Source organism: Halomonas alkaliantarctica (genome assembly GCF_029854215.1).
GTDB classification, from domain to species: Bacteria; Pseudomonadota; Gammaproteobacteria; order Pseudomonadales; family Halomonadaceae; genus Vreelandella; species Vreelandella alkaliantarctica_A.
Genome location: NZ_CP122961.1, coordinates 401,206 through 516,548, shown reverse-complemented (window position 1 = coordinate 516,548; position 115,343 = coordinate 401,206). Strand labels below are relative to the sequence as shown.

At 57.4% G+C, this 115,343-nt stretch carries 89 protein-coding genes and 1 tRNA gene (2 of these 90 only partly in view); 33 read left to right on the top strand and 57 right to left on the bottom strand.

Translation table 11 applies throughout. From position 1 onward, the window contains the following. The 4 genes from mutM to radC all read right to left on the bottom strand — a co-directional run. Positions 1 to 613, bottom strand: partial view of a bifunctional DNA-formamidopyrimidine glycosylase/DNA-(apurinic or apyrimidinic site) lyase gene (mutM, locus tag QEN58_RS02355; RefSeq protein ID WP_280105573.1) — the 5' portion only. It extends 230 nt beyond the left edge of the window; the window shows 613 of its 843 coding nt (coding positions 1-613); its start codon is at positions 611 to 613; its stop codon lies beyond the left edge, outside the window. A 157-nt stretch (positions 614 to 770) separates the two neighbouring features. After that, the gene (rpmG, locus tag QEN58_RS02350) at positions 771 to 926 is read right to left on the bottom strand and encodes a 50S ribosomal protein L33 (protein ID WP_022520204.1); all 156 of its coding nucleotides are present in this window, start codon (positions 924 to 926) and stop codon (positions 771 to 773) included. A gap of 39 nt (positions 927 to 965) precedes the next feature. Next, entirely contained in the window at positions 966 to 1,202 is a 237-nt protein-coding gene (gene rpmB, locus QEN58_RS02345; protein WP_008959893.1) for a 50S ribosomal protein L28, read from the bottom strand. Positions 1,203 to 1,460: 258 nt separating this feature from the next. Further along, positions 1,461 to 2,135, bottom strand: coding sequence for a RadC family protein (gene radC, locus QEN58_RS02340; RefSeq protein ID WP_280105572.1), 675 nt, complete (start codon positions 2,133 to 2,135; stop codon positions 1,461 to 1,463). Positions 2,136 to 2,310: 175 nt separating this feature from the next. On the opposite strand from radC, the gene coaBC reads away from it, so the two are divergent. The 5 genes from coaBC to slmA all read left to right on the top strand — a co-directional run bounded on the left by coaBC (position 2,311) and on the right by slmA (position 7,206). Beyond that, the gene (coaBC, locus tag QEN58_RS02335; RefSeq protein WP_280105571.1) at positions 2,311 to 3,606 is read left to right on the top strand and encodes a bifunctional phosphopantothenoylcysteine decarboxylase/phosphopantothenate--cysteine ligase CoaBC; all 1,296 of its coding nucleotides are present in this window, start codon (positions 2,311 to 2,313) and stop codon (positions 3,604 to 3,606) included. Continuing rightward, positions 3,603 to 4,061 (top strand): dUTP diphosphatase, encoded by a 459-nt coding sequence (gene dut / locus QEN58_RS02330; RefSeq protein ID WP_280105570.1) that lies wholly within the window; start codon positions 3,603 to 3,605, stop codon positions 4,059 to 4,061. Before coaBC ends, dut begins: the two co-directional genes overlap by 4 nt. Before the next feature lie 62 nt (positions 4,062 to 4,123). Continuing rightward, positions 4,124 to 5,521: a phosphomannomutase/phosphoglucomutase gene (locus tag QEN58_RS02325; protein WP_280105569.1), complete on the top strand. Its 1,398-nt coding sequence runs from the start codon at positions 4,124 to 4,126 to the stop codon at positions 5,519 to 5,521. A gap of 157 nt (positions 5,522 to 5,678) precedes the next feature. Continuing rightward, positions 5,679 to 6,578, top strand: coding sequence for an acetylglutamate kinase (argB, locus tag QEN58_RS02320; protein ID WP_007111740.1), 900 nt, complete (start codon positions 5,679 to 5,681; stop codon positions 6,576 to 6,578). 19 nt (positions 6,579 to 6,597) lie between these two features. After that, a complete protein-coding gene (slmA, locus tag QEN58_RS02315) occupies positions 6,598 to 7,206 on the top strand; it encodes a nucleoid occlusion factor SlmA (RefSeq protein ID WP_280105568.1) in 609 nt (202 codons plus the stop codon). Between the two features lie 113 nt (positions 7,207 to 7,319). Here slmA and rpoH read toward each other — a convergent pair whose 3' ends face one another. The 4 genes from rpoH to ftsY form a co-directional block, all read right to left on the bottom strand. Beyond that, entirely contained in the window at positions 7,320 to 8,186 is an 867-nt protein-coding gene (rpoH, locus tag QEN58_RS02310; protein WP_280105567.1) for an RNA polymerase sigma factor RpoH, read from the bottom strand. Positions 8,187 to 8,368: 182 nt separating this feature from the next. Next, positions 8,369 to 9,418, bottom strand: a complete 1,050-nt coding sequence (gene ftsX / locus QEN58_RS02305) for a permease-like cell division protein FtsX (protein WP_280105566.1) — start codon at positions 9,416 to 9,418, stop codon at positions 8,369 to 8,371. Continuing rightward, a complete protein-coding gene (gene ftsE, locus QEN58_RS02300; protein WP_071695259.1) occupies positions 9,415 to 10,083 on the bottom strand; it encodes a cell division ATP-binding protein FtsE in 669 nt (222 codons plus the stop codon). Before ftsE ends, ftsX begins: the two co-directional genes overlap by 4 nt. Continuing rightward, positions 10,080 to 11,375, bottom strand: a complete 1,296-nt coding sequence (ftsY, locus tag QEN58_RS02295) for a signal recognition particle-docking protein FtsY (RefSeq protein ID WP_280105565.1) — start codon at positions 11,373 to 11,375, stop codon at positions 10,080 to 10,082. The genes ftsE and ftsY overlap by 4 nt, the downstream gene beginning before the upstream one ends. A 90-nt stretch (positions 11,376 to 11,465) precedes the next feature. On the opposite strand from ftsY, the gene rsmD reads away from it, so the two are divergent. Both rsmD and zapB read left to right on the top strand, forming a co-directional pair. Then, positions 11,466 to 12,086: a 16S rRNA (guanine(966)-N(2))-methyltransferase RsmD gene (gene rsmD, locus QEN58_RS02290; RefSeq protein WP_280105564.1), complete on the top strand. Its 621-nt coding sequence runs from the start codon at positions 11,466 to 11,468 to the stop codon at positions 12,084 to 12,086. Between the two features lie 135 nt (positions 12,087 to 12,221). After that, positions 12,222 to 12,416, top strand: a complete 195-nt coding sequence (gene zapB, locus QEN58_RS02285; RefSeq protein WP_133730983.1) for a cell division protein ZapB — start codon at positions 12,222 to 12,224, stop codon at positions 12,414 to 12,416. 15 nt (positions 12,417 to 12,431) lie between these two features. Here the strand turns inward: zapB and rimI are convergent, their stop codons facing one another. From rimI to prfB, 7 genes are all read right to left on the bottom strand, one after another. Then, entirely contained in the window at positions 12,432 to 12,875 is a 444-nt protein-coding gene (gene rimI / locus QEN58_RS02280; RefSeq protein ID WP_280105563.1) for a ribosomal protein S18-alanine N-acetyltransferase, read from the bottom strand. Beyond that, positions 12,865 to 13,770, bottom strand: a complete 906-nt coding sequence (locus QEN58_RS02275; RefSeq protein WP_280105562.1) for a hypothetical protein — start codon at positions 13,768 to 13,770, stop codon at positions 12,865 to 12,867. The genes rimI and QEN58_RS02275 overlap by 11 nt, the downstream gene beginning before the upstream one ends. Then, positions 13,767 to 14,075 carry a BolA family protein gene (locus QEN58_RS02270; protein ID WP_280105561.1) on the bottom strand — a complete coding sequence of 103 codons (309 nt, stop codon included), beginning with the start codon at positions 14,073 to 14,075 and terminating at the stop codon, positions 13,767 to 13,769. Before QEN58_RS02270 ends, QEN58_RS02275 begins: the two co-directional genes overlap by 4 nt. Before the next feature lie 43 nt (positions 14,076 to 14,118). Next, entirely contained in the window at positions 14,119 to 15,522 is a 1,404-nt protein-coding gene (locus QEN58_RS02265; protein ID WP_280105560.1) for an MFS transporter, read from the bottom strand. 254 nt (positions 15,523 to 15,776) lie between these two features. Further along, entirely contained in the window at positions 15,777 to 16,163 is a 387-nt protein-coding gene (locus QEN58_RS02260) for a hypothetical protein (RefSeq protein ID WP_022520220.1), read from the bottom strand. Between the two features lie 84 nt (positions 16,164 to 16,247). Beyond that, positions 16,248 to 17,759: a lysine--tRNA ligase gene (lysS, locus tag QEN58_RS02255; RefSeq protein WP_280105559.1), complete on the bottom strand. Its 1,512-nt coding sequence runs from the start codon at positions 17,757 to 17,759 to the stop codon at positions 16,248 to 16,250. A 34-nt stretch (positions 17,760 to 17,793) separates the two neighbouring features. Continuing rightward, positions 17,794 to 18,892 (bottom strand): peptide chain release factor 2 gene (gene prfB / locus QEN58_RS02250; protein ID WP_341870833.1). Its coding sequence is split into 2 segments (ribosomal slippage): positions 17,794 to 18,816 and positions 18,818 to 18,892, totalling 1,098 coding nucleotides; the frame shifts between segments, so codons are not numbered across the junction. 243 nt (positions 18,893 to 19,135) lie between these two features. On the opposite strand from prfB, the gene QEN58_RS02245 reads away from it, so the two are divergent. From QEN58_RS02245 to QEN58_RS02230, 4 genes are all read left to right on the top strand, one after another. After that, positions 19,136 to 20,710: a peptide ABC transporter substrate-binding protein gene (locus tag QEN58_RS02245; RefSeq protein ID WP_280105558.1), complete on the top strand. Its 1,575-nt coding sequence runs from the start codon at positions 19,136 to 19,138 to the stop codon at positions 20,708 to 20,710. Between the two features lie 81 nt (positions 20,711 to 20,791). Beyond that, positions 20,792 to 21,721 (top strand): oligopeptide ABC transporter permease OppB, encoded by a 930-nt coding sequence (gene oppB / locus QEN58_RS02240; RefSeq protein WP_280105557.1) that lies wholly within the window; start codon positions 20,792 to 20,794, stop codon positions 21,719 to 21,721. Continuing rightward, positions 21,708 to 22,592 (top strand): ABC transporter permease, encoded by an 885-nt coding sequence (locus tag QEN58_RS02235; RefSeq protein WP_280105556.1) that lies wholly within the window; start codon positions 21,708 to 21,710, stop codon positions 22,590 to 22,592. The genes oppB and QEN58_RS02235 overlap by 14 nt, the downstream gene beginning before the upstream one ends. A 33-nt stretch (positions 22,593 to 22,625) precedes the next feature. After that, positions 22,626 to 24,239: an ABC transporter ATP-binding protein gene (locus tag QEN58_RS02230; protein ID WP_280105555.1), complete on the top strand. Its 1,614-nt coding sequence runs from the start codon at positions 22,626 to 22,628 to the stop codon at positions 24,237 to 24,239. Between the two features lie 96 nt (positions 24,240 to 24,335). Here QEN58_RS02230 and QEN58_RS02225 read toward each other — a convergent pair whose 3' ends face one another. Next, positions 24,336 to 25,685, bottom strand: coding sequence for an OmpP1/FadL family transporter (locus tag QEN58_RS02225; protein ID WP_280105554.1), 1,350 nt, complete (start codon positions 25,683 to 25,685; stop codon positions 24,336 to 24,338). A gap of 265 nt (positions 25,686 to 25,950) precedes the next feature. On the opposite strand from QEN58_RS02225, the gene QEN58_RS02220 reads away from it, so the two are divergent. Continuing rightward, positions 25,951 to 26,379: a MerR family transcriptional regulator gene (locus QEN58_RS02220; RefSeq protein ID WP_280105553.1), complete on the top strand. Its 429-nt coding sequence runs from the start codon at positions 25,951 to 25,953 to the stop codon at positions 26,377 to 26,379. Further along, on the top strand, positions 26,376 to 28,976 hold the full coding sequence (locus tag QEN58_RS02215; RefSeq protein WP_280105552.1) for a heavy metal translocating P-type ATPase: 2,601 nt from the start codon (positions 26,376 to 26,378) through the stop codon (positions 28,974 to 28,976). The genes QEN58_RS02220 and QEN58_RS02215 overlap by 4 nt, the downstream gene beginning before the upstream one ends. Positions 28,977 to 29,050: 74 nt before the next feature. On the opposite strand, the gene QEN58_RS02210 is transcribed toward QEN58_RS02215, so the two are convergent. The 11 genes from QEN58_RS02210 to ffh all read right to left on the bottom strand — a co-directional run bounded on the left by QEN58_RS02210 (position 29,051) and on the right by ffh (position 40,129). Beyond that, entirely contained in the window at positions 29,051 to 29,680 is a 630-nt protein-coding gene (locus QEN58_RS02210; protein ID WP_280105551.1) for a YitT family protein, read from the bottom strand. A 45-nt stretch (positions 29,681 to 29,725) separates the two neighbouring features. Next, positions 29,726 to 31,543, bottom strand: coding sequence for a single-stranded-DNA-specific exonuclease RecJ (locus QEN58_RS02205; RefSeq protein ID WP_280105550.1), 1,818 nt, complete (start codon positions 31,541 to 31,543; stop codon positions 29,726 to 29,728). Positions 31,544 to 31,577: 34 nt separating this feature from the next. Next, positions 31,578 to 32,966 (bottom strand): threonine synthase, encoded by a 1,389-nt coding sequence (thrC, locus tag QEN58_RS02200; RefSeq protein ID WP_280105549.1) that lies wholly within the window; start codon positions 32,964 to 32,966, stop codon positions 31,578 to 31,580. A gap of 6 nt (positions 32,967 to 32,972) precedes the next feature. Continuing rightward, positions 32,973 to 34,289, bottom strand: a complete 1,317-nt coding sequence (locus QEN58_RS02195; RefSeq protein ID WP_280105548.1) for a homoserine dehydrogenase — start codon at positions 34,287 to 34,289, stop codon at positions 32,973 to 32,975. 98 nt (positions 34,290 to 34,387) lie between these two features. Then, complete coding sequence (locus tag QEN58_RS02190) at positions 34,388 to 35,191, bottom strand: DsbC family protein (protein WP_280105547.1); 804 nt, start codon at positions 35,189 to 35,191, stop codon at positions 34,388 to 34,390. Beyond that, positions 35,166 to 36,047 (bottom strand): site-specific tyrosine recombinase XerD, encoded by an 882-nt coding sequence (xerD, locus tag QEN58_RS02185; protein ID WP_280105546.1) that lies wholly within the window; start codon positions 36,045 to 36,047, stop codon positions 35,166 to 35,168. The genes QEN58_RS02190 and xerD overlap by 26 nt, the downstream gene beginning before the upstream one ends. Positions 36,048 to 36,178: 131 nt before the next feature. Further along, entirely contained in the window at positions 36,179 to 36,535 is a 357-nt protein-coding gene (gene rplS, locus QEN58_RS02180; protein ID WP_008958726.1) for a 50S ribosomal protein L19, read from the bottom strand. Between the two features lie 174 nt (positions 36,536 to 36,709). After that, positions 36,710 to 37,471, bottom strand: coding sequence for a tRNA (guanosine(37)-N1)-methyltransferase TrmD (gene trmD / locus QEN58_RS02175; protein WP_280106886.1), 762 nt, complete (start codon positions 37,469 to 37,471; stop codon positions 36,710 to 36,712). A gap of 101 nt (positions 37,472 to 37,572) precedes the next feature. Continuing rightward, entirely contained in the window at positions 37,573 to 38,118 is a 546-nt protein-coding gene (gene rimM / locus QEN58_RS02170) for a ribosome maturation factor RimM (protein ID WP_071695240.1), read from the bottom strand. 77 nt (positions 38,119 to 38,195) lie between these two features. Continuing rightward, a complete protein-coding gene (gene rpsP / locus QEN58_RS02165; RefSeq protein WP_280105545.1) occupies positions 38,196 to 38,444 on the bottom strand; it encodes a 30S ribosomal protein S16 in 249 nt (82 codons plus the stop codon). A 257-nt stretch (positions 38,445 to 38,701) separates the two neighbouring features. Beyond that, entirely contained in the window at positions 38,702 to 40,129 is a 1,428-nt protein-coding gene (gene ffh / locus QEN58_RS02160; RefSeq protein ID WP_280105544.1) for a signal recognition particle protein, read from the bottom strand. A 246-nt stretch (positions 40,130 to 40,375) separates the two neighbouring features. On the opposite strand from ffh, the gene QEN58_RS02155 reads away from it, so the two are divergent. Further along, positions 40,376 to 41,173 (top strand): cytochrome C assembly family protein, encoded by a 798-nt coding sequence (locus QEN58_RS02155; RefSeq protein ID WP_280105543.1) that lies wholly within the window; start codon positions 40,376 to 40,378, stop codon positions 41,171 to 41,173. Between the two features lie 104 nt (positions 41,174 to 41,277). After that, positions 41,278 to 42,552 carry an HlyC/CorC family transporter gene (locus QEN58_RS02150; protein ID WP_280105542.1) on the top strand — a complete coding sequence of 425 codons (1,275 nt, stop codon included), beginning with the start codon at positions 41,278 to 41,280 and terminating at the stop codon, positions 42,550 to 42,552. A gap of 15 nt (positions 42,553 to 42,567) precedes the next feature. Here the strand turns inward: QEN58_RS02150 and QEN58_RS02145 are convergent, their stop codons facing one another. Both QEN58_RS02145 and QEN58_RS02140 read right to left on the bottom strand, forming a co-directional pair. Then, positions 42,568 to 43,176, bottom strand: a complete 609-nt coding sequence (locus QEN58_RS02145; protein ID WP_425270319.1) for a 1-acyl-sn-glycerol-3-phosphate acyltransferase — start codon at positions 43,174 to 43,176, stop codon at positions 42,568 to 42,570. Positions 43,177 to 43,229: 53 nt separating this feature from the next. After that, complete coding sequence (locus QEN58_RS02140; RefSeq protein ID WP_071695236.1) at positions 43,230 to 43,844, bottom strand: TetR/AcrR family transcriptional regulator; 615 nt, start codon at positions 43,842 to 43,844, stop codon at positions 43,230 to 43,232. Positions 43,845 to 44,035: 191 nt separating this feature from the next. Here QEN58_RS02140 and QEN58_RS02135 point away from each other — a divergent pair, with 191 nt between their 5' ends. Next, positions 44,036 to 44,722, top strand: coding sequence for an SOS response-associated peptidase (locus QEN58_RS02135; RefSeq protein ID WP_280105540.1), 687 nt, complete (start codon positions 44,036 to 44,038; stop codon positions 44,720 to 44,722). After that, entirely contained in the window at positions 44,722 to 47,598 is a 2,877-nt protein-coding gene (locus QEN58_RS02130; RefSeq protein WP_280105539.1) for an insulinase family protein, read from the top strand. The genes QEN58_RS02135 and QEN58_RS02130 overlap by 1 nt, the downstream gene beginning before the upstream one ends. A 16-nt stretch (positions 47,599 to 47,614) precedes the next feature. On the opposite strand, the gene sbcB is transcribed toward QEN58_RS02130, so the two are convergent. The 4 genes from sbcB to minC form a co-directional block, all read right to left on the bottom strand. Next, on the bottom strand, positions 47,615 to 49,108 hold the full coding sequence (sbcB, locus tag QEN58_RS02125) for an exodeoxyribonuclease I (protein WP_280105538.1): 1,494 nt from the start codon (positions 49,106 to 49,108) through the stop codon (positions 47,615 to 47,617). A gap of 94 nt (positions 49,109 to 49,202) precedes the next feature. Then, positions 49,203 to 49,454: a cell division topological specificity factor MinE gene (gene minE / locus QEN58_RS02120; RefSeq protein ID WP_007111776.1), complete on the bottom strand. Its 252-nt coding sequence runs from the start codon at positions 49,452 to 49,454 to the stop codon at positions 49,203 to 49,205. Then, positions 49,451 to 50,269, bottom strand: a complete 819-nt coding sequence (gene minD, locus QEN58_RS02115) for a septum site-determining protein MinD (protein WP_040479443.1) — start codon at positions 50,267 to 50,269, stop codon at positions 49,451 to 49,453. Before minD ends, minE begins: the two co-directional genes overlap by 4 nt. A 156-nt stretch (positions 50,270 to 50,425) precedes the next feature. Continuing rightward, the gene (gene minC / locus QEN58_RS02110) at positions 50,426 to 51,172 is read right to left on the bottom strand and encodes a septum site-determining protein MinC (protein ID WP_280105537.1); all 747 of its coding nucleotides are present in this window, start codon (positions 51,170 to 51,172) and stop codon (positions 50,426 to 50,428) included. Positions 51,173 to 51,397: 225 nt separating this feature from the next. Between minC and QEN58_RS02105 the strand changes: the two genes are divergently transcribed. Beyond that, positions 51,398 to 54,214 (top strand): DUF349 domain-containing protein, encoded by a 2,817-nt coding sequence (locus QEN58_RS02105; protein WP_280105536.1) that lies wholly within the window; start codon positions 51,398 to 51,400, stop codon positions 54,212 to 54,214. Between the two features lie 61 nt (positions 54,215 to 54,275). Here the strand turns inward: QEN58_RS02105 and phbB are convergent, their stop codons facing one another. Beyond that, a complete protein-coding gene (phbB, locus tag QEN58_RS02100) occupies positions 54,276 to 55,022 on the bottom strand; it encodes an acetoacetyl-CoA reductase (protein WP_280105535.1) in 747 nt (248 codons plus the stop codon). 271 nt (positions 55,023 to 55,293) lie between these two features. Here phbB and QEN58_RS02095 point away from each other — a divergent pair. Further along, a tRNA-Met gene (locus QEN58_RS02095) sits at positions 55,294 to 55,370 on the top strand. A 444-nt stretch (positions 55,371 to 55,814) separates the two neighbouring features. Here the strand turns inward: QEN58_RS02095 and QEN58_RS02090 are convergent. The 8 genes from QEN58_RS02090 to QEN58_RS02055 form a co-directional block, all read right to left on the bottom strand. Next, entirely contained in the window at positions 55,815 to 57,197 is a 1,383-nt protein-coding gene (locus tag QEN58_RS02090; protein WP_280105534.1) for an L-serine ammonia-lyase, read from the bottom strand. Positions 57,198 to 57,459: 262 nt separating this feature from the next. Further along, on the bottom strand, positions 57,460 to 58,326 hold the full coding sequence (purU, locus tag QEN58_RS02085; protein WP_280105533.1) for a formyltetrahydrofolate deformylase: 867 nt from the start codon (positions 58,324 to 58,326) through the stop codon (positions 57,460 to 57,462). Between the two features lie 75 nt (positions 58,327 to 58,401). Continuing rightward, entirely contained in the window at positions 58,402 to 59,037 is a 636-nt protein-coding gene (locus tag QEN58_RS02080; RefSeq protein WP_280105532.1) for a sarcosine oxidase subunit gamma, read from the bottom strand. Continuing rightward, the gene (locus QEN58_RS02075) at positions 59,030 to 62,080 is read right to left on the bottom strand and encodes a sarcosine oxidase subunit alpha family protein (protein WP_280105531.1); all 3,051 of its coding nucleotides are present in this window, start codon (positions 62,078 to 62,080) and stop codon (positions 59,030 to 59,032) included. Before QEN58_RS02075 ends, QEN58_RS02080 begins: the two co-directional genes overlap by 8 nt. After that, positions 62,077 to 62,418 (bottom strand): sarcosine oxidase subunit delta, encoded by a 342-nt coding sequence (locus QEN58_RS02070; protein ID WP_022521483.1) that lies wholly within the window; start codon positions 62,416 to 62,418, stop codon positions 62,077 to 62,079. The genes QEN58_RS02075 and QEN58_RS02070 overlap by 4 nt, the downstream gene beginning before the upstream one ends. Positions 62,419 to 62,442: 24 nt before the next feature. Then, positions 62,443 to 63,693, bottom strand: coding sequence for a sarcosine oxidase subunit beta family protein (locus QEN58_RS02065; RefSeq protein WP_009286043.1), 1,251 nt, complete (start codon positions 63,691 to 63,693; stop codon positions 62,443 to 62,445). Between the two features lie 47 nt (positions 63,694 to 63,740). Beyond that, positions 63,741 to 65,054, bottom strand: a complete 1,314-nt coding sequence (glyA, locus tag QEN58_RS02060) for a serine hydroxymethyltransferase (protein WP_280105530.1) — start codon at positions 65,052 to 65,054, stop codon at positions 63,741 to 63,743. A 286-nt stretch (positions 65,055 to 65,340) separates the two neighbouring features. Further along, a complete protein-coding gene (locus QEN58_RS02055; protein ID WP_280106885.1) occupies positions 65,341 to 66,447 on the bottom strand; it encodes an FAD-binding oxidoreductase in 1,107 nt (368 codons plus the stop codon). Between the two features lie 363 nt (positions 66,448 to 66,810). Here QEN58_RS02055 and QEN58_RS02050 point away from each other — a divergent pair, with 363 nt between their 5' ends. Beyond that, entirely contained in the window at positions 66,811 to 68,097 is a 1,287-nt protein-coding gene (locus tag QEN58_RS02050) for an aromatic ring-hydroxylating oxygenase subunit alpha (RefSeq protein WP_280106884.1), read from the top strand. A gap of 64 nt (positions 68,098 to 68,161) precedes the next feature. Here QEN58_RS02050 and fdhF read toward each other — a convergent pair whose 3' ends face one another. From fdhF to fdhA, 3 genes are all read right to left on the bottom strand, one after another. After that, positions 68,162 to 71,008 carry a formate dehydrogenase subunit alpha gene (fdhF, locus tag QEN58_RS02045; protein WP_280105529.1) on the bottom strand — a complete coding sequence of 949 codons (2,847 nt, stop codon included), beginning with the start codon at positions 71,006 to 71,008 and terminating at the stop codon, positions 68,162 to 68,164. Between the two features lie 12 nt (positions 71,009 to 71,020). Beyond that, a complete protein-coding gene (locus QEN58_RS02040; protein ID WP_280105528.1) occupies positions 71,021 to 72,739 on the bottom strand; it encodes an NAD(P)H-dependent oxidoreductase subunit E in 1,719 nt (572 codons plus the stop codon). 153 nt (positions 72,740 to 72,892) lie between these two features. Beyond that, a complete protein-coding gene (fdhA, locus tag QEN58_RS02035) occupies positions 72,893 to 74,083 on the bottom strand; it encodes a formaldehyde dehydrogenase, glutathione-independent (RefSeq protein ID WP_280105527.1) in 1,191 nt (396 codons plus the stop codon). 243 nt (positions 74,084 to 74,326) lie between these two features. Between fdhA and QEN58_RS02030 the strand changes: the two genes are divergently transcribed. After that, on the top strand, positions 74,327 to 75,907 hold the full coding sequence (locus tag QEN58_RS02030; RefSeq protein WP_280105526.1) for a BCCT family transporter: 1,581 nt from the start codon (positions 74,327 to 74,329) through the stop codon (positions 75,905 to 75,907). A gap of 64 nt (positions 75,908 to 75,971) precedes the next feature. Further along, on the top strand, positions 75,972 to 76,859 hold the full coding sequence (locus QEN58_RS02025) for a DMT family transporter (RefSeq protein WP_280105525.1): 888 nt from the start codon (positions 75,972 to 75,974) through the stop codon (positions 76,857 to 76,859). A gap of 51 nt (positions 76,860 to 76,910) precedes the next feature. Here QEN58_RS02025 and etfB read toward each other — a convergent pair whose 3' ends face one another. The 8 genes from etfB to QEN58_RS01985 form a co-directional block, all read right to left on the bottom strand. After that, the gene (gene etfB / locus QEN58_RS02020) at positions 76,911 to 77,732 is read right to left on the bottom strand and encodes an electron transfer flavoprotein subunit beta (protein WP_280105524.1); all 822 of its coding nucleotides are present in this window, start codon (positions 77,730 to 77,732) and stop codon (positions 76,911 to 76,913) included. Next, the gene (gene etfA, locus QEN58_RS02015; RefSeq protein ID WP_280105523.1) at positions 77,722 to 79,002 is read right to left on the bottom strand and encodes an electron transfer flavoprotein subunit alpha; all 1,281 of its coding nucleotides are present in this window, start codon (positions 79,000 to 79,002) and stop codon (positions 77,722 to 77,724) included. The genes etfB and etfA overlap by 11 nt, the downstream gene beginning before the upstream one ends. Next, complete coding sequence (locus tag QEN58_RS02010; RefSeq protein ID WP_280105522.1) at positions 78,999 to 81,017, bottom strand: (Fe-S)-binding protein; 2,019 nt, start codon at positions 81,015 to 81,017, stop codon at positions 78,999 to 79,001. The genes etfA and QEN58_RS02010 overlap by 4 nt, the downstream gene beginning before the upstream one ends. Positions 81,018 to 81,165: 148 nt before the next feature. Continuing rightward, complete coding sequence (dgcA, locus tag QEN58_RS02005; protein WP_280105521.1) at positions 81,166 to 83,250, bottom strand: dimethylglycine demethylation protein DgcA; 2,085 nt, start codon at positions 83,248 to 83,250, stop codon at positions 81,166 to 81,168. 22 nt (positions 83,251 to 83,272) lie between these two features. Continuing rightward, on the bottom strand, positions 83,273 to 83,818 hold the full coding sequence (locus QEN58_RS02000) for a DUF5943 domain-containing protein (protein WP_280105520.1): 546 nt from the start codon (positions 83,816 to 83,818) through the stop codon (positions 83,273 to 83,275). A gap of 79 nt (positions 83,819 to 83,897) precedes the next feature. Continuing rightward, a complete protein-coding gene (locus QEN58_RS01995) occupies positions 83,898 to 84,875 on the bottom strand; it encodes a dipeptidase (RefSeq protein WP_009286052.1) in 978 nt (325 codons plus the stop codon). A gap of 248 nt (positions 84,876 to 85,123) precedes the next feature. Further along, positions 85,124 to 86,269, bottom strand: a complete 1,146-nt coding sequence (gene gbdR / locus QEN58_RS01990; RefSeq protein WP_280105519.1) for a choline metabolism transcriptional regulator GbdR — start codon at positions 86,267 to 86,269, stop codon at positions 85,124 to 85,126. Positions 86,270 to 86,931: 662 nt separating this feature from the next. Further along, a complete protein-coding gene (locus QEN58_RS01985; protein ID WP_280105518.1) occupies positions 86,932 to 101,781 on the bottom strand; it encodes a carbohydrate-binding protein in 14,850 nt (4,949 codons plus the stop codon). A 762-nt stretch (positions 101,782 to 102,543) separates the two neighbouring features. Here QEN58_RS01985 and QEN58_RS01980 point away from each other — a divergent pair. After that, positions 102,544 to 104,313, top strand: coding sequence for a type I secretion system permease/ATPase (locus tag QEN58_RS01980; protein ID WP_280105517.1), 1,770 nt, complete (start codon positions 102,544 to 102,546; stop codon positions 104,311 to 104,313). Further along, positions 104,310 to 105,641 carry an HlyD family type I secretion periplasmic adaptor subunit gene (locus tag QEN58_RS01975; RefSeq protein ID WP_280105516.1) on the top strand — a complete coding sequence of 444 codons (1,332 nt, stop codon included), beginning with the start codon at positions 104,310 to 104,312 and terminating at the stop codon, positions 105,639 to 105,641. The genes QEN58_RS01980 and QEN58_RS01975 overlap by 4 nt, the downstream gene beginning before the upstream one ends. Positions 105,642 to 105,692: 51 nt before the next feature. Here the strand turns inward: QEN58_RS01975 and QEN58_RS01970 are convergent, their stop codons facing one another. Further along, positions 105,693 to 106,628 (bottom strand): LysR family transcriptional regulator, encoded by a 936-nt coding sequence (locus tag QEN58_RS01970; RefSeq protein ID WP_280105515.1) that lies wholly within the window; start codon positions 106,626 to 106,628, stop codon positions 105,693 to 105,695. A gap of 140 nt (positions 106,629 to 106,768) precedes the next feature. Between QEN58_RS01970 and QEN58_RS01965 the strand changes: the two genes are divergently transcribed. Both QEN58_RS01965 and QEN58_RS01960 read left to right on the top strand, forming a co-directional pair. Then, positions 106,769 to 107,827 carry an SDR family oxidoreductase gene (locus QEN58_RS01965; RefSeq protein ID WP_280105514.1) on the top strand — a complete coding sequence of 353 codons (1,059 nt, stop codon included), beginning with the start codon at positions 106,769 to 106,771 and terminating at the stop codon, positions 107,825 to 107,827. 208 nt (positions 107,828 to 108,035) lie between these two features. Beyond that, positions 108,036 to 108,980, top strand: coding sequence for a co-chaperone YbbN (locus QEN58_RS01960; protein WP_280105513.1), 945 nt, complete (start codon positions 108,036 to 108,038; stop codon positions 108,978 to 108,980). Between the two features lie 16 nt (positions 108,981 to 108,996). Here the strand turns inward: QEN58_RS01960 and QEN58_RS01955 are convergent, their stop codons facing one another. Continuing rightward, complete coding sequence (locus QEN58_RS01955; protein WP_280105512.1) at positions 108,997 to 110,163, bottom strand: MalY/PatB family protein; 1,167 nt, start codon at positions 110,161 to 110,163, stop codon at positions 108,997 to 108,999. A 37-nt stretch (positions 110,164 to 110,200) separates the two neighbouring features. Here QEN58_RS01955 and QEN58_RS01950 point away from each other — a divergent pair, with 37 nt between their 5' ends. From QEN58_RS01950 to QEN58_RS01925, 6 genes are all read left to right on the top strand, one after another. Further along, positions 110,201 to 110,632, top strand: coding sequence for a hypothetical protein (locus QEN58_RS01950; RefSeq protein WP_113268446.1), 432 nt, complete (start codon positions 110,201 to 110,203; stop codon positions 110,630 to 110,632). A 53-nt stretch (positions 110,633 to 110,685) separates the two neighbouring features. Beyond that, positions 110,686 to 111,492, top strand: coding sequence for a hypothetical protein (locus tag QEN58_RS01945; RefSeq protein WP_280105511.1), 807 nt, complete (start codon positions 110,686 to 110,688; stop codon positions 111,490 to 111,492). Positions 111,493 to 111,592: 100 nt separating this feature from the next. Next, on the top strand, positions 111,593 to 112,000 hold the full coding sequence (locus QEN58_RS01940) for an acyl-CoA thioesterase (protein WP_280105510.1): 408 nt from the start codon (positions 111,593 to 111,595) through the stop codon (positions 111,998 to 112,000). A gap of 41 nt (positions 112,001 to 112,041) precedes the next feature. Next, positions 112,042 to 112,344 (top strand): hypothetical protein, encoded by a 303-nt coding sequence (locus QEN58_RS01935; RefSeq protein WP_280105509.1) that lies wholly within the window; start codon positions 112,042 to 112,044, stop codon positions 112,342 to 112,344. A gap of 12 nt (positions 112,345 to 112,356) precedes the next feature. Next, positions 112,357 to 112,878, top strand: coding sequence for a DUF501 domain-containing protein (locus QEN58_RS01930; RefSeq protein WP_280105508.1), 522 nt, complete (start codon positions 112,357 to 112,359; stop codon positions 112,876 to 112,878). Between the two features lie 73 nt (positions 112,879 to 112,951). Next, positions 112,952 to 113,494: an LOG family protein gene (locus tag QEN58_RS01925; RefSeq protein ID WP_280105507.1), complete on the top strand. Its 543-nt coding sequence runs from the start codon at positions 112,952 to 112,954 to the stop codon at positions 113,492 to 113,494. Positions 113,495 to 113,514: 20 nt separating this feature from the next. On the opposite strand, the gene QEN58_RS01920 is transcribed toward QEN58_RS01925, so the two are convergent. After that, positions 113,515 to 114,027, bottom strand: a complete 513-nt coding sequence (locus QEN58_RS01920; RefSeq protein WP_071695161.1) for a hypothetical protein — start codon at positions 114,025 to 114,027, stop codon at positions 113,515 to 113,517. Positions 114,028 to 114,061: 34 nt separating this feature from the next. Beyond that, on the bottom strand, positions 114,062 to 114,556 hold the full coding sequence (locus QEN58_RS01915) for a tetratricopeptide repeat protein (RefSeq protein ID WP_280105506.1): 495 nt from the start codon (positions 114,554 to 114,556) through the stop codon (positions 114,062 to 114,064). 245 nt (positions 114,557 to 114,801) lie between these two features. Here QEN58_RS01915 and QEN58_RS01910 point away from each other — a divergent pair, with 245 nt between their 5' ends. Continuing rightward, positions 114,802 to 115,343 carry the 5' portion of an NADP(H)-dependent aldo-keto reductase gene (locus QEN58_RS01910; protein ID WP_280105505.1) on the top strand. 490 nt of this gene lie beyond the right edge of the window, so only the first 542 of its 1,032 coding nucleotides appear in the window; the start codon lies at positions 114,802 to 114,804; its stop codon lies off the right edge, out of view.

Below are 115,343 nucleotides of genomic sequence, written 5' to 3'. Positions count from 1 at the left end.
GAGCACGGGAAACTCTTCCCGCCGCCCGGCGCGGATCAATACCCGCCATAAACAGTGCTTCTGCCGCGTAGATATTCCCGGCGCCGACAACCACTTGGTTATCCATCAGAAACGGCTTTACCGCCACGCGTTTGTTACGCGAGAGCGTATACAGCCATTTGCCGTTAAACGCATCAGACAGCGGCTCTGGGCCCAAGTGAGCAAGCCGTTTATCCTGCGCTGCGTCTGCGGCCTGCCAATCCACAAAGCCAAATCGACGGGGATCGTGATAGCGCAGCACATAGCCGCTGGCAGTCACCACGTCCACGTGGTCATGTTTTTTAGGCAAATCCCCCACCCGGGCAATCCGTAGACTGCCCGACATACCCAAGTGCCATAACAGTGTCGCGCTAGCGTCACCTTCAAGCGCGTCACCCGCCTGAATAGGAATCTGCAGGTATTTTGCACGCCGCATCAACACCCCAATGCGCGCGCCCACCAACCGCTCGGCCAAGTCATCGGGCACTGGCACACGCAGTCGCGGCTGACGCACCAGGACTTCGGTGACTTCCTGACCTTCAATATAGGGAGCAATCCCGCGTCGGGTGGTTTCAACTTCAGGAAGTTCGGGCATATTGAGACATCGTACCGGCCTGTAATGACAGCCTAATGAAGGTGGTTTAGCAAAGCATGCGATACACGAAAGACATGCATGCAAAAACCCGGCTTGAGGCCGGGTTTTTGAACAGGCGCTCGCCTGCAGTGGAAGCTGATCAACATCGCAAAAGCGATTACTTGATCTTGGCTTCCTTGTAGATCACGTGCTTACGGATGACCGGGTCGAATTTTTTGAATTCGAATTTATCCGGAGTATTCCGCTTGTTCTTATCAGTGGTGTAGAAGTGACCTGTACCGGCACTAGACACCAGCTTGATTTTATCGCGCATGGTTTAATCCTTCCAAAATGCTTGGTCCGAAACGCTGGCTTAGATAGCGTCGCCGCGCTTACGAATATCAACCAACACTGCGTCGATACCGTTTTTATCAATAATGCGCATTCCTTTAGTGGAAACGCGCAGCTTGACGAAGCGGTTTTCAGACTCAACCCAAAAACGATGGGTATGCAGGTTCGGCAAGAAACGACGACGTGTCTTACGCATTGAGTGTGAAACGTTATTTCCAGTTACCGGACGCTTGCCGGTAACCTGACATACTTTGGACATTAGAGCCTCCAACTGCTTGGCCAGGATATAATAACCTGAGTGTTCAAAACTGTCGGGCAAACCGGAGCAGGGAAGGTGTCGACGCCGTTAACCGCCAAGCTTTATCCAAATCCGTTATTCAACCCAAGTTTAAAGGTGGCACTTTATACCAGAGCACCCGACTTACAGCAAGCAAAACCCACAAAAAAGGCTGAAAAAGCACTTTTTTGCTCATTTTACTTAGTCAACATTGCATAGGGCACTACGTACTGACGCTGCTTATAGCCAGCCGCGCTCGGCAAAAGAGATCACTTCTCCATCCCCCACCACGAAATGATCCAGCACGCGCACGTCAAAAAGTGCCAGCGCGTCTTTTAAGCGTTCCGTGATACGTCGATCAGCATCGCTTGGCTCTGCCACACCAGAAGGGTGGTTATGCGCCAGGATAACAGCGCCAGCGCTCAGTTCTAACGCGCGCTTGGCAACTTCGCGAGGGTAAACAGATGCGCTATCTAGGGTACCGCGAAACAGCGATTCATAGCGAATAATTCGGTGCTGGGTATCCAAAAAAAGTACCGCAAACTCTTCATGCCCTAAATGACGTAGCTGCGAACTCAGGTAGTGGCGCACCAAGGCAGGTGATGTCAGCGCATTGCCTCGCGCCAACTGGCTGGCTAAATGGCGTCGCGATAGCTCAAGCGTCGCCTGGAGCTGTGCGTACTTGGCGCTGCCTAACCCACGCGCAGTGCAGAAGCTTTCTTGATCGGCCTCAAGCAGTTGACGCAAACCGCCGAAACTAGTGAGTAAATCACGCGCTAAATCGACCGCCGAACGGCCCTGCACGCCAACACGCAAAAAAATTGCCAGCAACTCAGCGTCTGAAAGCGCCTGTGCTCCAGTATTTAATAGCTTTTCCCGGGGCCGCTCACCTTCCGGCCAGTGATTGATTCCCATCGCACCTCACCCGCGCTGCCCATCTTTATTGATCGAAGCCAGCCTCAACGCAATTAGCTTTACAGCAACAAGCCTCATTAAACCTAGCTTAACCTTGTTTGTGCTCAATATGCCAAATTGTTGGTGCCAATGGTATGGTAAGCCTCCTTACGAACGCGGATATGGATCACTGACCATGGCCTCTGCTGTTAACTCGACAAGCGCCTCGACGCTCGCAGGCAAACGCATACTGCTAGGCGTCAGTGCGGGTATCGCAGCTTACAAAAGCGCGCTGATTGTACGCCTGCTCAAGCAAGCGGGCTGCGAGGTGCGCGTGGTGATGACCGACGGGGCACAGGCCTTTATTACCCCGCTCACGCTGCAGGCGCTCTCCGGTGAGCCCGTGCGCACCTCCTTGCTCGATCCCGAAGCCGAAGCGGGTATGGGCCATATTGAATTGGCCCGCTGGGCGGACGTCGTATTGATCGCTCCGGCGACTGCCGACCTTATCGCTCGCTTGGTGCACGGCATGGCCGACGACCTGCTCACCACGCTCTGCCTGGCCTCTGAAGCGCCCAAACTGATTGCCCCGGCGATGAACCAGGCCATGTGGCGACACCCTGCCACCCAGCGCAATGTAGTGCAGCTGGAGCATGACGGCTGGCAGCCCATAGGCCCTGCCGCAGGGGATCAAGCCTGTGGCGATGTGGGGCCAGGCCGCATGAGCGAGCCTGAAGAGATTTTTAGCGCGGTAATGGCGCTGTTTGTAGCGCCTCTCACCACAGCACCCCACTCACATGCTCCCCATATTGTGATTACCGCTGGCCCAACCCGTGAGCCGCTGGATCCCGTACGCTATCTCTCCAATCACAGCTCGGGAAAAATGGGCTTTGCCCTGGCCGCAGCCGCGGAAGCTGAAGGCGCAAAGGTGACGCTGATCAGCGGGCCGGTTAACCTACCCACCCCTCGGGGCGTGACGCGGATTGACGTTGAGTCAGCCGAACAGATGCACGCTGAAGCTCAGCGGCTAGCGCCACAGGCGGCACTTTTTATCGGCTGCGCGGCCGTCGCCGACTATCGAGCCGCAGCCCCTGCCGAGCATAAGCTCAAAAAGCAGGACGATAGCGACACACTCACCCTGACCCTGGTTAAAAATCCCGATATTATCGCCAGCGTCGCAGCACTGCCCGCTAAACAACGCCCGCTAGTGATTGGCTTTGCCGCCGAAACCCAAGAGGTTGAGCGCTACGCACGGGATAAATTACAGCGCAAAGGGTTAGACATGATCGTCGCCAACGACGTTTCCCAGGCGGGCCTGGGCTTTGGCAGCGATCAGAACGCCGCCTGGTTACTCTGGCGCACCCCTCAAGGCGTCGAGAGCCGCTCAGAAACAGCGCAGCCGAAGACCCAACTGGCCACCATCATCATCCGTCAAGCGCTCGCCCTGCTTCCTAAAACAGCCGCTAAGAAAACTTCTGGAGAGTCTCAATGAGTGCCCGCCCCCGACTACAGTGCAAAGTATTAGATGACCGTTTGCACGACTACCTCCCTGCCTACGCGACGGCTGGCTCGGCGGGAATGGATCTGCGCGCCCTGCTGGATGAGCCGTTAATACTAGCGCCCGGAGATTGTCAGCTCGTACGCACCGGGATTGCCATCTATATTGAAGATCCAGGTTTGGCGGGCATGATCCTGCCGCGCTCTGGTTTGGGGCATAAACATGGCATCGTGCTGGGCAATTTAGTGGGTTTGATCGACTCAGATTACCAGGGCGAACTGATGATTTCGGTCTGGAACCGTGGTCAAAGTACGTTTACGCTAACCCCTTTTGATCGGCTGGCACAGTACGTGCTGGTGCCTGTCGTGCAAGCTGAACTCTCCTTGGTCGACGCCTTTGAAGACTCCTCCCGGGGCAGCGGCGGGTTTGGCAGTACGGGCAGTCAGTAGCGAGCCATCACGCCTGCTTAGGAAGCCTTTTTAAGGAAACGTCCGTTTAGCTGGGAAGCCCTATGAACGCACACTCTGTACCTGCTTCGATTTTTCGCGCCTACGATATTCGCGGTATCGTTGACGACACGCTAACTGAAGAGACGGTCGAAATGATCGGGCGTGCCGTCGGCTCTGAAGCCGCCGCACGAGGCGAATCCAGCGTGGTCGTAGCCCGCGACGGGCGCCTTTCAGGCGCTCGACTACAAGCAGCGCTGATGCGGGGCCTGAACGCCGCAGGTCGCGACGTGATCGACATCGGCATGGTACCCACCCCGGTGCTCTACTTCGCCACTCATACACTGGAGGGCACCCAATCGGGGGTGATGGTCACCGGTAGCCATAATCCCCCCGACTATAACGGCTTTAAAATCGTGCTTAACGGCGAAACGCTGTCTGGCGATGCGATTACCGCCCTTTTCGAGCGTATCCAGTCCGGCAACCTAGACAGTAACTTGGACAATATTCAAGGGCGCATCAGCCAGCAGGACATCCGTGAACGCTACTTAGCGCGCATTCTAAGCGACGTTAAAATCAATCGACCGATCAAGGCCGTGGTCGACTGCGGTAACGGCGTTGCCGGGGAGCTCGGCCCGCAGCTGCTGGCACGATTAGGTATTGAGACCATTCCGCTGTTTGCCGAAATTGACGGCAACTTTCCCAATCATCACCCTGATCCCGGCAAGCCGGAAAATGTCCAGGATCTGATCCGCAAAGTGCATGAAACCAGGGCCGACATTGGACTTGCCTTCGATGGTGATGGCGACCGCCTGGGCGTTGTCACCCCCTCTGGCAAGCTGATTTATCCCGACCACCTGCTAATGGTGTTTGCCACCGATATGCTCGCGCGCCAACCCGGGGCCAAGGTTATTTTCGATATTAAGTGCACCGGCAACCTGGTCAAAGTCATCAGCGAGGCCGGCGGCGAACCGGAAATGTGGCGTACCGGACATTCGATGATCAAGGCGCGCATGCAGGAGACCGGCGCCCAGCTTGGCGGTGAGATGAGCGGGCACATTTTTTTCAAAGAGCGCTGGTATGGCTTTGACGATGGTCTCTATGCCGCCGCTCGGCTGGTGGAGATTTTCGCCAACCAAGCCGACGACGCCGATACGTTTTTTGCCAACTTCCCCCAAGACGTGGCTACCCCGGAAATTAATATTGCGGTTACCGACGATAACAAATTTTCTCTGGTGGATAAGCTTGCTCGCGAGGGCGACTTCGGCGAAGGTATCAAAACAACTTTGGACGGTATCCGTGTTGACTACCAGGATGGCTGGGGCCTGTGCCGCGCCTCTAACACCACGCCAGCCCTGGTAATGCGCTTTGAAGGTAAAGACGATGCCGCGCTAGCACGCATCAAAGCCGTTTTTAACGACGCGCTTTTGCGCGTCGCGCCAGACATTGAGCTACCCGACTAGACAGATAGCTTTTCAAATAGCTCTTCAAATGGCTCGGTAAATAGCTCGCAAAATAGTTAGGCGCTGAAGGGATCGCGACCACCTAGAAAGCGCGACCCTCATCACTCAATCAGCATAAACGTTAGCAGCATAATAAACGTTCGCAAGGGACAACCTCATGAGTTCAGCCAGTCGCGACCCCCAGGTCGTTGTGGAGGTGCTTTCCGAAGCCCTCCCCTATATTCAGCAGTTCTCCGGCAAAACCGTGGTGGTCAAATACGGCGGTAACGCCATGACCGAGAGCACCCTGATTGACTCCTTTGCCCGCGATATCGTGTTAATGAAGGAAGTCGGTATCAACCCGGTGGTGGTGCACGGCGGCGGGCCGCAGATCGGGGACCTACTCAAAAAGCTCAACATTGAGTCGCGCTTCGTCAACGGCATGCGCGTTACCGACTCGCAAACCATGGACGTGGTCGAGATGGTACTGGGCGGCTTGGTCAACAAAAGCATCGTCAACCTGATCAACCAAAGCGGCGGTAAAGCGATTGGCTTGACCGGTAAAGATGGCTCACAAATTCGCGCCCGCCAGCTCAAGGTTGAGCACCAAAGTCCTGAAATGACGGCGCCCGAGATAATCGATATTGGCCATGTGGGCGAAGTGGAGTCGATCTCAACCGAACTTATCGAAATGCTGGCGGCGCGTGATTTTATCCCGGTGATTGCACCGATTGGCGTCGATGCCGCAGGCCACAGCTACAATATCAATGCTGACTTGGTCGCGGGCAAGATCGCCGAAGCGCTCAATGCAGAAAAGCTGATGCTGCTCACTAATGTCGCCGGATTAATGAACACCGAAGGTGAAGTGCTCACCGGTTTAAGCACCGCTCAGGTGGATGATCTGATCGCCGATGGCACGATTTATGGCGGCATGCTGCCCAAAATCCGCTGCGCGCTGGATGCAGTAAAGGGCGGCGTGAACAGCTCGCACATTATTGATGGCCGTGTCCCCCACGCGGTGTTGCTGGAAATTTTCACCAACGCTGGGGTAGGTACTCAAATCAAGGACGCGAGCTAACCGCGACGGAGGCCACATTATGAGCGAAGATCAAAAACCTCGCCGCCGCGAGCAGATTCTCCAAGCCCTGGCATTGATGCTTGAGGAAGATAGCGGCAAGCGCATTACCACAGCCGCCCTCGCCCGCCAGGTAGGCGTTTCAGAAGCGGCGCTCTACCGCCACTTCCCCAGCAAAGCGCGTATGTTTGAGGGGCTCATCGACTTTATTGAAGAGAGCATTTTTGAGCGTATAACGCGTATTTTAGCAGACGTACCCGACGCTACTACGCGCTGCGGCACCATCTTAGCGCTGCTATTAGGTTTTGCTGAAAAAAACCCTGGATTGGCCCGTGTAATGGGCGGCGACGTGCTTACCGGTGAAACCGCTCGGCTACGCCAGCGGGTTAACCAGCTGTTCGAGCGCCTGGAAACGCAGCTCAAGCAGATTCTGCGTGAAGCCGAGCTGCGTGAAGGCCTGCGCCCCACTATCCCCGCGTCTGCCGTTGCCAATTTGCTAGCGGCCCAGGCGGAGGGGCGAATTTCCCAGTATGTGCGCAGCGACTTTAAGCGCCTGCCCACCGAACACTGGGAAGATCAGTGGTCGCTGCTGTCAGCCCACTTACTGCGCGCCACGGCACAGCCCGCTTAGGCGAGCGTATTGGTGGCACAAAAAAAACCGGCTCCTTTAAAGTGAGCCGGTTTTTTTGATGCTGAAATAGCGACAAACGCTACCTTGATACTGCTTTAAGCTAGCAAGGGACGTTAAGCCACCATTGCCTCGCCCATTTTCTGACGTAGCTTTTTCATGGCATTTTTTTCCAGCTGGCGAATACGCTCCGCGCTGACCCCGTAAACATCGGCCAGATCATGCAGCGTCTCTTTGCTATCGGCCAGCCAGCGGCGCTGGAGAATATCCCGCGAGCGCTCATCCAGCCCTTCAAGGGCAAGCTGTAAACGACGCGTCGAGTCTTCCTCGAAGTTGCTATCTTCCAGTTGCGTGGCAGGGTCGGACGCGGAATCATCCAGGAAGTGCACCGGAGCTTGATAGGTGCTCTCTTCATCATCGCCTGCCGGGGCATCATAGCCTGCATCGTAAGACGACAAGCGCCCTTCCATATCGCGCACAATCTCAGGTTTAACGTCGAGATCCTTGGCGATGGCGGCCACTTCGTCGTTATTCAACCATGCCAAACGCTTCTTGGCACCGCGCAGATTAAAGAACAGCTTACGCTGGGCTTTGGTCGTGGCGATTTTAACGATCCGCCAGTTGCGCAGCACAAATTCGTGGATTTCCGCTTTAATCCAATGCACGGCAAACGAAACCAGACGCACGCCCTGGTTCGGATCGAAGCGCTTGACGGCTTTCATCAAGCCAACGTTACCCTCTTGAATCAGATCCGCTTGAGGCAACCCATAGCCCGAATAGCTTCGCGCGATATGCACCACAAAGCGCAAATGCGACAGTACCAAACGACGAGCGGCTTCCAGATCACCTTCATCATAGAGACGATAAGCGAGTTCGCGCTCTTCATCGGCTGTTAATACCGAAATTCCATTGACCGCGCGGATATAACCGCCCAGATCGCCGCCGGGCGAAAGCTGCCCCACCGGTAGAAGACTAGTGCTCATGTGCAGGTGGTCTCCCCTGTAACCCATCGTGGTTGACGTAGCACGTTATCAATAACCTATTACAAAACCGTGATACTAATTCAGTCATAAAAAGTCTGCGAAACTAAGACCCTAACGCCAGCATAAAGTTCGCAGGTTAAGCATCACCAGCCGTATCGCATTAACTGCCTAAAATCTATCAATTATCGTGGCCGAATGCTTGAGAGATGACGAGTCACCGCCAACCAGGCACCCAACCAACCTAGTAGTGTACTGCAAGATAGCAGAATTGTAGAGCCTGTCACGTCAAGTTGGGGCAAAGAGAAACTCGCTCCGTAACTGGCCGCCAGAGCGGCTACCGGCAGGGAAAGCCAGTGATTGCCCAGGCCTAACAAAGCCAGCGCCAACAGCCCACCGCCAAAACCGTACCAAGCGCCGCTATAAAGAAAAGGCCGTCGCACAAAGGCATGCGTAGCGCCAATGAGCATCACGACTTCAATTTCCCGGCGGCGACTCTCCACCGAGAGGCGAATAGTATTGCCGACCACCAGCAGCACGCCTAAACCAAACAGCGCACCCAGCGCCAGCGCCACACGTCGGCCTAGTTCCGCCAGGTTTCGCAGCCGCTCCACCCAGGCCAGGTCAAGGCGCACCTCATCAACCCCAGTGAGCGCTTCAAGGCGGGCGGCCAACTGCTGCATGGCAACCGGGTCAACGCTTTCCGGGCGCACCACCATGCTGATAGGCAGCGGGTTACTCTCCAGCCCTGCCAAGGCATCATCTAGCCCCAGCGACTGCTGGAACTCCGCCATCCCCTGCTCGGCGCTGATCAGTTGGGTTTCGAGCACGTCCGGTTCCGCGTTGACCGCCTCTTCGATACGCAGCGACTGGGCATCATCGGCGCTCAACTCCAGGTAGACCGTTAGGGTGGCGCTCTCATCAAGCTCTGCATCCAACAACCGCGCGCTGTCCAGGGTTAGCCACAGCGCCGCAGGCAGTACCAGTGCAATAGCGATCGCCAGCATGGTCAGGAGATTACCCAGCGGATAGCGTATCAAGCGCTGAAAGCTATCCCACGCCATGCTGCGGTGATGGCGACCCCATGCCCGCAGACGGCTGGAAAAGCGCGTCTGCTGTGATCTGGCGCCCCGTTGTGGGACTCGGGCTTTCTCAACCGCTGGTTTAACAGCGGCTTTGCGCGGCGTTTTTAATGCCGCACCCTGACGACGCTTGGGTGTCGTTGATGACTTCATACCGCCCCCTCATCGGCGACCAGCCTGCCGTCGCTTAAGCGCAGGATGCGGTGGCGCAGACGGGCAATCAGGGCCAAATCGTGGCTGGCGATCATCACCGTGGTACCAATCCGATTAAAGTCCTCAAACAGCGCCATGATATCCGCCGAGAGTTGGGGATCCAGGTTGCCCGTCGGTTCATCAGCAAGCAGCAGCGCGGGCTTATTAACCACCGCCCGGGCAATGCCTACCCGCTGCTGCTCGCCGCCGGAGAGTTCTATGGGCAACGCCTTTTCACGATGCAGCAGCCCCACTTTATCTAACGCGGCACGTACTCGGCGGGCGGCTTCCCGAGGCTCAACCCCTTGAATCTCCAGCGGTAGAGAGACATTGTGAAAAATGCTGCGATCAAAGAGCAGCTGATGATCCTGGAAAACCACGCCAATTTGGCGCCGATAGAATGGCACTTGGCTGGCATGCAGCTGGGCAATGTCGTGCCCTGCCACAACGACGCGCCCACGGCTAGGTTTCTCTAGGCGCATCACTAGGCGTAGTAACGAGCTTTTCCCCGCCCCGGAGTGGCCGGTAAGAAACACCATCTCGCCCCGGGCAACGCGAAAGTTAAGATGCGCCAGCGCCTCAAAGCGCCCGCCGTAGCGTTTTCCCACATGCTCAAAAGCGATCATGCGCTGGCATCGTCCTCTTGGCGGTCAAACAGCGCTTGGACAAAATCATTGGCCTCGAATGGGCGCAGATCGTCGATGCCCTCCCCCACGCCAATAAAGCGAATCGGCGTTTCCAGCTGTTTGGCCAGCGCGAAAATAATCCCGCCTTTGGCGGTGCCATCCAGCTTTGTTAGCGTGATTCCGCTGACCGGCACGGCATCATTAAAGGTGCTGGCCTGGGAAATAGCGTTTTGCCCGGTGCCCGCATCCAGCACCAGCATTACTTCATGGGGGGCGGTGTCATCTAGCTTCTGCATCACCCGGTGGACTTTTTTCAGCTCTTCCATCAGGTGGCTTTTGTTATGCAGTCGACCGGCGGTATCGGCGATCAACACATCGACACCGCGCGCGGTAGCGGCTGCTACCGCGTCATAAATCACCGAGGCACTGTCCGCGCCGGTGTGCTGGGCGATCACTGGCACCTTGTTGCGCTCGCCCCAGACTTTGAGCTGTTCGACGGCGGCGGCACGGAAGGTGTCACCGGCCGCCAACATAACGCTTTTGCCTTCGCGCTGAAAACGCTGGGTGAGCTTACCGATGGTGGTGGTTTTACCCACGCCGTTAACGCCTACCACTAAAATGACAAACGGCCCCTTGCCCGCCTTCTCAAGCACAAGCGGCTTAGCGACCGGCGCCAGCATGGTGGACAATTCTTCTTGCAGGCCACGGTAGAGCGCTTCGGGGTTGTTCAACTCTTTGCGCGAGACGCGCGCTTCCAGGCGGCCAATAATCTCGGTCGTCGCGTCAATGCCCACGTCGGCCATTAACAGCTGCGTTTCCAGATCTTCCAGCAGTTCGTCATCGATCTGTTTTTTACCTAAAAAAAGGTCGGCGATGCCGTCGGTTAAATTGGCGCGGGTTTTCCCCAGGCCTGACTTTATACGCGCAAACCAGCCTTTCTGGTCACTTTTGGTGGCCACCGGTTTCTCTTGCAAGGCGGGCGCGGGCGTCAACTCTGGCTCTGGCTCTGGCTCTGGCTCTGGCTCTGGCTCTGGCTCTGGCTCTGGCTCTGGCTCTGGCTCTGGCTCTGGCTCTGGCTCTGGCTCTGGCTCTGGCTCTGGCAAAGTTTCCGTCGCTATTGAGGTCTCTTCAACAATGTCAGTAACAACGTCAGTGGAAGTCTCGGGCGTCGCAATGTCCAGCTCATCGGCTTGTTCTGGAGGCTGCTCCTTTAACGGCTCCTCCTGCGCCTGCTTGTCTTGAGGCGCTTGTTGCGGATCTTGCTTATTCTTGCGTTTAAAAAAACCAAACATGAGTGTTACCCGACATAAATAGTGGACATTAAGGTTATGCTAACACCGTAATCCAAGACTTTGGATAAACAGCCCGCTACAATCCGTTTCATGACACGAAAACGCCCCCCTAAATCTTCTGCTCCCCGCCTTGCATCTACTCGGCGTGGCGTTCAACAACCTGGCAAACTGCGCATTATCGGCGGTGAGTTCCGCCGCCGTCAGTTGCCGATATTGGATAGCCCTGGCTTGCGTCCAACCCCAGACCGCGTGCGTGAAACGCTGTTCAACTGGCTCGGCCAACAGCTTTACGGGCAACAGGTACTCGACCTATTCGCAGGTACCGGCGCGCTGGGCATTGAAGCCGTGTCTCGCGGCGCGGCCTGGGTCGATTTTGTCGAGCGCAACCCGCGAGTAGCGGAGCAGCTGTCGACCAATCTGGCATCGCTCAACATTACCGCAAGCGCGGTGCATGTTAACGACGTTCAAGCCTACCTGACGTGCCCAGCCAAGCCCTATACGCTGGTCTTTCTCGACCCGCCCTTCCATCAGCAATTGGCCGCGCCGTGTTGTACGGCGCTGGAAAATAGCGGCTGGCTTGATAACGAGGCAATGATTTACCTGGAAACCGAGACGTCGCTCGCTCCCAAGGTGCCCACCAACTGGCTATTGCACCGCGAAACCCAGGCGGGCGAAAGCACTGCACGGCTCTATCAACGTCAAGCACCTTAAACAGCGCTTGCCGCCACGCGGCGGTGGCGTTACGCTCGCCTCATTCGTATCTACTGACAAGCCTTGCGCTTGTTTATTTGGGTGCTTTTTTTATGACCTATCATGGGTTTTCGTTTTTACACCAGGGAGAGATACATGAGTCTGGAATTATTTAATCAGCTTGAACAGAAAGTCACCGATACCGTTGATGCACTGGAAATGATGAAGTTGGAAAATGAAGAGTTGCGCGGCGAAAACGCCAAGCTGAAAGAGGAGCGCGAAGAGTGGGAGCGTCGCCTCAACAGTCTACTCAGCAAGTTTGACAGCCTCGAAACAACTAGCGCTTCGTAACTAGCTTTGCGCTACTTAGAGCACCTGCGACATGAGTAGCGCGTCTTCTCGCCCAGTGGCCCCTTTGGCCGCTGGGTAGTAGCCTTTGCGCCGCCCGTCTTCACTAAACCCGCAGCGCTGGTAGAGCCGGATAGCACTAAGATTACCCATTCGCACCTCTAGCAGCAGTCGCTCGCTGGACCAGCCTTGCGCAGTAGTAAACACCGCTTCCATCAACGCCAGACCCGCGCCATTTTGACGACGCTCGGGTAAAACCCCAATGGCTTGCAGCTCCGCCTCAAACGGCAGTCGCGCTAAAATGGCGTACCCTAACAGTTGCTCATCCTGCCACCAGCCCAACACGCAAGTGTCCTGGCTACCCAACGCTGCAAGCATTTGCGTATCAGAAGTGCCACTTTGCGCCTGTCGCTCAAGCGCAATCAGCAGGGCCAGGTGCTCAACGCTGAGTTCAGTGATCATCAGTTATCTGCTTAGCGTCGGCCACCCACAGCTGACCTAGCGCCTGCAACGCTGGCCAGAGGTCGCGCTTACTCTGGCTGCCGTCGAGGAGCGACTCAAGTGGTGGGCCCTGCCATAAGGGCAGCGAAAGCGTTTGGCTTTGACCTTCAGCCACGTTGAGTATGCGATCCAACGGCGCTTGCTCATCGCCTGAGTTGGTATCGGGCTCGACTTTCAACTCACCCCACCACAGTAATCGCTCTAACTGCCATCCCCGTCGGCTCGCGCTTCCGGCAATAAATGCCGCTAAGCCCTCGCGGGCTTCATCCAGCGGGTCCTCCACGGCAAAGGCATTGGCCATTTGCGGCCAGATGAAGTGGCTCGCTTCAGGCAATGCTCCCCGCTGAATGCCCGCGGCCTGTAACAGGTTAGCCAGCAGCTGCTGCTCAAGGGGACTCATCTTGCCTGCCTGCAGTACCATCCAGCGGCCCTCAAGACAGACACATGAGAGCTCGAACTTAAGGGGTTTGGCTGGCGTGGATGGCGCCGCTTCCACGCCAGGCGTTGACGCATCCGGGCTGGCAAGCGCTGGCTTCTTATGACCCGGCTTGTCCTGACGTTGCTTGTCTTGGCCCAGCAGAGCCCGCACCGCCGAGGGTGAGGCAATGGTTTCGCCAGAAGCCTGTGGGTCGGAAGATTGAAGTTCCGGCGCTTGAGGTTTGGACGTTTGACGCCTGGGCGCAGGGGCGTCGTCCAGCAACGCCTGCAGCCGCTCGCGAGGTGGTGTAGGAGCGGGCGCCGAATCCTCCCACTCGCAGGCCTCGGTAGGCAGCGCATTAGGCAGCTGGTATTTAGCGGCCCACGCGGTAATCCCCATGGCGTCCAGATAATGGCGCCGAGTAACTTCCTGGTTCACTTCCCGCCGCCACGACAGTTGGGGGAATTCGGGCGTTCACCGCCCCGCGCCTGCCATTCGCTGGACGTATAAAGATGCAGCGCTAAGGCGTGCACCGGGCCAGATAGCTCATCGGCCAACAGCGCATAAATTTGCTGGTGACGCTTCACCGGCATCATACCGTCGAAGGTGTCACTCACTAGCGTCACTTTGAAGTGGGTCTCAGAGTTAGCGGGCACGTTGTGCATGTGGCTTTCGTTCTCAACCTGCAGCACGTCCGGCGCGAGTGCCGCTAACTTCTGCTCAATCTGTGTCTGCAGCGTCATAAGGTTCTCCTTGAGAGATCACAAACCGTTTTATTGTACGCGCTTACTGGCCTGCCGACGATGCCCGGCGGGCGTGTAACGCGCGCCTTGCCAGCGGCATACGCGCCACACTTGCCAAGAGTGCCAGCAGCGTGGTCGCCGCCCCCAGCCAGAGCGTTACTTGAACTGGCCAGCCTAGCGCCAGCGCAGCACCGACTAGGGCTACGCCAAACGACTGCCCCACGGTACGCGTGGTGCTCATGACGCCAGAAACGTTGGAACTGCGCTCCGGCGGCAAACTGCCCATCATTTCGCGATTGTTGGGCGGCTGGAACAAGCCAAAACCAATGCCGCATAGCGCGGTGCGCCAAAGACTTCCCGCGACCCCGGTCGATTCATCGACTAGCGCCAGCGCAACCAAGCCAATGATAAGGAGGCCGAGCCCACTGCTAGAGAGAATACTGGGGTTAATACGGTCAGCCAAGCGTCCGGCGATGGGGCCAACCAACATAATGGCCAGCGGCCAGGGGGTGAACAGCCAAGCGGTTTCCAGTGGCGAAAAGCCCATCTGCTCCTGGTAGAAAAACGACAGCGCTACAAAGGTAAGCCCTTGACCAATAAAGGCAAGCCCAGAGGCAGATACCGCTAGCGTAAAGCGCTTTTCAGCAAATACGCTAAGCGGCAGCAGCGGATAAGGTGCGCGACGCTGACGCGCGACAAACCCGACGCAGGCCAATACCGCCAACAGCGCCCAGCCACCGCTTTGCCAAATCGGCGCGGCGTGGCTTAAGGCGTCCATGGCAATAAAGAAGCTGGCCAGCATAACGATTGAGAGCAGCGCCCCAGCGACATCAAAACTACCTTTGCGCGACTCTTCCCGGGGCAGTGCACGCTTGGCGAGCCATAGCGAACAGAGACCCAGCGGCACATTCAGCGCAAACAGCCAGGGCCAGTCGGCAAAGGATAGGATCACACCGCTTAGCGTGGGTCCTGCCGCGTAGCCACCGGCCACCACCAAGGCACTTAAGCCCAGGGCGCTGCCCAATAGGCGCGAGGGGAAAATGGCGCGATAGAGCGATGGACCAATCGATAGCGTGGCCGCGGCGCCTAGCCCCTGAAAGGCACGGAACACCAGCAACGTTTCTAAATTACGCGATAGCGCTGCCCCCAGTGCGGCAGCAACAAAGGTGGCCAACCCAAACAGGTAAAGCCTGCGTCGTGTGATTAACTCACTAATGCCCGCAAATACGAGCAAAAAAGCCGCGCAAACGACCTGAAACAGGTTGGTAATCCATACCGCTCGGGACGCCGAAACATTCAAATCAGCGGCGATAGTGGGCAGCGCCAGATTGATCATGGTGGTGTCGACCACCGCCATCAAGGTGCCGGTCACCAGCGCCAGCACGGCAAGGGCACGTTCAGGCCCAGGCAGGCCATCGTCGCCGGGGCGGGTTTCAAACAGTCGCATGCAAGCGTTCCTAGGCAGGAGAGATATTCAACGAAACGGCCAACGCGAAACGATCAAGGACACTGCTTTAAAAGCCACTGCTTCTAAAGACACAGCGTTAAAAACGATGAAACCGGCCTAAGCCGGTTTCGAAATACGCTACTTAACAGTGTGCTATCTAGCTGTTACCAGCCAAACGCGCAGGCAAACACTGGGCTTACGTAATACTGGTCTTACTTAGTACTAGGCTTGCCTAAATACTAGCACGCTAACGGCTAGTCCTGCTCGCTATCGAGTAGTAGTGCATCATCGACTTCTGAAATCTCTAGCGCCGTTTCGTCGTCCAGATCAATGGCCAGGTAGCTGTGCTCGACGCGCACAAATTCCTGGAACAATGCCCAGTCCAACTTGTCCGGCCACTGACGTTCGTCCTCTTCCCAAGCGCGCAGCTCAGTCTCGAGAATTTCCACGTAGCGGTCGCGCACAAACGTTTCCAGCGCTTCCGGGGTATCCATCTCTGGAATCAGGTAAATGGTACTTTCACGTTCGACGTCGTCCAGGGTCAGGTCGTCGTCTCCCATGGTGGGTTCCAGCGCGTTGATCCAGTCCACAAAGGGCTGGGTCGGCCTGACGCTCAGTGCGGAGCGGTTAAGCAGTTTCATGGGATTCTCCTCGCCGTCGAAACGTTGACCATTATGGGCGCTATAACGCGCCCTTACCAACTTTTCATCCGCTATCTTAGCGTGTTAGTCCACTTCGGGGCGCATCGCCGGGAACAGCAGGACATCGCGAATCGAGGCGCTATCGGTGAAAAGCATTACCAGGCGGTCGATGCCGATGCCTTCGCCAGCGGTGGGGGGCATGCCGTACTCCAATGCACGCACGTAATCCGCGTCGTAATACATCGCTTCCAGGTCACCGGCATCTTTTTCCGCTGACTGGGCACGGAAGCGCTCAGCCTGGTCTTCAGCGTCGTTGAGCTCCGAGAAGCCGTTGGCAATTTCGCGCCCACCCACAAAGAACTCAAAGCGGTCAGTGACGAACGGATTAGCGTCATTACGCCGCGCCAGCGGACTCACTTCAGCCGGGTATTCGGTGATAAAGGTCGGCTGGTCGAGCTTATGCTCAGCAACCTCTTCAAATATTTCCGTTTGCACCTTACCCAGGCCCCAGCTCTCTTTGACCTTAATGCCGAGTTTCTCTGCAGTTGCCCGCGCCGCTTCCAGAGAATCCAAATCGCTGTCGGCGATGCCGTCACCATGATCAAGAATCGCCTGACGCAGCGTCAAACGGGTAAACGGCTTACCGAAATCGTAGCTGGCGCCCTGATACTCGATGATGGCGCTACCGAGCACTTCTTCAGCGGCGGTGCGCAGCATGGCTTCGGTCATATCGAGCAGGTCGCGGTAGTCCGCGTACGCCCAGTAGAACTCCACCATGGTGAATTCTGGGTTGTGGCGCGTGGATAAACCTTCGTTGCGGAAGTTACGGTTAATCTCGAACACTTTTTCAAAGCCGCCTACCACCAAGCGTTTGAGATAAAGCTCCGGCGCAATACGCAGATACATGTCGATATCCAGCGCATTGTGGTGGGTAATGAAGGGGCGCGCCGCCGCACCACCGGGGATCGGCTGGAGCATCGGCGTCTCTACTTCCATAAAACCGCGCGCTTCAAAGAAGCGGCGCATGGAGCTGATGACCGCTGCACGGGTTTCAAACACCTTGCGCGACTGCGGATTCATGATCAGATCCACGTAGCGCTGGCGATAGCGGGCTTCCATATCGGTGAGACCGTGAAACTTATCCGGCAGTGGGCGCAGGCTCTTGGTGAGCAGCTGCGCCTCTTTCATCATCACATACAGATCGCCCTTGCCGGATTTATGCACCGGCCCGTGGGCGGCGACGATGTCACCGATATCCCAGCTTTTAACGTCTTCCAGCACGTCGGCGGGCAGGCCTTTTTTATCAACGTAGAGCTGGATTTGCCCGGCCACGTCCTGAATGACGATGAAGGGTCCACGTTGACGCATCACACGACCGGCCACCGCGGCGTGGTGATCCAGCGCTTCTAGCTCGGCCTTGTCTTTATCGCCAAAGGCATTTTGCAGCTCGACGGTTAAGCTGTCGCGGCGAAAATCATTGGGAAACGCACTCTTTCCCTGCTCAGCGGCGCGCTCACGGCGAGCAGTCAACTTGGCACGGCGCTCGGCGATCAGGTGGTTTTCGTTGTCTGCAGGAGACGCGTCTTGGTTAGCCATTGGGCACCCTGTTCATGTTCAAACGCTAAAAAGATTACAAACCTTGTTTCAAGCTGGCGACGATAAATTGATCAATATCCCCGTCGAGCACTTTATCGCAGTTGCTGGACTGCACGCTGGTGCGCAAATCCTTGATGCGCTGATCATCCAGCACGTAAGAACGAATCTGACTGCCCCAGCCGATGTCAGCCTTGGAGTCCTCGGCCTCCTGCTTGGCAGCGTTGCGCTTTTGCATCTCGTGTTCCCACAACCGCGCTTTCAACTGCTTCATGGCAAAATCGCGGTTGGCGTGCTGGCTGCGCTGCCCCTGGCAGGCCACCACGATACCGGTCGGCTCGTGGGTAATCCGCACGGCCGAATCGGTGGTGTTAACGTGCTGACCGCCCGCACCGCTAGAGCGGTAGGTATCAACGCGCAAGTCCGAGGGATTAATCTCTACCTCGAAACTGTCGTCAATTTCCGGGGACAGAAATACCGAGGCAAAGGAGGTATGCCGACGGCCACCGGAATCAAACGGGCTCTTACGTACTAGCCGATGAACGCCGGTTTCGGTACGCAGCCAGCCGAAGGCGTAATCGCCCTGGATATGCACGGTGGCCGACTTAATGCCCGCCACTTCGCCCGCAGAGATTTCGGTGATATCGGCTTTGAAGCCGTGGCTCTCCGCCCAGCGCAGGTACATGCGCAGTAAAATATTGGCCCAATCCTGGGCTTCGGTGCCACCAGAGCCGGACTGAATTTCCAGGTAGGCGTTGTTCTGATCCATTTCACCGGAGAACATACGCCGAAATTCTAGCTTTTCTAACGCCGCCTGCATGCTGTCCAGCTCTTTGCACACTTCTTCGACGGTGCCTTCATCCTCTTCCATTTCAGCCAGTTCTAGCAGATCCCGGCTATCGCCAAGGCCCTGTTCAAGGTCATCAATGGTCGCCACTATGGCTTCGAGGGAGGCGCGCTCTTTGCCTAACTTCTGCGCGTAGTCTGGATCGTTCCAGACATTGGGGTCTTCCAGTTCGCGGGTGACCTCTTCTAGCCGATCTTTCTTCTCGGCATAGTCAAAGATACCCCCTAAGAACGTCTGTCCGCTCAGACAGGTCCTTGAGCTGGTTGTGAATCGGATTGGTTTCCAACATGGGATCGCCCTAGCTTGGTCTACTCGGATCGTACAGAGGTGTATCGATCAGAAAAGCGCATAGTGTAACCAACTTGGCTGCCAACAACCATGCAGGCCTGCCCCGCGTAACGTCCCCAGTATCGAAATTGTGCATAGCTGCATGTTTAATTTCTTATAGACGCCTGCTTTTCACCGATGCTAGTAATTAACTAGCACTCAAGCAGTCAAACAATCGTATTAAAATAATTATGGAGGGATCAAAATGCTAAAAACTCGCGTTCTCATGGGCTCAATGACGTTGGCCCTAAGCTTCGCCGCACCGCTCCAAGCGGACACACTGCGCTTAGCGATTATGGGTGAACCAGCCTCTCTAGATCCGCATAAAATTAGTGGCACCTGGGAAAACGATGTAGTGGGCGACCTTTTTGAAGGCCTTGTCACTGAAGCAGCCGATGGGTCGCGTATCCCCGGCGTTGCAGAGTCTTGGGAAATCTCCGATGACGGTACCGTATACACCTTCACGTTGAGAAGCGACGCTAAATGGTCAGACGGAGAGCCAGTGACCGCCGATGACTTTGTGTTTGCGTTTCAGCGTATTTTGGACCCCGCCACCGCTGCTAATTACGCCTACCTGCTTTACCCGATTAAAAATGCCGAAGCTGCCTATGCTGGCGAAGTAGAGACCAGCGAGCTGGGTGTAAAAGCCATCGACGCGACCACGCTGCAGATTACGCTAGAGCGCTCAACGCCTTACTTTTTAGATCAACTTTCTCATTACACCGCCTACCCGCTGCCACGCCACATAGTGGAAGAATACGGCAATGAGTGGTCTGGACCGGACAATATGGTCTCCAACGGTGCTTTCCAGCTAGAAGACTGGCAGTCGCAGACGCGTATCACGGCAACGCGCAACCCCAACTTTCACGACGCTGACGAGGTAGCGCTGGACGAAATTGTTTACTTCCCTATTGAAGAGCGCAACACAGCGCTCAATCGTTTCCGCGCGGGAGAGATTGATATCGCCCGTGAATTCCCCACCCAGCAGTATAAATGGCTGCAGGAGAACCTGCCGGAAGCGGTTCAAGTAGCGCCCTATCTAGGCATCTACTACTACGCGTTTAATGCCCGTGATGGCCATGCGACTGCTGACCCGCGTGTCCGTGAAGCGCTTAGCCTAGCGGTTAGACGCGAAGTGATTACCGACCAAATACTCGGCACAGGCGAAGTGCCTGCTTATAGTTTTGTACCTCCGAATGTCAGCCATTATCAGGCTCCCAGCGTCGACTTCGCCGATCTTTCTCAGGATGAGCGGCTAGAACGTGCCCGTGAGTTGCTGAAAGAGGCAGGCTACGGTCCGGATAACCCGTTAGAACTCATGCTGCGCTATAACACCAGCGAGGATCACCGCAAAGTCGCTATTGCTGTGGCCGCCATGTGGAAACCTCTGGGCATTGAAGTTGAGCTTTATAACGCCGAGGTGGCCGTTCATTACGCCGATATCCGTCAAGGCGATTTCGACGTTGCTCGCGCAGGCTGGATTGGTGACTACAATGACGCGCAAAACTTTTTAAGCCTATTGGAAAGCAATGTATCGAATAACTACGGCGCCTATAGCTCGCCTGAATTTGATGCGTTAATGAGCGAAGCGGCGAATACCCAGGATCTAGATGAGCGCGCCGAACTAATGGCCGAAGCGGAAACTATCGCATTAGAAGATAGCGCTACATTGCCCATTTATTACTATGTATCGCGCAACCTGGTCAGCCCCGATCTCGTCGGCTGGGAAACCAATATCGAAGATATCCATCGTTCACGCTGGATTAGCTTTGATCGTTAATACCCTTCAATGCGTTGCCCTTAACTACGCCATATCGCCGTTACATCCTCGGGCTGTTAGCCCGAGGAGCGAGGCCTGACCATGCTCAGCTACACCCTAAAACGTTTACTCCAAGCGATCCCGACGCTGTGGATCGTTATTACCCTATCGTTCTTTTTGATGCACTTGGCGCCCGGCGGTCCCTTTGACGGCGAGCGCCAACTCCCTCCCGAGATAGAAGCCAACATGATGGCGGCATACGGCCTGGACAAGCCTGTCTGGGAGCAGTACATCACCTACATGGGAAACCTGCTCCAAGGCGACCTTGGCCCTTCTTTTAAATACAAAGACTTCTCGGTCACTGAGCTTGTGGTGCAAGGCTTTCCAGTCAGCCTTGAACTCGGCCTGTGGGCGATTGGCTTGGCGCTACTGGTCGGCATACCCATGGGAGTGATCGCGGCGCTCAAACGCAACTCAAGCGTTGACTATCTGGTGATGGGAACGGCGCTGGCCGGTGTGGCTATCCCTAATTTTGTGATCGCCCCACTGCTGGCCCTGGTGTTCGGTGTATTTCTGGCGTGGCTACCGGTAGGCGGCTGGAACAACGGTCACTGGAGCAATATGGTGCTGCCGGTGGTGGCACTGTCGATTCAACAGATTGCCTACATTGCCCGTATGATGCGCGCCAGTATGATCGAAGTGCTGGGCAGTCACTTCATCCGCACCGCCCGCGCAAAGGGGCTAAGCGAGAGCGAAGTAATTTTGCGTCATGCCCTGCGACCATCAATGCTACCGGTCATTTCCTACTTAGGCCCCGCCATTGCCGGCATTATTACCGGCTCTGTAGTGATCGAACAAATTTTCGGCATCCCCGGAATTGGCCGCTACTTTGTCCAAGCGGCGCTTAACCGTGACTACACCCTGGTGATGGGCACCGTGGTGTTTTATGGCGCCCTGATCGTCCTACTTAACCTACTGGTCGATTTACTCTACTCGGCACTGGATCCCCAGATTCGTTATGACAATGACTAATACCCTGTCGTCCACGCCGATCGCCAGCAATAGCCTAGGCCGTGAAGCGTGGCGACGACTCCGCCAAAACAAAGCGGCCTTGGTCAGCCTCGTGCTACTCGCCGCGATTACCCTCGTTTGCCTACTCGGCCCCTGGCTAACGCCCTGGGCACTCGATGAAGTGGACTGGAACGCCTTTTTAACACCGCCAAGCATTGAGAGTGGCCACCTAGCGGGCACCGATGCCAACGGCCGTGACCTGCTGACGCGGGTATTTCACGGTGGGCAAATATCGCTTTCGGTGGCGATTGTCGCCACTTTCGTTTCCCTAGTCATCGGCGTGCTGTATGGCGCCATTGCTGGTTACTTCGGCGGTCGAATCGACAACCTGATGATGCGCTTTGTGGACATCATGTACTCACTGCCGTTTATGTTTATGGTGATCCTGCTCATGGTGGTATTCGGGCGCAATATCCTGCTGATCTACGCGGCCATTGGTGCAGTGGAATGGCTTGATATGTCGCGTATCGTGCGCGGGCAGGTACTGGCATTAAAACGCCGCGAGTTCGTCGAGGCCGCCCATGCGCTTGGCGTGAGCAGCTTTAAAATAGTCACACGCCATCTGATTCCGAATGCCATCGGGCCCGTGATCATCTACGTCACTCTCACCGTGCCTAAGGTGATTTTGCTGGAAAGTTTTCTGTCCTTCCTGGGTCTCGGCGTTCAAGAGCCATTGACCAGTTGGGGAGTGCTGATCAGCGAAGGCAAAGACATGATGGAAACAGCGCCCTGGATGCTGATTGTTCCTTCTATATTCCTAGCCACCACGCTGCTGTGCTTAAACTTCCTGGGTGACGGTCTGCGCGACGCTCTTGATCCCAAAACACGTTAACAAACGACGCGTTAATAAAGGCAAGGAGGCACTATGCCAACACCACTGCTGGAATTTGATCACCTGCGCGTCGATTTCGACCTTCCCGACGGGGTCGTGACCGCGGTCAAAGACGTTAGCTTTACGCTTCACCAGGGCGAGACACTGGCGCTAGTCGGGGAGTCGGGCTCGGGCAAGTCGATTACCTCGACCGCCGTGATGGGGCTACTCCCCGAGTTGGCGCGCTCCACGGGGAGTATTTGCTGGCATGGTGGCGCGGGCAATGAAGACTTACTCACGGTCAGCCGTCAGCGCATGCGGGCCATTCGGGGCAATGAAATCTCGATGATCTTTCAAGAGCCCATGACCTCGCTCAACCCGCTGCACCGAATTGGAAAGCAGATTCGGGAAGTGCTGCATAAGCACACCAAATTGCGCGGTCGCGATTCACACATGCGCGTGCTAGAGCTGCTTGAGCAAGTGGGCATTCCAGAGCCCGAGCGCCGCGTTGACAGCTACCCTCACGAGCTTTCTGGCGGTCAACGCCAGCGGGTGATGATAGCCATGGCATTGGCCTGCGAACCCAAGCTGCTGATTGCCGATGAGCCGACCACCGCCCTTGATGTAACCGTGCAGGCACAGATACTCGCCTTGCTGAAAGATCTGCAGACCCGCTACGGCATGGCCATTTTGTTTATCACCCACGATCTAGGTGTCGTTCGGCATTTAGCCGATAGCGTGTGTGTGATGCAGAACGGTAAAATTGTTGAATCAGGGGCAACCGATACACTTTTCCAATCGCCACAGCATCCTTATACGCAGATGCTTATCGCCGCCAATCCAAGTGGCCAAAAAGCGCCCGTTCCCGACACCGCCCCAATTTTGCTCACCGCCCGTAACCTTAACGTGCGTTTTGCGATTAAAAAGCAGCTATTTGGCCCTAATCGCTACTTTGAGGCGGTCAAAAATATAGATCTCACTTTGCGACAAGGACAAACCTTAGGCGTGGTGGGTGAATCCGGGTCAGGAAAAACGACTTTGGGCCGCGCGCTTTTGCGGCTGGTGAAGAGTCGCGGTGAGATACACTACGATGATATCGACGTGGCCCAGCTTGAACGGACGGGAATGCGACCGCTACGGTCGCGTATGCAAGTCGTCTTTCAAGACCCGTTTGGTTCGCTTTCGCCGCGCTTGACCGTCGGTGAGATTATTGGCGAAGGGTTGCGCGTTCATCAGCCACTGCTAACCCGAGCCGAACGCGATACCCAGGTTATCCAAGCTCTCGAAGAAGTCGCTTTAGATCCCGCCCACCGGCATCGTTACCCGCATGAATTTTCAGGCGGCCAGCGCCAGCGGATAGCTATTGCCCGAGCTTTGGTCGTCAAGCCCGAGTTTCTGCTGCTGGACGAGCCTACGTCTGCGTTAGATCGCTCGGTGCAAATGACCATCATTGAGCTATTACGTGACTTACAACAGCGCCATCAGCTGACCTACCTGTTTATTAGTCATGACCTCGCCGTGGTGCGCGCGCTGGCCGATGAAGTGATCGTAGTGCGCCAAGGGGAAATCGTTGAGCAAAACGACACGCAGTCTCTTTTCAATGCCCCACGCCAACCCTATACCCGTGAGCTAATGCAGGCCGCTTTTCTGGATAGCCCAGCGGCGTAGTCCTTTATGTCTTCGCTCTGATGATGAATGGCGCTATCGCAGCTAATAAAAAACCCGGCGCTGGCCGGGTTTCATTGGGGTCTGGCTTTCTAGAGCTTAGAAGCGGTAAGTTAACTGCGCGCCGAAGCCGTGAGCTTCGTTTTTGTAGTCGGCTGAGTAGGTTGAGGTTATGGGTGGCGTGCGCTGACCGGCTACCGTGAAACTGTCGGTTTTGGACTGGTTTACCTGGGTGCCACGCTCGGTTAGGTAGGAGTAAGCCACATCCAGAGTTAGATCTGGTGTTGGGCTCCAGCCTGCCCCAATAGAGAAAATACGCCGATCGTCAGAGGGAATACGTACGCTACGAGTGGAATCTTGGGTAGGCGTAAAATCAAGGGCCACGCCCGCACGTAGAGCTAACTCTGGTGTCAGTTGATATTCACCGCCGGTTGAAAAAGCCCACGCATTTTCATAGCTCTGTTGCTCATTGGTTATTACCGGACGATCGCTACCAGTGACCAAAATTTGGTCAAAACGGCTCCAACGTGCCCAAGAGGCACCAAACATCAGTTTAAGGTTGTCGCTCATTTGCTGTGTCAGGGAGAAATTCACCGTTTCAGGCGTTGTTAAGTCTAGCGCAGCATTATCCGTTACCGTACCAATGCCAAGTTGATCTAATACTGGTGAGCTCGCCGAAAAGCTGCCTTCTAGATTAAAATCCACTTTTGAACGGTAAGTTAAGCCAAGCGTGGTTTCAGGCACAGGCTGATAAATCAAGCCGAGGTTATAACCCCACGCCTCGTCATCCCCTTCAACGCGTGAATCTACCTCAGTGATAACCGGAGAGCCATCGGGTGCCTGCCCAACAGCAACAGGTACTTGGCGGTGCAGCTCACCTTCAACGCGGTTGTAAGTAACGCCGGCACCAACAGACCACTGCTCATTAAAACGGTAAGAGACCGTTGGCTGAGCAGTGATAACCTTAACCTCAGTGTAATTACCCTGATTACGCCCCTCGAAATTGTCCTCGTAGTCAGTCTTAGAGCCGAAAGGTGCATAGACACCGAAACCAAAGGCCAACTGTTCGTTAACGGGCTGGGCATAAAAGGCAAACGGAATTAATGTTCCCGGAACCATGTCACCTTCATTGCTGCCACCCGCCGACCCCAGTGGGAGTGATCCCATCTCTGTTTCCAAAGAGCGGCTTGAAGAGACATTATCTATATCAGAATTAACATTTAAGTAAGTACCACCCGCCGTAATCTGCGCACGGTCTAAAAACGACATACCTGCCGGGTTACCGTATACGATCGTAGCATCATGAACGTTAGAGCTTCGTCCGGCGTGGCCATAACCCTGTCCACTCACGCTCTGCTCGTTGATTTGATACCCACCTGCATGGGCTTGGCTGGCGAAGGCGGCCGTCATTGCAGCAGCCAGGGTAAGCTTATTAAATTTATTATTCATAGTGGGCCTCTATTCCCGATGATCCCGTGGATACCGACGATCCACTCTCTTTGTTTTTCACATGACTGTTTTCTCGCAACTGGGCCAAAGGTTCAAGGGCAAACGTTCGTTTTATTTCATTTTCGGCTTATACATTAGTCGCACGGTCGTTTTAAATCAGTGTTTTAGTCATTTCGGCTTATTGAACAAAGGTGCCCTTGACCTATGGGTAACCCATAGGTTCTACACTCAATAGTGACTATTTAACCGGTCGGGAGAACAGGCCATGAAAGTGAACGAGCTTGCCAAACGCGGCGGCGTTACCGCGGAGACCGTGCGCCACTACGCTCGTGAGCAGCTACTTGCCCCGCAGCGCCACCCTGATAATGGCTATCAGCTATTTTCAGATAACGACCTAGAGCGACTGCGGTTTATTCAGCGGGCGCGCAAGCTCGGTTTTAGCGTGGCGGAAATTCGCGACATTCTGACCCATGCCGACCAAGGTGACTCTCCCTGCCCATTGGTACGCGACTTACTCGCCAGCCGCCTGCCGCAAATCCGCGCACGCATCGCCGAACTGGAAGCGCTAGCCGAACGAATGGAGCAAGCCATGGAGAGCTGGCAGCAGATGCCCGACGGCTCCCCCGACGGCCACAGCGTGTGCCGCCTGATCGAGAGTTTTCCTGACGCAACGTCTACCAAGGAGACCCCATGAGCGACGCCTCTACCGAAGCCGCCTCAAGCGTAAGCCCTGCAGATGGAGCCACCATACGAACCATCCCCGGCATGAATTGCCAGGGCTGCGTCAAACGTATGCGCGAGGCAGTACAAAACGGTGATCCAAATGCCGAAGTGATCGGCACGCCTAGCGAAAAACGCCTTGAGATTGTTTCATCCCTAACCGACGCCGAGCTTGATCAACGCTTGACCGAGGCGGGCTACCCGCCCGCTGAAGCAGCACTGGAGGAAACAACCCCAGACCCAGCAGCCCCAGACGAAGCAACTAAGCAACCAGATACCGCGCCACCCGCTGAAGCTGAAAAGTCTGCAAGTGCCCCTTCCCATTTTCAAGGGCATGGCCAAGGCAAAAAGCAGCGTCTGGCGATTAGCGGGATGACCTGCGCTAGCTGCGTTAAGAGCGTGCAGAAAGCACTAGAGCGCACGGAAGGAGTCGACACCGCCAGCGTCAATTTTGGCACTCACTCCGCCCAGGTGTTTGGCAGTGCCGAGACCCACGCGCTAATCGCCGCCGTTGAGTCAGCAGGCTATGGCGCCGAACCGATTGTGGATATGCGGGAAGCCGAACGCACTCGTGCAGAGCAGGATGCCAAGACGTACCAAAAACGGCTGCGCGGCAGCGCCATCTCGTTGGCACTGGCGATTCCGCTCATGTTGAGCATGTTGTTTTTCCATCCTCACCCAATGGGGCTGGGGCGCCTTTACTGGCTGATGATTGGTCTATTAACCCTGGGCATTATGGCCATCCCAGGGCGGCACTTTTTCGTCAACGCCTGGAAGCAGTTTAGGCATCGCCAAGCCAATATGGATACATTGGTTGCCATGGGTACCGGCACCGCCTGGCTCTACTCCATGGCCGTAGTGCTGTTTGCGCCGTGGTTACCCGAGGTTGCCCAGGGCATCTACTTTGAAGCCTCTGCCATGGTGATCGGGCTGATCCTACTCGGCAATGCCATGGAGCTACGCGCCCGGGGCCGCACCAGCAATGCGCTAAAGCGTCTGCTTGACCTGCAGAGCCGCACTGCGCGGGTGATTCGCGAAGGTCACGAGCAAGAAGTGGATATTGACGCGGTGCGTGCTGGCGACCATGTACGAGTGCGCCCTGGCGAGCGCTTACCGGTGGATGGTGAGGTCGTTGAGGGTCAAAGCCATATCGATGAATCGATGCTGACCGGCGAGCCGCTTCCCATCGCCAAAAGCGCGGGGGATGAAGTCAGCGCTGGCACGGTGAATGGCAAGGGCAGCTTGATCTATCGCGCCACGCGCGTAGGCGCCGACACTCGCCTGGGGCAGATTACCGAACAGGTAGCGAGCGCCCAAAACTCGCGCCCACCGATTGGCGAGCTCGCCGACCAGGTCTCCAGCGTGTTTGTCCCTTCGGTAATGATCATTGCCGTATTGACGGCCCTGTTGTGGTTCAACCTGGGGCCCGCTCCCCAGGTGATCCATATGCTGGTGACGGCGACCACCGTACTGATTATTGCCTGCCCCTGTGCGCTGGGTCTGGCGACGCCAATCTCGACCATGATCGGCGTCGGTAAAGCGGCAGAGCATGGGGTACTGGTACGCAGCGGCGAGGCGCTGCAAACCGCTAGCAAGCTGACCACCCTAGTCGTCGATAAGACCGGCACGCTAACCCAAGGCAAGCCTAGCGTTACCGATGCGCAGATGTTTGGCGTGGAGCAATCCACCGTGTTGGCGTTGGTGAACGCGCTGGAGCGCGGCTCCGAGCACCCATTGGCGGCGGCGTTAATGACCTACGCGGATGAACACAACGCCCACCCTGCCGAGATTAATGGTTTCGATAGCGTGACCGGCGGCGGGGTAAAAGCCCAAACCGCCGACGGCAAAGCGCTGCTGCTGGGCAATGCGCGCCTGTTAAGCGAAGCCGGTGTGGACCTCACAGCGGGCGAAGAGCAAGCCCGGGCTCTGGAGGAGCAGGCCCGCACGCTGGTGTACTTGGCGGTAGATGGCAAATTGGCCGCCCTGTTTGGCATCAGCGACCCGCTTCGCCACGACACCGTCGCCGCGATCAAGCGCCTGCAAAAAGATGGCTTAACCATTGTTATGTTAACCGGTGATAACGAGCACACCGCCAAGGCTATTGCCCAGGAAGTAGGCATCGATGAGTACCGCGCAGGCCTACTGCCCGAGGACAAGCACGCCGAGATCGAGCGCCGTCAAAAGGCGGGAGAGATCGTTGGCATGGTGGGCGATGGTATCAATGATGCCCCAGCGCTGGCCCGGGCGAATGTAGGCTTTGCGATTGGCCAAGGCACCGATGTGGCCATTGAGAGCGCGGGCATCACGCTAATGCGCGGCTCGCTGCACGGTGTGGCGTCTGCGATAGAGATCAGCCGCGCCACGCTACGCAATATCAAACAGAACCTGGTGGGTGCCTTTGGCTATAACCTGCTGTGTATTCCCATTGCGGCGGGGGTGCTCTACCCGCTCACCGGAACGCTGCTCTCACCGATGATAGCGGGCGCGGCCATGTCACTCTCTTCCATCACCGTGGTGAGTAACGCCAACCGTTTGCGGCTTTGGAAAGCCAGTCAGGAGGAAGCCTCATGAGCTTATTGATCAACTTGGCAGGGCTGGGGCTTATCGCACTGATTGTATGGTGGTTCTGGCTTGGCTAAACGTTTTTAGCTCACGCCAATATAGCGCCCTGGCTTATGGTTCAGGGCGATTATCAGGTTGAGTGTCAGCGCGCCCAGCACCGAGTAGCCCACACGATCCAGTGGTAGTTGGGTCAGCGCGATCAGCAGGATAACGCCATCAATCGCCAGTTGAACGTAACCTGCACGAAAGCCGTGTTTATCCTGCAAGTAAAGCGCGAGAATATTGATACCGCCAAGGCTCGTGCGGTGGCGAAACAGCATCAGCATACCGATACCCATCAGCGCCCCGCCCATTAAGGCGGCGTAGATTGAGGGCACGCTGGCAAACTGCACCCAGCCTTGGGTTAGCTCCGAAAATAGCGATACCAAGCCTATGGCGGCGAAGGTGCGAAGGGTAAAGCTCCAGCCCATCCGCTTCACCGCCAAATAGTAAAACGGCAGATTAATAGCAAAAAAGTACACCCCAAAGCCCCAGCCGGTAACGCTGCTGGTCATATAGCTTAACAGCAGCGCCAAGCCTGCTGTACTGCCGGTCAATAGCACCGCATGGGTGTAAAAGGTCACTCCCAGCGCGACAAAGAACGTGCCCAGCAGCATCGCCATCACATCCTCATAGGGACGATGTTGATCCTTGGGTAAATCTTCCACGCGCATAGGGCGTCCTTACTTAAACTGTTAGTAGAGTATGCGATATAACGCTTAAATTGGGCTGGCGTGTTCGACCATCAATTGCAGCGTCTCGCGGCCACGCCAGCGGTTGCGGTTAAGTTTGTAAGCACAGTGCAGCGTATCGCCCACGTTAAATCCAGGCAGTTCACCCGGCGTTAGAGCGCGAAACCAGATCGCTTTGCAGGTCACCGGGCCAGTGGAAAGCTCTAACATAAGATGCGCGCCATCGGCACCCACCGGGCGCAGCGCCTCGACGATAAAACGCCCTTCAAACAGCGGCGGGTCGAATTCACGCCCATAGGGGCCGAGCGTTTCAATTTCTTGCAGAGTGGTTAGCGAAAGCTGTGCAGTGGAGAGCTCGCCATCCGTCCAAAGGCGCGGATAGAGCGTTCGTCCCTCTAACTGCTCGCCCACTGCCTGCAAGAAAGCCGTTTTAAAGGCATCAAGCTGATCACGTGGCACGCCCACCCCTGCCGCGCCACTATGGCCGCCAAAGCGTGGTAACGCCTGGGGAGCAAGCTCAAAAGTGCGCTGTAGGGCATCGCGCAGATGTAGCCCATCGATAGAGCGGCCGGAGCCGGTTAGCATGCCCGGTGCTGATGCTTGTGTTAACACCAGCGCCGGGCGCCCGTAGGCCTGAACCAACCGCGAGGCAACGATACCCTGTACGCCAGGGTGGCCATCTTCAAGTAGCACCACCACGGCGGGCTCATCAGCGGTTAACGCACTTACCGCCAGAGTGCGCGCCTCGGCGGCCATATCGGCCTCAATCGCTTTGCGAGACTGGTTATCCTGATCCAGCACATCAAGCTGACGATTGGCGACTCCATCGTTCTCGGCCAGCATAAAGTGTAGCGCCGCGTAGGGGTCGTCCAGCCGCGAGCGAGCATTGATGCGCGGCCCCATCTGAAACGCTAACGTCTCGGCGTTAAACGGTACGCTGTCAGCACCTAAGCGCGTGGCCATGGCGCGCCAGCACGCCGCATCCATACGATTGATCAGTTTTAACCCTTGATTGACCACCGCGCGGTTGGCGGGGCTGCCGCCTAAGGAGACACAATCCGCTACCGTGCCCAGCGCTACGTATGAGAGCCAGGGCGACAGCTTGGGCGTCGACTCTGATAGCGCCCCCCACTCAATCAACACACCGCGAGCCAGAGACATCAGCAGCCATGCCACCATACAGCCAGCGATGGTTTTGTCGGGGTATTCACAGTCCGAGCGAGTAGGGTTTACACAGGCATAGGCAGAGGATGGCGGCCCCTCGATGGGCAGGGCGTGGTGGTCGCTAACGACCACGTCGATACCCGCCGCTTTTAAACGCGCGATACGCGGCTCATCGGAGCTGCCGCAATCGGCGGTAATCACCAGAGTGGGAAACGGCTTTTGCGCAAGGGTGCGCTCTACCAGCGGCAGGCTAATCCCGTAGCCGTCGTGAATACGATGGCCGATCAGACTGTGCAGCTTGCTTTCCGGCACCCCAAACAGCTCCACCAGCGTGCGCCGGATCACCACATGGGAGGTAATGCCATCCACATCGTAGTCGGTGAGGATACCGATGGCTTCGCCTTCTGCCACCGCCTGGGCGATACGCTCAGCGGCGTGGCGACCGTCAGCAAGCTTCTCCGGGTGGGCCAGATAGCGCAGGCTGGGCGAGATTAATGGTAGCAGCTCACCGCTGTAGCCGGGTAAGCGCGAGGCCAGCAACCGCGCCTGCAGCTCGCTTAGGCCCTCCGCCTGGGCACGGGCATAAAGCGCCTCGTCAACTGGGCGAGGCTCTAAACGCGGCCTGGTTGTACTTGAAGACAGCGTACCAGAGGCCAGGGTGCTATGGGGTAGATCGCTCATGTATGTCTCAAATCACGCCACAAAGCTCTAGGCCTCAACGCCGGTTTTCCGCAACGTACTGCTGCACGGCGACAAGTTCCGCAGGGAGCACCGTGTAGCGCTCTTCGCGTTCAATCAGGTCTTCCATATGCGGCGGCAGTGGTACACCTAAGAAGCCTGCTTTCACCACGGCTTCGGCGAATTTAGCCGGGTGTGCAGTGGCGAGGGTAATCATAGGCGTTGACTGGTCAGCGCGGGCACGCTCGGCGGCGCGATAGCCGGTAGCGGTGTGCGGGTCGAGCATTTCACCAGTGCGCTTATGGGCGTCACGGATCACTTCCAGAATCGTCGCATCGTCCACGCTGTAGCTGGAAAACTTCTCGCGCAGCTTGGCCAGCGGCGCATCGGCCAAGGCCGTGGGCTCCTGCTGGAAGCGCTCAAGCAGTGCTGCTACGGCCAAACCGTCGCGATCATAGGCGTCAAACAGCAGGCGTTCAAAATTCGACGACACCACGATATCCATGGAGGGCGCCAAAGTAGCCGCCAGCTCTTTTTTCGAGAAGTCGTTGTCGGTCAACGTGCGGTGCAGAATGTCGTTGGCGTTGGTGGCGATGATGAACTGCTTCACCGGCAGACCCATTTTGTAGGCCATGTAGCCCGCAAACACGTTACCAAAATTGGCCGATGGAACGCAGAAGCTCACTTCACGGTGCGGTGCCCCCAGGGCGACGCCGGAGGCAATGTAGTAAACGATCTGCGCCATAATGCGCGCCCAGTTGATCGAGTTTACTGCGACCAAACGCGTACCGTTGAGGAACGACTGGTCAGCAAAGCTGGCTTTGACCATCGCCTGGGCGTCGTCGAAATTACCTTCAATGGCAATGTTAAAGACGTTGTTGGCCAGTACCGAGGTCATTTGACGGCGCTGTACTTCCGAGACCCGGTTGTGCGGGTGCAGGATAAAGATATCCAGGTTGTCACAGTGGCGACAGCCTTCAATCGCCGCCGAGCCAGTATCGCCCGAGGTGGCGCCCATGATCACCGCGCGCTCGCCACGCTTTTTCAGGAAGTGATCGAGCAGGCGGCCGAGCAGCTGTAGCGCTACGTCTTTAAATGCCAGCGTCGGGCCGTGAAACTGCTCAAGCAGAAAGTGATTGGCATCCAGCTGTTTAAGGGGCAGCACGGCGTCGTGATTAAAGGTCGCGTAGGCCTCGGTGACGATGCTGCGGAAGGTAGCGTCGTCGATCTCACCGTTCACAAACGGCTTCATCACCCTAAAGGCGATCTCCGCGTAGGAGAGCCCGGCCATATCGGCAAGCTCTTCGCGGGAAAACTCCGGCAGTGTTTCCGGCACATAGAGGCCGCCGTCGCTGGCCATACCGGTGAGCACCACTTCTTCAAAGGAGAGCGCGGGCGCCTGCCCGCGCGTGCTGATATAGCGCATCAAGGCTTACTCCCCTTCACTCAAGCTTTCCACGCGAATACGCGTGACGGGGCCCGCAATATCGGCCATGGATTCGATTTCACGAATCGCTGCGTTCATCTGCTTCTCTTTGGTGCGGTGGGTCAGCAGAATGATCGGCACCAATTCGCCTTCGGTCGCCTCTTTCTGAATCAGTGCCTCAATCGAGATGCCCTGCTCAGATAGAATCGTGGCCACCCGCGCCAACACGCCGGGGCGATCCACCGCCAGCAGGCGCAGGTAGTAGGCCGTGATGATATCTTCCATTGGCATGATGGGCAGTTGGCTGACATCTTCGTCGATGCCACTGAAGGCTAGGTAGGGCACCCGGTAGCGGTGCTCGGTGGAGATATCCCGTGCCACGTCGAGCAGATCGGCTACCACTGCTGACGCGGTGGGCTCGGCACCCGCTCCGGCACCGTAATAGAGCGTGGGTCCAACCGCGTCGCCCATGACCGCGATGGCATTTTTGACGCCGTGAACATTGGCCAGCAGGCGCTCTTTAGGAATCAGCGTGGGGTGAACCCGCAATTCCAGGCCTTGATCGGTGCGCTTGGAGATACCCAGGTGCTTGATCACATAGCCTAGATTGTCGGCCTGCTCGACGTCTTCCGCGGTAATCCGCGAGATACCTTCGGTAAAGGCTTTCTCGAACTGGAGCGGCACCCCGTAGGCAATCGAGGCTAAAATCGTCAGTTTGTGCGCGGCATCGATGCCCTCCACATCAAAGGTGGGATCAGATTCGGCATAGCCAAGCGCCTGAGCTTCCGCGAGCACGTCTTCAAAGGCGCGGCCTTCATCGCGCATATGGGTAAGGATATAGTTGCCGGTGCCGTTGATAATGCCTGCCACCCATTCGATGCGGTTGGCACCCAGGCCTTCGCGCAGCGATTTGATCACCGGAATACCGCCTGCCACCGCGGCTTCAAAGGCCACGATAACGCCCTTTTCATGAGCAGCCTTGAAGATTTCGTTGCCGTGCACCGCAATCAGCGCTTTGTTGGCGGTGACCACGTGCTTGCCGTTGGCGATTGCCGTCAGCACCAGCTCGCGGGCGATATCGTAACCGCCAATAAGCTCCACCAGGACATCCACATTGGGATTGGTCGCGACTTCAAACACATCAGAGGTGGCATTGATGCCGGTAATATCGCAGTCAGGATGAATACTGCGGTGAGCAACCTGCTCAATCACAATAGGGCGGCCAGCACGACGCGAAATATCATCAGCGTTGCGAGTCAATACGTTAAAGGTGCCGCCACCGACAGTGCCTAGACCACAAATACCTACTCTTACCGGTTTCAAAATACTTCCCCTTTTGTTTTGGGCTCCCGCAGGCGCCGCCTCGTAAATCAGTGTCTCAGCATAATGTGCCGTTTATTCAAACGGCATTATTGCTTATGTCAATCGTCGCTCAAGCCTAACATGGCGGAGAGCCGCTCGGGGGGCACAAATCCCGGCACTAGCTGCCCATTGGGCAAAATAATCGCTGGCGTGCCCTGTACGCCCAATGCTTTGCCCAGATCATACTGACCCGCCACCGGGTTGTCGCAAGTTGCCGAGCTGGAAATAGTCTGGCCCTCTTTGGCTTGGGTCATTGCTTCGCTGCGATTGTCCGAACACCACACTTGCTGCAGCGTTGTGGCAGCTTGGCTTCCCATGCCCGCACGGGGAAACGCCATATAGTGTACTGCGATGCCACGCTCATTCAATTCGGGAATAGTGTCATGTAACCGCGCGCAATAGGGGCACGTTGGGTCGGTAAATACCGTCACTGTTGCTTTTGGCTCGTCGGCACCGCGGAAGACCACCAGCTCACTGTCGGGCACCGCCGCTAGCGCATCGGCACGCGCTTGGTTCTGCTCTTGCTCGGTCAAATTGACCAACCCATCGGGCGCATTTTCATACAGGTCACCGACCAGGAAGTGGCTACCGTCTGCATTGGTATAAAACGATTCGCCGCTCTCCAACCGAACATGATAAACGCCACCCATCGGTGTTTCGGTGACCTCTTCCACGGGCATCGATTGGCCATTGACGCTCAGTGATTCAGCCAGTCGATCTGCCACGTCGTCAGCCTGGGCAGCGGAAGGTAACAGGCTGGCAGTTAGCAAACACGCCAGCATCGAGGAAGATGTTAGTAAAGGTAGAGTTACAAAACGGCGTTGACGCATCTTCAATTTAACCTCGTGGGTGATGTTCGGCATGTAGGCTTTCCAGGCGGGCCTGGGCTACATGGGTATAAATTTGGGTCGTCGATAGATCACTATGACCTAGCAGCAGCTGTACGACCCGCAAATTGGCCCCATGATTCAATAAATGGGTGGCAAATGCATGGCGAAGCGTATGTGGCGACAGTGGGCGGGTAATCCCTGCCGTTATTGCATGCACCTTAATCCGGTGCCAAAACGTTTGCCGGGTCATGGCTTTGTCGCCCCGCCCGGGAAACAGCGCCGGGCGTGTTGGGTCGCTCATCAGCGCCAGCCGTGCGGTCTGCATATAGTGCGCCAGCCAATCTGCCGCCTCTTCACCCATGGGTACCAGGCGGTCTTTATCGCCTTTACCGCGCACCCGCACCACGTTTTGGCGCAGGTTGACCGCATCGCCGGTGAGCCCAACCAGCTCCGACACCCGCAAACCGCAAGCGTAAAGCAGCTCCAGCATGGCACGGTCACGGACGCCTAGCGGCGTATCGGTATCGGGCGCTAACAGCAGGCGCTCTACCTCGTCCTCTTCCAACGTATTAGGCAAGCCGGGTATGACACGCGGCAGCTTGATGTCGGTGAGCGGGTCACTCGTTACTTGGTTATTAAGGCGCCCCCAGCGGTAGAAGCTGCGCAGCGTCGACAGCAGCCGGGCATTGCTGCGCAGTTGATAGCCTTCCTCTCGGCGGCTGGCCAGCCACTCACTTAGACGCTCGGGCGGCGGCGCCAAGAGGGCTTCACCGTGGCTCTCCAGATGACGTTGCCAGGCGGTTAAATCACGCCGATAGGCGGCTAACGTATGATCGCTGGCGCCCTGCTCAAGCCAGAGAGCATCTAAAAATGCATCGATAACGCTCATACGTTAGTCACCTCCAGCCGCTTTTATGGAGCGACATAAACAAAACCCCGCCCCGCAAAGCGGTGACGGGGTCTTGGTATCCAGGCGCAACGCGCATCAAAAAGCAGCGTGCGCCTGAGGAACAGTGGCGTTTACGCCAGCTTTTCCTTGATACGTGCAGAACGACCACTGCGCTCGCGCAGGTAGTAAAGCTTGGCTTGACGCACGTCACCGCGACGCTTGACTTCAATCGAGTCAACCAGCGGGCTGTAGGTCTGGAAAGTACGCTCTACGCCAACGCCGTGAGAAATTTTACGCACGGTGAAAGCGGAGTTCAGGCCACGGTTACGCTTACCGATAACCACACCTTCAAACGCCTGCAGACGCTCGCGAGTACCTTCTTTTACTTTTACCTGAACGACGATGGTGTCGCCGGGGGCAAAGGCAGGAATTTCCTTGCCCATTTGCTCAGATTCGATCGCCTGGATCACTTTGCTTTTGCTGCTCATCATCATACTCCTGAATAACGTGTTGGCTTGACCGCTCAATCATGGGTGGCGGAAGCCGTGATCCCGGCGCTCGAAACGAGCTACACGGGAGTCGTTATGGGTGACACAGGTGCGCTTTTTCGCCCTGCACCGCCGCTCTGGCCTAAGTAGCTGAACCATCTAGCTGAAAACAAGCTACTTAGTGGACAGAGCGTGTTCCTCGATAAACTCGTTCAACAGCTTGCGCTGTTCGGCGTCTAACGGTCGCCCTTCCAACAAATCCGGACGACGCTGCCATGTACGGCCTAGCGACTGCTTTAACCGCCAGCGCTTGATGGCTGCATGATTACCGCTTAACAGCACATCTGGCACTTGGCGCCCGTCAATAACTTCTGGACGGGTATAGTGCGGGCAGTCTAACAGACCGTCATTAAACGAGTCTTCGACAGCGGAGTCCTGATGGCCCAGCACGCCGGGAATCAGCCTTGCCGCTGCATCGATTAGCACCATTGCTGGCAGCTCACCGCCGCTCAACACATAGTCGCCAATCGACCACTCTTCATCGATGTCACTCTCCACCACGCGTTCATCAATGCCTTCATAGCGTCCTGCCACGACCACTAAAGGCCCGGCGGAAGCCAGTGCTTGAACGCCCTGCTGATCCAGCTTACGCCCCTGGGGCGAGAGGTAGATCACCGTCGGCACTAAGCCGGTGGCTTTCTGCGCCCGTTCCCGGGCTGCAAAGATCGCTGCGCGCAGGGTGTCGACTTTCATCAACATGCCTGGACCACCGCCATAGGGGCGGTCATCGACGCTGCGGTGGCGGTCAGTGGCGTAATCCCGCGGATTCCAAAACTCCAGCGCGATACGCTGTTTCTCTACCGCTCTGCCGATCACGCCTTGTTGCGTTAGCGCGTCGAACATCTCGGGAAACAACGAGACTACTCCAATCCACATGGCAGGCGCTGCTGCTTCGCTCTCCGTTTCCGGCGCGTTGCCACTATCCGGCTCTGGTGAGTCGGTAGATGCATCATTACTCAAACTGTTCATAAGTTTGGTCAAAACTCAGGATCCCAGTCGACGACCATGCGGCCCTCTTGGGAACTGATTTCGATAATGACGTCGTCTGGCAAAAATGGCAGCAGTCGCTCGCGCTTGTCGATTGACTCAGAATCGCCGCGAACCACCATGACATCGTTGGCGCCGGTTTCAAACAGGTAGCTTACCCGTCCTAGCCGTTCGCCGGCCTGAGTGAAGACCGCCATGCCTTCAAGCTCATGCCAATAATACTCATCGTCGGAAAGCTCGGGCAGCGCCTCTTTGGGCATCAAAATGTCCGTCTGGGCTAATGCTTCCGCCGCACTACGGTCATCGACCCCTTCAAGCTGCACCACTAATCCTTTGCCCTGCCGACGTCCCTGAACAATGCTAATGCGCTTCAGGGTTTCACCTTGGCGCACCCACCATTCCGGGTACTCAAGAATGCTGTCCATTGGGCTAGTGTAGGAGTACACCTTGAGCCAACCTTTCACCCCATAAGGGCTAGTCAGCTTGCCTAGCACCACATGCGTGTCGTCAGTTTGGCTTATTTCAAAACGCGTCATCGACGACCTCGGCTACCCAGCACTCACTTTCTTTCTCACACAACAAGTCTTAGACAACAAGACTCAAAAGCAGGCTTTTAGGCCTGTTTGTGTGCTTCTTTTACCAGCTCAGCAACACGACCAGACAGCTGGGCGCCTTGGCTCTGCCAGTGAACAACGCGGTCTAGATCAACGCGCAGACGCTCTTCTTGACCACGGGCAACCGGGTTGAAGAAGCCGACACGCTCGATGAAACGACCGTCGCGAGCGTTACGCGAGTCGGTAACGGTCAGGTGGTAAAAGGGACGCTTCTTGGCGCCACCACGGGCCAAACGAATGGTAACCATACGATAACTATCCTTCGGTTGAGGTTACGAGAGTGTGTTTATAGCGCTTACCGCTATCGGAACACTCGTCGTGCTACATGCTTATAAAGGCCTTCATTGAGTAGGCGCCGCCACCGCGATTAACGCGCTTTTACGCAACACCCACGCATGAAGAGGCCGCATTCTACGCAAATGCGCTCGGCTTGGAAAGCCTGACAGCCAGAAAACTGATAGGCCGTCAACCTCACCAAGCGCATCAGCACTTTACTAGGGGTGCCTTAGCGCCGGGGCAATCCGCCTGGACCACCCATACCGCCCATGCCACCAGGGCCACCCATTCCGCCGGGGCCGCCCGGGCCACCGCCGCCCATCATGCCAGACATGCCGCGCATCATTTTCTGCATACCGCCCTTCTGGCCCGCCTTCTTCATCATTTTCTGCATCTGCTTATGCTGCTTGAGCAGACGATTAAGGTCAGGCACTTGCAGACCAGCACCCAAGGCAATGCGGCGTTTGCGCGAGCCGTTGATAATATCGGGCTTGCGGCGCTCTTTGGGCGTCATGGAGTTGATCAACGCTTCCAGCTTGCCCAGTTCTTTCTCGGGGCCGGGGCCTTGGGCCATCTCAGCCATCTGCCCCATACCCGGCAACTTGCCCATCAGACCGCCCATACCGCCCATTTTCTTGAGCTGCTGGAGCTGGTCGCGAAAATCTTCCAGGTCAAATCCGTCACCCTTCTTGACCTTTTTGGCCAACTTCTCGGCTTTGGACTTATCGACGGTGCGTTCAGCTTCCTCGATCAGCGACAGCATGTCGCCCATGCCCAAGATGCGCGAGGCTACCCGGTCGGGGTGGAAGGGTTCCAGGGCGTCGACTTTCTCGCCGACACCCATGAATTTGATCGGCTTACCGGTAATGTGGCGAACTGAAAGCGCCGCACCACCGCGGGCATCACCGTCGGCTTTGGTCAGGATCACACCGGTTAGCGGCAGCGCTTCGCTGAACGCCTTAGCGGTGTTGGCAGCATCCTGGCCGGTCATCGCGTCGACGACAAACAGCGTTTCTTGCGGCGAGACCGCTTTATGCAGCGCTTGGATCTCCGCCATCATCGCTTCATCAATCGCCAGACGACCAGCGGTATCGATCAGCACCACATCGTGGAACTGGATCTTGGCGTGCTTGATAGCCGCTTCGGCAATGGCGACCGGTTGCTGGTCAGAGCGTGAAGGGAAGAAATCTACCTCGACCTCTTTGGCCAAGGTTTCAAGCTGGTCGATGGCCGCCGGGCGATAGACGTCGGCAGACACAACTAATACTTTTTTCTTCTCGCGTTCGCGTAAGTAGCGGGCCAGTTTGGCCACAGAGGTGGTTTTACCCGCACCCTGTAAGCCAGCCATCAACACAACGGCGGGGGAACCCTTCAGCACAAAGCCGTCGTTGGCTTCGCCCATAATCGCTTCCAGCTCTTGCTGGACGATTTTGACGAACTGCTGGCCTGGCGACAGGCTTTTGGATACTTCCTGCCCAACCGCCCGCTCGCGCACGCGTTCGATAAACTCCTTGATCACCGGCAGCGCTACGTCGGCTTCAAGCAGTGCGCGGCGTACTTCGCGCAGAGTGTCTTTAATATTGTCGTCGGTCAGGCGAGCCTGACCCTTAATCGACTTTAACGTCTGGGAAAGACGCTCACTTAGATTCTGGAACATGGGGCCTCTCTGCCTCCGTCACTGCCGTTGGCGCGCACGCCCTGGACTGATAGTGGGGCGATTATACGCGCTCACGCCTCGAGTCTCCATGGGGTGTACTCAGCACCCCTGGCTATTTTCGTACGCCCACCCTGCTGGGCGACGCCGCTTGGATTAGTTATAGTAGTTGGATAGATTCTCGTCGTAATCACACTTAATTCGTTTATTTATTCACAGCAACGCGCTGCAAGGCGCACGGATAGCATCATGCAGGCGCTCCCTTTCGCCACGATTGCTTTTGTTCTTTATGTCGCCGCTGCCATTTGGCAGGGCATGACGCTGTTCCGGCGTGTGCCGCCTCGCCAGGGCATGGTCCGTTTGCTCGCCGTACTGGGCTTAATGCTGCACATTCCTGTAGTGGTTAAATTGGTCAGCCAATCCCCTGGCCTGCTGCCCGGTTTTACCACCAGCGCCACGCTGCTGATGGCGGTCGCGGTCAACGTCGTGCTGGTAGCCAGCCTGATTAAACCGGTGCTTAACGCCGGGATTGCGTTGTTTCCACTGGCGGGCATTGCGTTAATCGCCGCCACTTGGCTGCCAAACCAAGGCGGCCATACCGGCCTGACTCCAGGCATTTTATTACATGCGGTAAGTTCTGCCCTGGCGTTTGCCGTGCTGGCGATTGCTGCCGCCCAAGCCGTGCTGGTCGGCCTGCAGAACCAAGCGCTGCGCCATCATCACATTCGCGGCATTGTGCAGTCGTTACCACCGCTCACCACGATGGAACGGGTACTTTTTGAGTTGGTATGGGCGGGCATTATTCTATTGACGCTCTCCATCGCGAGCGGGCTTATTTTTCTGGACAACTTCTTCGCCCAGCATTTGGCGCATAAAACCGTGCTGTCACTGCTTGCCTGGATAATCTTCACAACGCTTTTGATCGGTCGTTACCGCTTTGGCTGGCGCGGCATGCGTGCCGTACGCTGGACACTGGGCGGCTGCGGCCTGCTGGTGCTGGCCTACTTTGGCAGCAAGTTCGTACTTGAGGTTGTACTCAACCGATAACGGCTCAACCACTAACGGGGCCTTACCCCGCCTTTGGTTGTCTTGACACACCACTCGCTACCTTCTACAAATCGAGCCTAATCCGCCACAAAGGACTTTTCGACTTGAGCGACGACTTCCCCCTGGGGTTACTGTTCGGCCTGCTAGCCTTACTGATACTGCTTTCTGCGTTTTTCTCCAGCTCTGAAACCGGCATGATGTCGATTAACCGCTACCGCTTGAGCCATCAGGCCAACAGCGGTGACCGCAGAGCCAAACGGGTCATGCGCCTGCTCACCCGCCCAGACCGCCTTATCGGCGTCATCCTGATCGGCAACAACTTCGTCAACAACCTGGCGGCCTCAATTGCGACGATTATCGCCATTCACTTTTTTGGCGACGTATCAGGGCCTGCGATCTCTACCGCCCTGCTGACTATCACGATTCTGATTTTCGCCGAAGTAACGCCGAAAACCTACGCCGCGATTAAGCCCGAGCGAATCGCCTACCCGACGTCCTACGCCCTTGAGCCACTACTTAAGCTGCTTTACCCGCTCGTATGGCTGGTTAACGTGATGTCTAACGGCTTACTCCGACTGGCAGGCGTCAAAAGCGTTGATAACGGGGGCGACAGCCTGACCCGAGACGAGCTACGCACGGTGGTTCACGAGGCAGGCACGCTGATCCCTTATCGCCACCGGGCGATGCTGCTGTCGATTCTCGACCTTGAGAACGTCACCGTGAACGACATCATGGTGCCGCGCCACGAAGTGCTGGGTATCGACCTGGACGATTCGCTGGAAGATATTTTGACCCAAATTCGCACCAGCCAGCACACCCGGCTGCCGGTTTATAAAGGCGATATCAATAATATTATCGGCATGCTGCATCTGCGCAACGCGGCACGCTTTCTCTCCCGGGACGAAGTCACCAAAGCGTCTATCGTGCAGGAAGCCCGTGAGCCTTATTTCATTCCCGAGTCCACACCGTTGCACACCCAACTGCTCAACTTTCAAAAGCAAAAGCGGCGCATCGGCATTGTGGTGGATGAGTACGGCGACGTGGAGGGCTTGGTCACCCTGGAAGATATTCTGGAAGAGATAGTCGGCGAGTTCACCACCGATGTCTCTGAAGATGAAGAGATTCACCAGCAGGACGACGGTAGCCATGTGATTGAAGGCACCGCGAATATTCGTGAGATTAACAAGATGCTCGGCTGGCAGCTGCCTACCGATGGCCCCAAAACGCTCAACGGGTTAATTCTAGAGCACCTCGAAGCCTTTCCAGAAGGCCCAGCATGCCTGCAGATCGGCAATATGCGCATGGAGATTTTGGAGATCCGCGATAACCTCATTACCTCGGCACGCTGCTGGCAAAAACTGCGGGCGCCACGCCGCTAGTCAGTGACAAGCGAGTTAACGGCGGCTGGAAAGATCCTGATCCGCCGCCGCTTTTAGCGCCCTAACCCGCGCTTCGAGAAACCGTCGCAGCGCTATATCATCGGCGTCCAGACGGTTGAGTGGGGGCCCAAAATGCAGGCTCACCGGCGCCCGAAAACGCTTAGGGCACTTCTTTAGCGCCTTGCCATCATGGTGAGAGGTCCACGACCCCCATAAGCCCGCCAACCCTGCCGGAATCACTGGCACATCGTCGCGAGCGAGAATGGCCTCTAGGCCACGCCGGAAGGCGTGAATCTCGCCATCCGGGGTTAGTCGCCCTTCAGGAAAGACCATCACGACCTGCCCCTGTCGCAGCGCTGCGCTCACGTCATCCAGGGCGCGCCTAAGAGCGCCGGGGCTACGCCGTTCAGACTCAATGGGGATTGCGCCAACCAACTGGAACCACCACTTAAGCCAAGGCGAGTCAAAAATCGGCTGATCCATCACAAAGCGTAGCGGCCGTGGGCTAGCGCCACCGAGCACTAAGGCATCCATAAAACTGACGTGGTTACACACTACCAGCGCGCCCCCCTGCCTGGGGATATGCTCACTCCCATGCACCTGCAGTCGGTAGCAGAGTCGCATCAAGACAAAAATCAGCCAGCGCAGCACCTGACGAGCCGCATTGACCCACCCACTCACGTCGCCGCCTCACGATGGCGCAAGCCAGCCAGAATGGTACTCATCAGTTGATCCAGCAGTTCATCCACTTTCAACTGTTGGCCCTGCCAATAGCCTAACCGCTCATTCAGCCCAAGCTGGACTAGCCCGTGAACACTTCCCCACAGCGTGCGCCCCAAACGGCGTGCCTCAAGATCCCCCAGCGCCGGCTGGTAGGATTTAAGCGACGCTTCAACTTGGGTAAACAGCGCTTCGATCAAATCGCTCTGGCGCTGATCAAGCTCGCCCTCTTGGGCCAGCGGGTAATCAAACAGCAGATGCCAGCGGTAACAATCCTGCTCGGCGAACCGCCAGTAGGCAAGCGCCAGAGCGCGCAGCCAGGGCTCGGGGTCATCATCGCTCAGGCTGGTAATGGTGTGCTGTAAGCGCGCCAAGGTTTCCACATTGACGTGCTGCAATAAGTTATTGAAGCTGCCATATAGCTTCAGTAGGGTGCTGGGAGCACAGCCGACCTCTCTGGCCAGGGCACGCAGTGAGAGACCATGGACTGGCTGCTCAGCCAACCACTCATCACAAGCGTGCATGACCTGCGAGTGGAGGGCATCGGGCGCATGCTGTCTAGGACGGGCCATGGCGATCTCTTAAGGTCAACGGCAAACAAGGAGGAAGCCTCACTGCGCTTTAGCGGGAGCAAGGGATACGATAGGATACCTTACATCGAACACTGTTTTCGACACTAAAACGCTACATTTCGTGCTTTATTGCGCGAAGTCCCCCGCCATCCAGGTACACTTCCACGACGATTCTGCTTAAGGAGATAGCTATGACGGGGCGACTGCACGTACAAAATTTACCGCTGACCCGCTTATTGCCGACGCTAGCCACTCCTGAACCGATTGTTGAATCGCCCAACCTAGCGCCTCGTCGGCCAATCTCAGCGATTCGCTTAGAGCAGGGGCAGTACCGGCTCTCATCGCTTTTCTGGGGCCTGACGCCGCCCTGGCTGGAGGTGCTGGATCACGCCCCCCACTGCGCCCGAGCGGAAACCCTTGAATCACGTGCAATGTTTCGCGATGCCTTTAGCGCGCGCCGCTGCGTTATTCCGGTGAGCGGTTTCTATGTATGGAAAACCCAGCCACGTAACAAGCAACCCTATTTAGTGACCCAGGTATCTCGGGCGCCGCTGCTGTTGGGCGCACTCTGGTGCCGCTACCACACCACGTTAACGGCGTTTACCGACTCTGCTGCACTGATCACCGTGCCCGCCAATCTGCTGTTATCGCCGTTAACCGACCGCCTCCCGGTCACTATACCCAGCCATGCTTTATCCGCTTGGCTCAACCCAGACACCGATGCCGAAACGCTTAATTCGCTGTTAACGCCCGCACCGCTGGAACTGTTGGGCGCTTTTCCGGTATCTAAACATGTCAATAATCCCGCCTACCAGTCACCGGCCTGTGCCCATCCTACCGGGTCGATGCTGCGTTGGGCTGTGTCACAGGAGCTGTAATGTTGCGATCCTCTTGCTTAACCCGCTGGCGTGTTTTCCCCCAGTGCGCACTGATTGGCGTTATCGCCAGCATCGCGTTAACCCCGCTGGCCTTGGCGGCCACCGATGACGCCGCTGCCGATGCCATTGCTGACACAATCACCCCGATCATTAGCCCGTATGACAGCCGCGATTATCGAGTTTTGACACTTGATAACGGCCTCAATGTGCTGCTGGTCAGCGACCCCGAAGCGGACAAGGCGGCGGCGTCGATGAATGTGCGGGTAGGTAGCGCCCAAGATCCCGATGACCTTCAGGGGTTAGCGCATTTTCTAGAGCACATGCTGTTTTTAGGTACCGAACCCTACCCCGAGTCCGATGCCTACCAGCGCTATATTTCCAATAACGCGGGTTCTCATAACGCCTTTACCGCGCAGCAGGATACCAATTACTTCTTTGATATTGAGCCGCTGGCGCTGCCGGGTGCGCTTGACCGTTTCAGCGAATTTTTCCTCTCACCGCTGTTTAACGCCGACCGCCTGGAGAGCGAACGCAATATCGTTCACTCGGAGTATATGGCGCGTATTCGTGACGAGTCCCGGCGCGAAAACGATGTACTCAACCAACTGCTCAACCCTAACAACCCCACCACCGGGTTTGCCGTGGGCAGCCGGGAAACCTTAGCCAGCCCGCCTGAAGGCGAGGCAACGCTACGCGAGCGGGTGATCGATTTTTATTACCAGCATTACGACGCCAATGTGATGAACCTGGCAGTAGTGGCGCCACAGCCGCTCGATACGCTTGAGAAGTGGGTAGCCGAGCGCTTTGCCGATATTCCCGACAACGACTTAAGCGCGCCCACCATCGATACGCCGTTGGTGGACGACGACACTCTGCCACGCTATATCGAGCGCCAGTCGCTGCAGGATCGTCGTCAATTACGCTTCTACTTCCCGGTACCCGACCCCACCGATGACTACCGCACGAAACCGACGCAGCTTATCGCCCACCTACTCGGTGACGAGGGTGATGGTAGCCTGTTAGCGGTACTGCGCGATGCCGGGCTGGCGGATGGGCTTTCCGCTGGTGTGGGGCGCGGCGATGGTAACGAAGCGCTATTCACTATTTCCATCAGCCTGACGCCTGCAGGCGCCGAACGCTTGGATGATATTGAAGCCACCTTGTTTGCCGCCATTGAGCAACTGCGCAACGACGGCCTCGCCGAATGGCGCTACGAAGAGCAGGCAAAACTCAATGAGCAGGCCTTCCGTTTCCAGCAGCATGGTGCCCCGCAGCAGGAAGCCACTCGCCTTTCCATGAGCCTATCCCGCTACCCTGTAGAGGACGTGCAGTACGCTGCCTACCGTATGGATGGCCTCAATCCAGAGCGCCAGCAAACTTACCTTGACGCGTTAACACCGGATAACATGCTGCGCTTCTACTCAGCACCGGATATCGAAAGCGACACCGTCTCGCCGTGGTTCAATACCCAGTGGGAAGAGCAAGTACCCGACCAGCCGGGCCAGGCTCTGAGCGGTTTGGCACTACCGGGCCCCAACCCCTTCATTGCCAGCGACCTGACGCTGCTGGAAGGCCAGGATGAGCATCCAAGCCTGCTGGTCGATACGCCATCGTTTACCGCTTGGCATATGCAGGATGAGCGCTTTAATACTCCCAAAGTTGAGTGGCGGGTCAGCCTGCAAAGCCCCACCGCCAGCTACTCCGCCCATGAAGCAGTGCTCACCCGACTGCTTGCCAGTTGGCTCAACGACAGTTTGAATGAGTCTCTCTACCCAGCGTGGCTGGCAGGGCAATCGTTTAGCGCCTACCCCCATGCCAGGGGCATGACGCTCTCTTTCTCAGGCTGGCGTGATGGCCAAACCCCGCTGATTGAGCAAGCCCTTGAGCAACTAGCGCACGCAGAGATCTCCGACAGTGCGTTCGAGCGCGTTCGTTACCAGTTGCAGCGCGAGTGGCGCAACGCCCCCCAGGCGTCGCTTACCGGTCAAGCCAGCCGCACCCTAGGCGAAGCCCTTCTCACACCACAGTGGTCTACCGCTGAGCTTCTTGCCGCCAGCGAGCGCTTTGACCGCGGCCACCTGGAAGATTTTCGCCAACGCTTTCTTGATGACCTGTACGTCGATGCCATGGCGGTGGGCAACCTGGACGCTGAACTGGCGCGTGACCAGGCACAGCTGATGCGTGCCAAGCTCCAGCCGCGGTTAACTCGCGACGCTATTGCCAATCTCACCCCACTTGCAGCGAGTGAAGAGCATAGCGTGCTGCACCCCCACAGCTCTCGGGATGAGTCGTTGGTGCTGCGCTATCTGCAAGGCCGCGACCAGACGCCAGAGGAGCAAGCCACCACGGCGGTAATCGCCCAGTGGCTGGAAACGCCATTCTACCAGCAGCTGCGCACTGAGCAGCAGCTCGGCTACATCGTCAACGCTGGCTATTCGCCGCTGCTCGAAGCGCCAGGGATTGCTCTCATGGTGCAATCACCCGACGTAGACAGCGACACCATTGCCGAACGCGTGGATGTGTTTCTCGACGAGGCTAACCAGCGTCTTGAACAGCTTAGCGACGCTGACTTAGCGCCTTATCGCCAAGCAGTTCACGACCAGTTGCGCCAGCGCGATACCAGCCTTGCGGGCATGGCCAACCGCTACTGGCAGGCCACCGCGCTGGAAGACGTGCGCTTCGATCGTCGCGACCAACTGGCCGAGCTGGTGTTAAACGTGAGTCTTGAGGATATTCAGGCGCTATGGCCATCGCTGCGCGAGCACACGCTGGACATACGCTTCAACCCAGGCGACGAACCCAGCGATGTCAGCGATTATCGTGAAGCGCGCTCGCCGCTGCCCAAAGAGCGTGAAGGGAACGCCGTGCAGGAGTGATTTAAATGGGGCCGGCTCAGGCGTCAAACGCTTGAGCCGGCATCATGGCTTCCACGAACATCACCAGCTCTTCCAGAATCTGGCGCTCACGATCAGTGAGCGTTTGCTGATTGTACTGGGCAATTTCCCGTGCAAACGCCTTCAGCGTAAAGCCCGCCAGCGCCGGATCATTGATTCGCATCCAGCGAAACGCTTCCCACTGCTCGCGCTCTTCGCCTTCCAACGTGTCAGGGTAACTGCGCGCACGAAAGCGAAACAGCATCTCTTCCAAGCGCGGATCCTGAAACGCAAAGCGCTGCCCTACCAAATCCCAAGGCTCCATCTCCCGCACCCGTTCCATCTGCTGACGGTCGGCGGCGGAGAAGAAACTGCCCGAGTAGAGCATTAGATCAGGGTCTTGCGGCGCATCGTCGTAACCTGCACTAAACACCTCGGCGACCTTAGCGGCGACACCGCTGGCATCGCGCAGGGTTTTCCAGTGCTGCCGACAGGCCGCCACGTCCAAGCCTAAGTGCGCGACGATGGCGCCGTACTCGCCCTGGTGGGGACCCTCAACGTCTTTTAAAGCACTGGCAGGGAACACAACCGGGCAACGGTTGATATGGATCACCTTCAGCGGAATACGCGCCTCGCCTTCGGCTAAATCCTGCTGACTGACAAATACGCGCTCACGAATTTGCTCCGCCGACATGCTGAGCATTTCGCTGGGATCAACGCTCAAATCGTAAACGATCACCCCATTAGGGTTTGTCGGATGTTCGGCCAGCGGCATAACTAACGCACTACAGCCCCGGCTGGCGGGATAACGGCGGGAGATATGCAGCAGCGGCTTGGCGTTGGGCAAGTCGAGCTGCTTAGCCACCGCGCGCTTACCGCGCAGACCGAGTAGATAGTCGAACAACTTCGCATTGCGCGCTTTGAGCAAACGCGCCAAGGCGATCGTGGCACGCACGTCAGCTACCGCATCGTGGGCGCCCTCATGGGCAATGCCGTTCGCTGCGGTTAGGTGCTCAAGTTTGAAGCTGGGCGCGCCGTCTTCGCGCAGCGGCCACTCAATGCCCTCTGGGCGCAGCGCATAAAAGGCGCGCACAATATCGATTAAATCCCAGCGCGAATTGCCGTTTTGCCACTCGCGGGAATAAGGGTCGAGTAAATTGCGGTAAAACAGGTGACGGGAGACTTCGTCATCGAAGCGCAGGCTGTTGTAACCCACCACGCAGGTGCCCGGCTCACTCATATGGCGCTGAATCTCGCCCGCGAACTCTGCTTCGGGAAGACCATGGCGTTGGGCTTTTTGAGGCGTAATGCCGGTGATTAAACAGGCGGCAGGATGAGGCAAATAGTCATCGGCGGGTTTGCAGTAGAGCTCGATCGGCTCGCCGATCTCGTTCAGATCAGCATCGGTTCGCAGGGCTGCGAACTGAGCGGGCCGATCGCGGCGCGGATCCGCCCCAAAGGTTTCATAGTCATGCCAGAGGAAACTGACAGGGGCAGCATTGGGTGGCGCCATGAATAAACACTCCGCTCGGCAATGAAAAGCCCAAGCCTAGCACACCCGCCGCCCCTTACGCCCCGTCTTCAGTTCTTGAACTTAGACAAGGGGCTCAGCTCTTGGGAAGCGTAACGTTAAGCTCCAGTACAGAGCAGTTGTCTTCGCTGTCCAAGGAAATTTGAATAGCGTCATCGTCCACATGTACGTAACGACGAATCACCTCAAGCAGTTCGCGCTCAAGCATCGGCATATAATCGGGCTGGCCGCGCTGGCTACGCTGATGTGCCACAATGATTTGCAAACGTTCTTTGGCTACCGAGGCAGACTTCCTGCGCTCACGCTTCAAGAACTCCAGTAATTTCATCGGCGCGCCCCCCCAAACATACGGCTAAGCAGGCCTTTACGCTGCAGCTCGTGAAAACGCAACGGCATGTCCTCACCGAGCAAGCGAGATACCGTGTCGCTGTAGGCTTGGCCCGCATCGCTGGAGATGTCGTGGGTTACCGGCACACCCTGGTTCGATGCACGTAGCACGGCTTCCGACTCAGGAATTAAGCCCAGCAAGTTAATCGCCAAAATTTCGCGTATATCGTCCAGCGTCAGCATATCACCGGAAGTAACGCGCTCGGGGTTATAGCGAGTCACCAACAGGTGCTCTTTGATAGGGTCATCGCCCTGCTCTGCACGCCGGGTTTTGGAAGCCAGCAGCCCCAAAATACGGTCCGAGTCGCGCACTGACGATACTTCAGGGTTGGTGACCACAATCGCCTCATCGGCGAAGTACATGGCCAACTGCGCACCGCGCTCAATACCCGCAGGTGAATCGCAAAGAATGAAATCGAAATCTTCTTTCAACTTCTCCAAAATTTCCGCGACCCCCTCTTGGGTAAGGGCATCTTTATCGCGGGTTTGGGAAGCTGGCAAAATAAATAAATTCTCGACACGCTTATCGCGAATCAGCGCTTGATTAAGCCCCGCCTCGCCTTGAATCACGTTGACTAAGTCATACACCACACGTCGTTCGCAGCCCATGATGAGATCGAGATTACGCAGGCCCACATCAAAATCAATGACGACTGTTTTTTTACCCCGCAGCGCAAGCCCTGTGGAGATTGCTGCCGCACTGGTGGTTTTACCGACCCCTCCTTTACCAGAGGTCACTACAATTATCTTGGCCAAAAGTCACTTCCTTCTTGAAGTCGTTCGTCGCGAGCGCGAGTCAGTGGCGCTCTGCGCATAACGGGAACGTCAATGTCATCAACATGCCATACTCTAACGGATACTGTCTTCGGCGTCGCTAGGCATGATGCACCAACGCAGCCTCATACAAAAACCTTACCCCAGTGGCTTAATTTCAAGCTGTTCTTTTGTAAAGTGAACCTCTGCGGGTCGCCCTAGCAGCTGCGCATCGATATCTTCCGAACGTTTATAATTACCTGCCACTGAAAGCAATTCAGCCTCCAATTCACGGCAATAAATACCCGCTTGAGTATTGCCATGAATGCCCGCCAGCGCACGGCCACGCAGCGCGCCATAAACATGAATGCTACCAGCTGCCAGCACTTCTGCCCCGGCATTCACCGCCCCGATCACCACCAAATCCCCATCTGAGGCACTCACTTGCTGACCCGAACGAACGGTACCGCGATAAAGCCGCGTGGCAAGAGAAGGCGCCTCCGCCTCGCTTACCGTCTCATCGTGGGAGACTTCTTGCACGGGGGAGTTACTCACACTTTCAAGCACCCGGGCACGCCCCTCGGCCACCGGAGGAAACCAACCAAGCCCCAACGCCCAGGCCGATTGGCGTACCGGCTCGGTACCTCCGCGCACGGCCACCGGTAGCAGTTTATGGTCACGGCAAACGGCACAAATGCGCTCAAGAGCTAAGTGGGGTTCATCGAGTTTTTCCACGCTGAGCACAACCGGTGTATGCTGAAAGAAAGCAGGAGACTGGGAGAATTTGCCAGCCAACTGCTGCCGGATTTGCTCCGGATCAGCACTACTTAGCTCCATGACGGTCATCGGCAGCATGCCGCCTTTAAAGGTAAAGGCCACTGCGGCACTATCCACGTTAAGGCTCATGGCCGAACTCCCCGTCATGTTCAGATAAGATAAAGGTAGCGTACTATCACGCATTTCGTCGTCTAGAAACACTGTAGTCTAAAAACAGTGTGATCTAGAAGCAGTGTGGCCTAGAAAATAGACGCTTGTCACACCATAGTAAGGCCAAGCTAAGCGACAGCGTCGGTGACTGCAACCACCGAGCCGTTTTTTTATGCTACGCATCTCATACTAGCAGGATGATCCATGCACGGACTGTTAAGACGCCTGTTCGCACCTCGGTGGCAGCACCCTGACCCCGAGGTGCGCCGTCAGGCCCTCCAACGACTGAACCCCGAGCAAGCAGAGCAGCGTCAAGCGCTGCAGTCGCTCACTCAAGATAGCGATAGCCAGATTCGCCTTGCCGCGCTGCTGGCTCTGGATGACTGCGCTGGATTGGTCGACGCTTACCCACACCATCAGCAGGATGAAGCCTGGTTCAATGCCGTTTGCCAACGCCTCAGCGGACGTGAAGGCCATACCGACCTGCATCAGCGCCAATCATTAGTCGAGCAGATCGAAGAACCGCGGGCGCTGAGCGCGGTGGCCCTCCAGGGTGACAACCTTAATCTACGCTTGGTCGCACTGAGCAAACTGAGCGATGAGAATGAGCTAATTCATCAAGCTTGCCACAACGGTGTGGCCGCCGTTCGCCACCAGGCTGCCGAGCGCATTGAGGACGAAGAGGGGCTTAAGCGGTTATTGAAAGAAGCCCGCCGTGACCGCCAGGTGGTGCGCCTGGCGCGGGAACGCCTCAACCGCTTGCGTAGCGACGCCCAGTGGCTGGAAGCTGAGGAGCAGCAGCGCGAAACGCTCTTGAAACAGCTGGAGCAGCACGCCCGTGCGCCTTGGGAACCGCTCTATGGTGGCCGCTTTCGCCACCTTGAGCGGCAGTGGGAACAACTGACTCAGCCACCAAGCGTTGACCAGGAGCAGCGCTTTCATCAAGCCGTGCTCAATTGCCGTAAAACGCTACACGACCACGAAACCCAGGAGCAGGCTCGCCAGCAGAGCGACGAGCGCCGTGAGGAAGCCGAAAGCACCCGCGAACAGCTGCTTGAAGGCATCGAAGAGACTCTCGACGGTTTGTGCCACGCTTCAGCCATGACCGTGCAGGATATCGACAGCCTGCGTGCCCAGCGCCAACTGCTCAGCCAACGCTGGCAGGCGCTTTCCGATATTCACCCGCCCAGCGAGACCATGCGCCAGCGCTATACGCTGGCGATTCAGCACTATGACCAGTGCCTAGAGGCATGGCAGCGCTGGTGCGCGGTCAGCACCGCCATCGAAACCGCACTGGCCAACGGCGATCACGCCACCCTGCCCTCCCTGATTAGCGAATGCCAATGGCCGGATGCTTTAACGCCTCCCGCGCTGCTCAGCCGCGCCCAAGCGGCGCTTGACACTGAAACCACGGCGGCTTCGCAGCCTGCCGAAGACAACGCCACTCTAGAGACACATAACGCGGAACTCGACACCTTTGAGAACTTGTTGGAGCGCGGCGCCTTTAAAAGCGCCAGCCGCCTGCACCAACGGTTAAAACCGCGCATTGAAGCGCTGGAAAGCCCAGCTGCTCAACCGCTTAAAATGCGCTTAAAACACCTAGCTGCCCGGCTCGCGGAATTACGCGACTGGCGGGGGTTTGTCGCCGGACCTAAGCGCGAGCAGCTATGCGCCAGCATCGAAGCCCTGGCTAACGACCTCCACATGGCGGAAGAAGCGCTTGACCGCCACCATCGCCAACTGGTCAAAGAGTGGAAATCACTGGGAGATGCGGCGGCCAACCGCGAGCAGTCTGCTCGTTTTCGCAGCGCCTCGGACCGCATCCACGAGCGACTCGCCCCTTGGCGGGATCAACTCAGCGAAGAGCGTGAGACCAACCTTCAAGCCCGCGAAGCACTGTGTGATCAGCTTGAAAGCCTGCTAGCACAGCCCGCCGAAGATGCCGACCCCGATGTACTGCGACAAATCCGTGATAAAGCGCGCCACCAATGGCAACACTACAGCCCCGTTCCCCGTGAACGCTCAGAGGCCGTTGGGCGCCGCTTTGGCACTATTCGTCACCAGTTGCAGACACTCATTGATCAGCGAGCTGAAACGATCGCCGCGCAAAAACGCGAACTGATCAATCAGGTGAGCGCGCTACGCAGCGACGACAACCAACCGCTAGCACAGCGCATTAACCTGACCAAACAGCTGCAGCAGCAGTGGCGGGCCCTTGGCCGGGCACCCAAAGGCGAAGAGCAAACGCTTTGGAAAAGCTTTCGCCACGAGTGTGATCAACTCTTTGCTCAGCGCGATGCGCATAAAAATGAGCAGGCGGCACGCCAGCAACAGCAGCTTGATAAGATGCAAACGCTGATCGACGAAATGGATAGCTGGCAGCCTATTAAGGCGAGTGAGTCGGCCACGCTGGCGCGCTTTATCGAACAGGCCAATCAGCTTGAGCCGCTGCCACGCAATAGGCGCAGCGAAGGCATGCAAAAACGGATGAGCGGCATCGTGCGTGCGCGCCGAGAACGCTTAAACCGTCTGGCGGTTGCCGATACGGTTCAACAGTGGCACGCGATCATGCCATTAGTAAGCGCTCACTTGGCTGCCGACCAGCGCTACTTAAGCGAGGGAACCCCAAGCGATGTGGACGCGCAAACGGTTCTCGGCACCTCACTGCCCACCGCCTTTGATGAGGCGAATAATGCACGTAATCTTCAACGCCATCGCGTAGCGGCTCCGCTCTCAGACGCTGATCACGCCCGTTTCGCCGACTCCCTCGCTAGGCTAAGAGTGCATCTCTCGATGCTGGCCGTGGGTAGCGTGCGACAGAGCGATGAGCCGCTGCGTCTGGCGATTCAGGTAGAGCGCTTGAATGAAGGCTTCAATCAGGAGCGCAGCCGTGATCAAGAAGTGATCGACATCTTGGTCGCGCTATTGGCGCTAGGGCCAATGCCAGCCACGCTATGGGATGCTGAAGTAGAAGAGTTGGATAATCTGCTTAGCCGACTGGCGCGAGTCCCGCCGCCTTGACGTTAGCAAGAAAACGGGAGGTTATAAGCCTCCCGTTTGCGCTCTCCCCTTGGGCTAACCTCTAGCCCATGAACTGACCACCGTTAATATCAATATTCGCGCCGGTGATAAATCCTGACTCCTTATCGGCTAAGAAGGTGACCAGCCGACCAATCTCCTCTGGCGTGCCATAGCGCTTCACCGGTATCGTTTCCCGGATTGCTTCGCGCACTTTTTCTGGAATATTCATGATCATATCAGTGGCGATATAGCCAGGCGATACGGTATTGACGGTAATCCCTTTGGTCGCCGTTTCCTGTGCCAGCGACATGGTCAAGCCGTGCATACCGGCTTTCGCCGCCGCGTAGTTGACCTGACCAAACTGGCCTTTACGGCCATTGATGGATGAAATATTAATAATCCGGCCATAGCCACTCTCGAGCATCATCTCAATGACGCTACGGCAGGTGTTAAAAACGCTGTTAAGGTTGGTATCGAGCACTTCATACCACTGCTCATAGGACATTTTCTTCAAGGTGCCATCACGGGTAATCCCCGCACAGTTCACCAGCACACTAATGGGGCCATGCTTGTCATGGATTTCGCGGGCTCCTTCCAGGCAGGCGTTGTGGTCAGAAAGATCGACACCCGACAATTCGATATTGTCATAGCCGTCAGCATGTTGCGTTTCTAGCCAGGTTTTGGCCTTGTCGGGGTTGCGATAACCCGCCACGACAAGATATCCCGCATCTGCCAACGAACGACAAATTGCCGTACCGATACCACCAGTTCCACCAGTTACCCAGGCGACGGGGGCTTGATTGGCCATTGACTACCTCCCTGAAATTACAAATGACTTGGATCTCTAAGCACGCACCTTGCGCCGCAAGCCATTGTGAATAAGCGCGACTGCGCCTGTATTACCCTGATGCATTGCTTGCTTGAGTAATGCACCAACGTAAGCTTGTTGTTATAGCTACTTAAAGCATAGCTGGACTTTCTCCATGTTGCAGCAGCAGGCGCGCCACCGCTATAAGCCAAACGTGTTAATCCCCCTATTGACTTCACCTAAAACTTCTGTAGAATACGCCACACGTTGATGCGGGGTGGAGCAGTCTGGTAGCTCGTCGGGCTCATAACCCGAAGGTCATCGGTTCAAATCCGGTCCCCGCTACCAATATTTCGAAAGGCAGATCAGTTACTTACTGATCTGCCTTTTTTTTATGTTTGTCTGTCTGCTAGCTTGCCGTGGCACACTTGTTACGCATAAGTGACATATTAGCTTTCGCTATTTCTCCAGCAATCTCTTCTAACGACCTTCAGGCGACTTACTCCTTCACCATTAATCATGTTCCTTTTTTGCACGTTCTTCCTGAAATTCAAGCACACACCCACTTCACAACTGAAACGCCTGCATAGCTCATCCTGTGCATCAAGCTCGATTCGCTGAGCAGTTCCTTAATAAAGAAGCGTAGAGGCTTTGGTCGAATTGGTCAGAATCTCTTCTGGCGGCCTGAACTCCCTACTCTGCAGCCGCTATAAGCTCCCGCACAACTTTGACACTGCCACACGCTAGCTTGGCGTTTTTTACTTGATCACAAGCAGACCTAGTTATTTACGATTAACACTCAATAGCATTAACGGCTAATCCACCTTTGGATGTTTCTTTATACTTATCCAACATGTCTCTCCCTGTATCGCGCATGGTACGAATCACTTTATCTAACGATATAAAGTGAGTCCCATCGCCGCGTAATGCCATCTGAGCAGCATTGATCGCCTTTACCGTTGCGATAGCGTTGCGCTCGATACAAGGGACTTGAACCAACCCTCCAACGGGGTCACAGGTTAATCCTAAATTGTGCTCCAAGCCGATTTCGGCCGCATGCTCGACTTGTTCGGGTGTTCCCCCCATTACATCAGCCAAGCCAGCTGCTGCCATGGCACAAGCCGAACCGACCTCCCCTTGGCAGCCTACTTCGGCGCCGGAGATCGAGGCATTTTTCTTACAGAGGATGCCAATAGCGCCTGCCGCCAGCAAAAAATCCACCACGTTTTTCTCACAGGCGTTGGGCTGAAACTTCATATAGTAGTGTAAGACGGCGGGGATAATGCCGGCGGCGCCGTTGGTGGGCGCTGTGACCATGCGCCCACCCGCGGCATTCTCTTCGTTAACGGCGAGAGCAAAAATATTCACCCATTCCATCGCTGAAAAAGTTGAGGCTATCAGGCAATCGTTTTGCTCTGCCGCTTGAAGACGCTGGTGAAGCAGCTTAGCCCTGCGCTTAACTTTTAACCCGCCCGGCAGTATTCCTTCGTGGGTTAATCCATTGTCGATGCATTCACACATCACTTGCCAGATACGCCACAGTTCGTTTCTGACTTCCTCCTCCGTCCGCCAGACTTTCTCATTTTCCAGCATCAGCCGACTGACACTTAGCTGCTCGTTTTTACATAGCGCCAAGAGCTCGTCTGCCGTATCGAAGTTGTAGGGAATGGTAACGCCACCCAAATCGTCCAGCGGCATATCCACCTGGGCCTGTTCAACCACAAAACCGCCGCCCACCGAGTAATAGGTATTTTCATACACCAAGTCGCCCTGGTGCGTAAAAGCCGCCAGCTTCATGGCATTAGGGTGGTGCGGCAAACTCTCTTCATGGAAATAGAGGTCACTCTCCCACACAAACGTCACTGCTTTTTGGCGGCCAAGCTGTAATGACTGGCTCTCTTTAAGTGCCTGAATGGCTGGCTCAATAATTGAGGGATCTATCGTGCTAGGGCGCTCACCCATTAAGCCCATAATAATCGCGTGATCAGTAGCATGACCTACCCCTGTCGCTGATAGCGAACCATATAGATGCACCTCAAGATGCCCTACCTTATCGAGCAGGTGGTTCTCGCGCAGGGTGGTGACATAATTAAATGCTGCCTGCATGGGCCCGACGGTGTGGGAACTGGAGGGGCCTACTCCAATCTTAAAAAGGTCGAAAACACTGATAGGCATTGGAGCACCTCTTGACGGATAAACAGGGGAAAATCAGGCGGTGCCTGAAAGTTTTAATAAGTTATTAATGTGGTGAAAAATAAAACGAAACTATCTTTTATTAATGTTTTTTTATTTTTATAAACCGAAATTTTTAAGTACGCATTAGCATATTTAAGGGCTACTTAGCGCACTGAAAAACGCTTAGCGGCGACAGTAGCCCAGTTATAAAGGCGCGCTCGAACTGTGTGTGTTTATAGCTGTTAGCGATAAGCCGAAAACATTAGTTACCAAACACCACCGTACGCCCAGAATAAAAGAACACGCGGCGTTCCAAGTGATAGCTAATCGCCCTAGCCAGCGTCAGGCACTCGATATCACGTCCCTTGGCAACCAGATCCTCTGGGTAGTGGGTGTGATCCACAGGCTCGACCCCTTGGGCAATAATTGGCCCTTCATCAAGGTCATTATTAATGTAGTGGGCCGTTGCGCCGACTAGCTTAACCCCTTTCTCATAGGCCTGATGGTAAGGCTTAGCGCCTTTAAAACCGGGCAGCAGCGAGTGGTGAATATTAATGGCCCGGCCAGCTAATAGCTCACACATGGAGGGCGAAAGCACTTGCATATACCTTGCCAGCACCACCAGTTCAGCGTTGGTATCCGCGATGATTTCGCGTATCTGCGCTTCCTGCTGCAATTTCGTCTCGGGCGTGATCGGCAGGTAGTGGTAGGGTAAATCGTGCCATGCTGCCAATGGTTCCAGATCGGGATGATTGGAAATCACTGCTTTGATATCCAGCGGAAGCTGCCCCGTTCGATAACGGTAGAGAAGATCATTCAAGCAGTGATCGGCCTTCGAGACCATAATCACGGTGCCTGTTCGTTTGCCCGGCGCCGTCAGTTCAAACTGCATGTCGAATTCGCTCGCCCGCGCTGCAAAATCGGCGTGAAAGCGCTCTTCATGAAACTCATTTTGCTCTGGGCGAAACTCAGCGCGAATGAAAAAGCGTCCGCCCAGCCGATCATCGAAAGAGTTGAGTTCAGTGATATAGCACTGCTGCTCTTTTAGAAAGCGCGTGACGACGTCCACCGTTCCCAAGCGGCTGGGGCATTGGGCGGCCAGTATCCAGGTATCACTCATTCGGCTCATAGTGCATGCTTCTCAGTTAGCGGCAGACCGTTGCGGAAGATCATAGCGGCCGGAACAGCGTTCCGGCCTGCTCGCTTATTGTTGTACGTTGACGCCATACTCTGCCGCTGCATCCAGCAACCAGCGGTAGCAGTAGTCGGCAAAGCTGCGCCGTACCACTAACTCCCAGCGCTCTTCACTAGGGCGACGCAGGATAGTAGTCGCCTTGGCGAAGACGGTAGTGACGCCCTTCCCCACCGGGAAATTGCTGGGGTGAACATCGTAAATCACCGTTTTCATCAACAGCTCGCGGGCCGCCTCGCCGGAAAGCTCCAGCACTGTTTGTCCACCACTAACGTCGCTAATGGCGAAGTGGGCATCTCCCAGACGCTCGCGCAGTTGCGTCTCCAGCGGGAACTCCTCGCCACCGGGGACGATCACCAGCCACTCATCCGGGGAAAGCCACTGAATCGAGCGCTCACCGCTGGCATCTTGCACCAGCGCCTGGGGTTGACCCGGTAAGCTGATCCCCAGCACATCGCGCACCGCCTCATCGAGCACGATGGCGCCACCCCGCAGGATCAGATGCCCCTGCATTGCCCTCTCGCGTAGCTGGAGCCGGCTTGCACCGTCGGCCCGCGGAGCACCACTGTGACGGTAGCTGTAGGCCAGCGGGGACTCTACCGGGATCGCGGTATCAGTACGGGTATCGAAAGTAGCCGCGTTAGACATGCTGGCGCTCTCCCTTGGGGTCGTAGAAAATGGTACTGACGATTTCGGCTTCATGGGTCTGGCCGTCCGCCATGGGCAGGTAGACCGTATCGCCCAGTTTCTGATGGCCACCCTTGACCACCGCCAGCGCAAAGCCTGAATCCAGAATCGGGCTGTAGTAGCTGGAGGTGACATGGCCCACCATCGGCATGGGGATCGCATGCTTGGGATCAAGCACGATCTGGGCCCCCTCTTCGAGAATCACTTTGGGGTCTTTCGGTCTGAGCCCCACCAGCTGCTTGCGGTTCTCACGCTTGGTGTCACTGCGTGTCAGGGCCCGCTTACCAATCCATGAGTAGGGTTTGTCGTAGCCGACACACCACTGCATGCCTAAGTCTTCCGGCGTAACGGAGCCGTCGGTTTCCTGACCCACGATGATGAAGCCCTTTTCAGCACGCAGAACGTGCATGGTTTCGGTGCCATAGGGCGTCAGGCCATACTTCTCGCCATGCTTGAACAGGGTCTGCCAGACGTGCATCGCGTAGTTTGCCTGCACGTTGATCTCGAAGGTCAGCTCGCCGGTAAAGGAGATGCGAAAGACCCGTGCAGGCACTCCCGCCACTTTCCCGGATCGCCAATCCATGAACTTGAAGCTTTCGCGGTCAAGATCGAGATCACTGATCTCGGCGAGCAGCTTGCGCGCTTCCGGACCAGTGATGGTCATGGTGGCCCAGTGGTCAGTCACTGAAGAGAAGTAGACATCCAGTTCCGGCCACTCGGTCTGATGCCATAATTCCAACCATTCCAGGATCGCCGCAGCGCCACCGGTAGTGGTGGTCATCAAAAAGTGATTTTCAGCAAGACAGCTTGTCACGCCGTCATCGGTGACCATACCGTCATCTTTGCACATCAGGCCGTAGCGGCACTTGCCGACTGCCAACTTCTCCCACTTGTTAGTGTAAATTCGCGCCAGGAATTCACGCGCATCTGGCCCTTGAATATCGATCTTGCCAAGCGTCGAGGCATCGAGGATACCGACCTTTTCGCGCACGGCCAGACACTCGCGGGCAACCGCCTCGTGCATCGTCTCGGTCTTGCCATTCACCTTCTGTGGGTAGTACCAGGGGCGCTTCCACTGACCTACATCCTCGAATTCGGCGCCACGCTCCACGTGCCACTGGTGAAGTGCGGTATAGCGCTCTGGGTCGAAGAGGTCACGGCAGTGGCGACCAACAATGGCGCCGAAAGTGACCGGGGTGTAGTTGGGACGGAACACAGTGGTGCCCACCTCGGGGATGGAGCGATTCAAGCAACGTGCGGCAATCGCCATGCCGTTGATGTTGCCCAGCTTGCCCTGATCCGTACCGAAGCCCATCGCGGTATAGCGCTTGATGTGCTCGATGGACTCGAAGCCTTCCCGGGTCGCCAGCTCGATACCCGCTGCGGTGACGTCGTTCTGCAGGTCGACGAACTGCTTGGGGCCACGCAGCGTGGGCTTCTCGTGGGGCACCTGGAAGAGGGCCACCGCAGCCCCCTGCTGAAGGCGCTCGGCGCTTGGCAGCGTAACCGTCTGAACGGCATGCCCCATGGCGGCCGCTGCCTTGATGCCCGCCTCGACACCTTCCGCCAGCACGTCACCCAGGGCATAGCAGCCGTTGGCACCGCCACAGGCCTGAACGCCCTTCACCAGCCCCGGCACGAAGCCGAGAATATCGTCGCGCCAGGTCGGCCGCGCACCAGTGTGGGACGCCAGGTGAATCACCGGGCTGTAGCCGCCGGAGCTGGCGATGGTGTCGCAGGCCAACTCCTGAACCGGGCCGCTCACTTTGAAAGCCTCAATATCGATCTTGGCGACTCGTGCCGCGGTGACCCGATTGCTGCCCTTCGCCTCTATAACGGCGCTGCCGGTAATAATCTTGATACCCTGGGCGCGCGCGGCATCTACCCAATCGCCCGCCGGCGCCTCGCGGGCGTCCACGATAGCGACGACCTCGCAGCCGGACTCTTTCCAGTCCAGGGCAGCGCGGTAGCCGTAGTCGTTGCTGGTGGAGAGCACCAGCTTGCGGCCCGGTGCCACGCCATAGCGGCGAATGTAGGTCGACACAGCGCCAGCCAGCAGGTTCCCCGGCACGTCATTGCCCGCGTATACCAGCGGACGCTCGTGGGCGCCCGTGGACAGGATCACCTGACCCGCACGTACCCGGTGCAGGCGTGCGCGTACCTGACGGTGGCCGTTTTCCACCGGCGCAGTATCGCCCAGGTGTTCGGTGCGCCGCTCATGGAGGGTAACGAAATTGTGATCGTGATAACCGTTGGCCGTAGTACGCGGCAGCAGCGTGACGTTCTCGCAGCCTGCCAACTCGTCCATCACCCGGGCAACCCACTGATCCGCTGGCTTGCCTTCCAGGGTTTCACGACTGGCCAGCAGCGAGCCGCCCATCTCTTCCTGCTCATCGGCAACGATCACCCGAGCGCCGCTGCGCGCGGCGGCCAGCGCTGCCGCAAGACCTGCGGCGCCTGCGCCGACAACCAGCACATCGCAGTGCTGATTGAAGTGATCATAGCTGTCCGGATCGGCTTCCATGGGGCTGCGACCCAGCCCCGCCGCCTTGCGGATGTACTTCTCGTAGGTCAGCCACATCGAGGCCGGCGCCATAAAGGTCTTGTAGTAGAAGCCCGGCGGCATGAACTGCCCGCCCAACTTGCCGAACAGGCCCATCAGGTCGCGCTGTACGTTCGGCCAGCCATTGGTGCTACTGGCGGTCAGCCCCTCATACAGCGCCTGCTGGGTAGCGCGCACGTTGGGCACTTGGCCAGCCTCGCTGCTGCCTAGCTGTACGATGGCATTGGGCTCTTCGGCGCCAGCGGCAACGATGCCGCGGGGGCGCGAGTATTTAAAGCTGCGGTTAACGATATCCACGCCGTTAGCCAGCAGCGCCGAGGCTAGGGTATCCCCGGGGTGCCCTTGGTAACGCTGGCCGTTAAAGGTAAAGCTCAACGTGCGGGAGCGATCGATACGGCCGCCCGTGTTAAGGCGGTACACTTGCTGCTTGGACTGACTCATGCCCGCACTCCTTCTTGTTGGCTTACCGCAGCGCCCTCGCGGGCCTGGCTCTGGCTGTCGGCGGTAATCGACGGCTGCTCGCCCATTTTGTAAGTCTCGAGAATCTCGTAGCTCACGGTGTGGCGCGTCACGTTGAAAAACTTACGGCAACCCACCGCATGCACCCACATTTCATGGTGAACGCCACGGGGGTTGTCACGGAAGAACAGGTAATCCCCCCACTCTTCGTCACTACACGCCTCGGGCTCCTTGGGGCGCTCGATATGCGCTTGGCCCTTGGGGTGGAATTCCTCTTCCTCACGGTGTTCGCCGCAGTAGGGGCAGTAGATATAGAACATGCGAATACTCCTCTCGTATGAACCCTAGTGGGCCACGCCGGCAGCGCCGTGTTCGTCGATCAGCGCACCGCTATGGAAGCGGAACATGGAGAACGGCTCGGCGATGGGGTGCATTTCCCCCTTGGCCAGGCTGGCAGCGAATACATGCCCCGACCCTGGTGTGGCTTTGAAGCCGCCGGTACCCCAGCCGCAGTTGAAGTACAGACCCTTCACCGGCGTTTTGGAGATAATCGGACAGGCATCCGGGCAGGTATCGACGATACCGCCCCACTGACGGTTCATGCGTACCCGAGAGAAGATCGGGAACATCTCGACGATCGCCTGGAGCGTGTGCTCCACGGTGGGATAACTGCCGCGCTGACCATAGCCGTTATAGCCGTCGATGCCCGCGCCGATCACTAGGTCGCCCTTGTCAGACTGGCTGATGTAGCCATGCACCTGGTTCGACATCACCACCGTATCGAGAATAGGCTTGATCGGCTCAGAGACTAAGGCTTGCAGCGGATGGGACTCCAACGGCAAGTTAAAGCCGCCCATCTTGGCCAGCACGGAGGAGTTACCGGCAGTCACGCAACCGACGGTTTTGGCTTCAATATCGCCACGGTTAGTGTGTACACCGTAGATCTGGCCATCACGAATCTTGAAGCCGGTGACTTCGGTCTGCTGCAGAATATCCACGCCGTGGGCATCGGCACCGCGGGCATAGCCCCAGGCCACGGCATCGTGGCGAGCCACCCCTGCACGCGGTTGCCAGGAAGCCCCCATGACCGGATAGCGAGCGTTCTTGGAGCAGTCCATAATCGGCACCAGTTCCTGCACCCCTTTGGCGTCTAATACTTCGCCGTCGATACCGTTCAACCGGTTGGCATTCACCCGACGCTGGATATCGCGCATGTCCTGCAGGGTATGCCCCAGGTTGAGCACCCCCCGCTGGGAGAACATGACGTTGTAGTTAAGGTCTTGGGAAAGCCCTTCCCACAGCTTCATGGCGTGCTCATAGAGAGCGGCCGATTCGTCCCATAGGTAGTTGGAACGCACGATGGTGGTATTACGGGCGGTGTTACCACCGCCCAGCCAGCCTTTTTCGATCACTGCGACATTTTTGACGCCGAACTCTTTGGCCAGGTAGTAAGCCGTGGCCAAGCCATGACCACCACCGCCAACGATGATCACATCGTACTGCTTCTTGGGCGTTGGATTACGCCACTGGCGCTCCCAGTTCTCGTGGTGGCTCAGCGCGTGCTTGACCAGGCCGAAGCCGGAATAGCGTTGCATAGGTGTCTCCTCAGTTCAGCCGCGCCGGGCCCTGCCGGCAAGCCAATTCAAGCAATGGATTCGACGGCTTCAGCGGCGGACTCAGCGTAGACAGGGTGCTGGGCACACACGTCGGTCACTTTGGCCTGCACCTCAGCTTCAATGGAGGTCGTGTCTTTGCCTGCCGCCAATTCGTCTAAGATGTCGCAGATCCATCCAGCCAGCTCGCTACACTCCTCGGCATCGAAGCCACGCGTGGTGACCGCGGGGGTGCCAATACGCAGGCCAGATGTCACAAAGGGGCTTTGCGGGTCGTTGGGCACCGTGTTTTTATTCACCGTGATATGTGCGCGGCCAAGGGCTGCATCCGCATCTTTACCGGTAATGCCTTGGCGGATAAGCGAAACCAAAAAGAGGTGGTCGTCGGTGCCGCCGGACACCACGTCGTAGCCGCGCTCCATAAACACTTTGGCCATGGCCTGGGCGTTATCGATCACCTGCTGCTGGTAGCGCACAAACTCCTGGTTCATGGCTTCCTTGAACGCTACCGCTTTGGCGGCAATAACATGCATCAGCGGGCCGCCCTGCTGCCCCGGAAATACCGCCCCATTGAGCTTCTTGTAAAGAGCCTCGTCACCATGGGCGGAGAGAATCAAACCACCCCGTGGGCCGCGCAGCGTTTTATGGGTGGTGGTGGTGACCACATGAGCGAAGGGAAGCGGGCTTGGATAGAGGCCAGCGGCCACTAATCCAGCGACGTGGGCCATATCGACCATCAACCAGGCGCCTACCTCATCGGCAATAGCGCGAAAACGCCGCCAATCCACCACGCGAGAGTAGGCGGAGAAGCCCGCGATGATCATCTTCGGCTGGTGCTCGCGAGCCAAGCGCTCAACTTCTTCGTAGTCGATCTCGCCGGTTTCCGGCTTGAGGCCATACTGTACGGCGTTGTAGTGCTTACCCGAGAAATTGGGGGCAGCACCATGGGTTAAGTGCCCACCGTGGGCAAGACTCATACCCAATACGGTATCGCCCGGCGATACCAGCGCCATAAACACAGCGGCATTGGCCTGGGCCCCGGAGTGCGGCTGCACATTGGCATAGTTGGCACTAAATAGATTACAAGCTCGCTCAATGGCTAGCGCTTCAACCTTGTCAACGAACTCACACCCGCCGTAGTAACGGCGACCTGGATAACCTTCTGCGTACTTGTTGGTCAGCTGTGTGCCCTGCGCTTCCATAACAAGTTTACTGGCGTAATTTTCGGAGGCGATTAATTCAATATGCGCTTCTTGGCGAACCGTTTCTTCAGCAATTGCTTCAGCAAGCAACGTGTCGTAACTGGCCAAACGTGCATTGGGGGAAAAATTACTCTGAAGCATTACCGCCTCCTGATGAGCCACTGTTTTATTAAGTGCTGGACATACTCTTTAATGCTGATATACCAAGGTCGCTTTCAACCAAAGTCACTATCAACGCGTTGTTACCGCGATACTATCGTTGGTGTGCGGGCCCAAGATGCTTGCCGACGTCACCACGCGATGTATTTGCGACATCGGCAACATTTAGCCGATACCACGCCTGACGCCACCAAAAAAGCAAAGCGCCCTAGACGGACGAGTAACCGTTTAGGGCGCTTATAACTCAGCAGTAAGATGCTTGTATGGGCTAGAAATCGACGACCAGATCCCCTTTCGGCCGACTGCAGCAAGACAGAATGTAGCCTTCTTCAACATCCTCCTCCGTAATACCGCCGTTATGCTCCATTTCCACTTCACCCGACTTAAGCTCTACTCGGCAAGTACCGCAAATTCCCATGCCACAAGCCTTGGGAATATGCAGACCCAGCTTGGCCGCCGCCGCATGAACCGTCTCACCCGGCTGGATACGAACACTTTTCCCTGAAGAGGCGAATTCGATGCTGTGCAATTCGCTGGTATCGACATTTTCGGCTTCGACTTCTGCCTGCTCAGCCAGCTCAAGGACATCTTCACGTACCTCAACCGGCGTAGCGCCAAACGACTCTTCATGGTAGTGATTCATGTCAAAGTTATGATGTCGAAGAATACTCTTGACGGCGTTCATATAGGGGGTAGGGCCGCAACAGAATATCTCTCTCTCCATAAAGTCCGGCACTATCAACTCAAACAGTGGCTGCGTTAGGTAACCACGGTAGCCGGCCCAGGCCTCGCCGATATCCTCTTTGTTCTCGCAAATGATATGCAGCTTGAACTCTGGAATGCGCGAAAACATATGCACCAGCTCGCGATGATAAATCACATCGCGAGGGGCTCTGGCGCTGTGTATGAACTCAACGTCAACAGCGGCGTTGGTATCAAAAAGCCAACGTGTCATGGACATCAATGGGGTAATGCCCACGCCGCCAGAGAGAAACAACACTTTTTCGGCAGGAAAATCGATGGAGTTGAAGTTGCCTACCGGGCCGTGCACGACCAGTTCGTCGCCCACCTTCAGGTTCGCATGCAACCAGTTTGATACCTTGCCCCCAGGCACTTGCTTAACGGTGATGGAAAAGCTGTAAGGGATCGAAGGGGAGCTGGAAATCGTATAGGAGCGCATGATCGGCTGATTATCGATCTCAAGCTCGAGGGTCACGAACTGACCGGGCTTGAAGAAGAACAGCACAGGTTGCTCGGCCATAAAACAGAACGTGCGCACATCCTGAGTTTCCTGGATCACCTTGACGCAACGCACCTGGTGGCGGCCGTTGGTCCAGGTTTGGGTCGTGACTGGATTGAAGAAATTAGTTGTCATTGTCGCCTCTGCCTGACCAGCCTTCATCACCATGCATCGCCGAACCGTATTTTCTATACGGTCAGCACCTTTGAGCTGCATTTTGGGGATGCGCCTGCCGACCGACTTACCTGACAGCGACTCGCACTTACCTCGTGCCACTCTTTATCGTTTAGAAACCTCTTTTTTAGTCGCCACTACGCCATCTAGTGTCGCGGGCAGACAATTGGTAGGCCAGCGCCTGCAACACAATCAATGCCTGACGTCAGGCCACATTTGAATCAAACGCCAGGTTACGCAACAGAATAACAAGATACACAATCTTGACTATCGGCCGATTCGCAGCCCTTGAGGGGGGAGCGGAGGTTTACGAGGATACTGGTAATGGAAAAAAGTGTTTCTAATCGGATGGATGACCCACTCGCTGCGGCTCGTGAGTCAACGGTCCAGATGCTGCAGGAAAGACAGCGTACCTTTTCGCTTCCGCAGCCGTTTTACAACGATGCCCGCCTGTTCGCGCTTGATATGCAGGAGGTCTTCGAGAAAGAGTGGCTGTTTGCGGGCATGACGTGCGAAATCCCGGCCAAGGGTAACTTCATGACATTGGATATCGGTGATAATCCCATTGTCATCGTGCGCGGCAGTGAAGGCGCTGTTCATGCGTTTCACAATGTCTGCCGCCACCGCGGGTCGCGTCTTTGCGTAAAAGATAAAGGCAAGGTGGCAAAACTCGTCTGTCCTTACCACCAGTGGACCTACGAACTTGATGGTCGATTGCTATTTGCCGGCAGCGACATGGGCACTGACTTCGACCTCGACCAGTTTGGCCTCAAGCCGATCAGCGTGCACACCGCCGGCGGCTTCATCTTTATCAACCTAAGCGATGAACCGCCCGCGATTGACGAATTCCTGACAACGCTTGAGCATTATCTTGAGCCGTACCAGATGGACAACGTCAAGGTCGCCACCGAGTCCAGCATCGTCGAGCAAGCTAACTGGAAGCTGGTCATCGAAAACAACCGCGAGTGCTATCACTGCAACGGCGCTCACCCCGAGCTGCTGAACTCGCTGCAGGAGTTCGATGACACCGACGACCCACGCGCCACACCCGCCTACAAAGCGCTGGTGGCCCGCAAACAGGCAGACTGGGAGCAGGAGCAGGTTCCCTATCAGCTTACGCGGCTTGGCCAGCGTAACCGCCTGACCCGTACACCGCTGCTGGATGGCATCGTGTCGATGACCATGGACGGCCAGCCCGGCTGCAAAAAGCTGATGGGTCGTCTGAAAAGCCCCGACATGGGCTCCCTGCGCATCCTGCATCTACCCAACTCATGGAACCACTTCATGGGCGATCACGCGGTCGTGTTCCGAGTATTGCCGCTTGGCCCGCAGCAAACCGTGGTGACCACCAAATGGCTGGTTCACAAGGACGCCGTGGAAGGCGTCGACTACGACCCCGAAAAACTGCGCCGCGTGTGGGATGCCACCAACGACCAGGATCGCCAACTCGCCGAGGAGAACCAGCGCGGCATCAATTCCAAGGCCTACCAACCCGGCCCCTACTCCGAGACCTATGAGTTCGGCGTTATCGACTTTATCGACTGGTACGCCGCCCGTATGCTCGAGAACCTGGGATATGATGCGCCGACGCTTCATCTAGCTCAGGGTTGAGGTTCTCAGGATTATAAAAAAGCCTGGCCCGCAAATGCGGGCCAGGCTGTAGTGGTCAATTGTTTTAGACGCTTAACGACTCCTCCTCTTGAAAGGTAGCACTGCGGCTCAGCCGGCAAGCGGCATACTTGAACTCCGGTATCTTGCCAAACGGGTCAAGCGCCGGGTTGGTCAATAGATTCGCCGCGGCTTCCCCGTAACAGAAAGGCACGAATACCATGCCCTCGGGCATGCCCGGGTCCGTTCTCGCCTTGAGGGTGATGGATCCCCTCCGGGTGGCGATGGTCAGTTCATCGCCCGGCGCCATCCCCAACCGAATAAACTCAGCGGGTGCCAGGCTGGCTACGGCTTCCGGCTCCAGGTCATCGAGCACCTTGGCGCGGCGGGTCATGGAACCGGTATGCCAGTGCTCCAACTGGCGACCAGTGGTCAGCACCGTCGGGTAGTCGTTGTCCACCGGCTCGTCCGGGGGCAGCGGCCGCGTAGGCGCGAACTTCGCCCGACCGCTGGCGGTGGGGAATGCCTCAGTAAAGACCACGTCGTGCCCCGGCGCGTCCTCCGCTGGGCAGGGGTAGGTGACCGACTGCTCGCGCTCCAAACGCTCCCAGGAAATATGGTCGAGAGAGGCCATGCCTTGTTTCATCTCGGCGAAAACGTCCTGTGGATGCTGATAGTTCCAGTCCAGGCCGAAACGGTTGGCGATTTCCTGGATAATCCACCAGTCCGGCTTGGCCTGGCCCGGTAGCGGCAACGCCGCACGCCCCATCTGCACTTGCCGATTGGTGTTGGTGACGGTGCCGTTTTTCTCAGGCCAGGCGGAGGCAGGCAGAATGACATCGGCAAACTGGGCAGTCTCAGTGACAAACAGATCCTGCACCACCAGATGCTCTAGCTTGGCCAGGGCGGCCCGCGCATGGGCGAGATCCGGGTCGGACATTGCCGGGTTTTCACCCTGGATGTACATCCCGCGAATAGTGCCTGCAGTGATGGCGTCCATGATTTCCACCACGGTGAGGCCGGGCGTAGGATCCAGTTTGGTATTCCATAGCTCTTCGAACGCCGCACGAACCTGATCATCATTGACCGGCTGGTAGTCCGGCATCACCATGGGGATCAGCCCCGCATCAGAAGCCCCTTGAACGTTGTTCTGCCCCCGCAAAGGGTGCAGGCCGGTGCCAGGGCGCCCAGTTTGGCCGCAAGCCAACGCCAACGAAATCAGGCAGCGGGCGTTATCGGTGCCGTGGGTGTGCTGGGAAATGCCCATGCCCCAGAAAATCATTGCCCGCTCGGCGTTGGCATAGAGCCTGGCCACTTCGCGAATGGTCTCTGGCTCAACGCCGCACAAACCGCTCATCGCTTCGGGGGTCATGTCAACCGTATGCATTTTCAGCGCCTCAAAGCCCTCGGTATGCTCGGCGATATAGGCCGTGTCATAAAGCTCTTCGCTGATGATCACATTGAGAATGGCATTAAAAAGTGCCACATCGGCGCCGGGTGAAAAGCGCACGCTCAGGTGGGCGTAGGCATCCAGCGACTGACCGCGGGGGTCGAGGATCATGATCTTGGTACCGCGCTTGGCAGCCTGTTTAAAGAAGGTGGCCGCCACAGGATGGTTCACCGCGGGATTACAGCCGGTAAGAATCACCACGTCGGCCTGGCTGGCCTGCATAAAGGAGGCGGTTACCGAGCCAGAGCCAATACACTCCATCAGCGCCGCCACGGAGCTTGCGTGGCACAAGCGGGTACAGTGATCCACATGGTTGGAGCCAAAGCCGGTACGCACCAGTTTCTGGAACAGCCACGCCTCTTCGTTGGAGCACTTGGCGCTCCCGAATCCCGCCAGGGCATCAGGGCCATGATTCACTTTAAGGTTCACGAGCCCGCTGGCGGCAACCTCAAGGGCTTCGTCCCAGCTCGCCTCGCGGAAATGCGTCAGGGGCTTGGCGGGGTCAAAGTCCGGGTCGATTCCTTTTGCGACACCCTCGCGACGAATCAGCGGAGTAACCAGCCGGGATGGATGGCGTGGATAGTCATAGCCGAAGCGGCCTTTAACACATAGCCGGTTCTCGTTAGAGGGGCCGTCGCGGCCCTCCACATAAAGGATCTCATCGTCCTTGATATGGTAGGTGAGCTGGCAGCCAACCCCGCAGTAAGGGCATACCGAATCGACCTTGCGGTCAGCCACGGCAGAATCGCCGTGGCCCGCCTGATCGACCAGGGTAGCGGGCATCAGGGCGCCGGTGGGGCAGGCTTGAACGCACTCGCCACAGGCCACGCAGGTGCTATCCCCCATGGGGTCGTCGAAATCAAACACGATCTTGGACGCCGCCCCACGGTGCGCCAGACCGATAACATCGTTGACCTGCACCTCGCGACAGGCGCGCACACACAGGTTGCACTCGATGCAGGCGTCAAGATTGACGCGCATGGCCGAGTGGCTGCTGTCCTGCGCCAGGCTGTCCGCCCGGGTCGCCACATGGTGCACGGTAGGCGCCTTACGCTCTTCGCGCCGAGGGAGCTTTTGGCGTACCGCCGTGGCATCAATGGCCAACTGGTCAGCCATGGCCCAGAAATGGCTTGAGCTGTCGGGGCTCTCTTCCCGCTCAGGCTGGTCGACCAGCAGCATTTCCATGACCATCTTGCGGGCCGTGTGCGCGCGTTCGGAGTTGACGCTCTTGACCACCATACCGGGCGCCGCTTCGCGCAGACAGCTGGCGGCTAACGCCCGCTCGCCCTCGATTTCCACCATGCAGGCGCGGCAGTTGCCGTCGGCGCGATAGCCGCTGGCGTCCTTGAAACACAGGTGGGGAATGGTCTCGCCAGCGCGTTTGGCTACCTGCCAGAGGCTTTCACCGGGGCTTGCGCTGACCTCAACGCCGTCAAGCGTCAGAGTGAAGGTTTGTTCGCTCATATTCATCTCCTGCTACCCCTTGACGATGACGTTCTGGGCGGCAAGTTCGCCGCGAAAATCCTTGAGCAGCCCCAGCACCGGGTTAGGCGCCGCCTGGCCGAGCCCGCAAATGGAGGCATCGATCATTACCTGGGAGAGCTGTGTCATCAGCCCCGCATCCCATTCGTTACGTTCGAGCAGGGTAAGCATTTTTTCAGTGCCCACCCGGCAGGGTGTGCACTGGCCACAGGATTCATCAGCAAAGAAGGCCAGCAGATTGGTCGCAACCCCGCGCAGGTCGTCCTGATCAGAAAGCACGATCACCGCGGCAGAACCGATAAAACTGCCGTGCGCTTGAAGCGTATCGAAGTCAAGGGGGATATCGGCCTTGCTAGCGGGCAGAATACCGCCCGAAGCACCGCCGGGCAGGTAGGCAGCTAGGCGGTGACCATCGGCCATACCGCCGCAATACTCGTCAACCAATTCGTTGAGGGTGATGCCCGCAGGCGCTAAATATACCCCGGGCTGTTTGACCCGGCCCGAAACCGAGAAGCTACGCAGCCCTACGCGGCCATTGCGCCCTTGGCTTGAGAAAGCGTCAGCGCCGCGCTGCCAAATCATGGGAATCCAGTAGACGGTCTCGACGTTATTGACCAGCGTTGGGCAGTCAAAGAGTCCCTTCTGGGCAACAAAAGGCGGGCGATGGCGGGGCTTACCCGGCTTGCCTTCCAGAGACTCAATCATCGCCGACTCTTCGCCGCAGATATAAGCCCCCGCGCCGCGGCGCAGCACGATGTACCCCGGCGTCACCAGACCCGCAGCCTCAAGCTCGCCAATCGCCTCACGCAACACGCTATGTAACGCTGGGTACTCATCGCGCAGATAGATATACAGCGCCTCGGCGTCGACCGCCCAGGCGCTGACCAAGGCCCCTTCAAGAAACTGGTGAGGCGAGCGCTCCAGGTAATAGCGGTCCTTGAAGGTGCCGGGTTCACCTTCGTCGGCATTGATAGCACAGTAGCGCGGGCCAGCCTCCTGACGTACGAACGTCCATTTTTTAAAGGTAGGAAAGCCAGCACCGCCTAAGCCGCGCAGATTGGCCTGCTGCATTGCTTCCATGAGCGCTTCTACTGTAACGCTGCCGTCGTGACAGGCCTGGAGCAAGACCAGCCCGCCCTCGCGGCGATAGTCGTCCAATCGCTGCCAGTCGACGGGAGCGGGGTGAAAGTGGCCCTTTTCGATCACCGACGCGATCTGCGCCTGGGTGGCGAACGGCACATGGTGGTGCCCTACTTCGACGACCGGCGCCGTGTCGCAGCGCCCCATACAGGGCGCCCGCAGCACCCGTACCTGCTCGATATCCACGTTATCTTCAAGCTGTGCCTTAAGCGCCTCGGCACCGGCCAACTGACAGGTGAGTGAGTCGCAAACACGAATGGTCACCGCGGGCGGCGGCAACTGATCGTCGTGGATGACGTCGAAGTGCGCATAGAAAGTGGCGGTCTCGTAGACCGCTGCCATGGGCAGATTCATGTAAGCCGCCAAGGCACGTAATTCCGCCAGCGGCAGATGGCCCCGAGTGTCCTGAATGACATGCAGGTGTTCAATCAGCAGGTCGCGGCGGCGCAGTGTGGCGTTATCTCGTTCGTCGCCCAGCAGTTCACGCAACCCCTCAACAAGACTGGGGTCGAGATCACGGCCGCGGGGCTTGCCGCGAAAGCGGCGCTTGGGGGTCACGGTCTGGACGGTCATGGGGTACTCATTATTATCTTGATCGGCTTTATACCGAATGAACAAAAACGGCACCCCGCGGGGCGCCGTCTAGGGTCGCACTAAACCTGCCCTCAGGCAGGGGTCAGGGCTTGTTACTCAGGCCTTGTTGCTCAGTACTTATTAAATAAGTTATTAAGCCACGCTGCCATGGGGGTCAATGACGAATTTCTTAGCAGCGCCGCCATCGAAGTCGGCATAGCCCTGGGGTGCCTGATCCAGAGTGATCATCTGGACATTCACCGCATCGGCAATATTGACCTTGCCGAACAGGATTGCCTGCATCAGTGGTCGATGGTACTTCATCACTGGGCACTGACCGGTATGGAAACTATGGGATTTGGCCCAGCCAAGGCCAAAGCGCATGCTCAAGGCGCCCTGTTTGGCTGCGTCGTCAGCCGCGCCTGGGTCTTCGGTCACGTAGAGGCCCGGAATACCGATCTGGCCGCCCGCCCGAGTCAGCGTCATCGCAGAATTGAGCACCGTGGCAGGCGCTTCTTTACCGTGGTTACAACCACAGGCATGGGCCTCGAAGCCGACACAATCGACAAAGGCATCGACCTCACGTTCGCCGAGAATCACCTCGATCTTATCAGCCATGTCGCCATCCTGGGTCAGGTCGATGGTCTCGCAGCCGAAGCTGCGGGCCTGGGCCAGTCGCTCTTCGATCATGTCGCCGACGATCACGCAGGCGGCGCCCAGCAACTGAGCAGACACCGCAGCTGCCAGCCCCACGGGCCCGGCACCAGCGATATAGACGGTGCTACCCGGACCGACACCGGCGGTCACGCAGCCGTGGAAGCCGGTGGGGAAAATATCGGAGAGCAAGGTCAGATCCTTGATCTTCTCCATGGCCTGATCGGCATCCGGGAACTTCAGCAGGTTAAAGTCGGCGTAAGGAACCATCACGTATTCGGTCTGACCGCCGACCCAGCCGCCCATATCCACGTAGCCGTAGGCGGCGCCAGGACGGGCTGGATTGACGTTGAGGCAGATACCGGTGCGGCCTTCTTTACAGTTGCGACAGCGACCACAGGCAATGTTGAACGGCACAGAAACCAGGTCGCCGGGTTGAATAAACTCGACGTCGCGACCGCACTCGACGACCAGGCCGGTGATTTCGTGACCAAGCACCAAACCCGATGGTGCGGTGGTGCGGCCGCGTACCATGTGCTGGTCGCTGCCGCAAATGTTGGTGGTAACCACCTTGAGAATCACGCCGTGCTCGCACTTGCGATTGCCGAGGGCGAGTTCAGGATAGGCAATGGACTCAACGGCGACCTCTCCCGGCCCCTTGTAGACCACACCGCGGTTGGCTGCATTCATGGCTGGCTCCTGTGGCTTATTGTTCTGTTCGTTATGGTTGTTTGCGCTATCCCACCCTATCTCCTCCGCGCCTTGGGACTTACCCCAAAAAGGCACTCACATATCTATTCAAGACATCCTAGTCAAGATGAATAGATAGAGGTCGCTTTCACGACACTCCTCCTTTGCAACAGGCTCAACAATTCATAGCGTCGGCAATGTAATGCAACGCCGACATCTAACAAGAGCCCCCAAGGAAACCCAATGAAAAACAATGACGACCCGGTTCTGTCGGCTGGACAGGACAATACCCAGATACTGGGGTTGGACTTTCATAACCCCGTTTTTCCGCTTTCCGCTCTAGCCATCCTACTGTTTATTATCTACGCGCTGGTCTATCCAGATGCTGCTAATACTCACTTAGGGCTTGCCAAAAACTGGTCGATCGAACACTTCGACTGGCTGTTTATGATTGCTGGCAATATTTTTGTGGTGTTTTGCCTGGTACTGATCTGCCTGCCACTCGGGCGGATTCGGCTAGGCGGCAAAGATGCAAAGCCGGATTACTCGCGCACCTCCTGGTTCGCCATGCTGTTTGCGGCGGGCATGGGTATTGGTTTGATGTTCTGGAGCGTTGCTGAGCCCGTAGCCTACTACACCGACTGGTATGGAACGCCCTTGAATGCGCCGGCGGGGACGCCGGAGGGCGCCAGCGCCGCCATGGGCGCGACGATGTTCCACTGGGGACTGCACCCCTGGGCCATTTATGGGGTGGTGGCACTCTCGCTGGCCTTCTTTTCCTATAACAAGGGCTTGCCGCTGACGCTTCGCTCCGCGTTCTACCCCATCCTAGGCGAGCGAACGCGTGGCTGGGCAGGTCATATCATCGATATTCTTGCCGTGCTGGCCACCATTTTTGGCTTGGCTACCTCACTTGGGTTTGGCGCCACCCAGGCAGCTGGCGGCCTCGCCTATCTGTTCGATGTCCCTAATACCATCGGTACCCAGCTGGCAATTATCGTGGTAGTCACGGTAATTGCACTGATCTCAGTATGGCGGGGTATCGACGGTGGCGTTAAGCTGTTCTCGAATATCAACATGGTCATCGCGGCAGTGCTGCTGCTGTTTGTGGTTGTGGCAGGGCCTACCCTGATGATTCTGACGGGGATTGGCACCACGGCACTGGACTACGTCACCCATCTGTTGCCGCTGTCGAACTGGATTGGCCGCGACGACGATGTCTGGTACCACGGCTGGACCGTCTTCTATTGGGCTTGGTGGATTTCCTGGTCTCCGTTCGTCGGCATGTTCATCGCCCGCGTTTCCCGGGGACGCACGGTGCGCGAGTTCCTGATCGCGGTGCTGCTGGTGCCCACATTGGTCACCCTAGTATGGATGAGTGCCTTTGGCGGCACGGCACTGTTCCAGGCTGCAAACGGCGTAGGAGAACTGGCTAATGGCATTGGCGACGTTTCGCTTGCCATGTTCCATATGTTGGAACAGCTGCCCCTGACCAGCATCACGTCAACGCTGGCGATTATTCTGGTGCTGGTGTTCTTTATTACCTCCTCAGACTCCGGCTCGCTGGTCATCGACAATATCACCGCAGGTGGCAAGACCGATGCTCCCAAGAGCCAGCGGGTATTCTGGGCAACGCTTGAAGGCGTGATTGCCGGCGTGCTGCTGTATGGTGGCGGAAGCACCGCACTTAGCGCACTGCAGGCGGGCGCAGTGGCTACGGGGCTGCCCTTTACGTTGGTTCTCTTGCTGATGTGTTTTAGTCTTTATATGGGGCTTCACAAGGAGTGGCAACAGCTCAACGCGGTGCCCAAAATCGCTAGCTAATCAACTCTAAACCGCCCGCCTATTCGGCGGGCGGTTTTCTTTTGTTTCAACCGGGAGTAAGACAATGCAGTCAAGCCCTTACCAGCGCGGTTTGCTCATGGTGGTGCTGGGCGTCGTGTTTCTGAGCTTCGACGGGTTGCTGATCCGCCTAGCGCGCGCCGACGGTTGGACCATCGTGTTCTGGCGCGGTTTATTGATGTTCTGCGTGCTGGGGCTTTTATGCTGGGCGGGCAAGCGGCTAATAACGCTAAGAATCAACCCGTTCTCCTCACTGGCTTCGGCGCTGCTGTTGGGTCTGATATCCAGCCTGTTTGTGCTGGCGGTCATGAACGCCAACGTGGCCAATGTGGTAGTGATTCTGAGCACCGCGCCGCTGTTTGCTGCGCTGTTTTCACGGCTTTTCCTGGGCGAAAAAGTCGCGTTGCGAACGCTGGTGGCCATTGCTATCTGCATGTTTGGCATGGGCCTGGTGTTCATGGACGACGGGGCCATGGGGATGCTGGTAGGTAATCTTTATGCCTTGGCGGCCGCAGCAGCTATCGGCGGCAACCTGACCCTGCTGCGCCGCTATCCAGCGATTGATCCTATGACGGTTATTGCCGGTGGTGGGTTGCTCTCGGCGGCGGTTGCACTGCCCATGGCCTCCCCGCTGGAGCTGGATGCCCAGCGTTATGGCGTGCTGGCGCTTATGGGGCTGGTGCAGATGCCCTTGGCCACGGTGCTGATCAACAGCGCCACCCGCTACCTGCCGTCGACTGAGGTGGCACTGTTTTATCTGGTCGAAACCGCATTGGGCACGCTGTGGGTATGGTGGTTGTTAGCAGAGACACCCACGACCTCGACGCTACTCGGTGGTGGTGTGGTTATCCTGGTGCTGGTAGTGCATGCCTGGATAGGCTTGCGTCTGGAAAGACAGCGCCTGCGGCTTTATCCGGGCTTTATCGGTGAATAGAAAAGCCCACCTGAAAAAGATGGGCTTGAGCGGCGTGATGCACGGGCTGGCTCAGCGCAGCACATCCTCTTCCTTGAGCAGCTTGTAGATCGCCTCTGCGCCCTGTTCGGGGGACACATCGGTGAGCACCTGCCCGCCTTTACCCTCCGACTTGGAAGCTGCCGCCTTGAAGCGATCCCTGGCTGACGCAGCTTTAACGATTTTCAGGCGCTTAGGCCGTTTACGTGCAGGGGCCAGATGCCACTGGGCCAGCTCGCTGTCGGCTTCAGGGGTAGTGGACGTGATCGCAAAGGTGGCTCGACGCGCCGGGCCGAAGGCGCTCTGGCGCGCCACCGGCGCTGCTTCATCCACGCTGATGATGGCGGGCAGGCGCACCTTGAGACGGCGACGCTGGCCCCTTGGCAACGCCTGAAGCAGCGTTACCACGCCATTTTCCACCTTTTCTACCGATGCCAGGCTATTAACCAATGGCCAGCCGAGATGCTCTGCCAACGCATAGGGCAGAAGCCCAGAGCCTTCACCGCGTTCTGCCCGGGCGCCAGTGATCACGAGCTGAGGCGAGGTAGCGGCTAAATGTTCCACTAGTGGCAGAATGGCATCGCTGCCCTCGGGCTGTTCGAGCAGGGTCATTGACTCGAGCCCCATGCCCAGGTAGCCGCGCAGAGCCGCTTCGCTGCCATCGTCCTGGGAACCGGCGTGGAGCATGCTGATCCGTGTGCCCGGCAGTTCAGCTTCCATGGCCAGCGCAAGCTCCAGGCCCCGGGCATCCTGCTCTGCGCGCCTCGGCCGGCCGGTGGTAGGGTGACGGCCGATGGAGACCAGCACCGCCACGTCAATTCCCTGTTGTTGCTTTTGGTGTAGATCAGGCTGCATCGCGCTGCCCTCCCCGCTGCTGTTCCACAAGGGCCACTAGCGCGGCCAGAATTTGCGTGCTGTCGCCAATCACCGCCAGGTCGGCGCGCTTGATGATGTCGCATCCCGGATCGAGATTGATCGCCACCACCTTGTCGCAACGCTGAATGCCCTGCAGGTGCTGGATAGCGCCTGAAATACCCACCGCCATATAAACTCGGGCGGTTACCCAGGTGCCGGTTGCGCCCACCTGACGATCGCGAGCCATAAAGCCGTCGTCCACCGCGACACGCGAGGCACCTTCGGTAGCACCAAGGACTTTCGCGGCATGGTGGAAGGCGTCCCACTCTTTAACACCGTTGCCGCCGGAGAGGATGAACTCAGCCTCGGCCAGCGCCACGCCGGCGGGATCCACCGCCACCTGCCCCAGGTCTTCAATGCGCGATAGCGTGGTGGGAATTGACGCTGCCAGGGTCAGGTGCTCGGCTGCATGCCGGGTCTCATCCACCGGTTCGGCGCACTCGGCCAGCGCCAGGGCAACCCGCGGCAGCGGACGCTGGATATCCAGGCTCCCAGCGGCACCACGGGCAGTACAGCGCCAACCCAAAGAGGCCTCATTATCAACTTCCATCTGCCACACCCCAGTGGCAGCGCGTTCACCCAGGCGTAATGCAAGCCGCCGCCCCAAATCGGCTCCGCCCAGGGGTGAGTCTGGCAGCAGCCAGAAGCGCGGCGTCATCTCCCGCTCAACGGCGCTTAAAGCCGCCAGACGCGCTTCAGGCGCAAACCCTGCGTAAAACTCATCATCAAGATGCACGACGCGATCGATCCCGGCTTCGCCCAGCGCTTCTTCCTTATGCTCACCAAACAGGATCGCCAACACGGCACCGGGCTGCTCAGCGTCGGCATCCGCCACACGCCGGGCCAGGCCCAGCAGATCCTTGTCATGCCCGGAGAGGCGCCCGCCGGTCAGGTCAGGCACCACGGCCACCAGGAAGGCGGGCTGATCAATGGTCACCGTGCGTCGGCTATCGCGGGCCGCCGTAGTGGTCGCCGTGGCCTGCCCCCCTTGCTGAAGGCCACTACGATCAATCCGTTTGACGCCATTGGGGCCGATAAAGCCGATGGCACGAGGATCCTTGCGCACCACGCCGCTGGGGCCCATCCATTCGCTAACCGCTCTGCCGCCCCTGTTTACACCCAGGGAGGCCAGCACCGCGGCGTTGTCGGGGTGCAGACGGTTTCGGGCGATCCACTCACGACGTGGGTCGCGGCGAATAATCTCACTCATACGATCACCTCTTCAGCAGTCGTCGATGCAGTCGTGCGGCGGGATGCGCCGGATACATCGTCAGCGGAACGCTCAACCAGCGCATCGGCCACCAGTTCGGCGATATCGCGCACTTCGGCGCTGGCATCTACCACGCCTTCCAGCATGGCGGTACACTGCGGGCAGCCCACCGCCACCAGCTCAGCACCACTCTCCTTGACATCGTTCATACGCATATCGGGAATCCGCCGTTCACCAGGAATATCGGTAATCGGTGCCCCGCCACCGCCGCCGCAGCAGCGCGAGCGGAAGCCGGAGCGCTCCATCTCCTTGACCTCGATACCCAGCGCCTTAAGTACGTTGCGCGGTGCCTCGTATTCACCGTTATAGCGCCCCAGGTAACACGGGTCGTGATAGGTAACGCTGCCGCCTTTCCAGGGGGCAAAGGTCAACCGACCAGCATCAAACAGTTCGGCGATAAAGGTACTATGGTGACGGACTTCGTAGTTGGCATTAAAATCGGGTCCGCCTAGCTCTCCATACTCATTGCCCAGCACATGAAAGCTGTGGGGATCGCAGGTAACAATCTGCAGGAAGCGATACTTGGCCAGGGTGGCAATATTGCGCTTCGCTAGGGATTGAAACGTCGCCTCATCGCCCAGACGCCGCGCCACATCGCCGCTATCGCGCTCTTCAGTACCCAACACTGCGAAATCGACTTCAGCGGCGCGCAGCACTTTGACCAGTGCGCGCAAGGTACGCTGGTTGCGCATATCAAAGGCGCCATCCCCTAGCCACAGCAGCACATCGACCTGCTTAAGATCCGCCATGAGCGGCAGGTTAAGATCCGCCGCCCAGTTGAGCCGCGAGCCAGGATCGAAACCGCCGGGATTGTCGGTGGCGATCAAATTGTCGAGCACCTCGGCACCTTTGTTGGGCGTTTTGCCACGCTCCAGGGTCAGGTGGCGGCGCATATCGACAATCGCATCCACATGCTCGATCATCATCGGGCACTCTTCGACACAGGCGCGGCAGGTCGTACACGACCAGAGCGTATCGGCGTCGACCAAAGCCTTTCCCTGTAGCGCCACAATGGGCCCATGGGGCGAGCCAGCGTGTTCACCTACCGGCTTGCCGGGATAGGGAGAGCCAGCATAGGCGGCATCACTGCCCCCGGCCATGCCCACCACCATGTCCTGGATCAGCTTCTTGGGATTGAGCGGCTGACCGGCGGCAAATGCCGGGCACACCGCCTCGCAACGACCACACTGCACGCAGGCATCGAAGCCCAGCAACTGATTCCAGGTAAAGTCGGCTGGCTTTTCCACGCCCAGAGGCGCCGCTTCATCCTCAAGGTTGAGTGCCTTGAGACCCGTTGATCGGCCAGCGCCCCCTTTCTTGGTGGAAAAGCGTTCGGCGCGACGATGAAAGGCCAGGTGCAAGGCACCGGCGAAGGCGTGCTTCATGGGCCCGCCCCAGGTCATGCCGAAAAACATTTCCCCCAGGCCCCAGGCCACAACGCCCGCCAATACCAGCGCCAGCAGCCAGCTACTGCCACCTTCAAGCAACCCCTGGGGCAGTAGGCCCACCGTGGGTAGAGTGATTAGGAAAACACCTAGCGAAAACGCCATTAGACTCTTGGGCAGCCGCATCCAGGGCCCCTTGGAGAGCCGAGCTGGAGGGTTAAGCCGCCGCCGCGCCACGAAGAGGCTACCAACGAACATGGAGGTGCTCGCTAGTAGCAGCAATCCGCCTAGCAATGGGTTGGCGATCCCCAGACCGTGCACCAGGATCATCAGCACGGCGGCAGCCACGAAGCCACCGGCGGTTGCCACGTGGGTGTTGGAGATCATCTTGTCACGTCCCACCACATGGTGCAGATCCACCAAGTAGCGGCGCGGCATGGCCGCCAACCCCTGCAGCAAGTTAACTCGCGAGGGGCGCCCCTGGCGCCACAGGCGCATACGCCGCACGGCGCCGATGACTGCCAGGGCCAGGGCAGTAAAAATCAGTATCGGCAAGAGCGTTTCGAGCATGGTACTCACCTCTTATTTCGCGGCGGGGCTGCTCCGGGGGCAGACCTCTGCGAGGGCGCTGTAAACCCATCCCTGGGCGCTACTTTTGACATCCTTGTCAAAAGACCCTCGCTACGGTCTGCCCCCGGCGCCCCGGCTCTCGCTCAGGTCAAAAGTCCTTGCAGATTCGCAAGGCATCGTAGATGGCCGCATGGGTGTTACGTGGTGCCGTGCAGTCGCCCAGGCGGAACAGCAGGAAGCCATCCCCTTCATCGCCTCTCTCCTCAACCAGGCTAGGCTGCGGTTTGATGGCATAGAGTGCCTCCAAGTCGACCTGCCCTTTGTTGCGGGACTGCTCTTTAAGCGCGTAATAAAGCGCTTCATCGGGGCGTACACCGTTCTCGACCACTACCTGATCCACCACGCGCTCTTCCAAAGCACCGGTGTACTCATTTTCAAGCACCGCCACCAGGCCATCGCCCTCGCGGTAAACCTTATGCAGCATCAGGTCGGAGGACATGATTACCTCCTTCTCGTAGAGGCTGCGGTAGTAGGTAGGGAAGGTGGTACCGCCCACCGCCGCGCCGGGCTTGATATCGTCGGTGACGATCTCCACCTTGGCGCCCTTGTCGGCGAGAAAATCCGCCGCCGAGACGCCAGAGAATTCGCAAATGGCGTCATAAATCAGCACGTTCTTACCTGGCGCCACTTTGCCAGAGAGGATATCCCAGGTGCTGACCACCAGACTCTCCTCGGGATTCTCCGAATAGCCCCACTCGGGATGCTGGCTAAGGAAGGGCTGGCCACCGGTGGCGAGCACCACGATATCGGGGCGTAGGTCGAGCAGCGTCGCCTCATCGGCACGGGTGCCCATACGCAGGTCGACTTTTAGCCGCGCCAGCTCCAGCTGGAACCAGCGGGTGATACCGGCGATCTGGTCACGCTGGGGGGCCTGGGCGGCAATCGTGATCTGCCCGCCCAAGGCGTCAGCAGCCTCAAACAGAGTGACATCGTGACCGCGCTCAGCGGCTACCCGCGCTGCCTCCATACCGCCGGGGCCACCGCCTACTACGACGACTTTGCGTTTGGCGCCCTCGGTTTTCTCAATGATGTGGGGCAGCCCCATGTATTCCCGGGATGTCGCGGCGTTTTGAATGCACAGTACGTCAAGCCCCTGGTACTGGCGGTCGATGCAGTAGTTAGCGCCCACACACTGCTTGATCTGATCAATCTGGCCCATCTTGATCTTGGCGATCAGGTGCGGGTCGGCAATATGTGCCCGGGTCATGCCCACCAGGTCCACGTAGCCCCCTTCGAGGATACGCTGGGCCTGATTGGGGTCTTTAATGTTCTGGGCGTGAATCACCGGCACGTTCACCACTTCCTTGATCCCCGCCGCCAGGTGTAAGAACGGCTCCGGCGGGTAGGACATATTAGGGATAACGTTGGCCAGGGTGTTGTGAGTGTCGCAGCCAGAACCGATAACGCCGAAGAAGTCCACCATACCGGTGGCATCGTAGTAGGCGGCGATCTGCTTCATATCGTCGTGAGAAAGACCGTCCGGGTGGAACTCGTCGCCGCAAATGCGCATGCCGACGCAGAAGTCGTCGCCCACTTCAGCACGCACGGCTTTAAGCACTTCCATACCGAAGCGCATACGGTTCTCGAAGCTACCGCCCCACTCGTCCTCACGCTTGTTGACCCGTGGGCTCCAGAACTGATCGATCAAATGCTGGTGCACGGCAGAGAGTTCAACGCCATCGAGGCCCCCTTCCTTTGCCCGGCGCGCGGCCTGGGCAAAGTCGCCAACAATACGCCAGATTTCTTCTTCCTCAATGGTCTTACAGGTCGAGCGGTGCACCGGCTCACGGATACCGGAGGGTGAGACCAGCGTCGACCAGTCAAAACCGTCCCACCGGGAGCGGCGTCCCATATGGGTAATCTGGATCATGATCTTGCCGCCATGCTTATGCACGGCATCGGCCAAATTCTGGAAGTGCGGAATAATGCGATCGGTGGAAAGGTTTACCGAGCTCCACCAGCCCTGAGGGCTATCGATGGACACCACCGATGAGCCACCGCAAATACATAGACCACAACCACCTTTGGCCTTCTCCTCGTAGTACCTGACGTAGCGCTCAGTAGTCATACCGCCGTCGGTGGCATGCACCTCAGCGTGAGCGGTGCTGACCACACGGTTGCGGATGGTCAGCTTACCGATCTCGATCGGCTCGAAAATTGCGTCGAATGCCATGCTTATCTCTCCTCGTACCCAGTTAGCGGTCAGCGTCGGGCAGCGGCTGGACGGCGAAGATGCCTACATCACAGCTAGGCTCGGCTGCACTCTGCTTCTGCTCGGCCACCGTGCGCAGCGAGCTCCCCCTGGCAGCGAGGATTTGGTCCATGGCACCGGCGAACCAACCGGTGAACATGTACTCCTCTTTTTTACCGGTCTTACCCAATTGGTAAACAAAAGCGCTGTGCTCAAGTCGCACTTGAGCAGTGCCCGAGTCGAGATCGATCTGTTCAGTAATGAATAGCCCCCAACCGCGCTGAGAGAGACGATTCATGTAGTGTTCGAAGACGGCCACACCTTCAATGCCGTGGCATTCGGCCTCTTTTTCACACCAGTGCCAAGCACTCTTGTAGCCGGCGTGATAAAGAATCTCGGCATACTTCTCGGCACCCAGCGCCTCTTCGACGGCCACATGGTTGTTGATAAAAAAGTGTCGCGGCACGTACAGCATCGGCAGGGCGTCGCTCGTCCATACGCCGGTCTCGCTATCTACTTCGATGGGCAGTGCGGGGGCCAGTTTGGTCACGGTCGTTATCCTCTACATCATTATTCTTGGCTACGGTGCCGGACGGTTCCTGCACCTCTAACGATCTTGTGGAGCGCGCTTAGGCGCCCCAGACATCCTTGAGCACGCGCACCCAGTTCTCGCCCATGATCTTGCGCACCTGGGTCTCACTTAAGCCGCGTTTGAGGAGTGCCTCGGTGAGATTAGGGAACTCCCCAATGGTGCGAATTCCTTTGGGATTGATGATCTTGCCAAAGTCAGTGAGGCGACGAGCGTAGCCCTTGTCATGGGTCAACCACTCGAAAAACTCTTGACCATGCCCTTGGGTGAAATCGGTACCGATGCCAATAGCGTCCTCACCGACGATATTCATGACGTACTCGATCGCCTCGCAGTAGTCTTCGATGGTTGAGTCGATGCCCTTTTTGAGAAACGGTGCAAACATGGTGACGCCCACAAAACCGCCATGGTCGGCAATGAATTTCAGCTCTTGATCAGATTTGTTGCGCGGATGCTCTTTGAGGCCAGAGGGCAGACAGTGGGAGTAGCAGACTGGCTTTTTGGACTCGAGAATGACCTCTTCGGAGGTCTTGGCACCGACGTGAGAGAGGTCGCACATGATGCCGACTCGGTTCATCTCGGCAACGATTTCGCGGCCAAAGCCAGACAGGCCGCCGTCACGTTCGTAGCAGCCGGTACCCACCAGATTCTGGGTGTTGTAGCACATCTGCACGATGCCCACGCCCAACTGCTTGAATATCTCAACGTAGCCAATTTGGTCTTCAAAGGCATGGGCATTCTGGAAGCCGAAGATAATGCCGGTTTTGCCCTCTTCTTTCGCACGAGTGATGTCAGCAGTGGTACGAACAGGGCGCACCAGGTCACTACACTCCGCCATCAACTGGTTGGACTTGACGATATTATCGACCGTGGCCTGAAAACCTTCCCACACTGAGACTGTGCAGTTGGCAGCGGTAAGACCTCCGCGACGCATGTCCTCAAGTAGCTCACGATTCCATTTGGCGATGATCAGGCCATCAATGACGATAGCGTCATTGTGCAGTTCAGAGGGGGTCATAGCGATGCTCCAACATTGATTAATGTAGCGAGCATAGCGCTGACGCTGGGTTTAGCTGCTCTTGGAAACGACGGCGGAAATTCCAAAAGCGTCATGGTGTCGTGAACGCGACCACTACTCATGTTCCTGCAAACATGTTCCTGCAAACACTGCAGCGGCGTAATATTAAAATAGTGAGCAACATTCATAAAAAAACGTGCTCCCCGAAGGCGGGCAGCACGTTTAGAATGTTGGTTACCCTGTGGGTATCAGCTCAAGAGCGTCACGCTGGCAAAGGTAGGCTCACCCTGGGCATGGGCAAGCGCCTGCTGGGCACTCGAAAGCGGTTCACTTTTGTAAGGTTCGCCCCCCCATCGCTGAATTAACGATGGCGACTTAGTGTGGCTATTCTCTTGGCGGTCGTGCACACCCAAGCGCTCATTTCTCGGCGGCACACCAAAGTATTCACGATAGCACTTAGAAAAATGAGGCGTGGACACGAAACCGCAAACAGAGGCAATTTCGATAATCGACAGAGGCGTTTGCTTGAGTAGCTGACGAGCACGCACTAAACGCAGCTTGAGGTAATAGCGAGACGGAGAACAAAGCAAATAACGTTGGAACAACCGCTCCAACTGGCGCCGTGAAACATTCACATAGTTTGCCAGTTCATCAAGCTCAATCGGTTCTTCAAGGTTGGATTCCATCAAGGCGACAATTTCCAATAGCTTGGGTTGGGTAGTACCCAACACATGCTTAAGTGGAACTCGCTGCTGATCCTGTTCGTTACGTACACGCTCGTAGATAAACATCTCAGAGATGCCTGCCGAAAGCTCGCGCCCATGGTCGTGAGCAATCAAGTTGAGCATCATGTCGAGTGGCGCCGTACCGCCAGAGGCAGTGAACCGATCCCGATCAATAGAGAAAAGGTGCGGGGTCAGAATGACGTTGGGGAACGCCTCCTGCATGGATGCCAAGCACTCCCAGTGCACACTGGTTTGATAGTGATCCAGCAGTCCCGCCTGGCCCAGTGCCCAACTGCCCGTACATACCGAGCCTAAGCGTTTTAACTGACGCGACTGCGACTGAAGCCAGCGCACGTGCTCACGATTGACACTGTTATGGGGGCCGACCCCGCCACAAACAACGACCCACTCAAGCGATAGCGGGGTATGCATAGAAGCGTCAGGCGTCACCTGCAGTCCATCACTGGCGCGTACGGGGAGGCCATCCTGTGTCAGGGTATACCAGCGATACAGTTCACGGCCGGCCAACTGATTAGCCATTCGCAAAGGGTCTATTGCCGACGCCAGAGAAATCAGTGTGAAATTATCTAACAGTAGAAAGCCAAGGGTTTGCGGTTCGCACGCACGGTTGGTATTTGCTGTCGGGTCTTTTGCTTGATTTGATGTCATGGTTTTACCCTCCGTCACCTTTTAATCATCACTTTTTTTCTTATTAGTATGTATGTAGGTGTCGCTGGCGTCTTTTAGTTTCCCTTGACTGACGTGAATGCTCACTAGTACAGGGGGTGGTATTGCTCTTTGGTCGTATATTGGCACGAATAGGGCGGATAGCGACAAAACTATTGCGCAAACTTGTCGCTCCGTCGCAAATGCGACACTGGAGGTCGCTTCAAAAACGTCTGGTAAGTTAACATTCCAACGTTATGGACGGGACTCTAAAGGAGGCACTGCCCTACTGTTTGATGGGGCGGCCTCAAGCGCCAATCCCACATATATGGTCTCCTCCCGGCTTGCAAAGCCTCAGGCTGAAGAAAGGGACAGGTTGGCTTGCATATATCCGGCCTGTTGTTGAAGCCTGTGGCTTCTGGCCTTGATGAGACATTCGCGCATACCGTCCTTATCAACGCTTCGTCATTGGCTGCCGTTGCACCTGTCAGGTTTTCAGTATGCTGGTCTGACATGTTTTTCATCGTGCCTGTTGCCCTCACGCAGTAATTTTCTCCGCGACTACTGAGCAAAAAAAGCCTGCGATTTCTCGCAGGCTTTATTAACACTTTTCACCTCATCAGCACCGCTTCGTGGACTCTAGCAAGTGCTATATGGTCCGCATATTACATCAACACCCCTTGGTCATTTTCCTGCACCCCGCTGATGTTGACATCGTCACTCATCGCGACGAACTCTTCCTCAATGAAGGAACCATCATTCATGTCGTTAGACATATCTATCATATCCATGTTCGACATACTGGCCGCGCTGACGTCAGGATCGCGACTGAGCTGGAACGAGGCCAGGTCCTGCGAACCACCGTTAAAGGTAAGACGTAATACCTGAATGCCTGCCTCAAGATCCAACGTCACAGTGGGTCCATCAACATAGGTTCCCCAAGCGCCAGAGTTAGGAACCGAAGCCGGGCCTGACTGATCGTAAAAGACCCCATCCTGCTCAACTGAAGCAGAGATAGTACGACCATTGTTGGGTGACGAGGTCACGAACGACAGTGTGTGACTTCCAGCCTGTTCGACGTTAATGGTGTATTCCACCCATTCACCCTCATCTACCCAGCCTATCGCCTCGCCCTGCCCGATGATGTCCACCCCTTCATCCGGGCGGAAGTCTGAACCAATCTGATCAGCATCAGCATCGTTATAGGCAATGTCTTGACCACCCTCATCGTACTGAGCTGCATCAAGCGCAAGGCCTTCATCGGCATCCACCAACCAGGGAGTGCCCCCCGCGTTAAAGGCCTGCTGACCATCGCGCGCTAGACTGAATGAGGCCAGATCCTGTGACCCGCCATTGAAGGTCAACCGCAGTACCTGCTCGCCGGCCTCTAACGCCACCTGGATAGCATCAGTGGGCTGGAAATTTCCCCAGCCACCGGTCGGCGATATCACCACCGGGTCTACCGACGCGTAGGGCGAGCCGTCGCCTTTGGTAAAGGTCGCCGTGATGCTGCGTTGAGGACCGCTACCATCGCCCAGAGCAGACAGGAACGACAGGTCGTAAGTGCCATCCTGAGCAATATTCAGCGTGTATTCCACCCACTCGCCGTCATCGACCCAGCCAATAGCATCACCGTCGCCGACGATATCCACCCCGTCACCAGGACGTACCGCCGTGCCTATCTGGTCGGCATCAGCATCATTGTAAGCAACTCCCTGGCCGCCTTCATCGTAGTTGACTGCTTCCAACGTGAAGTCACTGCCAACTTGCCAGGGATCTCCGTCATCCGTGAAGGCCTGCTGTCCGTCGACTACCGTTGCCTCTTCTACTGCTAGGGTGAACTCCGTCTGAACGCTATCCTGACCATCCGAAGCGGTCACAATAATGTTGAAACTCCCCGCGCTGGTCGCTGTGCCGGAGAATACCCCTTCCGGTGACATTGAGATGCCGGTAGGCAGACCGCTAGCGGTAAAGGTCAAACTATCGCCATCATTGTCGACAAAGGCGTCGTCAGGCAGGCTAAAGTTGATTGGTTCACCTTCAGTCAGCGTAAAATCATCGATACCGGCCTCCACCACTGGCGCCTGGTTGGGCGGGGTCGAGTCAACGGGGGCCAGGTTGAAAGACAGCAGATCCAGTTGGCCACCGTTGAAAGTCAGCCGCAACACCTGCTCGCCCGCTTCAAGCGATACCTGAGTGGTATCAGTCTCGGTGAAGTTGGTCCAACTGCCCGTCGGTGATACGCCGACCGGTGAAGCCGTTACATAGGGCGTGTCACCCTTGGCGAAGCTGGCGGTAATCGAACGTGGCCCTGGGAAGGATGAATTCTGTGAGGTCAGGAAGCCGAGGTCGTAAACACCGTCTTCCGCCACATTGATGGTGTATTCCACCCACTCGCCATCCTCGACGAACCCGATCGACTGCGATGGGGTGGAGATATCCACCGCCTCGTCTGACCGGAAGGCGTCACCCTGATGGGCATCATCCGAATCGTTGTAGGCTACGCCCTGACCGCCGTTGTCATAGAAGCGCGCTTCCAGGTTCAGACCTTCGGCTCCTACCTCCCAAGCGGTTTCGGTGTCATTGAAGGCACTCTGCCCATCATCCACAGGTGCTTCAAAGTCCAGGGTGAACGACGCTAGATCCAGCTGGCCACCGTTAAAGGTCAGCCTTAGCACCTGCTCGCCCTCTTCCAGTTCAAAGGTCAGCGGACCAACGGTCTGGAAGCTGGTGAAGCTGCCGGTATTGGGCAGGTTCTGCACCTGAGCTGGAGTATAGAAGCCGCCCCCTTGTTCAAAGGCCGCGGTGATGGTTTTACCATCGGCGACCGCTGACGTAGAGAAGTTAAGGGTATAGGTCCCCGCCGTTTCCACATTGAGGGTGTATTCGACCCACTCACCATCTGCAATGTAGCCCAGCGCTTCGGTGCCATTCGAAATATCTACCGCCTCGTTGGAGCGGAACGCTGCCCCCTGGTGGGCGGCAGTAGTGTCGTTATAAGCCACTCCCTGGCCGCCGTTATCATAAAGCTTAGCTTCCAGCGTCAATCCATCACTACCCACCGCCCAGGCGGTCTCACTGGCATTAAAGGCGGTCTGGCCGACCGGATCTGGGTCGTCGATGAAGTTCGGTACACCATCGTTGTCATCGTCATCGTACAGATCCACCCGACCGTTGCCGTCAGCATCTTCCGCCCCGCTGGGGTCATAGGTCTGAACGTTCTCGACCAGGAAGATATTGTCGTTGTAGTCGTAGTTAACTCCCGCATAGTCCTGGATGACGATGTAGGTGTCCGGGATCACGTTACCCGCAGCGTCCTTGGCGATATAGACGCGAATCAGGTGGCCATCATTTTCATCCCAATTGAGGTTGGTTCCCGGATTGCCGATGGCATCAATGGTGTCCTCATAAAGGTTGGCATCCGGATCCGACCAGGAAATGTAGCCCTGGCGGCCCGATATCTCGGCGAAGAAACCAAACGGCGCATCGCGATCCAGCGTCGTTGTGGTCAACAGGTCCCCGTCGTTGAGCGTGCGTGGCAATAACGTCTGACCATCGGCCTCATCGTGGGCCAGAATCTCATCGAGATTACGGCTATCCACATCGTGGACGAACAGGCGGGCCACATCGCCCTGGGTATGATAGGCCGCCAGTTGGGTGATCTTGATCGGCGAGCTACCGTCGGCGCGTTGGAAGTAAGGTGACAAAATTTCGTCGCCGTTGGCTTCCACCAGGCCACCCTGGTTCATCTGCCCTTCGGCCACGTTGGTGGTGTAACCAAAGGCATTGATGATTTCCTGCACGAGAGGCTCCTGACCGCTCTCGGACTGGTTTTGGGCCAAGCCAGCGAGCTGGATGACTTTCTCTCCCTCGTCAGCATCGCTTGAGTTGATGACCAGACTTGCTTCGTACAGGCTGGCATCATTGGGGTCATTGGCGATGAAGCGCACGGTGACGTCGATGGACTCGCCCGGCTCCAGGCTGACCGCCGCAAACGCCTCGGTAAGCTCGAACAAGGTGGTATCACTGACCTCGATGCTATTGATATCAAGGATCTCGAAGCCGTCGTTTCTAATCGTGATGGTGGCTTCGTCATGCACTTCCTGCGCGGCGTTAGCCGGGTTTTCAATGCGCGACATCACTAGGCGATCATTGGACGGCACGCCGTCGTTATTGATCACCGTCAGCTCACCACCGGCCACCGGCGTCACGCCCTCAATGAGGAACATGTTGTCGTTGTAGTCATAGTTGATGCCGGTGTAGTCCATGATGCCCAGGTAGGTATTGGGAATCACGTTGCCCTCGGCGTCGAGCGCCCTGAACATGCGCACCGTATAGCCACGTTCAATACCATCCGCATCGTCGGGCGGCGTACCGCCCCCTTCAGGGTTCAGCGATGGGTCAGTGGACAGGTTCGCCACTTCAATTCCAAACACGCCCTGACCGGCCCAGCCACCGGGAATATCGTCCAGTGAGAAGCTTGCGGTGGCGAACTGCCCATCACTCTTCACTGGCAGCAGGCTCTGATTGTTGTCCCCAGCGTGGTCGCTGAAGATGATGTCCTGGCCCTTGTTACCGGGGTTATGGATACCCAGCGTTGCCCCGCTGGGGCCATGATAAGCCGCCAGTTGGGTGATCTTCGCCTCTCCGGCACCATCAGCCAGCGTCCAGTAGCGCGACAGCACTTCGTCGTCGTTAACGGGACGATAGAGGTCGAAATCATTCAATACTGAATTCTCGCCGCCTCCCACGGTGGTCAGGCCGTCGATACGGTTACCGAAGCCGAACACCTCCCAGACTTCATTGACGTTGGGTTCCCAGCCGCCCTCGTCCCGCGCCTGCCAGAAGCCCGCCATGCGGATTTCGGCAATCGGCGAATCGGCGTCATTGGTCACCAGGCGAATCCGCCCCTCGAAGACCCCGTCGCCTGCATCGTTGGTAGGTGCAATGTAGCTATCGCGATCGAACAGTACCGTCACTTCCACAGACTGCCCGGCGGCGAGCGTTAAGCCTTCAAAGGCGCTCGGGTCCTCCAGCACGAACGGGCCATCAATATCGGCGTCGAGAATCGCAAGCTCGCTAGTGCCCGTGTTGGAGATCGTGACGGTAGCACTTTCCTTGAAATCACGATCGTCCGCCGAGGCGCTGTTGTTCTCCAGGTAGCTGAAGTGCAGCCGGTCGGAGTAGTAAGCAGCATCGCCGCTCTGAATGACCAGATCAGCGCCTTCGTCGCCGGTCAACGGGCTCACGTCAAGGTAGTCCAACTCATCGGCACCGTCGGCGCTGGATACCACGCGCAGGTTGTACTCGATGCCCGCTTCCAGCTCGACGTAGGTGGAGGCTTCACCGGCCTCACCACTGCCCGGATAAGCGAACTCGTCAATGGGGCGACCGTTGAGGGTAAGCGTCAGCTCGCCGCCGTCGCTAGCACCCGCATTCGCCGCCAAATCCAGCTTGTAGGCCCCGTCCTCGCCGACCGTAAAGTAGAAGTCGGCCGTCAGGTCGTTGATGGTCCTAGCGCTGTCGCCACTCTCCAGCTCGATGCGCGCGCCATCGGAGACATCGGCATACACCGGCATAAAGGTGTCGGTAGGCGCGTCCGGCACCCGCAGTAGATCCACATTGGGACCGTTGGCCTCTGGTGCCGTCACGCTGATAGTGTTGCTGCCCGCTTGCAGATTGACCAATAGCTCCTGGAAGAACCAGTCGTTTTCCGCTTCATTACTCTGGCCTGGGAAGTTGACCAGCCCCAGGTTAACGCCGTTGATGATCACTTCCATCGGGCGGTCGGCTTTGCTCGCCGCCAGGGCATAGCGGAAGCCAATCTCGTAGTTGCCGGTCTCATTGACGTCCACGGTCCAGGTGATGGTCTGATCGCTGGTGCCATTAAAGTCAACGAAGCCTTCGCCAGAGGCGTTGCGGTCATCAGCGCTTTCCGGCACAACCACAGGGCCGTCAAGCGAGGCATCCTCAGCTTCGTAATCGGTGAAACCCGTCGTGGTGTCCGGCGGTGACTGCAGTACTTCAAGCTGGTCGATATTGGGGCCGGTATTGTTCGTGGCCTGCAGGCGCACGGTGTTTTCTCCCACTACTAGCGACGCCGCCACGTCTTCGGTCAGCCACTCTGCCCAGGCCGCATCCCCAGTAAGCCCGGGAGGAGGACTAAAATCGAACACCCCGACGCTTACGTTGTTGACGAATACTTCAAGCGGACGATTAGTGTCGCCACCGTTGGCGTAGCGAATACGCAGGACCGAATCTCCAGCGTCGTCTGCGGAAAGATTAAAGCCGAAGGTCATGAAGTCAGCATTGGTGGCACCGTAGTCGGCATAGCCGCCTGGCACCCCGTCACTACCATCGGTATTGCCATCCAGCCCAAAGGCGCCGGGGCGCAGGCCGTTAGGCAAGCCCTCGGTGGTTTCAGGGTTGTTGATGTCACGTATCTGGATTTCCGCTCCATCGGCGATCGTTACGGAGGTGCCATCGTTGGGAGTGTTGTCTTCCGCTTGGATGACCAGTAGCGATACCAGATCGTCACCGGGATCCACCGGGTCCACCACACCGCCGGGTGCCGGATCGAGACGAATAATCTGGCTCTGGCCGTTGCCGCGATTCAGGGTCAGCAGGTAGAGCTGGCCGGTGACCGGGTTCTCGATAATATCCAGTGGATCCACGTAGGTGATGACATTGCCGTCGGGATCGCGCAGCACATCGTCGCCGATCACGTTGCCGTTGGCATCGAGGGTAATGCTGCGCACATCGTCACCGCCGGAATATTCGGTGAACAGCACGTTGCCCTGAAGATTGCCGCCGAACACATTGCTGGTGTATTCCACCGCTCCGTTGGGCGAACGGTTCTCACCCAGCGAATAGACGCCGGAAATATCGTAGTTCCCCTCGGGGTTGGTCCCAGCAGGATACCGGTCGACCTGATTGGGATCGCTGCCCCCGGTCGGATTGCCGCCGTTCATGATGTACTCATCCCGGAGCGGGTTGGGATGACCGTAGTATCCCCCTTCCACCATCTTGAACAGATAGTCGTCCTGCTTCTCGACGTTCAGGAAGCGTTCATCTTCAGGTGTCGAGGGATCGTCCGGCACGTTGCCGCCCGCCGCGGAACCGTTGGTCGGCACGTACAAGAAGCCGTTGGAATGCCACACCAGGTCGTAGGCGTTACGCGCCCCGGTGGCGAAAATGGTCAGCACCGCGTCTTCGGCGTAGGGGTCGTAGTAACTCTGGAGCACGTTGCCGTCAGCGTCCTGCACCGTGGCCACACCGCGTTCATCGAATACCAGGAATTCGCCGTTGCCCATGGGGATAGGGTCATCCTTGGGATGGCCGTCCGGGTCATCGAAGCGAGTGTTCTGGCCGTTGTCGGGAACGGGCTCGGTCGTTACATCGAATCCCCCGGGAGGGGCGTCACGAGTGGGGTCGATCTCCATGACGGCGGCATTCAGCAAACGCTCGGGACGGTTGCCCCAGGCGCTATCCGGCTCACCCATGGCCGAGTTGGAGCCCTGAATCAGATACAGCAGATGCGTCGGCACATCGGGATTGGTGGCCGCGTCATAGTCCGGATTGGCGCGGAACTCGAGGCTATTGGTCACATGGTCGCCGTTGGAGCGCGGCAACCCGGTGATGTAGGGCTCAGCGGTACCCGAAAAGTCGCTGCCGCCGTCCAGCGTGATCTTGGTGATGCGGCCGCTGAATTCTGGCACACCGTTATCGCGTCCATTGAGCGGAATCGGGTAGTTGTCGGTGATCCACAGCACGTTCGGGTCGGTAGGATCGACCGTCAGGCCGATGATGCCACGTTGCTGACTCTCCCCGGGCTGGTCGAAGTAACCGTTCGGCAGGCTCAGCTCCTGGCGGTTGATCAAGGACCCGTCGCTTGGATCGATATCGAAGCGCAGGATCTGCCCCCCAATGGTGGCCACGTACATGGTCGAGCCGTCGGAGGTAATCTCCAGCGACGTGAAGCCAAAGGCATTGTCCGCAGCGCCGTTGAGTTCAACCACATCGTTGAAGGCAACGTCGCGGGCAACCACCTCCGGCTCCTCACCGGTCACGAAGGTGTTGGTGTACTTCTGGAACTCCCGGGTCGGCGCATCGGCGTCATCGTTGGGGCCGCGGTCCCGGAAACCATCGATCACCAGGGTATAGCTGGTGAACGGCTTGAGCGTCTGGCTGGGCGAGATGGTCAGTGAGTCGAAGCCACCGGTCGTGTTGACGTTGAAGGAGACCTCTTCACCGGTGACCGTTTCAAACAGCTTCACCGAGCCGTCGTTCAGGCTTTCAAGCAAGGCGCCGCCACGCCCGTCGACGACCGAGATACCCACGAAGATGTCCGACGTTGGGTCAACGCCTGTGGGAATGCCGCTGTCTTCCGGGTCGAGGTCAACCTCCACTTCATTCTCCCCCACGCCGGCAATAGCACGGGCGTCGGTGAAGAAGGCGTAGTCCTGCGGGGCTTCGCGCGCGTCATCCGGCGTCAGGTCGGGCAGCGACTGGATCTCGATGTACTGAATCTCAGTGTTCTCGTTGTCGAGCCCCAAAGAGTCCAGCGTCAGACGCCCATCGCTCACCTGCACCACGCGGGTCACCAGGTCAGAACGCACACCTTCAGTGTCGTCGCCTGGGTTGCCATCAGCGGGGAAGTCGTCCGGGCGGAAAGGCGTGAAGGGGTCGTTGAACAATTCGCCTTCTGCATTCAGCACATTGCGGCTGTCGTAGGGCCCTGAGGTATCACCAATCGAAATGGTGACTTCGTAGTAGCCGTCTTCCAGTTCGATTTCCCAACCGGCGCGCACATAGTCGCTTCCAGGCTGGTCGAAGTGGGCATAAGTGCCCTGACGTGGATCGAGACCAGCGATATCATCGGTACGGTCGTTGACCGCTACGCTGGTGAGACTTGAGATATCCAGCGGCGTCGTGCCGGGCTCGTCATCGTAGATCGACGCCTCGGTGACCCAACCATACTGATAGGTTTGGCCGTCGATGGTCACCGACTGGGTACCGAAAGCTTTGCCATTGTCGGCGATATAGCCGTCTGGGACCGCCACACCCTCGGGCTGGAAGTTGATCTTGACGGAGAAACGCTCGCCCGGTTCGACCACCTCGGGCGGCTCGACGCCCTCGCGCGTGACGCTGAGACGGTCGATATTAGGGCCAGCGGCTGTCAGGTTTTCCAGGCGAATGGTATTACTGCCCGCCTCAAGCTCGACCTCGATCTCGACGTCCGTCCAGTTCTGCCAGCCGTCTGGATCAGCGCCGGTAGACGCGAAGGCCAAGCTGCCCTGGGACTCGCCACCCACCAGAATATCCATGGGTCGATCGGCACCGTTGCCACCCGCGTTGGCGTAGCGAACCGTCAGGGTGTAAGTGCCCGCTTCATCGACGACGACATCAAAAGACCCGGCATCACCTGCATCGCTGCCCATGTCCAGATAGCCGGTGCCGGAGAAGCCGTCCCATAAACCATCGGGACCGGTGGCGGTATTGGTTTCGGGATTGCTGGCATCGCGGACCTGTGTATCCAGGGTATCACCGACGTTATCCGAATCTTCTATGACCAGGGCCTCGCCTTGGATCTCGAAGCTGAACGGAACAGGAGACGTATCGCCATCATCGAAGCTGAACACGACCTGGTCGATGTTGGGACCGTTGGCCACACCGCCATTGGCCGCCGTCGGAATGGTCAACGAGAACGTATTGGCACCCTCCTCAAGGGTGACCTGCACCTCCTGCTCTAACCACTCATTCCAAGGGTCGTTGACCCCATCGTCTGGTGCATTGGCAAAAGGAACCTGCGGTTGTGCATTGCCATTGACCGTCAGGTCGAGCGGTCGCGGCGTGGCGGCACCATTGGCATAACGAATGGTGGCCGTGTAGGTACCGGCCGCTGGTGCATCGATGTTGAACGTGATCTGGTCGCCGGCATCGGTGCCGAAATCCAGGTAGGCGTCGCCCACCGCACCTTCACGGAAGTTGCCGAAATCATCCGGGTTAGCGGCATCCACTACCCGTGTGACGGCTCCCTGAGCTGTGCCGCCTACGTCGGTGACGCTCGCGTCTTCGCCCTGTAGGGTAATGGGCTCGACTACCACGCTGCCGTCATCGATGGTCACGCTGTCGCTGGCCTGGGCTTCGTTACCCACCGCATCGGTGACGATCAGCGTGACGGTAACGCTACCGCTTTGGTCGCTCAGGTCTACCGTGATATCGCCGTTAGCCTCTGGGGTGACGGAGGTGCGCGTTGCACCGCCGTCGAAGCTGATTTCGTACGCCACGATATCGTCGTCGTCACCGGTAACATTGAACAGCGCCGTGGTTAGCTGATCGGGCCCCAGGGTGTCGGCTGCGGCGGTCAGGGTCAGGTCGCCGTCTACATCAGCGCTGTCATCGACGGGAATCGGGCCTGAGCCCCCCACGGTGATTTCGATGCGGTCGATATTGGGGCCGGTAGTCGCGCCTTCCGGAATCGCCAGCTCGATGCTGTTAGTGCCGGCCTCCAGATTCACGGTGACGGTCTCGAAAAGCCAGTTATCAAATCCTTCTATCGGTCCGGTGCCGTCGGGGTCGGTCGCCAACATATCGAGCACGACTGGAGTACCGCCGTTGATCACTAGGTCCAACGGGCGGTCAGAATTGGTGGCATAGCGCACGCTGATATCGTATTGCCCGGCCTGGGCTACCTCGACCTGCCAGGTGACGTTGTCGCCGGCAGTATCGCCGAAGTCCAGATAGCCGGTGCCGGAAAAGTCCGGGCGCAGGCCATTCTCCAGATTGTCATTGTCCTCGGGATTGTCGGCATTGCGTATCGTGGTATCGGTAGCGTTGGCGTCGTTATCGAAACTGGTCACCGTACCGTCCTGAATCTGCAGGCTAAGCGGCGTGAACGGGGCTTCATCGACGTCATTGACAGTGACTTCGAGGGTCTGGACATCGGTAAGATCGCCGTCGGTTACCGTGACTTCTACTTCGTAAACGCCATTTTCGTCATCATCAACCGCCAGCTCGAAGTCGCGGGCACTGGTGAAGCTCAGCACACCAGTTGCCTCGTCGATGGTAAACAGCGGTGCATCCACGCCACCGGTGATGGCAAATACCGGCACGTTGAGACCGGTCGTAGCACCATCCTCGTCGACCACCGGAATTGCACCGATCTCGGTCAGATTTTCGTCGATGACGTAGGCGGTCTGCCCGATAACGATGCTCTCATTGATATCCGCCACCGTGATCAGGGTGTCCTGAGCGACGCTGTCCTCGCCGTCGGAGACGGTCACGGTCAACTCGTAGACGCCGTTTTCATCGCTGTCGGCTGCGAACTCTGCGTCCGGCGCGTTGATGAACGCGAGCTCCCCGGTTGTTTCATCAAAGCTAAATAAAGCCGCATCAGCACCGGACAGAGTCACGGTCAAGTTGTCACCATCGGCATCGTCGATAGCTAGGTTCGCCACGACCGTGCTGTTTTCATCGATGCTGACATCGGCCGCCAAGCCTTCGAGCGTCGGCGGGGCGTTAACCGGTTCCTCGATACGGTCGAACATCATGGAGTCAATGCGCATCAGTTCGCCACCGGCGCCGCGAAGCTCGAGGCTCGCCAGATCACCGGCGGTCACCTCAAAGGGCGTTTCGAACACGATCTCCTTACGGTTACCGCTCTGACCCGCATTGCCACGCGGACCACTGCCCACAATGGTGCCGAAGTCGTCGCTGAGCACCACACCGGAACTCAGGCTGTCGTTTGCGGTGTTGCGCGCCTCGAGGACCGTATCGCCAATGGTGAGCGTTAATGAACCCTCTCCATCGTTCTCATCGAATACATACAGCCGCGCAACGTACCAGCCAGGCTCAACACCACCGGCGGCTAGGTCAGTACTAATGGTGGCGGGCTCGTTACTGGTCAACCGGATCAACTGCTCGTTGGACGCGCTTGCGTTACCAGTCACGATCAAATTAGCCACATCAAGATCGGTAAAGTTTTCCGCCTCAATGGTGATCGTATCGCCCACCTGAGTGCCTTCAATAACGAAACTCAGCGTCTGGGTCACGGACAGGCCAGCCGGATCGGTTGCGCGAATCACCACGTCGAACGTGCCGCCCTGGCTGGGGATGCCCTGAATAACGCCGTCTACCACCTCAAGCCCGGCGGGTAGATCCTCGGCGGATAGCGTCAGGCTGTCGCCATCAGGGTCTGAAAACAGTGATTCAAACTCAGCCAGCGGGATCTGAATGAAGTCCTCCCCCACTTCACCGAAGTAAGGTTCTAGCGCGACAGGCTCGGCAACGGGCGCGTCGTTGACATTTTCGACCGTTAGCATGAAGTCGGTTGAGGTAGTGGCAGTCCCATCGTCGGCAGTCACCGAGACGGTGTAGTCGCCGGGCGCCAGCCCCTCCAGGCTACCGCTCAGCACCTGGTCAGCTACGCTCAGACCGCCCACGGTGACCGGCTGGCCATCGCCGTCGGTGACGTCGAAACTGAAACTAAGCGCGTCTCCATCGTCATCGACGAAGGGCAGGTCGACCTCGATATCCGATCCCTCATCCAGGCTGAGATCGGCGATGCCGCCGCCCACCACGCGCGGGGCACTGTTGGTATCGGCCCCGTCGTCTTCAGACAGGCTCACGGCACTGAAACTCACACTGCCCTTAGCGCCCAAATCATCGTCGTTGACAAAGACCAGCGAATTGATAGTGGTACCGGCATGCGCCGACAAGTCAATGGTGAAACGGAAGGTACCGTCGCCGTTGTCGACGCCCCGTCCGCGCAGGTCGACGAAACCGCCTTGGGTCTGGGTGCCACCAAGTTGATAGACGCTATTGCCACCGTTAAAGGGGTTATCGTCGGCATCAAAACCGATCGCGACAATTTCCGGTACCGGTGCGTCCGAAATCGCCACATCCAAGGTCAGCAGGGTCTGCCCGGTGATGGTGTAGTCGCTCGGCAGCGCTGCGCGTTTCCAGACGTTATCGGTCAACAAGAGCGTCGCTCCGTCATCTTCAACCGAGGCCCCGGTTCCGCTCGCCGGATTGTCTTGGGTTTCGTTGTAAGTACTGATGGTGGTGTCATCGAAGGTTACATTGAGCTCCACCGGGCCATCCGCTGCAGCAAGTGTGACCGTATCCTGCACGCTCGCTTCGTTACCGGCGGCGTCAGTCACAATCAGTGTTACCGTCACATCGCCTGGACCCTGTCCAGTAAGATCAACCGATAGGCTATCGCCATCGCTGGTAGCCGATTGGCGGGTCGCGCCGCCGTCAAAACTAACCTCAAGCGTCGAGTCAGCGTCGATGCCCGCGACGCCAAACACTACCGAGGCACTGTCATCAGGCGCAATCTCGGTGGTGGGTCCTTCCAGCGCCAGATCGTCACCTTCATCGGCAGTGGAATCCAGAGTGAGACCGAGGGTTTGTTCGACTCGATTACCAAAGGCGTCCATAGCAATCAGGGTAGCCGACAGGTCGCCGTCGTCTCTCCCAGAGAGATCCAAGGTGAAGCTGCCATCCGTATTGGGTGTGACTTCTTCGACGGTCACGCCATCATCAAAAGTCACTCCAATGAAGACGATGTCGTCATCGAGTCCTGTGACGCTAAACCCGGCCTCGTTAGCGATAACGCCATTGATCACGCTGTTGCCAGCGCTGAACACCAGCGGAGTTTCATCGGCGTCTGCCTCGACATCGCCAACCGGGCCGGTGCCCGCCGTGGTGATTTCCAGGCGGTCAAGATTCGGGCCGCTTCCAGCACCGTCAGGAATGCTTAGGACGATCGTATTGTCGCCGGCAACGAGTTCGGTAGTCAGGCTTTGATAGGCCCACACATCGAACCCTTCCGGCGCTTCGTTAGTCGGATTGGGATCCGTGGACACAAAAGCCTGCTGCGGCAGCGCTGCGCCGTTGACGGCAAGGGCCATCGGGCGATCACCGCTGCTGGCATAGCGGAAGTTCACGTCGTAGCTACCGGCTTCGGCGACGTTGACCGTGAAGGTCAGGCTGTCACCAGGTACGCTGCCGTAGTCGACATAGCCAGTGCCGGAATAATCAGGGCGCAGACCCTGGAAACTGGCCCCATTCTCAGGATTTTGGGCGTCGCGAACCAGGGTGCCTGGGTCGTTACCCGCTCCCAGTTCGGCGTCTTCGGCCTGCACCACGATGGCATCGATTACCGGCGTCGTGGGATCGACAGGATCAACCGGGTCGGCAGCCAGCAATGCCACTTCGATCTTATCGATATTGGGGCCGTTGCTGGCACCGCCCAAGCGCAGTGTATTGCTGCCCGCGGCAAGGGAAATTTCAATGGTTTCGGTTGACCAGCCCTCCCACTCAGTCTGTCGAGTCGGGTTGCCACCCGTGGGACCAGCCGGCTGGTTGGCAGTGGGCACATCGCTGACGTCATCGGGGTAGTAGTTCGGCTCAGCCGTCGGGGTGAAGTTGAAGGTGCCTATCTGGGTCGGCGTACCATCGTCGACCAAAGAAAGATCCAACGGACGCGCAGAACTTGTCGCATAGGTCACGGTTACGTTGTAGGTGCCCGCGGTGGCTACATCCAAGGAGAACTCGCCGTAGGCGTTGGCATTACCAGCTGCCCAGTCTAGGTAGCTGGCGCCCTCGGCGCCCACTCGGAAGGTTTCATTGCCAGTCGTAAAGTCGGCGATGTTATCGACCGTCACGACCCGATTGGTGGCGCCTGACGCCACATCGGATGCAGGCGACACCACCATATCTTCACCCTGGACCACGTAGACGTCGGGGTCCGGGGCGCGCACCTCCAGATAGTCGACATTGGGCCCGCTGGCGCCGTTGGAGGTGAAGCTGACGGTGTTCTCGTCCGCTTGAAGCTGCACGCGGATCGTCCGTTCACCGAAGTCGCTGAAGTCGGTTGAAGTACCCGTTAGTGTAGTACTGGGTAGATCGAATATGCGGTCTACTAGCTCACCGTTGACGTCCAGCCGCAGAGGTCGGTTTCGATCAGTGCCATCGTCGTTCTGGCTAAGCGCATAGCCCAATGCCAGCTCGTACTCCCCTGCTTCCGCAACGCTAAACGTAAAGGTCAGCGTCTCACCGCCATTGATGCCGTCGCCATAGTCCACATACGCCTGGCCGTCGGCATCTGCGGCATTTGGCTGGCTGACGGGATCATTGACCACGTTGATACCGGTACCCGAAAGGACCGCTGACGTGCCATCGCCAGCATCGCCGGCCTCAGCCTGAATGCGTATCGATGTGAAGGTATCCGCAGCTATAGCCTGGGCCATAAAGCCCTCGTCAGCCACCAACGTCGTTAGCGCAGCGTCCTCTGGTTCGGACGAAGTCGTCTCGGCGAGTTCACTCTCTGGGATTACATCGAGATCAATATTCATTTCTGAGTTGGGCAGCACCTTTCCGAACTCATCCATGGCTTCGAGCCGCATCTTCAGCCTACCCAAGGGCGGTGTGGGCAGATTTTCGAAGACGAAGGGGCGCTCGAAACTTTCAAAAACCGAGATTTCATTACGGGCATCTTCCCAGGCCATTCTGATGCCTTTAATAGACGATTCCCAAGGGGAGGGGCTTGGAACTACAGAAAGATGATTATCATAAAACGCATCCTTTCCCCAGCGACTTCCTTCACTAACGGAACCCAAAAGAGACTGAGCCTGGCTAGATAAAAACGACATTGAATACATGGTCCACCCCACGTTTTTAATTAGAATCTTCAAGCGCACTAGGAGGTACACTTGTAAGCCATCATCAACATTTCGTTACAACGCCCCTTCAGTCGTTGGCGTCCACAGTGCATGTTCACCGCTGTCATTTGGGGGGACTATGGGTGAGTTTAACTGGGCATTCCGGGGTGGCAAGCGAGAGGTAGTAGCGCATATTTGTATCTAAATGTTACAAAAAATGAGCCGCTTTTTTAATTTAAAATCAATAAAGACAGTGATTTAAAAACCACTCATTCGATACGGGCAAAGATACACTTATAAAAAATGGGAACCAAAATAAGCGATTTTAATGATAAAAATAACGCCTATCACATCGTTTTAACTTTTGATGTACATGTGAGTCAGAATGAGCAACTAACACTAATAAAACTAAAAATTTAGCAACATGCTTTTAAAAATAACCTGATACGCTAACTAACATACCTATTACAAACTGATCACAAAAAACTTACAAAAAAAGAAGCGTCCTACCGCCTCATGCCGTCCCCAAGCATTGACTAGCTAGACCTCGTTGTAGATGTCGTGATGGCTGGGCCGTAAGAACAATTAATAATGTCCTGGAGCTCGGCCATGTTGAATTCACACGAAGGTTCAGATCTGCAAAAAGTGCTTAGTACCTGCAGGCGCAGCTTTATTTACGTTGGGACGTTCAGCTTGTTCATCAACTTGCTGATGCTCGTTCCGCCGCTCTACATGCTGCAAGTCTACGACCGGGTCATCACTACGCGTAGCCAGGAAACACTGCTGATGCTGACCTTGGTCGTGGTATTTCTGTTTATGGTCATGGGCGGGCTGGAGCTGATGCGCTCTCGTATACTTGTACGGATCGGCAACAAGCTCGATGTGCAGATCAGTCAACGTTTGTATTCCGCCATGTTCAAACGCTCGCTGATGGTGCCCGGCAAGCCTTCGGCTCAACCGCTGAATGACCTGACGACGCTTCGCCAATTTCTTTCCGGCAATGGTCTCTTCGCTTTCTTCGATGCCCCCTGGGTACCGATCTATATCGGCGTACTCGCGCTGTTCCATCCCTGGTTCGGGCTTTTCGCATTGGGGGCGGGGATCATTCTGGCGACGCTTGCCATCATCAACGAAATCATCACCAAATCTCTGCTCAACGACGCCAACAGTCAGCATGTGATGTCCCAGGATTTGGCCAACAGCAATCTGCGCAACGCCGAAGTCCTCCACGCCATGGGCATGCTGCCCGGTATTATGGGGCGCTGGAGCGCGCGCCATCGCGAATACCTGATTCTGCAATCAAAAGCCAGCGACAGGGCAGGGTTGATTACCAACACATCCAAGGTGCTCAGGCTGATGTTCCAGTCATTGATCCTGGGGCTAGGGGCTTTTCTGGTGCTGGCTGGCGATCTAACTCCCGGCATGATGATTGCAGGCTCCATCTTGATGGGACGTGCACTAGCGCCTATCGATCAGATGATCAACGGCTGGAAGGGCTTCTCAGGGGCTCGCACCGCCAAGGCGCGTCTCAACGAGCTACTTACGGTCATTCCCGCGGAAGAGCCGCGCATGCCGCTCCCCAAACCCAGGGGTCGCCTGGTTCTTGAGGGGGTTACTGCTGCGCCTCCTGGGCAGAAATTGCCCACTCTTCGCGGTATCAACCTGACAATCACCAAGGGGGAACACCTGGCTATCGTAGGGCCCAGTGCATCCGGCAAGTCTACGCTTGCGCGTGTCGCACTTGGCATCTGGCCGAGCCAGGTCGGCTGCGTGCGCCTGGACGGTGCCGATATTACCCAGTGGAACCGCACTGCGCTGGGCCCACACATCGGTTACCTACCTCAGGATATTGAACTGTTCGATGGCACCATCTCAGAGAACATTGCCCGCTTCGACGAAGTAGATCCTCAAGCGGTCGTGCTTGCGGCACAGCGAGCCGGTGTGCACGACATGATTCTGGAGCAGCCGAACGGCTATGACACTTGGCTATCCCACGGTGGGAACGCCCTCTCGGCGGGGCAACGCCAACGAATCGGTATGGCGCGGGCGCTCTATGGCCAGCCAGTGCTAATAGTGCTGGATGAGCCAGACGCTAATCTGGACGAGGCGGGAGAGCAATCGCTTGCAGATTGCTTGATCCGGCTGCGCCAGGAGGGCACGACGGCTCTGATCATTACCCATCGAACAGGCCTGCTAAAGAATGTAGACAGGGTATTAGTGCTGAAAGAAGGCCAGATCGCTTCGCTGAAGCCACCCACCCGAATAGCGCCTGTTACACGCATGACGGCAGACGGGGGCCGCCCAGTGCCACCACAGCGCGTGACCTCGCTGAGGCCTAGCGCACGAGGCCGCAATGGCGGCGAGGATACCCATCCATGAACATGCAGAAGTCTCAAGGACCCAGCGAGAAGAAAAATGAGCTACCTCTCGAAGATACGCGCTACCGCCGACTCGGCATCGCCATACTGATCCTGGCGGTGGGTGGCTTCGGCAGCTGGTCGGTGTTCGCCAACCTGGCTATATCCGTGGTGGCACCAGGCTCCGTCTCGGTAGAAAGCTTCACCAAGACCGTACAGCATCTTGAGGGCGGCATCGTCAAAAGCATCGAGGTCGAAGACGGAGACCATGTTGAAACCGGCGATGTTCTGATGGTGCTGGACGATACCCAGGCACGATCCCAGCTACGCGTCACCCGCTCTGACTATCTCATCAGCCGGGCTACCGAGGTGCGGTTGCTGGCCGAGCTCAGCGACGCCGATACACTGAGCTTTCCCGAAGAGCTAACGACCTCCGATCACCCGCGGGTGAAAGAGGTACTTGAAGTACAGCAGCATCTATTCGAATCCCGACGTGAGTCTCTCACCAACACGCTGGCTGCCCTTGATGAGCAGATAGTGCAGATGAACGAGCAGATTGATGGCCTGAACAATACCCAGGCCATCAACCAGCGGCGCATCAGTTCACTTGAGGGCGACGCCGCCAACCACCGAAAGCTATTTAGCAATGGCATGATCAGTAGCCAGCGGATGCACGAATTGGAACGTGAAAGCCTCGAGTACCAGAGCGTTAATGCCCAGCATGCGTCAGAGGTCGCCCGCCTGCATTCTCAAATCAGCGAAAACGCGTTGCAAAAGCAGGTCCGTCTGCAGGAGTTTCAGCAGCAGGTGGGCGAGGCCTTGCGCCAGACCCAGGCTGAAGTAGCCGAAGCCGAAGAACGGCTCACCGCGCTGATGGATAAGGTGGACCGTACCCAGGTACTGGCACCCGTGGCGGGAACGGTTGTCGGTCTAAAAGTGCACACGCTGGGTGGCGTCATCCGCTCTGGTGATCCGTTGCTCGATATTGTGCCCACCAATGTCGGCTTCATTATTGAGGCCAAAGTGCCCGACCATGATATCGATCATCTTTATATAGGCCAGCCTGCAGAGATCCGTTTCAGCGCTTTCAATCAGCGCCTTTCAAATGTGATCGACGGAGAGGTCATTCATGTGAGTGCCAATAGCTTCGAGGACGAGGCAACCCGGGCCCGTTATTACAAGGTTCGTCTTCGCGTCACCACCGATGGTCAAGAAAACATGACTGAGACCATGAAGCTCCTCGCCGGCATGCCAGCCGAAGTGATGCTGCGTACGGGTGAAAGAAGCTTCTCTAGCTACTTGACCAAACCTATCACGGACATGCTGGCCCGCGCGATACGCGAAGACTGATGGTTTTTGCATGTGCGATTGCGGGTTAAATAACCGAAGATGTCAGCGGCTTTAATCCAGCTGCTCACGCCAGCGATCCCAATCTGGCGTTGGCCCCACCATCTCAAACAGATGATCCAGAAAAGCGCTTACCTTGCGGGTGTGCAGCCGACGCTGGGCGTAGAGCACGTGGATATCGCGCCTGCCTGGCACGACTTCACAACGCCACGCTTCGAGCAGGGGCAGCAATTTGCCCGAGGCTAGCTCATCAGCGATCAGCCAGGTAGGGAACATCACCAGCCCCTGCCCCATTAGCGCTGCTCTCACCAGACTCTCCGCATCGCTGCTATACAGGCTACCGTCGACTTTGTAAGCGAAGGCTTGCGGCTGCTCGGCATGGTGGAAGTACCAGCGCTGGCGGCCCATTTCGCCTTGGTAGAGCAGGCAGTCGTGGTGTTCAAGGTCATCTGGGCTGTTGGGCCTACCGCAGCGCTGTATATAGGTGGGGGCAGCAGCCACAACGTAGTTCATTGACGCTAGGCGGCGTGCCACCAGCGTGGAGTCGGCCAGTTCGCCGACACGAAAGGTAATATCGATGCCCTCGCGCACCGGGTCGGTCAGTTGATCGGTTAGCATCAGTTCGGCTTTGATCGCCGGGTAGCGGCGCTGGAAGTGATGCAGAATCGGCACGATTTGGCGCTGGCCGAAAGCCACGGGAGCATTGAGGCGCAGCACGCCGCTAGGCGCTGTATTAGGAGCCGTTAGCGCTTCCGTCGCCAGGTCTAGCCGTTCAAGTATCTCGCGAACTTCCTGATAGTAGCGCCAGCCCGCCTCGGTCAGCGTCACGGCGCGGGTGTGGCGATAGAACAGCTGCTGGCCCAGCGCCTCCTCTAAAGAGGCAATCTGACGCGAGACAGACGATACGGCGCGATGAAAATGGCGTGCGGTGGCGGTAAAACTTCCTGTCGCGGCGACGCGTTCAAAGATGCGTAGCGCATTGAGATCCATCAAGTTGCTCCTGGCGCAATAAAGATTTGCAATTTTTCCAATTGTAGCAATGATCCTTGGCGACCAGACTGCTTTTCATCGGGCACAAAGCACATTTCCACTGCCCGTTCCGAAAATCTTGTCTGCAAAAGGAGTTAATCATGCGCAAAGGCACAGCCTTAGTCGTTGGCGCTACCGGTATCACTGGCGGCAACCTAGCCAGCTACCTCACCGCAAGCGGGTGGAGTGTTTATGGCTTATCTCGTCGCCCTTCTGAACAAGCAGGGGTCATTCCCGTCGCTGTCGATCTGCTAGATCGCGAGGCCACGGCTGAAGCACTGGCGGGACTCCCCATCACCCACGTGTTTTATTGCACTTGGGTGCGGCGAGATAATGAAAAGGCTAACGTCGAGGCCAACGGCGCGATGATGCACAACCTTCTCGACGCTCTGCAGGATGCAAGCTTGGCGCATGTCTCGTTGGTGACCGGCACCAAGCAGTACCTGGGAGCCTTCGAGAATTACGGTAGCGGTAAGACCGAGACACCGTTTCGGGAATCAGCGCCCCGCGTCCCTGGCGAGAACTTTTACTACACCCTAGAAGACATCATGTTCGCGACGGCGGAGCGGGACGGCTTTAGCTGGAACGTGCACCGCCCGCACACGGTCATCGGCTATGCCTGCGGTAATGCCATGAACATGGGTGTAACGCTGGCGGTTTACGCCTCAATCTGCAAAGCCACGGGCAAGCCGTTCACCTTCCCGGGCTCGCAGGTGCAGTGGAACGCCTTGACCGATCTAACCGATTCGCTGGTGTTGGCGCGGCAGATGGAGTGGGCAGCCACAACGCCCGGTGCCCATAATGAAGCCTTTAACACGGTCAATGGCGATGTGTTTCGCTGGCGTCGACTGTGGCATGAGATTGGCGAATTCTTCGAGCTCGAAGTCGCCGACTGCCCGGAAACGCCGCAGCCGCTTGAAACGCAGATGGCTGATATTGCGCCTACCTGGGCTGCAATAGCCGAACAAAACGAGCTAGTCGAAGCCGATGTCAGCAAGTTAGCCTCCTGGTGGCACACCGATGCCGACCTGGGGCGCGAGCTTGAGTGCGTCAACGACGTCACTAAGTCCCGCGACTTCGGCTTTGACCACTTCCGCGAAACACGCGCGGCGTTTTTCGATCTGTTCGCCCGCCTACGCGCGGAGCGCATCATTCCTTAAGCAATTTCAGAAACGATTTCAGAAACAGTGCCAGAAACAGCAGCTCCACCAGGGCGCCCAAAAGCGCCCTGTTTTCCGCTTTATCAGGTTCACGCCGCTTGAAACCCAATAGCAGTGAGTTTTATTTCCCTCCTTTTCCTTGAATCCACCGGCATATGCCTGCATATCATGGGGAACTATTGTTCATTTTTTGATGCCGAGTCTACCCATGCAGATTATTGATCCCCGCTCAGGTAAGCCGCTTACGGCGGATACCGGAAGTGCTGACGCTACCGCGCCGAACGCTGAACAGGCGGCGGTGCGCCCTGAAGATGTCATTATCGAGCTAAATGCTGGCAATATTCAGCAGGTGCTGGAAGCGTCCATGCAGGTGCCGGTGCTGATGGGCTGCTACTCGCCTTCCAACGCAAGCAGCAGCACTCTACTCGCGGTGTTGGATAAACTTGTGGTTGAGTACGCGGGCGCCTTCCTGCTCGGCAAGCTCGATATTGAGGCAAACCCCGAAATCGGCGGCCAGCTGGGTGTGCGTGCAGTGCCCGATGTGAAGCTGATCAGCCAAGGCGGCTTGGTGGATGGCTTCCAGGGTGCGCTGCCGGAGAAAGAAGTGCGCGAGTGGCTCAATCGCTACTTCCCAGCCCCTGGCGAAGCGCCACCCACCCCTGAAGAGCAGGCAGAAGAAGCGCTTAAAGCCGGTGACACCGCCGCTGCCCGCGAGATATATCAAACCCTGATGGGCCAGTACCCAGAGCACTACGCCTACCAGGTAGCCTTCGCACGGGTGTTGGTGGCCGAAGGGCGTGGCAGCGAGGCCCGTGAAGTACTCGACAACCTGCCCCCGGAAGAGCGCGATGCAGCCCCTGCTCGCGGCGTACGCGCCAGCATCGAGTTTAGCGAGCAAGCACTCTCAGCCGAGGAGATTGCGGCTCTGGGTGATCGCACCGATAGCGAAGCGCAGTACCAGCGCGCCCTGCGCCAAGTGGCCGACGGTCATTATGATGAAGGGCTGGAAGCTTTGCTTGCACTAATGAAGCAGGATCGCGCCTATAACGATGATGCCGCGCGTAAAACGCTGCTGCAGGTGTTCGACGCTCTGGGCGCCGACCACCCGCTGACCGTTGCTTACCGCCGCAAACTTTTTGCGATGCTGTACTAGGGGCTTCTGAAGGCTTTCAATCCCGCTTCAGCAGGGAATCCATACGAGACAGCGCCGCTTCCAGCTGGGAAGCGGTGGTACCAAAGTTAAGCCGCACAAAGCCGGGGCAGCCAAAGGCAGCCCCGTCCGAAAGCGCCACCCCCGCCTCTTTCAGCAGCATCTTTTGCGGCGCCTCTCCCAGACCTGATTCGCGCATATCCAGCCAAGCTAAATAAGTCGACTCCGGCGCACTCCAGCGCACACCAGGCCAAGCCGCTACGCGCGCCTGCAGCGTCTCACGGTGCTCACGTAACACGCTTAACAGCTCCTGGCGCCACGGCTCGCCATGGCGATACGCCGCCTCTGCGGCGACCAAGCCAAGCACGTTACCATCGGGCAGTAATCCTTTGGTAGCCGCCGCAAAGCGCTCGCGCAGTGCGGGGTCGGGAATCACCGCGCAGGCGCTGGTTAAGCCCGCCAGGTTAAAGGTTTTCGACGGTGCCCATAGCGTAATGGTGCGCTTCGCTAATTGAGGAAATGCCGCGGCTAACGGGCGGTGCTGGGCGCCTTCGTTCAATAACAGGTCGCAGTGCAGCTCATCGGAGACCACCCACAGGTCGTGGCGCTCCACGAGCTCAGCCAGCGCTGCAATCTCTTCATAGCGCCACACACGCCCCGTTGGGTTGTGGGGCTGACACCACAGCAGCAAGCGCGTACGTGGCGTAATAGCGGCCTCCAAGGCTGCAATATCGAGCTGCCAAGGCTCATTGGGTGTTGAGGGCGCTGCCAGCATCGCCTGCTGGGGCAATCGGCCTGTACGCTTTGCAACCTCTAAAAATGGCGGGTAAATCGGCGCCACCGTCAGCACACCGTCGCCTGGTTCGGTCAGCGCTAACGCAGCTAGGTGCAAGGCCGGCACGACGCCCGGCAGCCACTGCTGCCAATCCGGCTGAATGGGCCAGTCGTAGTGGCGAGCGCTCCACTGGCACAGGGTTTCTGTTAACGTAGCGGGCACTTCACCATAGCCATATACACCGTGTGCTACCCGCGCCTGCAGTGCATCAATCACCGCAGGCGGGGAGCGAAAATCCATATCGGCGACCCAAAGAGGCAGTACGTCGTCGCCGTAGCGGTGCCATTTTTGCGATGCCCAGCCACCTATTGGGTGGCGTCGCTCCACAGGCGTGGCAAAATCGTAGACCATGAAAAATCTCACTCATTGAATAGGGGTTGTGCCAAGCATGCCGCAAGATGACTTTTATACCAAGATGCGGGCGGGGCTATCGGCGCTGTTGCGGCAATGGCGCTCGCTTGGGCAAGCGAATACGGATCAGCTAGCGCTCATTTTGGCCGAAACAGCACGGGTAGCTAAATTAGGCACACCCGACGCCACGCCCAGCGGCGCTACCCTGGAGCAGTGGAGCCAGGATGAGCTCGGTGAAATGCCGCTATGGGCGCCACGCACTGCGGTCTTTCTGCTCAATCAAATGCCCGCTCGCCCGACCCCCGATAGCGACGCCGAAGCCTGCGCCTGGGCTTACTGCTGGCTGCGTAACCGCTCGTTTGATTCACTGCAAGCGGCGCAGGAGGCCCTCCCCGCACACTTGCAAGCGCCCCTACAAGATGCCCTTGAAGCCGCTTGGCGTGACCAGCAAGGCCTGCGATTGGTTTAATTAAAAAGCGTGCGCTGACAGCACCCAAACAAAAACGGCAAGGATGACGCCGCATGATTGAAGTCCCTCTCACCTGGCAGCTAGCGAAATTAGGGCTCTCGATCAGCATGGTGCTGGGGCTAGGCGCGATTGCGGTGCGCGCAAGCCCGCGCATGGCGGGCCTGCTGGCGGGCTACCCTTTAGGCACGGCGTTGGCGCTATTTTTTATCGGCTTGGAAATTTCCCCTCAGTTTGCGACCCAAAGTGCGGTGCATACCCTGGCGGGCTTTACGGCCACAATGGCGCTAGGGGCCGGTTATTGGGTGGCAGGACGACAACCTGGCGTTAAAGGTGTCATTGGCGGCGTGGCGGGCGGCTTGGGCGCTTGGCTCGCCGTTAGCACGCTGCTCGCTCAGTTTAGCTTCACACGTCTAAGCGGCACGCTGGTGACGCTGTGCGCTATTGCTTTGTTCAGCGGCTTATTTCGCAACATTGCTGATGTCAGGATACCCGCCAGTCGAACGTTTTCGTTACCGGCGCTTGCCGCCCGCGCCGCACTCGCCACGGTGATCATATTTACCATTACCAGCCTTGCCCACTGGCTGCCGCCCGCCTGGGCGGGAACGTTGGCAGCATTTCCTGTCACGATGCTGCCTTTTTTACTGATCCTACACCTGAACCACGGAGCAGCGCCGGTGGCGACGGTGATCAAACACTACCCGATGGGGCTTGGCTCGCTACTGAGTTACACGCTATGTGTTTCCTACACTTACAGCACACTGGGCTTGCTATGGGGCACATTGGCTGGCTTCGCAGCTGCCACGCTATGGCTGTTGGGGTGGATGCAACTCACTGCATGGTATCAACGCCGCACCTCCTGACCAAGAACTCTTGACCAAGCGCTTGCTTGGGTTAATCCTAACCGTTGCCGTTGCGACTACTCGTACTAATAGCTGTTTTTTAATAATAAAAGGACAAGCCATGTTTACCCGTACCATTGAACCCGCCTTTTACGATACTGACGCCTTAGGGCACATTAACAACACCCGCCTGCCAGCGTGGTTTGAGCTTGCCCGCAATGACTTGTTCAAACTCTTTACCCCTGACTTAAATCCCAGTCAGTGGCGCTTGATTATGGCGCGCATGGAAGTCGACTACCGGGCTGAACTGTTTTACGGTCATGATATCGAAATACGTACTTACTTAACTCGGTTAGGCAATAGTTCGTTTACAGTGACTCAAGAGGCGCGTCAGCACGGCAAGCTCACTAACCTGGGCCATACCGTTATGGTGCAGTATGACCATCAGGCCAAGTGCGCCATGCCCATTGAGGGTGACCTGCGCGAGGCACTAACCTCGCATCTACAAGACGCGCCTGAGCCCGCCTGATTGACGCTGCCCTGGGCTTCCGGGGCAACAGGAGCCTTATAATGGCAATCCGCTACAACCTCTGGATAGACCCTGACAATGTCGCCCAGCATCGCGCCGTGGAGGCAGACCTTGAGCGCTATTTCATTGAGCGCTTTGCCGACTATCCGCATATCCGCTTGTTTGGGGCCGACCCCTACGATTATGATGCGCCCTTCAATCGCCTTTACGACGTGCTAATGGCACGAGCCGCTGAATACAGTGAGCGGACGTGGTGCTATGTCGCGTCGCCTGAACAGCTCAATCGCTGCTTTTTCCGTGCTGTTGGCCGCTCGACTAAATTTGTTCAAGACGACCGCCCGTGAGAGACCAATCCAATGGTGATACGCACCAACCAAGCGCCTGACGAACGTCAGCTCGCCATTATTGCCCAGCAGCTTGGCCGCGCACCGCGTGGCATCGAAGCGGTAGCCGCGACCGACGGTGAAGGCACGCCACTAGTACTGCGCATGGCGCCGATTGTCGATGGTAAACCCTTCCCCACCCTGTATTGGCTCTGTTCCGATGTGCTGAAAGTTGAGATTTCCCGCATCGAAGCCGTTGGGGTTATCAAAGCGCTCGAACAACGCCTACAGGAAGAGCCTGAATTTCTCGAAGCTTACCAACAGAGCCATCGCGACTATGTCACCGCTCGCTGGGACGCTATGAGTGATGCTCAGCGTGAAGAAGTCGCTAAGCTGGGTTACACCAATGTGATGACCGAACGCGGCATTGGCGGCATTAGCAACTGGCACCAGATACGCTGCCTGCATACTCAGTACGCCCATCACCTTTGCGGTGACAATGTCATTGGGCAGTGGATGGATAAGCATCACCAAGTAGACCGCTGTTTACCCTAAGCCCCCTGTTAGTCTCGTTTTTTTTGACTACGGTTTTAGCTACGTTCATTTTTTAACGACAGGAAATAAACGAATGGCTCGAATTTGCGTTTATCTTGGCTCCCGTGAAGGTAACAGACCTGCCTTCCGCCAGGCGACCACTAAACTGGGACGCACGCTCGCTGAACGCGGCCACACGCTAGTTTATGGCGGGGCACGCGTTGGTCTGATGGGGGAACTGGCTAATTCAGTGATGGATGCTGGCGGCGAAGCCATTGGCGTGATGCCCGACCACTTAGTGGAGCGCGAACAGGCACACTTTGGCTTAAGCGAGCTGATTCGGGTGCGCAATATGCACGAACGCAAAGCCACTATGGCGGCCAACGCCGACGCTTTTATTGCCTTACCCGGCGGGATAGGCACCTTGGAAGAGCTGTTTGAAATATGGACGTGGGGCTATCTAGGCCTGCATGAAAAACCGATGGGGTTGCTGAACATCGACGAGTTCTATTCGCCGCTGCTGACTTTTTTAGACAGCACGGTCAGTCATGGCTTTTTGGCGCCTCCCACCCGCGAAATGCTGCTCGACGCACCGTCACCCCATGAGTTGCTTGATGCACTAGAAGCTCTGCTGTAGGGCTTTAGAGGGAAGCGTCACTAGCGCCCTGGGTGCTCGGTGAGCTTGCGGGTATGCTGATAGGTAAGCTGCAGTAGGCGGGCATCTTCACCTGCCCGGTGGCGGTGAATACCCTGTTCGGCGATCAACGCTTCTTTGGTGTCGCTCCACAGCGCCTGCTGCTCCTCGCTCAGCAGAATCCTTAACGCCTCAAGGCGAAAACGCGGCAGCATGCCCGCATGATGAAAGAGCAGCGACAGCCAGGTGTTGTCGTATCCCCAACTATCGCTGTACGCCTTACCCAGCTCGCGCAGTTCATCGTTCAGCCAGTGGGCGACCTGGCGTACCGGATAGCCCTCCTGAATGAGGCGATCACGGGAGATGCCATGCAGCAGTTCGGCCTTGGGATCCCAGTGCGTCCACTCTTCCAGCGGTTGAATGAGAAAAGCACAGCAGCTTCCATCGGCACGGGCGATGCCTACTTCAATGGGGTAGCTGCCACGCCCAAATCCGGACGCTTCAATATCTAACACTGTGGGTAGCGTCTCGGACACAACCTTCCTCACTCAATCAAAACGCGGTAACGCTTCATGCGGCGGCCACGTTATTTAGTGCCGGCTGATCCGCCTGTCGCTGCCAGTAAGCCGCACGCTCGCCATCTACCGCCAAACCTAACTCACCCAGGCGATAAGCACGGGCAAGCCGCTCCGCAGCTAGGTAATGCCCCGACTGGGCGGCACGTGCGTACCAAGTCACCGCGTAATCTTCACGGCGCGGGTACTGAGCACAGCCATGTTCATGGATTTGCGCCACTTGGTACTGTGACTTTACATCCCCGGCGTGCGCCGCTTCCAGAACGTACCGCGCGCCGCGCGCCTTGTCCTGGGGCGTCTGACTACGATGAAACAGCATGTGGCCGTAAACGGAGAGCGCATCTGGATGACCCGCTTCCGCACAGCGCTTAAACAAGCGCATCGTTAAACGCTGGGTGCGCGGTGAACGCGGCAACAGCCAGTGATTATGAAACAGCCGTTCAGCTAGGCGAAATTCTAGCCGAGTAAACAACGTTGATGCCTGCAGCATGGCAAACCACCCTGCCTGTCTGTTGGAACCTTGGGCTAGCAGTCACAAAAAAGCTGCCAACCACACGAGAAACCGGCCTTTAGCCGGTCGATGGGCTGGCAAGCATACGCCTGCCTTTGCGACGACTCAACCCCATTAATTTGCTGCTGGCAATGAGCCTCGCTAACATGCCATTCATACGCCGTTTACCAGCCTGGTAATGGTGGCTTATCTTGTGGCAATTCCGCCTTAGTAAGGAGATAAAAATGCAAACGCGCCCACTTGGCAGAACCGGCATGGAGGTAAGTCGACTCTGTTTAGGCACGATGACGTTTGGCGAGCAAAACAGCGAAGCTGAAGCCCACGAACAGCTTGATAGAGCCGTGGCGTTTGGTATCAATTTTATTGATACCGCAGAAATGTACCCCGTCCCGCCCATGGCCAAGACCCAGGGCTTAACTGAACGCTATATCGGCAGTTGGCTAAAGCAGCGTGGTGCCAGGGACGATCTGATCATAGCCACCAAGGCAGCAGGCCCAGGGCTTGACCATATACGGGGTGGCCCGCGATTGACCCGTGAGCAGATTCATCAGGCCATCGATACAAGCCTGGAGCGCTTGAACACCGATTACGTTGACCTTTACCAACTCCACTGGCCCGACCGTCAAACCAACTTCTTTGGCAAGCTAGGCTACGTACATAGCGAAGACGAAGATGCGACGCCGCTAGAAGAAACGCTCTCGGCCCTTAAAGAGCTGGTTGATGCAGGCAAGGTACGAGCCATTGGGCTCTCTAATGAAACGCCCTG

Coding starts and splice junctions, on each gene's coding strand:
- rpmG (WP_022520204.1), bottom strand. CDS start 926: ATGCGCGATAAAATCAAGCTGGTGTCTAGTGCCGGTACAGGTCACTTC.
- rpmB (WP_008959893.1), bottom strand. CDS start 1,202: ATGTCCAAAGTATGTCAGGTTACCGGCAAGCGTCCGGTAACTGGAAAT.
- radC (WP_280105572.1), bottom strand. CDS start 2,135: ATGGGAATCAATCACTGGCCGGAAGGTGAGCGGCCCCGGGAAAAGCTA.
- coaBC (WP_280105571.1), top strand. CDS start 2,311: ATGGCCTCTGCTGTTAACTCGACAAGCGCCTCGACGCTCGCAGGCAAA.
- dut (WP_280105570.1), top strand. CDS start 3,603: ATGAGTGCCCGCCCCCGACTACAGTGCAAAGTATTAGATGACCGTTTG.
- QEN58_RS02325 (WP_280105569.1), top strand. CDS start 4,124: ATGAACGCACACTCTGTACCTGCTTCGATTTTTCGCGCCTACGATATT.
- argB (WP_007111740.1), top strand. CDS start 5,679: ATGAGTTCAGCCAGTCGCGACCCCCAGGTCGTTGTGGAGGTGCTTTCC.
- slmA (WP_280105568.1), top strand. CDS start 6,598: ATGAGCGAAGATCAAAAACCTCGCCGCCGCGAGCAGATTCTCCAAGCC.
- rpoH (WP_280105567.1), bottom strand. CDS start 8,186: ATGAGCACTAGTCTTCTACCGGTGGGGCAGCTTTCGCCCGGCGGCGAT.
- ftsX (WP_280105566.1), bottom strand. CDS start 9,418: ATGAAGTCATCAACGACACCCAAGCGTCGTCAGGGTGCGGCATTAAAA.
- ftsE (WP_071695259.1), bottom strand. CDS start 10,083: ATGATCGCTTTTGAGCATGTGGGAAAACGCTACGGCGGGCGCTTTGAG.
- ftsY (WP_280105565.1), bottom strand. CDS start 11,375: ATGTTTGGTTTTTTTAAACGCAAGAATAAGCAAGATCCGCAACAAGCG.
- rsmD (WP_280105564.1), top strand. CDS start 11,466: ATGACACGAAAACGCCCCCCTAAATCTTCTGCTCCCCGCCTTGCATCT.
- zapB (WP_133730983.1), top strand. CDS start 12,222: ATGAGTCTGGAATTATTTAATCAGCTTGAACAGAAAGTCACCGATACC.
- rimI (WP_280105563.1), bottom strand. CDS start 12,875: ATGATCACTGAACTCAGCGTTGAGCACCTGGCCCTGCTGATTGCGCTT.
- QEN58_RS02270 (WP_280105561.1), bottom strand. CDS start 14,075: ATGACGCTGCAGACACAGATTGAGCAGAAGTTAGCGGCACTCGCGCCG.
- QEN58_RS02265 (WP_280105560.1), bottom strand. CDS start 15,522: ATGCGACTGTTTGAAACCCGCCCCGGCGACGATGGCCTGCCTGGGCCT.
- QEN58_RS02260 (WP_022520220.1), bottom strand. CDS start 16,163: ATGAAACTGCTTAACCGCTCCGCACTGAGCGTCAGGCCGACCCAGCCC.
- lysS (WP_280105559.1), bottom strand. CDS start 17,759: ATGGCTAACCAAGACGCGTCTCCTGCAGACAACGAAAACCACCTGATC.
- QEN58_RS02245 (WP_280105558.1), top strand. CDS start 19,136: ATGCTAAAAACTCGCGTTCTCATGGGCTCAATGACGTTGGCCCTAAGC.
- oppB (WP_280105557.1), top strand. CDS start 20,792: ATGCTCAGCTACACCCTAAAACGTTTACTCCAAGCGATCCCGACGCTG.
- QEN58_RS02235 (WP_280105556.1), top strand. CDS start 21,708: ATGACAATGACTAATACCCTGTCGTCCACGCCGATCGCCAGCAATAGC.
- QEN58_RS02230 (WP_280105555.1), top strand. CDS start 22,626: ATGCCAACACCACTGCTGGAATTTGATCACCTGCGCGTCGATTTCGAC.
- QEN58_RS02225 (WP_280105554.1), bottom strand. CDS start 25,685: ATGAATAATAAATTTAATAAGCTTACCCTGGCTGCTGCAATGACGGCC.
- QEN58_RS02220 (WP_280105553.1), top strand. CDS start 25,951: ATGAAAGTGAACGAGCTTGCCAAACGCGGCGGCGTTACCGCGGAGACC.
- QEN58_RS02215 (WP_280105552.1), top strand. CDS start 26,376: ATGAGCGACGCCTCTACCGAAGCCGCCTCAAGCGTAAGCCCTGCAGAT.
- QEN58_RS02210 (WP_280105551.1), bottom strand. CDS start 29,680: ATGCGCGTGGAAGATTTACCCAAGGATCAACATCGTCCCTATGAGGAT.
- QEN58_RS02205 (WP_280105550.1), bottom strand. CDS start 31,543: ATGAGCGATCTACCCCATAGCACCCTGGCCTCTGGTACGCTGTCTTCA.
- thrC (WP_280105549.1), bottom strand. CDS start 32,966: ATGCGCTATATCAGCACGCGCGGGCAGGCGCCCGCGCTCTCCTTTGAA.
- QEN58_RS02190 (WP_280105547.1), bottom strand. CDS start 35,191: ATGCCGAACATCACCCACGAGGTTAAATTGAAGATGCGTCAACGCCGT.
- xerD (WP_280105546.1), bottom strand. CDS start 36,047: ATGAGCGTTATCGATGCATTTTTAGATGCTCTCTGGCTTGAGCAGGGC.
- rplS (WP_008958726.1), bottom strand. CDS start 36,535: ATGAGCAGCAAAAGCAAAGTGATCCAGGCGATCGAATCTGAGCAAATG.
- trmD (WP_280106886.1), bottom strand. CDS start 37,471: ATGTGGATTGGAGTAGTCTCGTTGTTTCCCGAGATGTTCGACGCGCTA.
- rimM (WP_071695240.1), bottom strand. CDS start 38,118: ATGACGCGTTTTGAAATAAGCCAAACTGACGACACGCATGTGGTGCTA.
- rpsP (WP_280105545.1), bottom strand. CDS start 38,444: ATGGTTACCATTCGTTTGGCCCGTGGTGGCGCCAAGAAGCGTCCCTTT.
- ffh (WP_280105544.1), bottom strand. CDS start 40,129: ATGTTCCAGAATCTAAGTGAGCGTCTTTCCCAGACGTTAAAGTCGATT.
- QEN58_RS02155 (WP_280105543.1), top strand. CDS start 40,376: ATGCAGGCGCTCCCTTTCGCCACGATTGCTTTTGTTCTTTATGTCGCC.
- QEN58_RS02145 (WP_425270319.1), bottom strand. CDS start 43,176: ATGCGACTCTGCTACCGACTGCAGGTGCATGGGAGTGAGCATATCCCC.
- QEN58_RS02140 (WP_071695236.1), bottom strand. CDS start 43,844: ATGGCCCGTCCTAGACAGCATGCGCCCGATGCCCTCCACTCGCAGGTC.
- QEN58_RS02135 (WP_280105540.1), top strand. CDS start 44,036: ATGACGGGGCGACTGCACGTACAAAATTTACCGCTGACCCGCTTATTG.
- QEN58_RS02130 (WP_280105539.1), top strand. CDS start 44,722: ATGTTGCGATCCTCTTGCTTAACCCGCTGGCGTGTTTTCCCCCAGTGC.
- sbcB (WP_280105538.1), bottom strand. CDS start 49,108: ATGGCGCCACCCAATGCTGCCCCTGTCAGTTTCCTCTGGCATGACTAT.
- minE (WP_007111776.1), bottom strand. CDS start 49,454: ATGAAATTACTGGAGTTCTTGAAGCGTGAGCGCAGGAAGTCTGCCTCG.
- minC (WP_280105537.1), bottom strand. CDS start 51,172: ATGAGCCTTAACGTGGATAGTGCCGCAGTGGCCTTTACCTTTAAAGGC.
- QEN58_RS02105 (WP_280105536.1), top strand. CDS start 51,398: ATGCACGGACTGTTAAGACGCCTGTTCGCACCTCGGTGGCAGCACCCT.
- phbB (WP_280105535.1), bottom strand. CDS start 55,022: ATGGCCAATCAAGCCCCCGTCGCCTGGGTAACTGGTGGAACTGGTGGT.
- QEN58_RS02090 (WP_280105534.1), bottom strand. CDS start 57,197: ATGCCTATCAGTGTTTTCGACCTTTTTAAGATTGGAGTAGGCCCCTCC.
- purU (WP_280105533.1), bottom strand. CDS start 58,326: ATGAGCCGAATGAGTGATACCTGGATACTGGCCGCCCAATGCCCCAGC.
- QEN58_RS02080 (WP_280105532.1), bottom strand. CDS start 59,037: ATGTCTAACGCGGCTACTTTCGATACCCGTACTGATACCGCGATCCCG.
- QEN58_RS02075 (WP_280105531.1), bottom strand. CDS start 62,080: ATGAGTCAGTCCAAGCAGCAAGTGTACCGCCTTAACACGGGCGGCCGT.
- QEN58_RS02070 (WP_022521483.1), bottom strand. CDS start 62,418: ATGTTCTATATCTACTGCCCCTACTGCGGCGAACACCGTGAGGAAGAG.
- QEN58_RS02065 (WP_009286043.1), bottom strand. CDS start 63,693: ATGCAACGCTATTCCGGCTTCGGCCTGGTCAAGCACGCGCTGAGCCAC.
- glyA (WP_280105530.1), bottom strand. CDS start 65,054: ATGCTTCAGAGTAATTTTTCCCCCAATGCACGTTTGGCCAGTTACGAC.
- QEN58_RS02055 (WP_280106885.1), bottom strand. CDS start 66,447: ATGACAACTAATTTCTTCAATCCAGTCACGACCCAAACCTGGACCAAC.
- QEN58_RS02050 (WP_280106884.1), top strand. CDS start 66,811: ATGGAAAAAAGTGTTTCTAATCGGATGGATGACCCACTCGCTGCGGCT.
- fdhF (WP_280105529.1), bottom strand. CDS start 71,008: ATGAGCGAACAAACCTTCACTCTGACGCTTGACGGCGTTGAGGTCAGC.
- QEN58_RS02040 (WP_280105528.1), bottom strand. CDS start 72,739: ATGACCGTCCAGACCGTGACCCCCAAGCGCCGCTTTCGCGGCAAGCCC.
- fdhA (WP_280105527.1), bottom strand. CDS start 74,083: ATGAATGCAGCCAACCGCGGTGTGGTCTACAAGGGGCCGGGAGAGGTC.
- QEN58_RS02030 (WP_280105526.1), top strand. CDS start 74,327: ATGAAAAACAATGACGACCCGGTTCTGTCGGCTGGACAGGACAATACC.
- QEN58_RS02025 (WP_280105525.1), top strand. CDS start 75,972: ATGCAGTCAAGCCCTTACCAGCGCGGTTTGCTCATGGTGGTGCTGGGC.
- etfB (WP_280105524.1), bottom strand. CDS start 77,732: ATGCAGCCTGATCTACACCAAAAGCAACAACAGGGAATTGACGTGGCG.
- etfA (WP_280105523.1), bottom strand. CDS start 79,002: ATGAGTGAGATTATTCGCCGCGACCCACGTCGTGAGTGGATCGCCCGA.
- QEN58_RS02010 (WP_280105522.1), bottom strand. CDS start 81,017: ATGCTCGAAACGCTCTTGCCGATACTGATTTTTACTGCCCTGGCCCTG.
- dgcA (WP_280105521.1), bottom strand. CDS start 83,250: ATGGCATTCGACGCAATTTTCGAGCCGATCGAGATCGGTAAGCTGACC.
- QEN58_RS01995 (WP_009286052.1), bottom strand. CDS start 84,875: ATGACCCCCTCTGAACTGCACAATGACGCTATCGTCATTGATGGCCTG.
- gbdR (WP_280105519.1), bottom strand. CDS start 86,269: ATGACATCAAATCAAGCAAAAGACCCGACAGCAAATACCAACCGTGCG.
- QEN58_RS01985 (WP_280105518.1), bottom strand. CDS start 101,781: ATGGCCTGGGAAGATGCCCGTAATGAAATCTCGGTTTTTGAAAGTTTC.
- QEN58_RS01980 (WP_280105517.1), top strand. CDS start 102,544: ATGTTGAATTCACACGAAGGTTCAGATCTGCAAAAAGTGCTTAGTACC.
- QEN58_RS01975 (WP_280105516.1), top strand. CDS start 104,310: ATGAACATGCAGAAGTCTCAAGGACCCAGCGAGAAGAAAAATGAGCTA.
- QEN58_RS01970 (WP_280105515.1), bottom strand. CDS start 106,628: ATGGATCTCAATGCGCTACGCATCTTTGAACGCGTCGCCGCGACAGGA.
- QEN58_RS01965 (WP_280105514.1), top strand. CDS start 106,769: ATGCGCAAAGGCACAGCCTTAGTCGTTGGCGCTACCGGTATCACTGGC.
- QEN58_RS01960 (WP_280105513.1), top strand. CDS start 108,036: ATGCAGATTATTGATCCCCGCTCAGGTAAGCCGCTTACGGCGGATACC.
- QEN58_RS01955 (WP_280105512.1), bottom strand. CDS start 110,163: ATGGTCTACGATTTTGCCACGCCTGTGGAGCGACGCCACCCAATAGGT.
- QEN58_RS01950 (WP_113268446.1), top strand. CDS start 110,201: ATGCCGCAAGATGACTTTTATACCAAGATGCGGGCGGGGCTATCGGCG.
- QEN58_RS01945 (WP_280105511.1), top strand. CDS start 110,686: ATGATTGAAGTCCCTCTCACCTGGCAGCTAGCGAAATTAGGGCTCTCG.
- QEN58_RS01940 (WP_280105510.1), top strand. CDS start 111,593: ATGTTTACCCGTACCATTGAACCCGCCTTTTACGATACTGACGCCTTA.
- QEN58_RS01935 (WP_280105509.1), top strand. CDS start 112,042: ATGGCAATCCGCTACAACCTCTGGATAGACCCTGACAATGTCGCCCAG.
- QEN58_RS01930 (WP_280105508.1), top strand. CDS start 112,357: ATGGTGATACGCACCAACCAAGCGCCTGACGAACGTCAGCTCGCCATT.
- QEN58_RS01925 (WP_280105507.1), top strand. CDS start 112,952: ATGGCTCGAATTTGCGTTTATCTTGGCTCCCGTGAAGGTAACAGACCT.
- QEN58_RS01915 (WP_280105506.1), bottom strand. CDS start 114,556: ATGCTGCAGGCATCAACGTTGTTTACTCGGCTAGAATTTCGCCTAGCT.